Origin of the sequence: Algoriphagus sp. SE2 (genome assembly GCF_039563885.1) — a bacterium.
GTDB lineage: Bacteria > Bacteroidota > Bacteroidia > Cytophagales > Cyclobacteriaceae > Algoriphagus.
This window is the reverse complement of the sequence record NZ_JBCLWJ010000006.1, coordinates 1-115,343: the sequence shown is the minus strand read 5'-3', so window position 1 is coordinate 115,343 and position 115,343 is coordinate 1. Positions and strand designations below refer to the sequence as shown.

103 protein-coding genes, 2 tRNA genes, 1 other RNA gene and 1 riboswitch (1 of these 107 running past the window's edge) are annotated in these 115,343 nt (G+C 36.5%); of the genes, 57 read left to right on the top strand and 49 right to left on the bottom strand.

Annotation, left to right across the window (positions count from 1 at the left end; translation table 11 throughout):
• Positions 1–569: the final stretch of an outer membrane beta-barrel family protein gene (locus AAGF08_RS09380; protein ID WP_343510896.1), read on the top strand. It extends 1,957 nt beyond the left edge of the window; 569 of the gene's 2,526 nt are visible here — the last part of the coding sequence; its start codon lies beyond the left edge, outside the window; its stop codon occupies positions 567–569.
• Positions 570–703: 134 nt separating this feature from the next.
• On the opposite strand, the gene AAGF08_RS09375 is transcribed toward AAGF08_RS09380, so the two are convergent.
• A complete protein-coding gene (locus AAGF08_RS09375; protein ID WP_343510895.1) occupies positions 704–1,681 on the bottom strand; it encodes a pyruvate dehydrogenase complex E1 component subunit beta in 978 nt (325 codons plus the stop codon).
• 184 nt (positions 1,682–1,865) lie between these two features.
• Positions 1,866–2,267 carry a rhodanese-like domain-containing protein gene (locus AAGF08_RS09370; RefSeq protein WP_343510894.1) on the bottom strand — a complete coding sequence of 134 codons (402 nt, stop codon included), beginning with the start codon at positions 2,265–2,267 and terminating at the stop codon, positions 1,866–1,868.
• A gap of 66 nt (positions 2,268–2,333) precedes the next feature.
• Here AAGF08_RS09370 and AAGF08_RS09365 point away from each other — a divergent pair, with 66 nt between their 5' ends.
• Complete coding sequence (locus AAGF08_RS09365) at positions 2,334–2,837, top strand: metallophosphoesterase family protein (protein WP_343510893.1); 504 nt, start codon at positions 2,334–2,336, stop codon at positions 2,835–2,837.
• Between the two features lie 353 nt (positions 2,838–3,190).
• Positions 3,191–4,558 (top strand): histidine--tRNA ligase, encoded by a 1,368-nt coding sequence (gene hisS / locus AAGF08_RS09360; RefSeq protein WP_343510892.1) that lies wholly within the window; start codon positions 3,191–3,193, stop codon positions 4,556–4,558.
• On the opposite strand, the gene AAGF08_RS09355 is transcribed toward hisS, so the two are convergent.
• Complete coding sequence (locus AAGF08_RS09355; RefSeq protein ID WP_343510891.1) at positions 4,555–4,836, bottom strand: hypothetical protein; 282 nt, start codon at positions 4,834–4,836, stop codon at positions 4,555–4,557. The genes hisS and AAGF08_RS09355 overlap by 4 nt on opposite strands.
• Before the next feature lie 192 nt (positions 4,837–5,028).
• Here AAGF08_RS09355 and AAGF08_RS09350 point away from each other — a divergent pair, with 192 nt between their 5' ends.
• Positions 5,029–5,364, top strand: coding sequence for a YbaB/EbfC family nucleoid-associated protein (locus AAGF08_RS09350; protein ID WP_343510890.1), 336 nt, complete (start codon positions 5,029–5,031; stop codon positions 5,362–5,364).
• Positions 5,365–5,452: 88 nt separating this feature from the next.
• Positions 5,453–6,460: a glycosyltransferase family 2 protein gene (locus AAGF08_RS09345; protein ID WP_343510889.1), complete on the top strand. Its 1,008-nt coding sequence runs from the start codon at positions 5,453–5,455 to the stop codon at positions 6,458–6,460.
• On the opposite strand, the gene AAGF08_RS09340 is transcribed toward AAGF08_RS09345, so the two are convergent.
• Positions 6,457–6,675, bottom strand: a complete 219-nt coding sequence (locus AAGF08_RS09340) for a PspC domain-containing protein (RefSeq protein ID WP_296697649.1) — start codon at positions 6,673–6,675, stop codon at positions 6,457–6,459. The two genes, AAGF08_RS09345 and AAGF08_RS09340, sit on opposite strands and share 4 nt — an antisense overlap.
• A gap of 63 nt (positions 6,676–6,738) precedes the next feature.
• Between AAGF08_RS09340 and AAGF08_RS09335 the strand changes: the two genes are divergently transcribed.
• From AAGF08_RS09335 to AAGF08_RS09320, 4 genes are all read left to right on the top strand, one after another.
• Positions 6,739–8,529 carry a hypothetical protein gene (locus AAGF08_RS09335; RefSeq protein WP_343510888.1) on the top strand — a complete coding sequence of 597 codons (1,791 nt, stop codon included), beginning with the start codon at positions 6,739–6,741 and terminating at the stop codon, positions 8,527–8,529.
• Positions 8,530–8,995: 466 nt separating this feature from the next.
• The gene (locus AAGF08_RS09330; protein ID WP_343511030.1) at positions 8,996–12,250 is read left to right on the top strand and encodes a TonB-dependent receptor; all 3,255 of its coding nucleotides are present in this window, start codon (positions 8,996–8,998) and stop codon (positions 12,248–12,250) included.
• 52 nt (positions 12,251–12,302) lie between these two features.
• Positions 12,303–14,033, top strand: coding sequence for a RagB/SusD family nutrient uptake outer membrane protein (locus AAGF08_RS09325; RefSeq protein WP_343510887.1), 1,731 nt, complete (start codon positions 12,303–12,305; stop codon positions 14,031–14,033).
• A 139-nt stretch (positions 14,034–14,172) separates the two neighbouring features.
• Positions 14,173–17,694, top strand: coding sequence for a VCBS repeat-containing protein (locus AAGF08_RS09320; RefSeq protein ID WP_343510886.1), 3,522 nt, complete (start codon positions 14,173–14,175; stop codon positions 17,692–17,694).
• A gap of 1 nt (position 17,695) precedes the next feature.
• On the opposite strand, the gene AAGF08_RS09315 is transcribed toward AAGF08_RS09320, so the two are convergent.
• Positions 17,696–18,457, bottom strand: coding sequence for a creatininase family protein (locus tag AAGF08_RS09315; protein ID WP_343510885.1), 762 nt, complete (start codon positions 18,455–18,457; stop codon positions 17,696–17,698).
• Between the two features lie 88 nt (positions 18,458–18,545).
• Between AAGF08_RS09315 and AAGF08_RS09310 the strand changes: the two genes are divergently transcribed.
• The 4 genes from AAGF08_RS09310 to AAGF08_RS09295 all read left to right on the top strand — a co-directional run bounded on the left by AAGF08_RS09310 (position 18,546) and on the right by AAGF08_RS09295 (position 22,394).
• Positions 18,546–19,523: a N(4)-(beta-N-acetylglucosaminyl)-L-asparaginase gene (locus tag AAGF08_RS09310; protein WP_343510884.1), complete on the top strand. Its 978-nt coding sequence runs from the start codon at positions 18,546–18,548 to the stop codon at positions 19,521–19,523.
• The gene (locus AAGF08_RS09305) at positions 19,524–20,270 is read left to right on the top strand and encodes a copper homeostasis protein CutC (RefSeq protein WP_343510883.1); all 747 of its coding nucleotides are present in this window, start codon (positions 19,524–19,526) and stop codon (positions 20,268–20,270) included. It abuts the gene before it with no gap.
• On the top strand, positions 20,267–21,811 hold the full coding sequence (locus tag AAGF08_RS09300) for a VCBS repeat-containing protein (protein WP_343510882.1): 1,545 nt from the start codon (positions 20,267–20,269) through the stop codon (positions 21,809–21,811). The genes AAGF08_RS09305 and AAGF08_RS09300 overlap by 4 nt, the downstream gene beginning before the upstream one ends.
• A gap of 121 nt (positions 21,812–21,932) precedes the next feature.
• Complete coding sequence (locus AAGF08_RS09295) at positions 21,933–22,394, top strand: CBS domain-containing protein (RefSeq protein ID WP_343510881.1); 462 nt, start codon at positions 21,933–21,935, stop codon at positions 22,392–22,394.
• Between the two features lie 28 nt (positions 22,395–22,422).
• Here AAGF08_RS09295 and AAGF08_RS09290 read toward each other — a convergent pair whose 3' ends face one another.
• From AAGF08_RS09290 to AAGF08_RS09275, 4 genes are all read right to left on the bottom strand, one after another.
• Positions 22,423–23,595, bottom strand: a complete 1,173-nt coding sequence (locus AAGF08_RS09290; protein ID WP_343510880.1) for an aminotransferase class I/II-fold pyridoxal phosphate-dependent enzyme — start codon at positions 23,593–23,595, stop codon at positions 22,423–22,425.
• A 106-nt stretch (positions 23,596–23,701) separates the two neighbouring features.
• Positions 23,702–23,805, bottom strand: a riboswitch (SAM riboswitch).
• A gap of 58 nt (positions 23,806–23,863) precedes the next feature.
• A complete protein-coding gene (gene pth, locus AAGF08_RS09285; protein ID WP_343510879.1) occupies positions 23,864–24,424 on the bottom strand; it encodes an aminoacyl-tRNA hydrolase in 561 nt (186 codons plus the stop codon).
• A gap of 80 nt (positions 24,425–24,504) precedes the next feature.
• Positions 24,505–25,095 carry a 50S ribosomal protein L25/general stress protein Ctc gene (locus tag AAGF08_RS09280; protein ID WP_343510878.1) on the bottom strand — a complete coding sequence of 197 codons (591 nt, stop codon included), beginning with the start codon at positions 25,093–25,095 and terminating at the stop codon, positions 24,505–24,507.
• A 27-nt stretch (positions 25,096–25,122) separates the two neighbouring features.
• A complete protein-coding gene (locus AAGF08_RS09275; protein WP_343510877.1) occupies positions 25,123–26,049 on the bottom strand; it encodes a ribose-phosphate pyrophosphokinase in 927 nt (308 codons plus the stop codon).
• A 258-nt stretch (positions 26,050–26,307) separates the two neighbouring features.
• Here AAGF08_RS09275 and AAGF08_RS09270 point away from each other — a divergent pair, with 258 nt between their 5' ends.
• The 3 genes from AAGF08_RS09270 (at position 26,308) to AAGF08_RS09260 (ending at position 30,415) form a co-directional block, all read left to right on the top strand.
• Positions 26,308–26,490, top strand: a complete 183-nt coding sequence (locus AAGF08_RS09270; RefSeq protein WP_343510876.1) for a hypothetical protein — start codon at positions 26,308–26,310, stop codon at positions 26,488–26,490.
• 364 nt (positions 26,491–26,854) lie between these two features.
• Entirely contained in the window at positions 26,855–29,578 is a 2,724-nt protein-coding gene (locus tag AAGF08_RS09265) for a M14 metallopeptidase family protein (protein ID WP_343510875.1), read from the top strand.
• Between the two features lie 120 nt (positions 29,579–29,698).
• Positions 29,699–30,415, top strand: coding sequence for an EcsC family protein (locus AAGF08_RS09260; protein WP_343510874.1), 717 nt, complete (start codon positions 29,699–29,701; stop codon positions 30,413–30,415).
• A 30-nt stretch (positions 30,416–30,445) separates the two neighbouring features.
• On the opposite strand, the gene AAGF08_RS09255 is transcribed toward AAGF08_RS09260, so the two are convergent.
• Positions 30,446–30,518, bottom strand: a tRNA-Gln gene (locus AAGF08_RS09255).
• Positions 30,519–30,835: 317 nt separating this feature from the next.
• On the opposite strand from AAGF08_RS09255, the gene AAGF08_RS09250 reads away from it, so the two are divergent.
• A complete protein-coding gene (locus tag AAGF08_RS09250; RefSeq protein WP_343510873.1) occupies positions 30,836–31,081 on the top strand; it encodes a hypothetical protein in 246 nt (81 codons plus the stop codon).
• Between the two features lie 61 nt (positions 31,082–31,142).
• Here AAGF08_RS09250 and rplI read toward each other — a convergent pair whose 3' ends face one another.
• From rplI to AAGF08_RS09230, 4 genes are all read right to left on the bottom strand, one after another.
• Positions 31,143–31,586, bottom strand: coding sequence for a 50S ribosomal protein L9 (rplI, locus tag AAGF08_RS09245; protein ID WP_343510872.1), 444 nt, complete (start codon positions 31,584–31,586; stop codon positions 31,143–31,145).
• A 39-nt stretch (positions 31,587–31,625) separates the two neighbouring features.
• Positions 31,626–31,877 carry a 30S ribosomal protein S18 gene (rpsR, locus tag AAGF08_RS09240; protein WP_296697597.1) on the bottom strand — a complete coding sequence of 84 codons (252 nt, stop codon included), beginning with the start codon at positions 31,875–31,877 and terminating at the stop codon, positions 31,626–31,628.
• Positions 31,874–32,245, bottom strand: a complete 372-nt coding sequence (gene rpsF / locus AAGF08_RS09235) for a 30S ribosomal protein S6 (protein ID WP_343510871.1) — start codon at positions 32,243–32,245, stop codon at positions 31,874–31,876. The genes rpsR and rpsF overlap by 4 nt, the downstream gene beginning before the upstream one ends.
• A 125-nt stretch (positions 32,246–32,370) precedes the next feature.
• On the bottom strand, positions 32,371–33,300 hold the full coding sequence (locus AAGF08_RS09230; protein ID WP_343510870.1) for a hypothetical protein: 930 nt from the start codon (positions 33,298–33,300) through the stop codon (positions 32,371–32,373).
• Positions 33,301–33,323: 23 nt separating this feature from the next.
• On the opposite strand from AAGF08_RS09230, the gene AAGF08_RS09225 reads away from it, so the two are divergent.
• A complete protein-coding gene (locus AAGF08_RS09225) occupies positions 33,324–33,914 on the top strand; it encodes a methyltransferase domain-containing protein (RefSeq protein WP_343510869.1) in 591 nt (196 codons plus the stop codon).
• Here AAGF08_RS09225 and AAGF08_RS09220 read toward each other — a convergent pair.
• Positions 33,903–34,682, bottom strand: a complete 780-nt coding sequence (locus AAGF08_RS09220) for a class I SAM-dependent methyltransferase (RefSeq protein ID WP_343510868.1) — start codon at positions 34,680–34,682, stop codon at positions 33,903–33,905. The two genes, AAGF08_RS09225 and AAGF08_RS09220, sit on opposite strands and share 12 nt — an antisense overlap.
• 1 nt (position 34,683) lies before the next feature.
• Positions 34,684–35,070 (bottom strand): Co2+/Mg2+ efflux protein ApaG, encoded by a 387-nt coding sequence (gene apaG, locus AAGF08_RS09215; protein ID WP_343510867.1) that lies wholly within the window; start codon positions 35,068–35,070, stop codon positions 34,684–34,686.
• A gap of 62 nt (positions 35,071–35,132) precedes the next feature.
• Here apaG and ung point away from each other — a divergent pair, with 62 nt between their 5' ends.
• A complete protein-coding gene (ung, locus tag AAGF08_RS09210) occupies positions 35,133–35,795 on the top strand; it encodes a uracil-DNA glycosylase (RefSeq protein WP_343510866.1) in 663 nt (220 codons plus the stop codon).
• Between the two features lie 31 nt (positions 35,796–35,826).
• Here the strand turns inward: ung and lepB are convergent, their stop codons facing one another.
• The 7 genes from lepB to AAGF08_RS09175 form a co-directional block, all read right to left on the bottom strand.
• Entirely contained in the window at positions 35,827–36,903 is a 1,077-nt protein-coding gene (lepB, locus tag AAGF08_RS09205) for a signal peptidase I (protein WP_343510865.1), read from the bottom strand.
• Positions 36,904–36,918: 15 nt separating this feature from the next.
• Positions 36,919–37,641: a 4-hydroxy-tetrahydrodipicolinate reductase gene (gene dapB, locus AAGF08_RS09200; protein ID WP_343510864.1), complete on the bottom strand. Its 723-nt coding sequence runs from the start codon at positions 37,639–37,641 to the stop codon at positions 36,919–36,921.
• Positions 37,642–37,643: 2 nt separating this feature from the next.
• Positions 37,644–38,249, bottom strand: coding sequence for a DUF5683 domain-containing protein (locus AAGF08_RS09195; protein ID WP_343510863.1), 606 nt, complete (start codon positions 38,247–38,249; stop codon positions 37,644–37,646).
• A gap of 3 nt (positions 38,250–38,252) precedes the next feature.
• A complete protein-coding gene (locus tag AAGF08_RS09190) occupies positions 38,253–39,164 on the bottom strand; it encodes a ParB/RepB/Spo0J family partition protein (protein WP_343510862.1) in 912 nt (303 codons plus the stop codon).
• 2 nt (positions 39,165–39,166) lie between these two features.
• The gene (locus AAGF08_RS09185; protein ID WP_343510861.1) at positions 39,167–39,949 is read right to left on the bottom strand and encodes an AAA family ATPase; all 783 of its coding nucleotides are present in this window, start codon (positions 39,947–39,949) and stop codon (positions 39,167–39,169) included.
• A gap of 262 nt (positions 39,950–40,211) precedes the next feature.
• On the bottom strand, positions 40,212–42,014 hold the full coding sequence (gene yidC / locus AAGF08_RS09180) for a membrane protein insertase YidC (protein ID WP_343510860.1): 1,803 nt from the start codon (positions 42,012–42,014) through the stop codon (positions 40,212–40,214).
• Between the two features lie 45 nt (positions 42,015–42,059).
• On the bottom strand, positions 42,060–43,679 hold the full coding sequence (locus AAGF08_RS09175; protein WP_343510859.1) for a CTP synthase: 1,620 nt from the start codon (positions 43,677–43,679) through the stop codon (positions 42,060–42,062).
• Between the two features lie 927 nt (positions 43,680–44,606).
• Between AAGF08_RS09175 and AAGF08_RS09170 the strand changes: the two genes are divergently transcribed.
• Complete coding sequence (locus tag AAGF08_RS09170) at positions 44,607–45,014, top strand: hypothetical protein (protein ID WP_343510858.1); 408 nt, start codon at positions 44,607–44,609, stop codon at positions 45,012–45,014.
• Positions 45,015–45,066: 52 nt separating this feature from the next.
• Here the strand turns inward: AAGF08_RS09170 and AAGF08_RS09165 are convergent, their stop codons facing one another.
• Both AAGF08_RS09165 and AAGF08_RS09160 read right to left on the bottom strand, forming a co-directional pair.
• Positions 45,067–45,474, bottom strand: a complete 408-nt coding sequence (locus AAGF08_RS09165) for a hypothetical protein (protein WP_343510857.1) — start codon at positions 45,472–45,474, stop codon at positions 45,067–45,069.
• Complete coding sequence (locus AAGF08_RS09160; RefSeq protein ID WP_343510856.1) at positions 45,471–46,046, bottom strand: RNA polymerase sigma factor; 576 nt, start codon at positions 46,044–46,046, stop codon at positions 45,471–45,473. Before AAGF08_RS09160 ends, AAGF08_RS09165 begins: the two co-directional genes overlap by 4 nt.
• A 115-nt stretch (positions 46,047–46,161) precedes the next feature.
• Here AAGF08_RS09160 and AAGF08_RS09155 point away from each other — a divergent pair, with 115 nt between their 5' ends.
• The 4 genes from AAGF08_RS09155 (at position 46,162) to AAGF08_RS09140 (ending at position 49,259) form a co-directional block, all read left to right on the top strand.
• Entirely contained in the window at positions 46,162–46,506 is a 345-nt protein-coding gene (locus tag AAGF08_RS09155; RefSeq protein ID WP_343510855.1) for a DUF6249 domain-containing protein, read from the top strand.
• A 97-nt stretch (positions 46,507–46,603) separates the two neighbouring features.
• Positions 46,604–47,092: a hypothetical protein gene (locus AAGF08_RS09150; RefSeq protein ID WP_343510854.1), complete on the top strand. Its 489-nt coding sequence runs from the start codon at positions 46,604–46,606 to the stop codon at positions 47,090–47,092.
• Positions 47,089–48,537 carry an HD domain-containing protein gene (locus AAGF08_RS09145; RefSeq protein ID WP_343510853.1) on the top strand — a complete coding sequence of 483 codons (1,449 nt, stop codon included), beginning with the start codon at positions 47,089–47,091 and terminating at the stop codon, positions 48,535–48,537. The genes AAGF08_RS09150 and AAGF08_RS09145 overlap by 4 nt, the downstream gene beginning before the upstream one ends.
• Positions 48,538–48,551: 14 nt before the next feature.
• The gene (locus tag AAGF08_RS09140) at positions 48,552–49,259 is read left to right on the top strand and encodes a tetratricopeptide repeat protein (RefSeq protein ID WP_343510852.1); all 708 of its coding nucleotides are present in this window, start codon (positions 48,552–48,554) and stop codon (positions 49,257–49,259) included.
• A 404-nt stretch (positions 49,260–49,663) separates the two neighbouring features.
• Here AAGF08_RS09140 and AAGF08_RS09135 read toward each other — a convergent pair whose 3' ends face one another.
• The 7 genes from AAGF08_RS09135 to AAGF08_RS09105 form a co-directional block, all read right to left on the bottom strand.
• Entirely contained in the window at positions 49,664–50,893 is a 1,230-nt protein-coding gene (locus tag AAGF08_RS09135) for a S8 family peptidase (RefSeq protein WP_343510851.1), read from the bottom strand.
• Between the two features lie 157 nt (positions 50,894–51,050).
• On the bottom strand, positions 51,051–52,445 hold the full coding sequence (locus tag AAGF08_RS09130) for a S41 family peptidase (RefSeq protein WP_343510850.1): 1,395 nt from the start codon (positions 52,443–52,445) through the stop codon (positions 51,051–51,053).
• A gap of 66 nt (positions 52,446–52,511) precedes the next feature.
• Complete coding sequence (locus AAGF08_RS09125; protein WP_343510849.1) at positions 52,512–53,225, bottom strand: ATP-binding cassette domain-containing protein; 714 nt, start codon at positions 53,223–53,225, stop codon at positions 52,512–52,514.
• Positions 53,226–53,227: 2 nt separating this feature from the next.
• The gene (locus AAGF08_RS09120) at positions 53,228–53,431 is read right to left on the bottom strand and encodes a fructose-6-phosphate aldolase (protein ID WP_296704532.1); all 204 of its coding nucleotides are present in this window, start codon (positions 53,429–53,431) and stop codon (positions 53,228–53,230) included.
• A gap of 45 nt (positions 53,432–53,476) precedes the next feature.
• Positions 53,477–54,136: a fructose-6-phosphate aldolase gene (gene fsa / locus AAGF08_RS09115; protein WP_343510848.1), complete on the bottom strand. Its 660-nt coding sequence runs from the start codon at positions 54,134–54,136 to the stop codon at positions 53,477–53,479.
• Between the two features lie 180 nt (positions 54,137–54,316).
• An RNA gene (gene ffs, locus AAGF08_RS09110) (signal recognition particle sRNA small type) lies at positions 54,317–54,403 on the bottom strand.
• A 120-nt stretch (positions 54,404–54,523) separates the two neighbouring features.
• Positions 54,524–54,751 carry a hypothetical protein gene (locus tag AAGF08_RS09105; RefSeq protein ID WP_343510847.1) on the bottom strand — a complete coding sequence of 76 codons (228 nt, stop codon included), beginning with the start codon at positions 54,749–54,751 and terminating at the stop codon, positions 54,524–54,526.
• A gap of 243 nt (positions 54,752–54,994) precedes the next feature.
• On the opposite strand from AAGF08_RS09105, the gene AAGF08_RS09100 reads away from it, so the two are divergent.
• The 15 genes from AAGF08_RS09100 (at position 54,995) to AAGF08_RS09030 (ending at position 70,143) form a co-directional block, all read left to right on the top strand.
• Positions 54,995–56,407 carry an anthranilate synthase component I family protein gene (locus AAGF08_RS09100; protein ID WP_343510846.1) on the top strand — a complete coding sequence of 471 codons (1,413 nt, stop codon included), beginning with the start codon at positions 54,995–54,997 and terminating at the stop codon, positions 56,405–56,407.
• A gap of 14 nt (positions 56,408–56,421) precedes the next feature.
• Positions 56,422–56,991 (top strand): aminodeoxychorismate/anthranilate synthase component II, encoded by a 570-nt coding sequence (locus AAGF08_RS09095; RefSeq protein ID WP_343510845.1) that lies wholly within the window; start codon positions 56,422–56,424, stop codon positions 56,989–56,991.
• A gap of 29 nt (positions 56,992–57,020) precedes the next feature.
• A complete protein-coding gene (trpD, locus tag AAGF08_RS09090) occupies positions 57,021–58,031 on the top strand; it encodes an anthranilate phosphoribosyltransferase (RefSeq protein ID WP_343510844.1) in 1,011 nt (336 codons plus the stop codon).
• Positions 58,032–58,037: 6 nt separating this feature from the next.
• Positions 58,038–58,859 carry an indole-3-glycerol phosphate synthase TrpC gene (gene trpC, locus AAGF08_RS09085; RefSeq protein ID WP_343510843.1) on the top strand — a complete coding sequence of 274 codons (822 nt, stop codon included), beginning with the start codon at positions 58,038–58,040 and terminating at the stop codon, positions 58,857–58,859.
• 88 nt (positions 58,860–58,947) lie between these two features.
• Positions 58,948–59,580 carry a phosphoribosylanthranilate isomerase gene (locus AAGF08_RS09080; protein ID WP_343510842.1) on the top strand — a complete coding sequence of 211 codons (633 nt, stop codon included), beginning with the start codon at positions 58,948–58,950 and terminating at the stop codon, positions 59,578–59,580.
• 24 nt (positions 59,581–59,604) lie between these two features.
• On the top strand, positions 59,605–60,783 hold the full coding sequence (gene trpB / locus AAGF08_RS09075) for a tryptophan synthase subunit beta (protein ID WP_343510841.1): 1,179 nt from the start codon (positions 59,605–59,607) through the stop codon (positions 60,781–60,783).
• Positions 60,784–60,980: 197 nt separating this feature from the next.
• Entirely contained in the window at positions 60,981–61,754 is a 774-nt protein-coding gene (trpA, locus tag AAGF08_RS09070; protein ID WP_343510840.1) for a tryptophan synthase subunit alpha, read from the top strand.
• A 3-nt stretch (positions 61,755–61,757) separates the two neighbouring features.
• Positions 61,758–62,777 (top strand): bifunctional 3-deoxy-7-phosphoheptulonate synthase/chorismate mutase, encoded by a 1,020-nt coding sequence (locus AAGF08_RS09065; RefSeq protein WP_343510839.1) that lies wholly within the window; start codon positions 61,758–61,760, stop codon positions 62,775–62,777.
• A gap of 244 nt (positions 62,778–63,021) precedes the next feature.
• Entirely contained in the window at positions 63,022–63,804 is a 783-nt protein-coding gene (locus AAGF08_RS09060; protein WP_343510838.1) for a phenylalanine 4-monooxygenase, read from the top strand.
• Between the two features lie 91 nt (positions 63,805–63,895).
• On the top strand, positions 63,896–64,492 hold the full coding sequence (hisH, locus tag AAGF08_RS09055; protein ID WP_343510837.1) for an imidazole glycerol phosphate synthase subunit HisH: 597 nt from the start codon (positions 63,896–63,898) through the stop codon (positions 64,490–64,492).
• Between the two features lie 172 nt (positions 64,493–64,664).
• A complete protein-coding gene (gene hisA, locus AAGF08_RS09050; RefSeq protein WP_343510836.1) occupies positions 64,665–65,381 on the top strand; it encodes a 1-(5-phosphoribosyl)-5-[(5-phosphoribosylamino)methylideneamino]imidazole-4-carboxamide isomerase in 717 nt (238 codons plus the stop codon).
• A 111-nt stretch (positions 65,382–65,492) separates the two neighbouring features.
• Complete coding sequence (gene hisF / locus AAGF08_RS09045) at positions 65,493–66,248, top strand: imidazole glycerol phosphate synthase subunit HisF (RefSeq protein WP_343510835.1); 756 nt, start codon at positions 65,493–65,495, stop codon at positions 66,246–66,248.
• 2 nt (positions 66,249–66,250) lie between these two features.
• Positions 66,251–66,859, top strand: a complete 609-nt coding sequence (hisIE, locus tag AAGF08_RS09040; protein WP_343510834.1) for a bifunctional phosphoribosyl-AMP cyclohydrolase/phosphoribosyl-ATP diphosphatase HisIE — start codon at positions 66,251–66,253, stop codon at positions 66,857–66,859.
• A 167-nt stretch (positions 66,860–67,026) separates the two neighbouring features.
• Complete coding sequence (locus AAGF08_RS09035; RefSeq protein ID WP_343510833.1) at positions 67,027–68,475, top strand: Xaa-Pro peptidase family protein; 1,449 nt, start codon at positions 67,027–67,029, stop codon at positions 68,473–68,475.
• Positions 68,476–68,490: 15 nt separating this feature from the next.
• On the top strand, positions 68,491–70,143 hold the full coding sequence (locus tag AAGF08_RS09030) for a M1 family aminopeptidase (RefSeq protein WP_343510832.1): 1,653 nt from the start codon (positions 68,491–68,493) through the stop codon (positions 70,141–70,143).
• On the opposite strand, the gene AAGF08_RS09025 is transcribed toward AAGF08_RS09030, so the two are convergent.
• Together AAGF08_RS09025 and AAGF08_RS09020 are read right to left on the bottom strand one after the other, a co-directional pair.
• Positions 70,140–71,459 carry a S41 family peptidase gene (locus AAGF08_RS09025; protein ID WP_343510831.1) on the bottom strand — a complete coding sequence of 440 codons (1,320 nt, stop codon included), beginning with the start codon at positions 71,457–71,459 and terminating at the stop codon, positions 70,140–70,142. The genes AAGF08_RS09030 and AAGF08_RS09025 overlap by 4 nt on opposite strands.
• A gap of 52 nt (positions 71,460–71,511) precedes the next feature.
• Positions 71,512–71,904 carry a Dabb family protein gene (locus AAGF08_RS09020; RefSeq protein ID WP_343510830.1) on the bottom strand — a complete coding sequence of 131 codons (393 nt, stop codon included), beginning with the start codon at positions 71,902–71,904 and terminating at the stop codon, positions 71,512–71,514.
• A 157-nt stretch (positions 71,905–72,061) separates the two neighbouring features.
• On the opposite strand from AAGF08_RS09020, the gene AAGF08_RS09015 reads away from it, so the two are divergent.
• A complete protein-coding gene (locus AAGF08_RS09015; protein ID WP_343510829.1) occupies positions 72,062–73,048 on the top strand; it encodes an aldo/keto reductase in 987 nt (328 codons plus the stop codon).
• 57 nt (positions 73,049–73,105) lie between these two features.
• On the opposite strand, the gene typA is transcribed toward AAGF08_RS09015, so the two are convergent.
• Positions 73,106–74,911 carry a translational GTPase TypA gene (typA, locus tag AAGF08_RS09010; protein WP_343510828.1) on the bottom strand — a complete coding sequence of 602 codons (1,806 nt, stop codon included), beginning with the start codon at positions 74,909–74,911 and terminating at the stop codon, positions 73,106–73,108.
• 403 nt (positions 74,912–75,314) lie between these two features.
• Between typA and AAGF08_RS09005 the strand changes: the two genes are divergently transcribed.
• Positions 75,315–76,229, top strand: a complete 915-nt coding sequence (locus tag AAGF08_RS09005) for a glutaminase (RefSeq protein WP_343510827.1) — start codon at positions 75,315–75,317, stop codon at positions 76,227–76,229.
• A gap of 10 nt (positions 76,230–76,239) precedes the next feature.
• Here AAGF08_RS09005 and AAGF08_RS09000 read toward each other — a convergent pair whose 3' ends face one another.
• Positions 76,240–76,902, bottom strand: coding sequence for a GDSL-type esterase/lipase family protein (locus tag AAGF08_RS09000; protein WP_343510826.1), 663 nt, complete (start codon positions 76,900–76,902; stop codon positions 76,240–76,242).
• A 241-nt stretch (positions 76,903–77,143) separates the two neighbouring features.
• On the opposite strand from AAGF08_RS09000, the gene AAGF08_RS08995 reads away from it, so the two are divergent.
• Complete coding sequence (locus AAGF08_RS08995) at positions 77,144–78,259, top strand: DUF4407 domain-containing protein (protein WP_343510825.1); 1,116 nt, start codon at positions 77,144–77,146, stop codon at positions 78,257–78,259.
• 40 nt (positions 78,260–78,299) lie between these two features.
• On the opposite strand, the gene AAGF08_RS08990 is transcribed toward AAGF08_RS08995, so the two are convergent.
• From AAGF08_RS08990 to AAGF08_RS08970, 5 genes are all read right to left on the bottom strand, one after another.
• Positions 78,300–79,058 (bottom strand): DUF5995 family protein, encoded by a 759-nt coding sequence (locus AAGF08_RS08990; RefSeq protein ID WP_343510824.1) that lies wholly within the window; start codon positions 79,056–79,058, stop codon positions 78,300–78,302.
• Between the two features lie 5 nt (positions 79,059–79,063).
• On the bottom strand, positions 79,064–79,786 hold the full coding sequence (locus AAGF08_RS08985; protein WP_343510823.1) for a VIT1/CCC1 transporter family protein: 723 nt from the start codon (positions 79,784–79,786) through the stop codon (positions 79,064–79,066).
• Entirely contained in the window at positions 79,787–80,950 is a 1,164-nt protein-coding gene (locus tag AAGF08_RS08980) for a dipeptidase (protein WP_343510822.1), read from the bottom strand.
• A 61-nt stretch (positions 80,951–81,011) separates the two neighbouring features.
• Positions 81,012–81,410 (bottom strand): DUF779 domain-containing protein, encoded by a 399-nt coding sequence (locus AAGF08_RS08975; RefSeq protein ID WP_343510821.1) that lies wholly within the window; start codon positions 81,408–81,410, stop codon positions 81,012–81,014.
• A 79-nt stretch (positions 81,411–81,489) separates the two neighbouring features.
• Positions 81,490–83,016 carry an aldehyde dehydrogenase family protein gene (locus AAGF08_RS08970; RefSeq protein WP_343510820.1) on the bottom strand — a complete coding sequence of 509 codons (1,527 nt, stop codon included), beginning with the start codon at positions 83,014–83,016 and terminating at the stop codon, positions 81,490–81,492.
• Between the two features lie 176 nt (positions 83,017–83,192).
• Between AAGF08_RS08970 and AAGF08_RS08965 the strand changes: the two genes are divergently transcribed.
• Positions 83,193–84,131 carry an AraC family transcriptional regulator gene (locus tag AAGF08_RS08965; protein WP_343510819.1) on the top strand — a complete coding sequence of 313 codons (939 nt, stop codon included), beginning with the start codon at positions 83,193–83,195 and terminating at the stop codon, positions 84,129–84,131.
• A gap of 682 nt (positions 84,132–84,813) precedes the next feature.
• Here the strand turns inward: AAGF08_RS08965 and AAGF08_RS08960 are convergent.
• From AAGF08_RS08960 to AAGF08_RS08945, 4 genes are all read right to left on the bottom strand, one after another.
• Positions 84,814–85,254, bottom strand: coding sequence for a c-type cytochrome (locus AAGF08_RS08960; RefSeq protein ID WP_343510818.1), 441 nt, complete (start codon positions 85,252–85,254; stop codon positions 84,814–84,816).
• A gap of 1 nt (position 85,255) precedes the next feature.
• Positions 85,256–85,864 (bottom strand): DUF2202 domain-containing protein, encoded by a 609-nt coding sequence (locus AAGF08_RS08955; RefSeq protein ID WP_343510817.1) that lies wholly within the window; start codon positions 85,862–85,864, stop codon positions 85,256–85,258.
• 142 nt (positions 85,865–86,006) lie between these two features.
• Positions 86,007–87,032, bottom strand: coding sequence for a glycosyltransferase family 4 protein (locus AAGF08_RS08950; RefSeq protein ID WP_343510816.1), 1,026 nt, complete (start codon positions 87,030–87,032; stop codon positions 86,007–86,009).
• Positions 87,033–87,128: 96 nt separating this feature from the next.
• Positions 87,129–90,056 carry a class I tRNA ligase family protein gene (locus AAGF08_RS08945; RefSeq protein WP_343510815.1) on the bottom strand — a complete coding sequence of 976 codons (2,928 nt, stop codon included), beginning with the start codon at positions 90,054–90,056 and terminating at the stop codon, positions 87,129–87,131.
• A gap of 172 nt (positions 90,057–90,228) precedes the next feature.
• Here AAGF08_RS08945 and AAGF08_RS08940 point away from each other — a divergent pair, with 172 nt between their 5' ends.
• The 11 genes from AAGF08_RS08940 to AAGF08_RS08890 all read left to right on the top strand — a co-directional run bounded on the left by AAGF08_RS08940 (position 90,229) and on the right by AAGF08_RS08890 (position 108,450).
• On the top strand, positions 90,229–91,833 hold the full coding sequence (locus tag AAGF08_RS08940) for an amidohydrolase (protein WP_343510814.1): 1,605 nt from the start codon (positions 90,229–90,231) through the stop codon (positions 91,831–91,833).
• A gap of 133 nt (positions 91,834–91,966) precedes the next feature.
• On the top strand, positions 91,967–92,593 hold the full coding sequence (locus AAGF08_RS08935; RefSeq protein WP_343510813.1) for a 7-carboxy-7-deazaguanine synthase QueE: 627 nt from the start codon (positions 91,967–91,969) through the stop codon (positions 92,591–92,593).
• A 4-nt stretch (positions 92,594–92,597) separates the two neighbouring features.
• Positions 92,598–94,520, top strand: coding sequence for an OmpA family protein (locus tag AAGF08_RS08930; protein WP_343510812.1), 1,923 nt, complete (start codon positions 92,598–92,600; stop codon positions 94,518–94,520).
• A 915-nt stretch (positions 94,521–95,435) separates the two neighbouring features.
• On the top strand, positions 95,436–98,420 hold the full coding sequence (locus AAGF08_RS08925; protein WP_343510811.1) for a TonB-dependent receptor: 2,985 nt from the start codon (positions 95,436–95,438) through the stop codon (positions 98,418–98,420).
• A 12-nt stretch (positions 98,421–98,432) separates the two neighbouring features.
• On the top strand, positions 98,433–99,866 hold the full coding sequence (locus tag AAGF08_RS08920) for a RagB/SusD family nutrient uptake outer membrane protein (protein WP_343510810.1): 1,434 nt from the start codon (positions 98,433–98,435) through the stop codon (positions 99,864–99,866).
• A gap of 17 nt (positions 99,867–99,883) precedes the next feature.
• Positions 99,884–100,669 carry a hypothetical protein gene (locus AAGF08_RS08915; RefSeq protein WP_343510809.1) on the top strand — a complete coding sequence of 262 codons (786 nt, stop codon included), beginning with the start codon at positions 99,884–99,886 and terminating at the stop codon, positions 100,667–100,669.
• Between the two features lie 162 nt (positions 100,670–100,831).
• On the top strand, positions 100,832–104,272 hold the full coding sequence (locus AAGF08_RS08910; RefSeq protein WP_343510808.1) for a S8 family serine peptidase: 3,441 nt from the start codon (positions 100,832–100,834) through the stop codon (positions 104,270–104,272).
• Positions 104,272–104,970: a hypothetical protein gene (locus tag AAGF08_RS08905; RefSeq protein WP_343510807.1), complete on the top strand. Its 699-nt coding sequence runs from the start codon at positions 104,272–104,274 to the stop codon at positions 104,968–104,970. The genes AAGF08_RS08910 and AAGF08_RS08905 overlap by 1 nt, the downstream gene beginning before the upstream one ends.
• A gap of 251 nt (positions 104,971–105,221) precedes the next feature.
• On the top strand, positions 105,222–105,641 hold the full coding sequence (locus AAGF08_RS08900; protein WP_343510806.1) for a 6-carboxytetrahydropterin synthase: 420 nt from the start codon (positions 105,222–105,224) through the stop codon (positions 105,639–105,641).
• A gap of 86 nt (positions 105,642–105,727) precedes the next feature.
• A complete protein-coding gene (lpxB, locus tag AAGF08_RS08895) occupies positions 105,728–106,846 on the top strand; it encodes a lipid-A-disaccharide synthase (protein WP_343510805.1) in 1,119 nt (372 codons plus the stop codon).
• Positions 106,847–106,905: 59 nt separating this feature from the next.
• A complete protein-coding gene (locus AAGF08_RS08890) occupies positions 106,906–108,450 on the top strand; it encodes a glycoside hydrolase (RefSeq protein ID WP_343510804.1) in 1,545 nt (514 codons plus the stop codon).
• Between the two features lie 54 nt (positions 108,451–108,504).
• Here the strand turns inward: AAGF08_RS08890 and clpX are convergent, their stop codons facing one another.
• The 4 genes from clpX to AAGF08_RS08870 all read right to left on the bottom strand — a co-directional run bounded on the left by clpX (position 108,505) and on the right by AAGF08_RS08870 (position 111,982).
• The gene (clpX, locus tag AAGF08_RS08885; protein ID WP_343510803.1) at positions 108,505–109,731 is read right to left on the bottom strand and encodes an ATP-dependent Clp protease ATP-binding subunit ClpX; all 1,227 of its coding nucleotides are present in this window, start codon (positions 109,729–109,731) and stop codon (positions 108,505–108,507) included.
• 3 nt (positions 109,732–109,734) lie between these two features.
• Positions 109,735–110,406 (bottom strand): ATP-dependent Clp protease proteolytic subunit, encoded by a 672-nt coding sequence (locus tag AAGF08_RS08880; protein WP_343510802.1) that lies wholly within the window; start codon positions 110,404–110,406, stop codon positions 109,735–109,737.
• A 75-nt stretch (positions 110,407–110,481) separates the two neighbouring features.
• Positions 110,482–111,810 (bottom strand): trigger factor, encoded by a 1,329-nt coding sequence (locus AAGF08_RS08875; RefSeq protein WP_343510801.1) that lies wholly within the window; start codon positions 111,808–111,810, stop codon positions 110,482–110,484.
• A gap of 90 nt (positions 111,811–111,900) precedes the next feature.
• Positions 111,901–111,982, bottom strand: a tRNA-Leu gene (locus AAGF08_RS08870).
• A gap of 159 nt (positions 111,983–112,141) precedes the next feature.
• Between AAGF08_RS08870 and AAGF08_RS08865 the strand changes: the two genes are divergently transcribed.
• Genes AAGF08_RS08865 through AAGF08_RS08855 form a run of 3 tightly spaced genes read left to right on the top strand, consistent with a single transcriptional unit; the run spans position 112,142 to position 115,239 of the window.
• On the top strand, positions 112,142–114,361 hold the full coding sequence (locus AAGF08_RS08865) for a bifunctional (p)ppGpp synthetase/guanosine-3',5'-bis(diphosphate) 3'-pyrophosphohydrolase (RefSeq protein WP_343510800.1): 2,220 nt from the start codon (positions 112,142–112,144) through the stop codon (positions 114,359–114,361).
• A 54-nt stretch (positions 114,362–114,415) separates the two neighbouring features.
• Positions 114,416–114,886: a transcriptional repressor gene (locus AAGF08_RS08860; protein ID WP_343510799.1), complete on the top strand. Its 471-nt coding sequence runs from the start codon at positions 114,416–114,418 to the stop codon at positions 114,884–114,886.
• Positions 114,883–115,239, top strand: coding sequence for an STAS domain-containing protein (locus tag AAGF08_RS08855; protein WP_343510798.1), 357 nt, complete (start codon positions 114,883–114,885; stop codon positions 115,237–115,239). The genes AAGF08_RS08860 and AAGF08_RS08855 overlap by 4 nt, the downstream gene beginning before the upstream one ends.
• Positions 115,240–115,343 lie beyond the last annotated feature (104 nt).

Sequence of the window (115,343 nt, the reverse complement as noted above, 5' to 3'; positions counted from 1 at the left end):
GTAGAGAACAGGCTGTGGGTACTAATATCTTTGCTAACGTGGCTATAGGAAGTAAGCTTTCATTCAACGGTGGTTTTGATGTTTACTACTCAATGCTAGATAATGGCTTAGAGGATCCATTATTGGCTGCAGAAAACCAAGGTTTTGTAGTAAGTGGAAGATTATTTGGAAATTACTCTCTTCCAAAAGATTGGCAAATTCAAGTGTTCTCTTTTGCAAGAGGTAGAAGAGTACAGTTACAGGGTCTTTCTGGAGGTTTTGCAGTTTACGGGTTGAGTTTTAACAAGCAATTTGATGATAAAAGAGGAAGCATAGGATTTGGAGCAGATAATTTCTTGTCAAAAGAGTTTATAGTAAAAAATGAATTGACAACTCCTACGATTATGCAAAATAGTTCGACAGCTCTAAGAAACATGAACTTTAAAGTCAATTTTAGTTATAGAATCGGGAAGTTGAGCATGGATCAAAGACCAAGAAGAAGAAAGAAATCAATCAATAATGATGATTTGAAAGGTGGTGAAGGAGGAGATATGAATGAAGGAGGGGGTCCTGGAGTAGGAAATAAATAAATTTAAATGGTAGAGCTTGGTTCGCTTAAGCTCTATCACTTTTTTATAAATAGAATCAAAAAATAAGTAGATAAATTGGGTAATAACAAAAAAACCGTCCTTTTTGAGGACGGTTTTTTGTATTGGTTTAATTTCTATTTGTAGCTCACTTTTTTAATAGCATCTATTGTTCTCTTCACATTAGGGATGGTTACATCAATATAGGTTGGAGAGTAGCTCAAAGGAATATCCATAGAATTCACTCGGATCACTGGTGAGTCTAAATAATCAAATGCATATCTCTGAAAGTGATAAGTTAATTCAGATGAAATCGCAGCTAGGGGGTTAGCTTCCTCTACAATTACTACTCTATTTGTTTTTTTAACGGATTCAACACAAGTAGCATAATCGATAGGTCTAACAGTTCTAAGGTCAATCACTTCGCAATCAATCCCTTCTTTTGCCATGTCTTCTGCAGCTTGCAGGGCAACCTTCATCATTTTTCCGAAAGAAATTACAGTTACGTCTTTTCCTTTTCTTTTGATGTCAGCTACTCCGATAGGAAGTAAATACTCTCCATCAGGAACTTCTCCCTTATCACTATACATAACCTCTGATTCCATAAATATTACCGGATCAGGATCTCTGATAGCAGCCTTTAAAAGGCCTTTTGCATCATAAGGGTTAGAAGGTACGATTACTTTAAGGCCAGGTGTATTAGCAAACCAATTTTCAAAATTTGAAGAGTGAGTTGCTCCTAACTGACCAGCATTCCCTGTGGGTCCTCTGAATACGATTGGAACACTGTAAGCTCCACCGGTCATTGCAAGCATTTTGGCAGCAGAGTTGATAATTTGATCAATTGCGACCAATGAAAAATTAAAAGTCATGAATTCGATGACAGGTTTCAGCCCGTTCATCGCTGCTCCCACCCCCAATCCGGCAAAGCCAAGCTCAGCTATTGGGGTGTCATAGACTCTTTCTGGTCCGAACTCATCGAGCATCCCTTGGGATACTTTATAAGCTCCATTATATTCAGCAACTTCTTCGCCCATTAAGAAAACGCTTTTATCACGTCTCATTTCTTCAGACAATGCCTCTCTCAGGGCTTCACGAAACTGTAATTCTCTCATTAGTTTAAGACAAAATTTGGTTCGTAAAAATAGAAAGGAATTGGGCAATTGCAAAAATACCCCGATGGATTAATCCCCATATTTATTCTAAACACATAGTTTTCGTATTATAAAATTCTAAATTGTTCAATCTATCCTTTCTTTCTGATCGTTGGATAAACTGTTTTGCTAACAAAAGCCAGATTTAATTTTCGACAGGTTTGCCATCTTGCTGCCACCTTGTGATTCCACCATCTAGTAAGTGTACGTTTTCAAAACCAAGTTCTTTCATTCTTGTGCTAGCCTTATCTTGTCTTACCCCTGATTTGCAATAAACTAGGTAAGTCATACTTTTATTTAGTTTGGCTATTTCTTGTTCGAAACCTTCGTTCATGTAGTCTATGTTCACAGCACCTGAAATATGTCCTTCTGAATATTCTTCAGGAGTTCTAACATCCAGGATGATTGCATCTTTATTATTTTTGACAATCTCTTCAAATTTCTGAACTGTCAGAGAATCAATAGAAGTAGAAGTTTGGCTTTTAGAACAAGAGAATATTGTAAGCAGTGCAACAATAAAAAAGAAAGAATTTGTTAGTGATTTCATAACGGATCGGGTTGTAGTGATAAATTTGGGTCTAAATTATCTGAAATTTAAACCGATTATTTTCAAATGTCCACTAAGGTCGCTCTCATTTCTGATTCTCATAGCTATATTGATGAAAAAACCATTTCTTTTTTAAATGAGGTGGATGAAATATGGCATGCAGGCGATATTGGGAATAAATCTGTGATGGATTCTTTGCCTAAAGGGAAAAAGGTAAGAGCGGTTTTTGGAAATATTGATGATCAGGAAATACAAAATAGTTATCCTGAGTGGACTTTATGGGAAACTGATGGTGTGAAAATTTTAATGACACATATCGGCGGTAAGCCTCCAAGGTATGCTAAGGGTGTAAAATTGAAAATTAAAGAGTCAAAACCGGATCTTTTCATTTGTGGGCATTCCCATATTTGTAAAGTTGAATATGATAGCGAATTAAATTGCCTTTATATGAATCCTGGAGCTATTGGCCAACAAGGATTTCACCAGATGAGAACCTTATTATTATTTGATTTAGATTCCGGTGAAATAAAAAATTTAAGGGTCGTTGAATTAGGAAAAAGAGGAAAATAAAAAAGGCGGTCCTTCGACCGCCTTTTCTGCCTGAAAAACAGGAACATTATTTTTTAAAAGATTTTTTCAATTCTTCAACGTCCACGTTTTTAATTACTGGCTTAGCGCTCAGTTGCTTGATTTTGATTACTCGAGTTGTCTGAGTTAATCTTTTTCTTTTCAGCTTTCTCTTTAAAGTTGTAACTGCCATGGTCGTATATGTTTAATGTTATTGTTTCGAAACGAAGCGCAAAATTAAGAAAACAAATCTTTTTAGCCTAGAAGAATCTCGAAATTAATTCCAATAGATTTTGATAAAGGGGGCTGTTTCCCATTTTTTGAATAAATTTGAAGTCTAAATCACCTGATTAAGCATGCAAAAACCTGGACTTCCTAAAGGAACAAGAGATTTTGGGCCAATTCAAATGGCTCGTAGGAATTTTATTCTGAATTCAATCAAAGATACTTTCCAGTTATTTGGCTATCAACAGATTGAAACTCCGGCGATGGAGAATCTTACTACATTAACTGGTAAATATGGAGATGAAGGGGATCAGTTGCTTTTTAAAATTCTAAATAGTGGGGATTTCTTAAAAAATGTAACTCAGGTTGATTTATCCGCAGGGGCTAAAATCATGCTTCCGAAAGTTTCGGAGAAAGGTTTACGATACGACTTAACGGTGCCATTTGCCAGGTTCGTGGTGATGAATAGAAATGAGCTTACTTTCCCTTTTAAGAGATTTCAGATTCAACCAGTATGGCGTGCTGACAGACCTCAAAAGGGAAGATATAGAGAGTTTTATCAATGCGATGCGGATGTGGTTGGAACGGATAGTATGGTTTGTGAAGCAGAAATTATTTTAATGATTCGTGATGTTTTTGAGAAGCTTGGGATCATTGATTACGACATTAAAGTTAATAACAGGAAAATTCTAACTGGTATTTCTGAGGCTATTGGCGAGTCTGGCAAAGAAGGTCCGCTTTGTGTATCTATTGACAAATTGGATAAAATTGGCTGGATTAAGGTACGTGAAGAATTAACCGAACGCGGATTTGGGGAAGAGTCGTTAAGTAAATTAGAGCCTTTGGTTCAATTAGAAGCAAATCTTAAAGGTAAAATAGAGTTTTTAAAGGAATTCTTGGCTAGTAGTGATATTGGCTTGAAAGGGCTATCAGAATTTGAGGAAATGCTTGAAATATTGGGGCAAATGGGGGAAAACCTCGATCACCTTGATTTTGATATCATGCTAGCCAGAGGTTTAACGTACTATACCGGAGCTATAGTTGAGGTAAAAGTAAATGGAGTTTCTATCGGGTCTGTCAGTGGTGGAGGAAGGTATGATAACTTAACCGGTGTATTCGGTTTAGCTGGAGTTTCAGGAGTTGGTTTTTCATTTGGTGTGGATCGATTGTATGACGTGATGGAAGAGCTGAATATATTTCCTGAAGAAAGTTTGAAAGGAACACAAATCTTATTGGCTCATTTTGATGAAAAAGGATTCCATTATGCATTAAGTGTTTTACCTCAACTAAGAAAATCTGGCATAAAAGCAGAGATTTTCCCCGATTTGACAAAAATGAAAAAGCAACTGGATTTCGCTACTAAAAAGGGAATTCCATTTGTAGGTATCTGTGGTGATAATGAAATTGAAACGAAGAGCTTGGCCCTAAAAAATTTAGATTCAGGGGATCAGGAAAACTTGAAAGTGGAAGATGTGATTTCAGTATTAATTGAGAATTAATCTATTTCTATAATCGATGAAATTGGTATTGTCATTCCTCCTTTCAGGGATATATAATCATTTCCAACAGCCCAGACAGTTGTGTAGACCTGATATATTTGTTCATCAGCAGCTTTAAATGTCAAAAGAACCTTAGTTTGTAAAAGATTGCCCAATGTTTGAGACCTGAATAACTTAGCCAAGCGGGCCTTTTGTAACTCTGGTTCGGGAATTACCTCATTTTTACTAAAATAGAGGTTTGCAAGATGCTCTTTTTCAATAGGTTCGATTGATTTCATAGGAGTTTGATTTGGATAGTTTTTATACTTAAAGTTCTTTAAAAAAGTTACAAGAAATTTGAATTTGAAGAAACTTTACCTTTCACAGGAGGATTATCTTCTGAAAGGAAAATATGAAATGAACCGATTATCTATTTTAAAATAATAAAACGTTATATATAGATAAGTTAAGATAGAATTAAAGGATAAAATATGTTTGATATCATGGGAATGATGGGTAAAATAAAAGAGGCCCAAGCTAAAATTAAAGAAGCTCAGTCTAAGTTAGTACATCTTACTGCTGAGGGTGAGTCAGGAGCAGGTCTAGTAAAAGTTATTGTAAATGGTGATCGGAAAGTACTCAAAATTGAATTAGACGAGTCATTATTAACACCTGCTGATAAGGAAATGCTTAGTGACCTTGTAGTGGCTGCTACGAATATTGCTATGGAGGAAATCGAAGTGAAAATAAAGGCTGCGATGAGAAATGCAACAGAAGGTGTTATTCCAAATATACCAGGGATGGACCTAGGAGGAATGTTTGGATGAATTTGAGCTTAGTAGATTTTTCAATCAATTGTTTGAAAATCAACTTTGCAAGATTCTGTTCGACCTTTGATTTTTAAATCACCGTCCCATGAAATCCTGTGCTATAGTCATACTCAATTTTAATGGGGAAGAAATCCTTAAGAAATTTCTTCCTTCGGTTGTGGCTAATAGTCAATCTGATATTTGGTTAATTGATAATGCAAGCACTGATCAGTCTATCTCAATTTTAGAAAAAGAGTTTCCCTCAATAAATCGTATTGCTTTAAAAGAAAATTTTGGCTTTGCTGGAGGGTATAACTGGGGTCTTTCAGAATTAGAAGGGAAGTATCATTATTATATTCTTCTGAATTCAGATGTAGAAGTTACTTCTGGGTGGGACCTTAAACTAGTCGCACACGCAAGCTCACTTCCAGAATACGCTGCTTTTCAACCTAAAATACTTTCGTTCCAAGACCAGGGTAAATTTGATTACGCTGGAGCTGGCGGAGGATTTATAGATGTACTTGGATATCCTTATTGTCGTGGTAGAATTTGGGAACATATAGAAAAAGATATGGGACAGTATGACGATTCCATTGATGTTGATTGGGCTTCTGGGGCTTGCATGTTGATAAATGCGGATTTATTCCACAAGTTATCCGGTTTTGATGCTCATTTTTTTGCGCATATGGAAGAAATTGATCTTTGCTGGAGAATGAGAAACCAGGGCTGGAAAATAGGGTACTTCGGAGAGGTAAAGGTATATCATTTAGGAGGTGCAACATTGAATAGAAGTAGTCCAAAAAAATTGTTCCTTAACATTCGAAATAATTTAACGATGGTCTATAAAAATGAAAAAAAGGCAGTTTTTATCGTTATTTTCTTTGCAAAGCTATGTCTGGAAATGATGGCTGCTATTTCATTTTTATTAAAAGGTGAAAAAGAATTTGCAAAATCAATTGTGAAGGGATATCGCGAATTTATTAATAACAGAAATCTGTCCTTTGATCAAAAAATAAAACCAAATCATGAAATTAGGATCCCCTCAAGCGGTCCTATACGTTACCTTATTTGGAATACCGGAATCCTAAGAAAAAAAACGTTTAATTCCTTTTAATCAAATAAAACTGGATTATTACTTTTTCTAAAGTATTTTCTAATCTTCATCATCATTGCCATGCTGACATAAATAATGACCGGAGATCCCATCGTGATAAATGAAGTATAAATGAAAAACAACCGAATGCTATCGATAGGGAAGTTTAATTTCTCTCCTAATCTGGAACAAACTCCAAAAGCCCTTTCTTCAAAGAATAATTTTATCTTTTCCATGGTCTAATTAGTGGTTTAGTAACTTAAATTTAGAAAAAATGTTGATCCAAACTATAAAGCCAAATGTTTAATCGATTGTTTTTCAAAACAATTCTATTTTTTATCACTGCCTTATTGCTCAATTCTTGTGGGTCAAGAATAGTGCCTGAAAGTAATTTTCTTGAGAGTTCTTCAGTTTCTCCATCCAAATTAGCTTTTCAAAGAGATTCAATTTCTTTTGAGATTTCAGGGGAGATTCCAATTGTTTCAGCACTTAGTCCGAAAAATCCAAAAATTGAAATTAGTCTGAGAGGGTCAGAAAGAATTCTGGACTTAGGAGAATTAAATTTACAAAAGCAAGTAGGCAAGTACATATATAAGGGCGATTATAAAATCAAATATGAGCCTTGGATGGAAAGCTCAGTTTTAGAAGCTTTGTTTTTTCAGGGGAAGAATATGGAGAACCCAACTGAAAAAAAGATTTTAGCAAAAGGAGTAATTACTACTCCCTTATTGGCAAAAGTGGGGAAAGTAAGTCCTGATGAGCCTATTCCTCAAGTAGGATTGTTTATACCAACAGGGAGTATGGATAAAGACCTTTCCCGATACGCTGAGTTTTCAATTTTATTTCTTGAAGGCTCTTCGAAGGTAGAGAATCTCAAACAAAATGAAACGGCACTAGATAGTCTTAAAAAATTCATTTTGCTTTTCCCATCTATTTCATCTATAAAAATCACTGGTACCCAATCTCCTGAATTGGCTGAAGGAAGGAATAGTAAACTGGGAATGGACAGAGCAAATGCTGCTTTGAATTATTTAAAGAGCTCGAACCTTATTTTTGAAGATAGTTTGATAGAAGTTTCATCCCGTTGGAATGACTGGTTTGATTTTAGATTATTATTAAGGGATTATGATAAATTATCCACTCAAAAAAAGGATCAATTTTATTCCATTCTATTAAATGGGAAAGATTATCAAGCCCAATCTAGAGAGTTGAGAGGAATAAGTGGGTTTGACCAAGTTTCCACGGATTTGTTTCCTAAGCTAAGGTCTGCAAAAATCGAAATTCTCTCTAAACCCTTGCCTGGGTTGAATCAAGAACAAGCAGCTAAACTTAAGGAAGCTTTGGCAGGAACTGGACTGAATTCTGGGCTAAGTCAGATTGAGTGGGCAATTGCGGGTGAATCCTCCCCAAGACTTGAGGACAAGGAAGAAATTTATAGTAAGATGACTGAGTTATATAGATCAGTCATACCATATAATAATTTGGCTGTGGTAAAAATGAGACAAGCTCAGAGGACTTTGCATCCAAATAGAAAAGCCATACTTTGGGAAGAAGCAAATAGACTTTTAGAACAAGCGGCAAGAATTGAGAACAATCCATATGTTCTTCACAATCAAGGACAGATCCTTGTTTTACAAGGCCATGCTTGGGAAGCTTACAAAAAGTTATCGGATGCATCTGTATTAACAAAAAATGAGGACTTTATTAAATCAAATGAAAGCCTGCGTGGAGCTCTTGATATTTTAAGAGGTGATTATAAATTAGCAACGTTACGCTTTCAATATCAATATGCAGATCCTAAGGATTTTTTTAATAAAGGCTTAGCATATTTCATGAGTGGAGACTATGCTAATGCAAGTCTTTCATTTGAGGAGTCGGTCACAGCAGGACGGTCATATGGATATGGTTATTATGGGCTTGCATTGATTGCGGCCGAAAGTGGGCAGAAAGAGGTGGTAATGATACATTTAAAGGCCGCTATCGATGCTAGTGAGGTTCTTTATCAAAAAGCATTAATTGATCCAGAGTTTGAAGAAGTTCGAGAAACTCAAGAATTCTTTGAGATTTTTAGGCCAGAAATTGAAAATTAGCCAAATTTTATTTTTCTAATAAAACGTATCATTTTTTAAAAAAAAGGAATTTAATACCCTGTAATATTCTGTGAAGTGTAAGTAATTAACCAATTATTAATTGAATGTTTAATTTGATGTAATGATTGATTGAAAATCTTTTCATAAACAGAATTTAATTTTTGCATTAAGAATTTGAATTTTGTTTTAGAATATTTAACATTGACGATTAAGTAACTTACAAAACCCAAAATTATTGCCAATGACCCATCTTTTCGAAGACGAGTAAAGCACCTTAGCATCATTAGATGCACTCAAACCTAAGGGTTAGATTCCCTATTGCCGGTATTCCTACCACGGTATAATTACAATCAAGTATAAACTGAAAATTACTTCTCAATTGTAGTTATTTTGCGATTTTCGCAATCGATTGCATTAACAAATGAAAAACAAGTATTTACAATTAATCTTGTTACCCAATCTATCTATGTTTATGAAAAATGTTTACAAAAGTTTAGGCGCATTAATGATGCTCCTATTCCTTACCAGTGCGGCAACCTTTGCACAAAGAACCGTAACTGGAACAGTATTGGACGAGTATGATGTAGGACTTCCAGGGGTTTCGGTCCTAGTAAAAGGAACAACTACAGGTACTGCCACCGACATTGACGGAAAATTTTCTCTCAATGTCCCTAATGACCAAGCAGTCTTGGTCTTCTCTTTTATTGGTTACTCCGCAGTAGAGCAGGTAGTAGGTAATAGAAGTGTGATTGATATCAAAATGAATCCGGATGAAACAACACTTACAGAGCTTGTTGTGACTGGATATACAATTGATAGCAGAAGAGAAACGACTGGTGCAATTGCAACAGTTGATCCTAAAGATTTAACAATAATCCCAACAGGTAACGTAGAGCAGACTCTTCAAGGTCGTGTATCCGGTGTTACAGTTATTACTAACGGTCAGCCAGGTACTTCTTCAATTATTCGTGTTAGAGGATTTGGTGCATTTGGTGGTAACGAACCACTTTATGTTGTGGATGGAGTTCCTGTAGGCTCTACAGATTTCTTGAATCCAGATGATATTGCTTCTACTACTGTATTGAAGGATGCAGCTGCTGCGTCTATCTATGGAGCGCGTGCTGCTAACGGTGTAATTATTTATACCACTAAAAGAGGCAGAAGAGGAAATCAAAAAATCAGAGTCGACTATAATGGTATGTTCGGTGTGACCACTCCAGGTAAAGGCTTGGATATGATGAATCCTCAGGATTTTGCAGACTATACTTGGTTAGCTGAAACTAATCAGGCAATACTTGATGGTAGAGATCCAGCATATGGTCACCCACAATTTGGATCTGGTTCAACTCCTGTTTTACCATATTACATTAATGTAGGAGGAGCTTCAGGTGTTCCAGGACCATTCACTGCTGCACAATTAGAAGAAGAAAGAGCAAAATATAACATTGACCCAGCAAAAGGCCCTATTTATCAGGTAGTAAGAGCTGCTACGGGTGAAGGTACCGATTGGTATGATGCTTTGACAAGAAATGCTCCATTGAACAGACATTCAATCGGTTTGAATGGCGGTTCTGAAACTTCAAGATTCTTTATCGGTCTTGGATTCCAAGAGCAGGCAGGTATTATGATTGGTAATGAATTCAAGAGATACTCTTTAAGAGCAAACTCTGAGTTTGATGTTACCAAAAGATTAAGAATTGGTGAAAACTTCCAGGCAACGTATCGTCAAGTTCTAGGCCAGCAAGGTGGAACAGGTGGTAGAGGTGTTTCTGATGATGAAAATGATATTCTTCAGGCTTTCAGAATGCCTTCAATTATTCCAGTATACGATGAGTTTGGTGGATATGGAGGTACTGCGGCAAGAGGATTTAACAATCCAAGAAATCCAGTAGCAAACAGAGATGGACAAGTAAACAACAGAAACTTCAATGCCAATATATTTGGTAACGTTTATGCTGAGCTTGATATCATCGATGATTTGACTTTCAGAACATCTATCGGTGGTCAGTATAACAACTACTATTTCTGGGGTTATTCTAGACTTCAATATGAAAACTCTGAAAACAACTCTGCATTCGGATATAATGAAGGTTCGGGTTTTGTTTTCGGATGGACTTTTACGAATACCATGTCTTGGAAAAAGACATTTGATAAGCATGCATTCGATGTGATTGTAGGTCAAGAAGCCTTGAACACTGGTGCTGGTAGAAATATAAGTGCAAGTGGACAGAATCCTTTTTCAAGAGATCCTGACTTTATCAATATCTCTAACCTTCCAGTATCTTCAAGACAGGTTAACTCAAATTTATTTAATGGTGTAAACTTTAATTCGTATTTCGGTAGAGTTAATTATACCTATAATGATAAGTACTTGTTTAGTGCTGTTGTTAGACGTGATGGTTCTTCCAGATTTGGAGCTAATGCTAGATATGGTGTATTCCCTGCATTCTCTGCAGCTTGGAGAATTTCTTCAGAAGGATTCCTTTCAGGTTCTACGTGGATTGATGATTTAAAAATCAGAGGTGGATGGGGTCAGATGGGTAACTCCAACAACGTAGACCCAAATAACCAATATTCATTATTTGGAGGTACAGTTGGAGCATCATCCTATGACATTTCTGGTTCTAACAGTTCTGCCCTAATAGGTTTTAGAAGAACAAGAATTGGTAACCCTAATGCACAGTGGGAAACTGCTGTAACTCAAAATATTGGATTTGATGGTACATTCTTCAATGGTCGTTTAGATGTAATCTTTGATTGGTGGAAAAAGGATACAAAAGACTTGCTCTTTACAGTTCCAATTCCACTTACTGCAGGATCGAATGCAGCTCCTCCAGCGGTTAATATTGGAGAGATGTTGAATAGAGGTTTGGATTTATTCGTTTCTACAAGAGGAAATCTTTCTAGCGAGTTTACTTATGAGTTGACAGTGACGGCAAGTACCTTGAAAAATGAGATTGTTTCGCTTGCTCCAGGACTGGACATTATCACTTCTGTAAACCCAGCATATCGTGGTATTACGCCAATTAGAAATCAGGTAGGAGAGCCACTTTCTACTTTCTTTGGATACGATGTAGAAGGACTATTTAGAAATGCAGAAGATGTTTCTAGTCATGCTGTTCAGGATGGTGCTGCTCCAGGTAGATTTAAGTTTAGAGATGCAGATGGAGATGGGACAATCACTCCAAATGACCGTGTGGTTCTAGGTAATCCAGTTCCAGATTTTACTGGAGGTTTGAACTTTACCGTAGGATATAAAGGATTAGACTTATCTGCTTATTTCTACACTTCTATTGGAAATGAAATCTGGAATCAGTCTAAATGGTTTACGGACTTCTTCCAAACATTTGAGGGAGCTGCAATCTCCGAGAGATTAAAGCAAGCATGGACTCCCAATAATTTGGATGCTGAAATTCCAGTAGTAGAGAAGACTTCTAACTTTTCTACCTCAAACGTTGCCAATTCTTTCTATGTTGAAGACGGTTCTTATTTAAGACTTCAAAACGTAAGTTTGGGATATACACTTCCTGCATCTTTGTTAGAAAGATGGAGAATGGAGAGAGTTAGAGTTTTTGCTTCTGCAAATAACTTATTCACAATCTCTGGATACAGTGGATTAGATCCTGCTGTAGGTGGAGATGCTGATTTGAGCTTTGGTATTGATGTTGGTAACTATCCTGTTACTCGCGGTTATACATTTGGTGTGAATCTTAGCTTCTAAGAAAACACAATTAACAGAATCGAGTTATAGAAAATATAATTGATTAAAAAAAATGAAGAATTATAAATTAAAAATCGGAGCGCTATTGTCCTCAGCAGTCATGATGGTGGCAGTAAGCTGCAGTGATGAATTTCTAGATGTACCCCCTACAGGTTTACTTGCAGAGGCACAGCTAACATCACTTGGAGGTATTGATGCCTCGCTGATTGCAGCCTATTCTCAAGTCAATGGAAGGGGTAATAGATTAGGCTCGCCATCCAATTGGGTTTGGGGAAGTATCAGAGGTGGGGAAGCAAACAAAGGAACTGACCCTGGAGATTTCACCACAATTAACCCAATCCAGCGATTTGAAAATAATGCAGCTGGAGGTGATATGGGATCAAAATGGAACGTTTGTTACGAAGGTATTGCCCGTGCAAATAACGTATTGAGACTTCTTGCGAGCGCTCAAGAAGATGTAACGGAAGCTGATAAAATAAGAATTTCTTCTCAGGCACGTTTCCTTAGAGCTCATTTCTATTTTGAGTTAAAAAGGGATTATAATAACACCCCTTATGTTGATGAAACGGTTGATTACGGAAGTGGTCTTGAAGAAATCAGTAATAATCAGGATTTATGGCCTTTTATTGAGGCAGATATGCAATACGCAATCGATAATCTTCCTGAAACTCAATCTCAAGTAGGTAGAGTAAATTCATGGGCAGCGAAAGCATACATGGGTAAGATTCTTCTTTATCAAGGTAAGTTTGGTGCTGCGAAGTCTATGTTTGATGACGTAATTGCAAATGGCGTTACAAGCAATGGTTTGAAATATGGACTTGTCGATTATTATGATGATATGTTCCGTGGAGCAAATGATAATCATCAGGAATCTGTTTGGGCTTATCAGTCTGCAGCAGGAACGGGATCAGTATTGAATGCAAACCCAGAGTTTGATTTGAACTTCCCTTACAATACCGGTCCATCTGGTCCAGGTAACTGTTGTGGATTCTTTCAGCCTAGTTTCACTTTTGTGAATGCATTCAGAACTGCAAATGGTTTGCCTTTATTGGATAAATCATACAATGATCCAGCTAATCAGGTGAAAAATGATATGGGTTTGGTTTCTGCTGACCCATTTACTCCAGATGCTGGACCGCTTGATCCAAGACTTGATCATACTGTAGGTAGAAGAGGTATTCCTTATCTTGACTGGCAAGATCATCCAGGTGCTGCTTGGATCAGAAATCAGCCAAATGGAGGCCCTTATTCACCTAGGAAATATGTATATGCAAAGTCTGAAGAAGGTAGCTTCCAGGATAACAGTTCTTGGACTCCAGGTTATACAGGTATCAACTTTATGATCATTAGATTTGCAGATGTTCTTTTGATGGCTGCTGAAGCTGAAATTGAAACAGGAGGACTTGAAAAAGCTCGTGAGTATGTAAATAGAGTAAGAACAAGAGCGATCAATTCCAAGCTTATGAGAGAAAGTGGAGAAATGGCTGCAAATTATGATATCAGTACTTATGATTCTCCATGGACTGATGCTGATCTTGCAAGAAGAGCAGTTAGAATGGAAAGATTGTTAGAACTTGGTATGGAGGGACATAGATTCTATGACCTTGTTAGATGGAACACTGTAAAAGAAGAATTGGATTTCTACTTTGCACTTGATGGGCAGAAGCTAGCAGCAGCCCTTGGTGGAGCATCTTACACTGATAAGTTCAAATATGTACCGATTCCACAGGATCAAATCGACTTAGTAGGATCTGATATTCTAATACAGAATCCAGGTTTCTAAAATTGATTTGTAGATAATAGAAAAGAGAAGGCCTATGGTCTTCTCTTTTTGTTTTTTATAAGTACTAAAAGATAGAATTTTTTCTCATAGTCTATCAAAAATGCTAATTTGGCAGGCCCAAAACCCAATTAAAATCATTATGAAATTCCAGTATTTTCTCTGTCTAGGATTATTGTGTTGTGCAATAAGTTCCTGTAAGAAAGAGAACACCTTATTCGAATTAAAATCTCCAGAATCTACAGGTATTGACTTTGCAAATACCATTGTAGAAACTGATTCATTTAATATTCTTACCGACGAGTATATTTTTAACGGGGGAGGATTAGCCATTGCTGATTTCGATGGCAATGGATATCCGGATGTTTTTTTTACTGGAAATCAAGTAAGTAATAAGCTATACCTTAACCAAGGGGAGTTCAAATTCAAAGATATTTCTGACATTGCTGGAATCGAAGCAAGCGATAGATGGTGTACGGGAACTACTATAGTAGACATTAATTCGGATGGATTGATGGATATTTATGTTGCAGCAGCTATGATGAAAGGAGAAGGAGAAAGAAATAATTTACTTTTTGTTAATCAGGGAGTTGATGCACAAGGCAACGTAGTATTTAAAGATATGGCTGCCAAATATGGGATAGCAGATTCTGGTAATGGAATGGGGGCTGCTTTTATTGATTATGATTTAGACGGCGATTTGGATCTTTATGTCCTCAATAATGAGCAAAGTAAAGTTACCCCTAGTAATTATCGTGAAAAAATCATCGATGGATCTGCAATAAACAATGATGCTTTCTATAGAAATAATGGAGATGGAACATTTACTAATGTTACTATTGAAGTAGGTATAACCATTGAGGGTTTTGGCTTAGGTTTATTGATCGCAGACATAAACAACGATGGATGGCCTGATATCCATGTCAGCAATGATTATGTGACTAACGATATTTTATATATAAATAATCAAGATGGTACTTTTTCGAATAAAATTGGCGAACGGTTAAGACATCAAAGCCAATTTTCTATGGGGTCCGATATTGCGGATTTTAATAATGATGGACTGCCTGATATTTTTACTTTAGATATGCTTGGTGAAGGGAATTATAGAAAGAAAACTACCATAGGGAATAATGTATACCAGACATATATCAATAATGAGCAATGGGGGTATGAATATCAGTATGTGAGAAATATGCTCCATATGAATAATGGGCCAGATATGCCTTTCAGTGAAATTGGTATGATGGCTGGAGTTTACCAGACTGATTGGAGTTGGGCTCCATTATTCGGAGATGTTGATAATGATGGAATGCGAGATCTCTTGGTAACCAATGGATTTCCAAGAGATATTACGGATAAGGATTTTGCTAATTATAGGGCAGATGTAGGTAGTATAGCGTCCACAAGACAATTATTGGACTCTATTCCCATAGTAAAAATCCCAAATTATGCCTTTCGTAATGTAGGAGAACTGAAGTTTGAGGATTCTGGACAAGAGTGGGGTTTAAGCAAAGCTTCGTTTTCAAATGGCGCGGCATTGGTTGATTTTGATCTTGATGGAGACTTAGACTATATAGTAAATAATATCAATGATCCTGCTTTTGTATTTGAGAATAAACTTTCTGATGAAAAAATGGATCATAATTTTTTAAGAATCCAATTGAGAGGGACTTCTCAAAATCCGCTAGGATTAGGGGTGAAAATTTCTTTGAATCTTAATAATGGAAATTCACTATATCAAGAGCAACAAGTGGTGAGAGGCTATATGTCTTCAATTGATCCTGTTTTACATTTTGGATTAGGGAAAGAATCAAGTGTGCAAAAGATTTCCGTACTCTGGCCTGATGGAAAACAGGAAATAATAGAGAATGTTCCTGCGAATCAGGTTTTAAAGGTTGATTATTCGAATTCAAATCAAGGACCCAAAAATCTGGCAATCTTAGACTATAAAATTGGTCCACAATTGTTTTCAGAGGTTTCAAAATCTTTGGGATTAAATTATACCCACGAAGAGGTAGATAAAATTGATTTTTACATTCAGCGAACTATTCCTCATAAGTTGACTCAATATGGGCCAAGCTTAGCTGTGGGTGATATGAATGGAGACGGAATGGAGGATTTATTAGTTGGGTCTTCCAGCGGATATTTTCCTAAAGCCTTTTTTCAAGATCAAAATGGTATTTTTTCTGAAGTTGACATCTTGAAAAATGAAAATCCTGTATTTGAAGAGATGGGGATGCTTTTGGTGGATATAGATAATGATTTTGATCTAGATTTATATTTAGTTAGTGGAAGCAATGAATTTCCCCCTGAATCTGCAGAATATTCTGACCGATTATACCTTAACGATGGTAAGGGTAACTTTTCACTGGATAAAAATTTCTCATCAGTAAAAGCAAGTGGATCTACCGTGAGAGCGGCAGATTTTGATGGTGATGGATATCTTGATCTTTTTGTTGGAGGGAGAACTCCAGTTTCAAAATATCCTATGCCGGAAAAGAGTTTTCTATTAAAAAATAATAATGGAAGTCTTGAGGATGTGACAGATAAAATTGCCCCTTCCTTGAGAGAAGTTGGAATGGTGACCGATGCTGTTTGGTCAGATATTGATTTAGATGGACAGGTAGATCTTGTGGTCGTTGGTGAATTAATGGCTATCACTATATTTAGGAATGATGGAGGAGAATTTTCTAAGTTAGAGAGTACTGGGTTAGAGAACTTTTTAGGATGGTGGAACTCTATTTCGCAAGGTGATTTTGATAAGGACGGTGATACTGATTTTGTAGTAGGAAATATCGGTGCCAATAATCCATATAATCCAAGCATAGAAATGCCTGTAAAGGTATATGCCAAAGACTTTGATAATAACGGAAGTGTTGATCCTGTTACATTTGCTTATTATAAGGATCGTGAGGGAGATTACAAATCATATCCAAGCCATTTTTGGGGAGATTTATATGGCCAAAGTACTTTATTTAGAAAGAAGTATGAGCGCTATAAAACGTATGCCCTAAGTACAGAGCAAGATTTATTAACACCTGAGGAAAAAGAAGGCGCGTTAATTTTAACTGGGAATTTTGACAATTCTGCTTACATAGAGAATTTGGGTAATGGACAATTTACATTAAAAGCATTGCCTAGAATTGCTCAAATAGGACCTGCAAATGGGGTTGTCTCGGAGGATTTTGATAAGGATGGGAATCTAGATGTCGCACTGATTGGTAACGATTATGGGAATGAAATTTTTATCGGGAAGTTAGATGCCCAAATCGGATTAATCCTAAAGGGAAATGGAGAAGGAGAGTTCGAACCTATGAAAGTTACCGAAAGTGGCTTTTTGGTACCTGGTGATGGAAAAGCTTTAGTAAGAATTCCTTCAGTTCAAGGTTCTTCAATCCTAGTTGCATCTCAAAATAGAAATGAATTAAAAGCATTTCAAACTAAAAACCCTAAAGAGAGATCTTTCAAGCCAGGGGATGATGTAATGGCAGTGTATTTAGAGTTTGGTAATGGGAAAACTCAACGGGTGGAAACTACGTTTGGAGCTGGGTTTCTTTCTCAATCAAGCCGGGAAATCCCAATCTCCAAAGAAGTTAAAAGTTTAAAAACAGTTGATTATAAAGGTCAGGTAAAAGAAATTGATCTCGATCCCCAAGACTGATTTATTTATAGAGCTGTCCTGGTTGAACATGGCAGATTTCAATCATTAGCTCTGCAACTTTATCAGTTACATCCTCAAAATAAGCCTTTCCCTTTTCGGCAGAGGCTTTTTTTGGGTTTCCTATGCCGGTATCCTCAGTCACTTCAGACCATTTTCGTTCTGCCCAAGCCCATTTTTCTCTTAGACCTATGATGACTGATTTCTTTTCGGATCCATCTCCAGCCTCTTCCAAAGGAGAAACCAAATGGGGCTGCAAATGCATGATCAAGGAAGTTTCCATTTCATCAGCATGGTCGCCCATTTCTTCGAAATATTTTGTCTTATCTAATGCTTGAAACCAATTACAAGTGAATAATAACATTTCAGGAAATGAAAGTCCTAATTCCCTTAGCATGGTTTTAAAGTCATTTCCTCCATGACTATTTACGATTAAGAGCTTTTTTAATCCTTGTCTATTTAAAACCTCAATTAAATCTCTCAGTATAGCTAATTGGGTGCTTGGGTTTAGATTCATATCCAAGTATATATCAGATTGGCCTGTATTCACTCCAAATGGAATCGTAGGAAGTACAATTATATTTGCTCCTTTTTCCCAAGCTTTTCTTCCGCTTTCTTCAGCAACGGCATCAGCTTCATAAACATCAGTTCCATAAGGCATATGGTAGTTATGTGCCTCAGTTGCTCCCCAAGGTAGGATTGCTAATTCAAATCGATCTGTTTTTAGGTTTTTCCAACTTGCTTCTTTTAATATATATGGTCTCATTTTGATGGGTTTATGAATGAATTAACAGAAGATTAGTTTTTTTAGAGGCAATTTTAATAATTTCAGGCCTCATCCGAAATTAAGTTTTATGTCTGAAAGAAGAAAGTTTATAAAGAAGTCACTTTTAGGTTCTGCTTTATTTGTACCCAGTTTAGCTAATGCATTCAAAAATTCACCAAAAGATTCAATAATTGGTGAAAAGCCTCTGATTTTATCCACTTGGAACCATGGTTTGCCAGCAAATGCGGCAGCGATTTCGAAATTAAAAGAAACAGGAAGTATTCTGGATGCAATGGAAACAGGTGTCATGGATACTGAATTAGATTTAAGTAACCTTTCTGTCGGACTACAGGGGTTACCAGATAGAGAAGGCATCACAACCTTGGATGCATCTATTATGACTGGAGATGGGGCATGTGGGTCTGTTGCATTCGTAAGACAGATTAAACATCCTATTTCATTAGCTAGGGTTGTAATGGAAAAAACTCCACATGTAATGATAGTAGGAGAAGGGGCCAGACAATTAGCAATAGCAGAAGGATTTCCTTTAGAAAAGGAGGAGTTAAGCCCAAATGCGAAAGCTGCCTATGAGAAATGGAAAATAACAAGCAAGTATAAACCAATTATTAATATAGAGAACCACGATACGATAGGTATGATTGGAATAGATAAGGATGGAAATCTTGCTGGAAGTTGTACCACAAGTGGTTTGGCCTATAAAATGCATGGAAGAGTAGGAGATAGCCCGATAATAGGAGCGGGACTTTTTGTTGATAATGGAGTAGGTGCTGCTACTGCAACTGGCTTGGGAGAGTCTATCATAAAAATATGTGGTAGCTTTTTGATTGTTGAATTGATGAGACAAGGCAGGACACCTCAAGAGGCATGTGAAGAAGCTGTAAAAAGACTAATTTCAAAAAATGACAATATCAATGACCTTCAGGCAGGCTTTTTAGCGATCAGTAAAGAAGGAGAGTTCGGAGCGTACGCTGTACATCCCGGATTTAATTTCGCAAAAGGCACCTTATCCTCTAATATTATGATAGATTCTAAAAGTCACTTTTAAATGAATAAGGTTGTTCTGGAATCACCCGTATATAGTGTTGAGGCAGCTTTAGAAGCAGCAGAATATGGAGTAAATAGACTGGAGTTATGTTCCAACTTCCCAGAAGGGGGAGAAACGCCCAGTACAGGAATGTTGAAGTTTCTTAAATCGGAAGTGGATATTCCTATTTTCGTCATGATTCGACCAAGAGGAGGGGATTTCGCCTATTCCCAAAAAGAGCTTATGGTGATGAAAAGGGATATTGAATTGCTGGGTGATTTAGGAGCAGATGGATTTGTCTTTGGCGTATTGGATTATAATGGAGCTGTCAATATTTCTGCCTGTGAAACACTAATACGAACTGCATCAGGGAAACCTTGTACTTTTCATCGTGCCTTTGATGCTGCGTCAGATCATTTTGATGCTCTCGAAGAAATAATTGGTTTAGGGTTTGAACGAATTCTAACTTCGGGCGGAAAGAATACGGTGACTGAAGGCATAGAGTTATTGAAGAGTTTAATTCAGATTTCAAGAGATAGAATATCAATTATGCCTGGAGGTGGAACTAAGCCTGAGCATGTTTCAATTTTAGCGAACGAAGGATTTTTGAAAGACATTCATGCTTCTTGCAAAATTTGGAAACCAAATAAAAACAACTTTGTAAATCCAAACGTTTCATTTTCAGATGATCCTGAATCTTTTAAAAAGCACCTGTTAGTAGATCAAGAATCGGTATCTAAGTTTCTTGAAGCTATTGAATCTTTATGATTTCTCTTCGCCACACAGTACTCATTTTAATTTTGGGATTGTTTTCCTGTAGCCCAATATCTGAAAGGAAGCAACCTCCTCCTACTTTAAACCAACTGGCCTCTACGGATCTGAAGCTTAATGGGGAGCAATTGGCAGATGCTTATTGTGCAACTTGCCATTTAAAACCTGAGCCTGATATTTTGGATCAAAAAACATGGGGAGAAAAAGTTCTTCCCGATATGAGAAAAAGGTTAGGACTTTTATTGGACGAAGATATTGGTACGACGATGCCAGTGGATATGGATGTTCCAAAAGGAATATATTCTGAATTTCCATTGATTAAGAAAAAGGATTGGGATAAAATACTTAACTATTATTTAGATAATTCTCCTAGTTCTCCATATCCACAGGAAGAAAAAAGAACGGCCAAACTCGGTGTTCCGGGATTTGAGTTGATTAGGCCATCTTATTCTGAAGTTTTACCAGATTTGGTGACCATGCTTCGTATTAATCCAAATACAGGTGATTTATGGCTTGGTCACAGATTTAAATCCTTATTCATTTTAAACTCCAAATCTGGTTTTCAAATTAAAGACTCAATAGGTACTGAAACGGCACCTGTTGATATTAGATGGGTAAATCCTGATGAATTTGAATTATTGACCATGGGGCTTATGGATCCTTCAAATGATTCCATTGGCTCTGTAAATCGTTTTGAAAAATCAGGTGATAAGTGGAATTCTACAGCTGATATTAAAGATTTAAAAAGGCCTGTTGATATCGAATATGCCGATTTTAATAATGATGGAGTTTTGGATAAAGTTATCAGTGAATTTGGTGACCATGTAGGAGACTTAAGCCTCTATCTTTCTTCAAACCAAAATTGGAATAAAATCATCTTGAAAAGTGCCCCAGGGGCAAGAAAAGTAATTATTGAAGACTTAGATTCTGATGGGGACTTGGATATTCTAGCTTTGATGACACAAGCTAATGAAGGTTTTTTTGCCTTCTTAAATCAAGGTGATGGTATTTTCAAAGAAAAGGTAGTGTTGAGATTTCAACCTGCTTTCGGCTCAAGTGATTTTGTTTACGAGGATATGGATGGGGACGGTTTAAAAGATTTGGTCTTGGTCAACGGAGATAATGCCGATTTATCACAGATTCTTAAGAATTTTCATGGTGTTCGAATTTTTAAAAATCAAGGAGGTTTGAATTTCGAGCAATTTTGGTTTTATCCAATGTATGGAGCAAGTGGTTTGGAAGTTGAAGATTTTGATCAAGATGGCGACAAAGATTTATTCGTATTATCATTCTTCCCGGATAAAGAACAAAAGCCAAATCAAAATTTACTCTATTTTGAACAAACAAAAAATCACGACTTTAATCCATATACGCCATTTACAACCAATGATTCCCATTGGTTAATCATGACAAAAGGTGATTTAGATCTTGACGGGGATATGGATTTGGTAGTAGGGTCCTTTGAGTTTGATGATTTATATTCAAAACCAACAAAGCCCTGGTCTCCTATTTTAATCTTTAAAAATGAAAAGAAATAATATTTTGTAATACATGAATTTATCAGTATTTACTACTAAATTAATTTAATTTATTACTATCTATTTTTATAGATAGTATTTTTTCGGTAAATTATTCTTTCACCTTTAAATTATTTTATCTATGGTTAAGAGTTTCCAAGGAGTTAGAATGGTGGAGCCCAAAAAATCTCCTGCTTCCCAAATATTAGTTAAAGATCATATGAGTACGAATCTGGTTACTTTTAATCCGGAGGATACAATTGATATGGTCTTGGAAGTTTTAACAAAAAGGAAAATATCAGGTGCTCCTGTTCTTGATGAATCAGGTGCCTTAGTTGGGATTATTTCTGAGGTAGATTGCTTAAAAGAGATAATTAAAGGAAAGTATACCAATACCCCTAAATTTCCGGGTAAAGTCAAAGAGCATATGAGCACAGACGTGATTACTTTGGGTCAGGAATTATCACTTTTTGATGCTGCACAAAAATTTTTAGAACTAAAGATCAGAAGATTCCCGGTAATGAAGGATGGTCGATTAATAGGGCAAATAAGTTTGAGTGATATAATCAGGGCATTTCCTAAACTTCAACAGACTACTTGGTAAAAATAAAGGTCCCTGAAAGGGACCTATTTTATTTTGATCGTTGAAGTGCTTTTTCGATGTCTTCAATGATGTCATCAACATGTTCCAATCCAATAGATAGTCGGACTAACCCATCACTTATTCCTACCCTTAAGCGTTCTTCGCTAGATAATTTACTATGAGTGGTGGATGCAGGGTGGGTGACAATACTTCTACTATCTCCCAGATTAGCTGTCACAGAAATCATTTGTAATTGATCAATAAATTTCTGTGCTCTCTCTAACCCCCCTTTTAATGTTAGCGTAATAATCCCTCCGCCGTATTTCATTTGTTTTGTGGCTAAATGGAATTGAGGATGAGATTTTAAGAAGGGGTAATTTACATTTTCTAACTCAGCATTTCCCTCAAAATAGCTTGCTACTTTTAAAGCATTCTCACAATGTCTATCCATTCTTACCCCTAAAGTTTCCATACTTTTTGATAAGATCCAGGCATTGAAAGGAGAAATAGCAGGACCGGTATGTCTTGTAAAAAATTGGACCTCTTTCATTAATTCTTCTCTACCTAGAATCAATCCTCCTAGAACTCTTCCTTGCCCGTCTATATACTTTGTGGCACTATGCGTGACAATATCCGCTCCCCATTTTGCAGGTTGCTGTAAATAGGGAGTAGCAAAACAATTGTCAACTACAAGAATTAGATTATGGGCTTTTGCAAATTTCCCTGCCCATTCTAAGTCAATGATCTGAAGGCCTGGGTTAGAAGGGGTTTCAATGAATAGCATTTTGGTATTGGGCTTTAAAAGCTTTTCCCAATTTTCAATATCTGAAATATCACCATAAGTTGATGTAATTCCCCATTTAGGAAATACGCGGGTTAATAGCTGGTGAGTTGAACCAAAAAGAGATCTAGAAGCTAAAACATGGTCGCCTTGCTGTAAAAGAGAAGCGATACTTCCAAACATTGCGGCCATTCCTGAAGCTGTAGCAATACCGGATTCAGTCCCTTCAGCAGCACAAATTTTTTCAATTAATTCACTTGAATTTGGATTGGCGTATCTAGAGTAGATGTTTCCTTGGATTTCATCAGCAAACATAGCTCTTGCTTCTTCTGCAGAATCAAAAGTGAAACTAGAAGTAAGATATAAGGGTGATGAATGCTCTTTTTGATTGGATTTTGAAGAATTAATCCGAATAGAATTAGTCTCGAAGTGCTTGCTCATAGCGTAATGCCTGAATTAATAATTTAATAAAAGGCTCATCAGTTTGAGAAAGCCAAACCTAAAGCGGTCAAATCGAACTAAAATGGGGTTTTTAAAGAATAAAGCCAATTTATAGTTCCCGCTAAGGGTAGGACTTGGCACCTTTCCCAAGATTCGGGATGGTTGCCAGAGGGTCAATGAGCCTATTCTCTCGCCTCTTCTTTATAAATCAGTTGCCTGAAGTGCTACAAAGTAAACCTCCGTAAGGTTGATTTCCAAATCAATCCTTTCAATTATTAAATTGATTCATGGTTCGTTCAATACCAATAGTACAAAATGCCAAAATCATGTCAATTGCTTTGTCCATTATTATTGGTAATTCCGCAAATTCATCTTGGGTGAATCTGCCTAATACAAAGTCTACTTGCCTTCCTTTTGGAAAATCATCCCCAATTCCCATTCGTAATCTTGGATAATTTTGGCCACCGGTAAGCGCTTCTATATTTTTAAGACCATTATGACCTGCAGCACTTCCCTTAGGCTTCATTCTTAAACTTCCAAAAGGAATAGCCACATCATCTACTAAAACTAATATGTTTTCTTTCGGGATGTCAAGCTCTTTCATCCAATAATTCATAGCTTTCCCACTTAGATTCATGTAGGTGGTAGGCTTAATCAAATGAATAGCCCGACTTTTGTATTTAAACTCAGTTTTAAAAGCCAAGCGATCACTTCTCCAAGAAAGAGATTCTTTATCAGCCAACCTATCGATGGTTAAGAAGCCGATGTTATGCCTTGTTAGTTCGTATTCTGGCCCGATATTTCCCAAGCCAACGATGAGATATTTCATATAGGGATTTGTCCAATGGGTAAAAATAAAAAATCCTGCTCAGTTTAAAGAGCAGGATTTTTATCTTGATTTGTTGAAGTTTATGCTTCTTCTTCTTCTTCTTCAGTCTTCTTTCCTCTAAGCGCTCTTGGGATACCAATAGTAACCAAAGAAACGTTTGGACTAGTTAGGATATCAAAACCTTCGGCTTTTAATTCAGAAACCTTGAAAGATTTACCTAGATCAAGATTAGTAATATCCGCTTCAATGAAATCTGGAAGTTGAGAAGCTAACCCCTTAACTTTCAGTTTTCTTGTTTTGAATTCTAGTTTTCCACCTTTTGCAATACCTGGAGAACTTCCAGAAACTTTTACAGGGATTTCAAACTTGATAGGCTTATCTTCAGTATAAGCCATAAAATCAGCGTGAAGTAACATTTCACTTACTGGGTGAAATTGAGCGTCTTTTAAAACAGCCTTTACGATTGTTCCTTCGATGTTCAATTCAACCAAATGTACTTCAGGAGTGTAGATCAATTCTCTAAATAAAATGATTGGAGAATAGAAATGGATTTGCTCAGGTATACCTGGTCCATAAACAACGCAGGGTACATTGCCAGATTCTCTGATTTCATTTAGAGAGGCACTGTCGAGATTTGCTCTTTTAAACCCTATAATCTCAAGTGTTTTCATAAGATATATATTTAATAAAATTGGTTCTTAAATAAATAAAGAACTGATAGAAGTGTGACCTGTTACCGCATGAATTGCTTTTGCGAATAGATCTGCTACTGTCAAAACTTTAATTTTTGAAGATTTTTGTTTCAAAGGAATAGTATCTGTAATTACCAATTCCTGCAAAACTGAATTTTCAATATTTTCATAAGCATTTCCAGAAAGAACACCATGCGTTACAATAGCTCTTACTGAAGTAGCTCCTTTTTCCATGATAATTTGAGCTGCTTTGCACAACGTCCCCGCTGTATCTACTAAATCATCAACTAGAATGACATCTTTTCCCTCTACATCACCAATTACTTGCATGGAAGCAATTTCATTGGCTCTTTTTCTGTGCTTGTCACAGACTACCATTTCAACTTCAAAATGCTTTGCGTAAGCCCTGGCTCTTGCAACTCCCCCGACATCAGGTGCCGCGAAAATCATATTATTCAGATTCAGTGCGCTCAAATAGGGCACAAAGATAGCTGATCCATTTAAGTGATCCAAAGGTAGATCAAAAAAACCTTGAATTTGTCCTGCATGTAGGTCGCATGTCATGATCCTATCTGCACCAGCTGAAGTAATCATGTTTGCTATAGCTTTGGCAGCAATGGAAACTCTTGGCCTATCCTTTCTATCTTGTCTAGCATATCCGAAATATGGAATTACAGCACAAACTTTATAAGCACTTGCTCGCTTGGCTGCGTCAATCATTAGGCATAGTTCCAAAATATTATCACTAGGTGGATTGGTGCTTTGAATCAGAAAAACAGTACAACCACGTATAGACTCATCAAAACTTGGAGACATTTCACCATCACTAAATTTTGAAATGGTAAGTTCGCCAAGTTTTTTACCGTAGTTTTTTGAGATTTTTTCTGCTAAAACAGTGCTGTTTCCGCCTGAGAAGATTTTGACTTCGGACATATTTGGTGGTTTATTCGGAGAAGATAGTATTAGAGTTCAAAGGCAAAAATAGCAAAATTTGATGGGAAGGCTAAAACAATTAGAATTCATTCGGATATAAGTTTGTAATGAATTCTTAAAGGAAACTTATGAAAAAAATCAGTTTTTACTTTTATCTATTTTGTAACCTTAAAAACACCCCTTCTTCATCTTGAAATTATTTTTTATGGATTCAGAAAAGAAAAATAAACTTTTCAGTATCCTCAGCCTCCGTTGAGGATGAAAAGAGCAGATAGGAATGTGGCGTACACGGAAATTGAATTAGATAAAGGTATTCAGGATTGCTTGGCAAGTTTTGAATTCATTGTTAATTCTAGTACTCTTGAAAATTTACTTGATGGTAAATTTATTTTGGATATTATCACATCTAAAAATTTTGTAAATAATGGGAGAGATTCCTGAGTTGGTTTTAATCTGATTGTTGAGGATAAGTTTGGAGTTTCAGAGTCTCTATACTTGGAAGGGAAGCAAGGAAAATTAGCTTTAATTGTGAATACTTCTTATCCTATTGGAGTTCTGAAAATGGATTTATCTAATTGGGAATTGAAACCCGGGTTGTTTAATAATTCCGGATTCTACCCAAAGCAGGATATGGGTGATCCAAAATATTCCGAATTCATTAAAATTAAATAAGATGTTCAATATTCATTGATTTAAAACTCCGATCCTGTAAAAAAAAAGTAGAAAGAGGTATAACAAAAACATATACCTCTTTTTTCATAGTATTTTAGAAAAGTTGAAATAACCATCAACCAAATAATATCACATGAAAAAACGTTTTACGCTCTTTATTTTATTGTTGAGCCTATGGTCTTTTGGACTTTTTGCTCAAACTGTTCCTTCGCCCAAATCTCATTTTGGGTTTGATATTGGGGATGATTACAAATTAGCTACATTTTCTCAATCAGAAGCTTACTTTAAAAAAGTTGCTGATGCCAGCGACCGAGTGAAATTGGTTGAAATTGGAAAAACTGAATATGGCAGATCGCATCCTATGATGATAGTTACTGCACCGGCTAACTTTGATAAACTTGATCGGTACAAAGAAATCTCCCAAACTCTAGCGAGGGCAGAAATCACTAAAGAAGAAGCTGAAAAACTAGTTGTGGAAGGTAAACCTGTTGTTTGGATTGATGGAGGTTTGCATGCAAATGAAGTAGTAGGTCCACATCAATTAATTGAGACACTTTATCAATTAGCTTCTAGAACAGATGATGAGACTTTGAAAATTCTGGATAATGTAATAATCCTTCTTGTTCACGCCAATCCTGATGGGATGGAAATAATGTCTGATTGGTACATGAGAAAAGATAATCCAGAAGATAGAGATCAAAACATCCCTATTTTATATCAGAAATATGTTGGTCATGACAATAACAGGGATTTTTACATGAACAATATGAGCGAAGCAGCTAATATGTCGCTTCAGCAATATGTTGAATGGATTCCTCAGATCATTTATAACCATCATCAATCCGGGCCAGCAGGAACTGTTGTGGCAGGACCACCGTACCGTGATCCGTTTAATCATGTTTTTGATCCGCTCATAATTACAAGTCTCGATGGAGTTGGTGCAGCAATGATTAACAGAATGAATCAAGAAGATAAACCTGGGTATACACGTTTGGATGGCTCTGTTTTTTCAACTTGGTGGAATGGAGGCCTTAGAACTACTCCATATTATCATAATATTATTGGGATTCTAACTGAAATAATTGGAAACCCAACACCTTCTACTGTTCCTCTTGTACCAGATCGTTTGATACCTAATAATGGAACTCCTTACCCGGTTACACCACAGGATTGGCATTTTAGAAGGTCAATTGATTATTCTGTATCGTTGAATTATGCGATATTAAATCATGCCGTCCGACATGGCGATGAATTGCTTTCTAATATTTATTTGATGGGAAGAAATTCAATTGATAAGGGTAGCAAAGATAATTGGACCATGTATCCAAAGTATGCTAAGGCGGTTCAAGATGCATTCGAAGCTTCTCAAAAAAAGAAATCTGAGGATGACGAGGATGCTGTTTATTACGGCTTTAGATCTGGTATTCCAAAGCAGTTTTATGATTCTGTTTATAACGACCCAGAAAGAAGAGATCCAAGGGGCTATATCTTGTCAGCAGATCAGCCTGATTTCCCTACGGCAATAAAGTTCTTAAATGCTCTAATCAAATCCGGGATATTAGTTCACAAAGCCACAGAAGACTTTTCAGTAAATGGGAAATCTTATCCTGCTGGGTCTTACATCGTAAAAACCAACCAGGCTTTTAGACCTCATGTTATAGATATGTTTGAGCCACAAGATCACCCTAATGATTTCTTGTATCCAGGAGGACCTCCAATTCGGCCATATGATGCTGCAGGATGGACATTAGCTTACCAAATGGGTTCTGAAATAGATCGAATAATGGAAGATTTTGATGGGCCTTTCGAAAGAATGCCCTATGGTGAGATTTTACAACCTGAATCAAAGTCTTTGGTAAATGGATCAGGATTTTTGCTTGATGCCAGAGGTAACAACAGTTTTATGGCGGTAAATGACCTGCTCCAGGCTAAAGTAAAAGTATATAGAACTAACTCTTCTTTAGGGGGAATGCCAGCTGGATCATTTTACGTAGGGAGTGCTGGTAAAAAAGTTTTAGAGAAAGCTGCAAGTGAATATGGTGTTTATCCTGTTGCAGCCAGAGGTGTCCCTAATGGAGCGACTGAAATTGAGCCGGCTAGGATAGGCTTGTTTGATTATTACGGTGGTTCTATGCCTTCAGGTTGGGTGAGATGGATGATGGAACAATTTCATTTTCCTTTCGAATTGGTTTTCCCTCAAGAAATTGATAATGGAAGTCTAAATGATAAGTTCGATGTCTTGGTGTTTATTGGCCCAGGAATTCCAAGTGAGAATTCAAGAAGCTACAATAGAAGACAACCCGATGAGAATGAGATTCCTGAAGAATATCGTCACATGCTGGGAGGGATTTCTGTGGATAAATCAATACCTGAATTGAGAGAATTTATTGAGAATGGAGGGAATGTAATAACAGTCGGTAGCGCCACAGATCTAGCATATCACCTAGACCTACCAGTTGAGGATGCCTTAGTAGAGATGGGGCCAAATGGAGAGCCAAGACCACTTAGTGGAGAAAAGTATTATGTCCCTGGTTCAGTGTTGGAAATGCATGTCGATAATTCTGTACCTATCAATTATGGAATGGGAGGAAATGCATATATCATGTTTAACAGGAGTCCTGTTTTTAAACTTTCCCCAAATGCCGGTATTGCAGGAGTTAAACCAATTGCTTGGTTTGGAGAGGAAGAACCATTAAAAAGTGGCTGGGCTTGGGGTCAATCTTATTTAAAAAATGGGGTAACTGCGTTTGAAGCACAAATAGGAAAAGGGAAACTTTATGCATTTGGGCCTGAAATTACATTCAGAGCTCAATCACATGGAACCTTCAAAATGTTATTCAACGGATTGTATAAATAAGATTTTTAGAAATTGAATAGAAAGCTGTCTCGTAAGAGGCAGCTTTTTTTATTCACTGTTGATAAAAGTAAATGGAAAACTTCTATTTTAAATTTTAGTATACTTTTTAAAATAAGAATAATGGAAACCTATTTACATTATGTACATGCAGAGCTAGGAATCTGGTTGATTCAAATGAAGAAAAAGCCTAGTCTTTTTGGAAAGATGACTCATGGGATCCAAGGAAAAATCAATAGTTGGATTCCTGAAAAAGTACATATGGCTATCACAATTGCGATAGAAAATATGGTTAAAGCAGTGATTACTGGATCCTCTTGGGTTCGGCCCAAACCCAAAGGAAACCTTGATTTAAAGGAAAGAGAAACTAAAATCCGAAAGAGAATTAAGTGGTATAGAAATACGGCTTCTGTAGAAGGTGCTGTTACGGGAGCTGGAGGTATTCTTTTGGGTTTTGCTGATTTTCCAGCTTTCCTAACGATCAAGATGAAGATGCTTTTTGATATTGCCGCTCTATATGGTTTCGATACCAAGGATTATAAAGAGCGTTTGTTTCTACTTTATGTGTTTCAATTGTGTTTTTCTTCCCAGCAAAGAAGAAATGAATTGATCGGATTGATCGAAAATTGGGATGAATTTCAAGAAACTTTACCAGCTGATTTTAGTCAGTTTGATTGGAAGACTTTTCAGTTAGATTACAGGGATTATATTGATCTTGCTAAACTTGCCCAATTGATTCCAATTGTAGGCGCTGGGGTAGGGGCTATTGCAAATTATAAGCTTACAGAGCAGTTAGGAAGTGTGGCAATGAATGCTTATCGCTTGAGGGTCGTTCAATAAAAAAAGCCTCCCTTAATTCAGGAGGCTTTGTTGGTCCACCAGGGCTCGAACCTGGACTCTTCTGAACCAAAATCAGACGTGTTGCCAGTTACACCATGGACCAGTTAACTAGCGAAAACCAATTGGTTTTCTTTAAAGTGTCACAAAGGTAGATTCTCCTTTCTTTTTTTCCAAGTTGTCGAAAAAAGTTTTTTTGTTTTTGGGCTTAATCCGCTTGTTTTCAGTAGTTAAACTTTTTGTTAATCAATATTGAGAAAGGGTTTGTTCAGTAAGGGTACATAAAATTTTTGAATAAGAAAATACGTAGAAATCGATTGAAATTACCATTATGATAATTTTGGGTCATTATTATTGTTTAATTGAAAATAAATAATCAGTTTTGCCGACAAATCAAAAATCTATTGAATTAACTTTACAACAATGAAAGTAGAAAAACTAGAAAAAACTATTCCTGATGTAATTCAGAAGCTTGAGAAATTAAAACTTGGGGACTCATTGGCTGCTGAGCTTTCCTGGTGCTGGGTAAGCTTCAAAAACGATAACAATCCTGTGGGTGTTATCGAGAAGTCTCAAAAAGCGATTTCACTTTTCAAAGAAATCAGAGAAACCAACAGCAGAGCGGTTTCTAAAAAATTGATCGAAGATCTAGAGAAGTCTCTTAACTAAGTTTAAAAAAGAAAAGCTCACCATTTGGTGAGCTTTTTTATTTCAAATATGTTTTTGCGGCTTATTCGCCTACAACTACAAATTTTACATCTGTTTTAACTTCTCTATGTAAGTCAACTTCAGCAGCGAATTCTCCTGCGCCGTCAACTGGGACATTGATAGAGATTTTCTTTCTATCTATGTCGATTCCATTAGCTGCAAGTGCATCTGCAATCTGAAGTGTAGTTACTTTTCCGAAGATTTTACCTGATTCTCCTATTTTAGCTTTGATTTCAAGCGTTAATGCTTTTAATTTCTCGGCGATATTTTCAGCTTCAGTTTTAATTTTCTCTGCTTTGTGCGCAGCTTGCTTGATATTCTCGGCAAGAATTTTCTTGTTTGAGCCAGTTGCTAAAACTGCATACCCTTGAGGGATAAGATAGTTTCTTCCATAACCAGGCTTTACATCAACCAAGTCGTTTTTATAGCCAAGACCTTTGATGTCTGTTTTTAGAATGATTTCCATTTGTAATGATCTTTTTTGATTGGACGATACAAGACCGATTTATTTCAAACCATCGGTTACGAATGGCAACAAAGCCAAGTGTCTTGCTTTTTTGATGGCATTTGCAACTTTCTTCTGGTACTTTGCAGAGTTTCCAGTAAGTCTTCTTGGAAGGATTTTACCTTGTTCGTTTACAAATTTCAACAAGAAGTTTGGGTCTTTGTAATCAATGTACTTAATACCATGCTTCTTGAATCGGCAATACTTCTTTCTGATTTCGCCTCTATTGATTGGCTCGTTGATAAGTGTCATTTTGTGGCTTCCTCCTTAGCTTCAGATTTTTTGTTAAACTCTCCTTTTCTTCTTCTTTCGGCATAAGCAATACCATGCTTTTCCAAAACAGTAGTCAAGAATCTCATCACTTTTTCATCTCTTCTAAATTCTAATTCGAATTTACGGATGATAGTTGGATCGGCCTTGAACTCAACCAAAACATAAAAACCTGTCGTCTTCTTGTCGATGGGATATGCCATCTTCTTAAGACCCCAGTTTTCCACATTAATAACATCTGCCCCCTCTTCTTTTAGCAAGTTCACAAACTTGTCTACGGTATCCTTCATCTGAACATCAGACAAAACGGGAGTTAAAATGAATACCGTCTCGTAATTTCTTTGGAACATTTTTAAATGTGTTTAAGGAATTTAATAAACAGACCGCAAAAGTAAGAGAAATCAAGCTTTAATCCTAGAGGATGTCTAAATGAAAAAATATATTCCAAAAAAAAACCTCCAATAGGAGGCCTTTCTTATTTCACTGAGAAGGTTTTTGACCCAATTTGATAATTATCTACAAATATTTTGACTTCGTGAGTTCCGGAATTATAATCTGACCCCTTTTCATAATAGAAAGTCAATTCTTGTTCCGTGTTATCGAAAATAATATCCTGTCGCACAGTGTAGAATTCTTCAACACCATCCATCATAAAAGTACCGGATCCTTTAGCTACATCAAAAATTGGTTGCGAATTAGGAGCCAATATCTGCACGTAGACATTCCTAGGGCCTTTTTCTGCAACTTTATTATCAGCAAAAGAAAAACTTACTTTAATTCGCTCAATCTGTCTGTTTTTAAAATCTTTCGTAGTTTCAATTCTTTCTTTTCCTCTGGAATTCACAGCAGCAATATTGATGTTTTCGGCTTTTAGCATTGCTGCAATATTAACCTTTGCCTGTAAATCCTCTTTTTGAATATTTAGTTGCGCTACTTCCTCTTCTATTTCTGCCTGAGTAGTTTTTAAATCTTGATTTTCTGCAAACAGCTGCTGGTTCATTGCCCGAAGCTCCAGTATTTCTTGATCCTTTTCTTCGATTAATCCACTGTAACTTCTTATTTTTTGATTAAGTGCAGCTATTTCATTGGCACTTCTTTGTCTCGAAGTATTTCTTTCGGCAATAAGTTGATCTCTTACCTGTTCTAATGCTACAATGTCTCCGCCCAATTTTTCAATTTCCTGGATCCTTAAATCCAATTGGTAGGTTACCGAATCTAATCGTTTATTTAGTTCATTGTTTTCAGTAGACAATAATAGGATTTCTTTGGTCTTTTTACTTCTATCTACATAATCAGTATATAATTTTATTCCACTGATAATCACTAAAAGTACAAGAACAATAATAATAATATTTTTACCTTGTTCTTTCTTTGGGTTTGTTTCTGACTCGAAATTAGTGCTCATAATTTTGAAATAGCTGTTGTTTAATGACTTTTTTAGACGAAAACTTCTGGTCTAATCGTTATAACTTTGGTCAAACTGGATGGGATATTGGATATCCTTCTCCTCCTATTGTGCAATTTTTAGACCAAATTGAAAAAAAAGAAGTTGAAATTCTGATACCAGGGGCTGGTAATGGATATGAAGCCTTATATGCTTTTAAAAATGGTTTCAAAAATGTAAATATTCTTGACTTTGCTTCTGAGCCTTTAAGAAAGTTTAAATCCAAAGTTTCAGATTTCCCAGACTCCAACATACATCATGAGGATTTTTTTCAACATAATCGTAACTACGACTTAATTCTTGAGCAAACCTTTTTTTGTGCACTTGAGCCATCTTTAAGGCCTAAATATGTTGAGAAGATGATAGAATTACTTAAACCAGGAGGAAAATTAGTTGGGGTATTATTCAACAGAATATTTGATAAGGCTGGTCCACCTTTTGGAGGATCACAGGAGGAATATCAGGCTTTGTTTGAAAGTAAGTTTCAGGAAGTGTCCTTTTCCCAATGCTACAATTCAATTCCTGAAAGGATGGGGGCCGAATTATTCTTTCAGACTAAAAAATCAGATGTCTAATATGTATTCTGATTTTTGGTGCGTAGAATCAAAAAATACAATCCCGCATTCATAAAAATCCATGCTTAATTTTACTTTTAGATTATTCTTGATTTGATGCCAGGCTTTTTCCATTTCTTTTGACCAGTGAATATCACCAATCGCAATTATTGATTTTTCACTTACTTTTTCTAAAATTAATTCAAAGTACTCAATAGTTCCAGTGTATGTGTGATTTGCATCAAGCAATGCAAAATCTACCGTTTCAATTTTAGAAAGAATTTCCGGAAGTGTATTAGAAATATCCCCCAAAACATATTGGGTATTAGAATATCCTGAGCTTACCTTTGCTAAATTTTGGATTTCTAGTGACCCTTCAAAGGTAAATAGGATGCCCTGTGTTTTTTGAGATAAATAGCGCGTTGTGATCCCCATACAGGTACCAAGCTCAAGCACGGTCCTAGCAGGTGTGAGCTGGCAGAAATATTGATACAAAAGTCCAAACTTCTTAGAACTTGTACTAAACTTAGTAATATCAGCTACTTTTCGTTTTTTAAAATTCACTTTTTTAGATCCTGCACCAAGATCCAAAACTTCAATTTCCTTGTCTGAGTCTAGCAATTTTCTTCTGTATACTTCAATCTCTTGAAAAGAAGAATCGGTCAATTTAATGTAATCTTTTAAACCTTGATATATGTTGAATACGAATGGAGACTGAAGTGAATAGCTGTCTTCCTTTTTCAGCCAATATTTGAAATAAGCAAAAAGTGGAAAAAGTTTTTTAAGCAAATTAATTATGGAAAATATTTGCAATCATTTGAAATTCAGGAACTTCAACTTCTATTCTTTTCCTGTCATAGAGTTTCTCCATAAAATAAACCCCTTTCATTTTCCCAAGACCTGATTTTAAATTGCACCCTGAAACATAACTATGGGATTGACCTTTTTCTAAAATGGGTTGTTGACCTACTACTCCATCACCTTCAACAATTTTTATTGTTTCAGCTGCGTCAAAAATTTCCCATTTCCTTCTTAATAATTGGACAGTGTGTGGGCTTTTGTTATGAATTGTTACTTTGTAGGTGAAAACATAATGGTGTTGCTGGGGACTGGAGAATTCAGCCTGATAAGTAACCTCAACACTTACTTGAATTCCTTCTGTAATAGCAGTAACCATGATATATAAGTTAAAAGGTTATAAATATACAATTGAAAATCAGAAAAACAATATTGTTAACTATGAATGTAAAAATAGAGCCTAGTTGGAAGAAAGTTTTAGAGCAGGCATTTCAGCAAGATTCTTTCTCTAAACTCGTTTTATTTGTTAAAGACGAATATTCTAAAGATAAGATTTTCCCTGAGGGGAAGAATATTTTTAATGCCTTTTGGCATTGTCCTCTAGATAAGGTCAAAATTGTGATTTTAGGCCAAGATCCCTATCATGGTCCCGGCCAGGCCCATGGACTTTCTTTTTCGGTCAAACCTGGAATCCCATTCCCTCCAAGTTTATTAAATATTTTTAAAGAAATAAAATCAGATTTGGGGAAAGACTTGCCCCCTAATGGTGATTTGACGAGATGGGCCGATCAAGGTGTTTTTTTATTAAACGCAACTTTGACTGTTAAGGCACATCAAGCGGGTTCTCATCAAAAAAAGGGGTGGGAAGAGTTTACAGATGAAGTAATTAAAACCATTAGTAGAGAAAAAGAAAATGTGGTTTTTATGCTTTGGGGAGCTTTTGCTCAAAAAAAGTCTGAATTGATAGATTCCACAAAACACTATATTTTAAAAGCTCCTCATCCTAGTCCACTTTCTGCTCATCGCGGGTTTTTAGGGTGTCGTCATTTTTCAAAATCAAACGAATACCTTATTTCAAAAGGATTGACTCCAATAGAATGGTAAAAAGAAAGGCCGGATAATGCCCGGCCTTCATTTATTCTATTCCTTTAAAGAATCTACTCCATCGAATCTTACCAAACATTGATTCATATTTGTCCAAGGATAACCACAAGAACCAAGCCTTACCAACGATATGGTCTTCTGGTACAAAACCCCAAAACCTCGAGTCCAAGGAGTCATGTCGGTTATCTCCCATCATGAAATAATAGTCCTGTTTAAATGTATAATTGTCTACTTTTTGCCCATCAATCACCAGCGCACCATTTCCCATCATAACAGATTCATGACCTTCGTATTTTTCAATTGTAAAAAAATACTTTTCTAAATTCTCTTTGGTCAATTCAATTGTTTCACCTTTTGATGGGATTTTCAGGGGGCCGAAATTGTCTGCATTCCATTTATAGTCGGTATTAGCGGGAAAAATCCTAGGGTCTCTGTAGCTAGATTTTTCAATTCTTTTAGTAACAGATGTAACTACAGGCGAGGATTCTAATCTGGAAATAATCTCATCCGTAGCAAAAACAAGATAGCCTGAACCATCAGTAAAGGCTAAAAAACTTTCTGGATTAACTCCATATTCCTTGAAGAAATCTGTATTCAATGGACGGGAAGTAATCACGTCATAAGAATACTGCATCTCTTCAGGTTTAAAACCTACTTCCCCATTTACATATAAATCACCATTTTTGATTTCGATAACATCCCCTGGTATTCCCACTGCTCTTTTAATATAATTTGTCTTAAGATCAGGAGGATATTGAAACTCTACTGGGTAATTAAAAACTACCACATCATATCTTTCAACATCACTGAAACCGGGAAGTCTGTAATATGGAAACTCAATAGCATCGCTATACGAAGGAATTTCTGTTCCCCAGATTTTCTGATGCGTCAATGGGACTTGCAATGGCGTTTTAGGAAACCTTGTCCCATAATGCATTTTACTTACAAATAAAAAATCCCCTACAAGAAGTGATTTTTCCATTGAAGCAGTTGGAATGGTAAAAGGCTCTAATAATAACCATCTGATTAAACTTGCGGCTACGACTGCAAAAACCAATGCATCAACCCATTCACGAGTTGGGGATTTTTTCTTTTTTGGCTGGCTCATTTTGTATAAATAATATCAGAAAGATAGAAAATCATCCATCGAAAGCACTCCTTTTTTAGAAGGAATCCATTCGGCTACCAATACTGCCCCTAGCGCAAATCCTTCACGGCTGTGTGCAGTATGTGTTATTTCTATGTCATCAATTGGAGATTCGTATTTAATTATATGCGTACCTGGAGCTGGATCGATTCGTTTTGAAGTGATTTCCACAGATTGATTAGAGGACTGTTTTTCACTTTTTAGATTCCAGGAATTTTTGGACTTTAGATTTTTAATAATTCCTTCTACCAGAGTGATGGCTGTTCCAGAAGGAGCATCTTTTTTGGCTGTATGATGAATTTCTTCCACAGAAACTTGATATCCATCTGTTTCATTCATCAATTTGGATAGAAATTCATTTACCTTAAAGAAGATGTTGACACCGATGCTGAAATTCGAAGCATAAAAGAAACTTCCCTTCTTAGCGCGGGTCATTTCTTCTACTTCAGCCTTCTTTTCGAGCCAGCCGGTGGTACCGACTACAATTGGAATTTGTCTTTGTATGGCCCAGGAAATGTTTTCATAAGCTGCTTCGGGTTGGCTAAATTCAATCGCAACATCAATAGAGTTTGGATCTAATTTCTCTAGATCTTCTCTGTTATCAATATTGATTTTTCCGGCAATTGAGTGTCCTCGAGATTCTCCGATTTCACCAATGATTTTTCCCATTTTGCCATACCCAAGTAATAATATATTCATTTTTAAAATTTCAGTTTTAAGGAAACTCCCATTGAATTGTTATTCGCTGAAAATGTTTCAAAATGTGGTTCAATTCCTAATGCTAAATCATCAGAAATATCAAAACCTGATAAATGTGCATCTACATTCGCATCAATAAGATTTAATGCATAGATAGCACCAAGTAATAAATAGCATAAATCCCTGTTTCTCCTCCAATAATCAACATTTCTCACCAAAGCATCTCGATTTAGATTTGGAAAATCATTGATATTGCCATCATCAAAATCGAATAATGCCTGACGGAAAACTTGGTATCTCCGATTGTTAAATCGGATAAAATAGACATCTGTCATTATCCCGGCATATAAAATTGGAACTTTCCATGCTTTGTTATTATATACCTGACCAGCACCTGGTAAAATAGCCGAGTATATAGTTGCCTTTCTTGGATTCTTTGGAAGATTGGAGTAGTCAGGTTTTTCTTTTTTTTCGGAGGTTTTTATGTTATCTAATTCTACTTCTTGACTAAATGCTCCGCAATTTACAAATAAGCATAAAATTAAAAGTCCCAGGAAGGTCCATGGGGCTTTTGGTGGTTGAAATTTATGAAAAATTAAGGCTTTCAACGTTTAAATGATTTCCAGTATTTCCAGAATTCGATTAAGATCGGAAGTAGAATTGAAAGGGATTTTTATTTCACCTTTATTTTTATTATTGGCCTTTAAAGAAACTTTTGTCCCAAAATGTGATGCTAATCTCTGTTGAATTTTACTAATCTCATATTTTTTGACTGGGTCCAAACCTTGTTCGCTGGTTTTCTCAGGCCTTCCTTCATTTAATGCTTTTACTAATGCTTCAACTTTCCTTACACTTAATTCCTCATCAACTGCTTTCTTGAAAATTGCCAATTGTTTATCAACATCCTCTATATTAATCAAAGCTCTGGCATGACCCATGGATATCTGTTGATCTCGGATAGCTGCTTGGATTGTAGGAGGTAATTTGAGTAATCTTAGATAATTATTAACAGTTGTCCTGTTTTTACCAACACGATCACCTAATTGTTCTTGTTTCAGGTCACATTCTACCAATAATCTCTGATAAGAATGAGCAATTTCAAGCGCATTTAGATTCTCTCTTTGAATATTTTCAATCAATGCCATCTCTAGCATTTGCTGATCATTGGCAGTTCTTACATAAGCGGGTATTTGGGTAAGACCTGCTAATTTTGAGGCTTGAAATCTTCTTTCACCGGAAATCAGCTGATATTCCTTGTTGTCTATTTTTCTAACAGTAATGGGCTGGATGATACCTTGAACTTTTATTGATTCTGCCAGTTCGCTTAGCGCCTCTTTATCGAAATATATTCTTGGTTGGAAGGGATTTACTTGTATTTCTTCTAATGGAATTTCAAATATACCAGTTTTAACTACTTCTGGTAAAATCTCTTCCGACTTATGTTTTGCAGGACTATCCTCCAGCAAAGCTCCGAGACCACGTCCAAGTGCGCTCTTTTTTCGATTAGGCTTATTATCTGACATAATTAACTGTTCACTTTTTGAAGTCCATTCTTTTGAGCAATTTCACTAGCTAGGTTTAGATAGGCTATCGCTCCTTTTCCATCTGCATCAAAAGCGATAGCAGGAAGACCAAAAGATGGCGCCTCACTTAAACGGACATTTCGAGGTATAATTGTAGTAAAAACCATGTTCTTGAAATGTATTCTTACCTCTTCAACAACTTGGTTGGAAAGGCGAAGTCTCACGTCATACATGGTGAGTAATATTCCTTCAATTTCCAAATCAGGGTTTAATCTGGTTTGGATAATCTTGATGGTATTAAGGAGTTTCCCTAATCCTTCTAGGGCAAAATACTCGCACTGTACTGGAATAATTACTGAATTTGCAGCTGTTAAAGCATTTATTGTAATCAGTCCTAATGAAGGGGAACAATCAATAATAATAAAATCATACTGATCTTTAAGGTTGGAAATGACCCCCTTCATTTTCTCCTCCCGATTGTCTAGATTGATCATCTCTACTTCAGCACCTACCAGGTCTATATGCGAAGGTACCAAATCCAAATAATCAATTTCTGTTTTCAAGATGATCTCATTGATATCGATTTCATCTACCATACATTCATATATGCTGGAATTAATCGATTTCGGATCGTGCCCTAATCCTGAAGTAGTATTTGCCTGGGGATCTGCATCAATAACCAGGGTCTTAAATTCTAATACAGCAAGACTGGCAGCGAGGTTCATCGCTGTTGTGGTTTTTCCCACTCCGCCTTTTTGATTGGCTATGGCAATGATTTTTCCCATGTAATTTTTTTCTCGGGTAATTGAATATCAATATTAATCAAAATCAATTCTTTTTCGGCTGATACCAACGCTTTTTTTAAAGGCAATCGATATTGAAAGGTAACCATTGAGGATTGATCCATATCAAATATTGAAGTCTATTTATGGAAAATTAATATAAAATATTTTTAAACTCGGATTCCTTTTCTATAAATCTTTAAAGATTAGTTAAAGTTAATTAATATCAGAAAAATTAAGGGAGCCTTTTTGAAGCTCCCTAATCTTATTTTTTTCTGTTCGAATCGGCTGCTTTCATAGCCTCTTCCAGTTTTTGCTGGAACTTTGATTTCTTTTTATTTACATTTTTCGCTTTACTTTCTTCAACTTTTGCTCTGATTTTCGTGTCATCAACAAATAGTTTAATGACTGCCTGCTGACCAAATGTCACCATGTTGGAAACAAAATAATAGAAACTTAAACCTGCCGGGTAAGAGTTTAGGATAAACATAAACATCACAGGCATGATATATCCCAAGTTTTTCATCGGGCCTTGAGCAGTTGTCAATTGATTATTGAAATGAGTATATACTATTTGGGAAACGGTCATCAATAATGTAAATAAACTGACATGAGATCCATAGAAAGGAATCGTAAATGGCAGATTGAAAAACGTATCATAAGTAGATAAATCACTGGCCCATAGAAAAGATTCCTGTCTTAGTTGGATAGCATTCGGGAAAAAGAAAAACATCGCAAAAAGGAATGGCATTTGAAGTACCATAGGTAGACAACCAGAAATAGGACTAACTCCCAATTGCCCAAAAAGCTTCATTTGCTCTTGCTGCATTTTGGTTGCATCATCGCCATATTTTTCTTTCAGCTCATCAATTTCAGGTTTGATCACTCTCATTTTAGCCATGCCTATGTAGGATTTATAGGTTAATGGGGAGAGTGCAAGCTTGATAATAAAGACTATCAGAATGATAATTACGCCATAATTGCTAAAGTACTTCTCCAAGAAAGCGAAAAGGTTTACAATGATGTACTTATTCACCCAACTCACGAAAAAGTAACCCATGTCTACATTTTTCTCAAAGCCTTCTGTTACCTTCTTAAGTGTTTTGTAATTATCCGGACCAAAATAATACGTGTAATCAGCCGTTCCTTCTTTAAGTGGAATATCCATGGAAGCTTCCATGAACTTCACAATGGAACTATCTCCAGGAGTGCTTTGTGCAAGACTAACATTTTGGAATGAATCTGAAGCAATTAATCCTGCTGTAAAAAACCGCTGACTAAATCCAATCCATTTTACAGGTTCCTGTACTTGTTCTTGTTCTAAGTCATCACCAACACCAAGATTTTCATATGAACCGGTATTCAAATAATAATTTACTTGGGTTTTTCTTCTTGATTCTGCCAAGTCTCTTTCATGTGCTCTTACTTGATCTGCCCATGTGAGTCGGATTGAATTCCCTGTGAAATAGCCAGAATACCGGTCTATTTCCAAAGACTTGTGAACCTCATAAGTCCCGTCTTTTAAACTGAAAACGTGAGTAATCTGACCACTTTCAGTAGCGGCACTCAATGTTAAAACATGAATGGTTGAACCGTCTTCGTCTTGTTCAGTTTGAAGGTCGGATGTATAATAAAGATCATTCAAAGAAATCAAACCCACTCTGCTTTCTATGCTAAAGTCCATTTGTGAACTTTCTTTATCGATAAGTAAAAGGGGCTGTTGTTCCCAGTTCTTGAATTCTTTAAGGTTTACCTCATCAATTAACGCTCCTTTTGAGGAGACAGTAACCTGAATGAGGTCATTTTCTAAAGAAATTTGATTTTCTTCACCGGAGGTCAACACAGCCAATTCGCCATATTTTGCAATACTCTGAGCAGATTGAAGAGAATCATTTTCTGAAAGGAGAGTACTTTGCATAGCCGATGGTACATCTCGCTCTGCAGATTCAGTTTGAGCTGGTACTTGTGTTTCTTCTGTCGGTATTTCAGGGCTACTCGCGAAGAAAAGGGAGTAGACTAAAATTACTGCAGCAAAAAGGATTAAGCCAGTCGCTTGATTTTTGTCCATAATAATTGGATAGAATAGGGACGGATGTCCCGCAAATTATCTTTGTTACTTTATTTTCTTATTGTCGATTGCCGCTTGAATGAATTTCACAAAAAGAGGCTGAGGGTTTAAAACGGTACTTTTATACTCTGGATGAAATTGAACGCCAACAAACCAAGGATGGTTTTTGATTTCAATGATTTCAACCAATTTAGTTTCTGGATTTTTCCCCGTAGCAAACATTCCTTTGCTTTCTAATTCTGGTAAAAACTCATTATTAAACTCATATCTGTGACGGTGTCTTTCCTGAATTTTAGTTTTTCCATAAGAGTTAAAAGCCTTACTCCCTTTTTTAAGGTCACAAGCATATGACCCCAATCTCATGGTTCCACCCATTTGGTCAATTTTTTTCTGTTCTTCCATCAGAGAAATTACAGGGTAAGGAGTATATGGATCCATTTCTGTGCTATTGGCTTTATGAAAGCCTAGCACATTTCGGGCAAATTCAATCACCGCTACCTGCATTCCAAGACATATTCCAAAGAATGGGATTTTATTTTCTCTTGCGTATTTAACAGTTTCTATTTTACCTTCAAATCCTCTTTCTCCAAAACCTGGAGCTACCAAAATCCCATCAAGATCAGTTAATTTCTCTTCGTAATTCCCGGGGTTAATTTCTTCAGAGGACATCAGTTTCAAATTCACTTTACATTCGATGGAAGCTCCTGCATGAGTAAATGATTCAATAATAGATTTATATGCATCAGGAAGTGAAACATATTTACCTATAAGACCAATAGTTACTTCTTGTGTTGGATTCTTGAGTTTACCCAAAAAGTCCTTCCAATTTTCTAAATCTGTATTCTCCTTTGAAGAAAGTTTCAATTTAGTCATTACCCTTTCGTCCAATTTCTCCTTTTTCATTAGAAGAGGGACATCGTAAATAGAATCAGCGTCCATTGCTTCAATCACAGAATTTAACTGCACATTACAGAAAAGAGCTAATTTTTTCTTCACATCATTTGGCAAATGGTATTCGGAACGACAAACTAATATGTCTGGCTGAATACCTGCTTCAAGTAACTGCTTTACAGAATGTTGCGTAGGTTTGGTTTTTAGCTCTTTTGCAGCCTTTAAATAAGGAATTAAGGTTAAATGGATTACAAGAAAATTATTTGGACCTAAATCCCATTTTGCCTGCCTGACAGCTTCAATAAATGGTAATGACTCAATATCACCTACACAGCCTCCAATTTCGGTAATTACAACATCATATTTTCCCTCCTCACCGAGTTTGTAGAAATTTGATTTGATTTCATCTGTGATGTGAGGAATGACCTGAACTGTTTTTCCAAGATACTCACCCTTTCGTTCTTTGGTAATTACGTTATTATAAATTCTTCCCGTAGTAATGTTGTTATTCTGAGAGGTAGTAATACTTAGAAACCGTTCATAATGCCCTAGATCTAAATCAGTTTCTGCTCCATCATCCGTGACATAACATTCTCCATGTTCATATGGATTTAATGTGCCCGGGTCAATATTTAGGTATGGATCGAATTTTTGGATAGTTACTTTGAAACCCCTGGATTGTAATAACTTGCCTAAAGAGGCAGCGATAATACCTTTTCCGAGTGAGGAGGTAACCCCTCCTGTAATAAATATGTACTTAGTTGTTGATCCCATAAGAATGGAGGCAGGATGTTTTTTTGTTTGAATTCTTATGGGGCTCAAAATTACGGAATTTTCCCGATTAAGGGCTTTTATCCCTTTGATTTTTATTAATTACTGCGAATTAAGTTTTCTTTGAGGTTAAATTATTCCAATTTAAATGAGATGTACTATTCAAAAAACATAGGAATGAAGTCGGCAAAAAAATAGTTTGAAGAAATTCTGAATTCAAAAATCTCATAGCCAAACTTTCATGAATAAATTGCATTAATTTAATAACAATATAATATAAGTAATGCAATTAAGGATGGTTAATAGGTTGAAAATAAGCTAGTTCTTTATTTAAAATGATTCTATAAATTACTCCAGGTTGAATCCTTTTATTTAATTTATAGTTCAAAATTTATAATATGTAAACTGATAATCTTTTTTTAAGCTTAATTTACAGAGTACAAAGTCAGAGTGAAATAGTTATATTTTATTCAAGGATTCGGTTAGATAGGCTGAAGGAATATTCAAAAATTTTCTAATTGGATTTATCCTCATTTTTTAATTCTGAATAATTATCAAAAATTATCCGGTATTCCTTAAAGTAGAATTATACATAACCATTTTAAAGTCATTATTCTTTAATTGCATTTCTTTTCCTTTTTTCCCCTAAAACAAATGGTTTATTTAATATTTCTCCCATTTTAAAGTCTATAGAACCGAGATGTAAAATGTCCTTAAGGTTTCATGAGCTTTATTTATTGGAAATATTATTTAATTTTCTAACGTCATTTTCACCTTTAGATACTTATTGAATTTAGTTTTTAAATGAAATATTGGATTAATTTCAGATCTTTGAAATTATTATTATAAAATTATTTTTTTCATTTTTAGTAATTGTTAAAATATATATATTGCAAATGGTTATTAAAATTTGAATAAACTATTTTCACAATGAAAGAATTAATCAAAGAATCTATTAATGATTTGAAAAAGAGTGATGGCTTTGTGTATGTTACAGCTGATGGAAATAAAATAGATTTACATGAGGCCGCGGCAAAAGGAATTCCTGTTACTCCTGTAAATCCAAAAGATGAGGTTATTAAGAAATTGGATGCTGCAGGTTTACATCTTTTAGATAGTAAATTTGTGAATGACTTAAATGAATTAATTTCTCTAATTAGTGGCTCAGGCTCTTCTAAGGGCAAAACGGGTAAAAGGAGAACATTTACTGACTCTGAAAAAACGAAAATTGTAGAGGAATGGAAAAAAGTAGAAGCTGCTGGAAAGAAAACTAAAGCAGCATTTGCTAGAGAAATTGGTGTTGGATACCAAACTTTCATTAATTGGCTGAGAGGTTAATTATTCTTTTCCTTCTTGAATAAGAAAAGGCAGCTAAATAAGCTGCCTTTTCTTATTCTACTCTTAATCGTTTGGAGGTATATATAATCCAACTAAACATTAATAAACTAAAAGCTAGCAATGCTGTATTGAAAATCGAACCAAATTGGATTTTTGGTATTCCCAATGTTGGAAATTTTAAATTTAAAATAGAAGGGGTTAACTCTGTGATTTTAGTCAAATAACTTATAGATGTTTCGTCTCCTGGAACAATAATTAAAGTGATTATTCCAATAAATAGAATTCCAGCAACAATCAGTTTTAATGCAAAAGGAGAAATAAGAGGTTGATATGCAATAGAATTTTTCTTTTCTATTTTTGAAATAATTCTTTTATGAAAATCTATAGAGGGAGATTCACTACCAATTTCGGAGAATAAACTCTTAATAAATTCTTCTTCCTGAATATTAAAATTTTTCATAACAGGTTAATTAATTCTTGATTTGTGATCTTTTGCAAAGATGCTAAAAGGCTTTTTCTACCTCTATGCAAAAGTATTTTAATATGTGATTCTGTTAAGTCAGTAATTTGCTCGATTTCCTTGATACTCTGTTGTTCAAGATAAAATAAAGTTAGAATAGCGGATTCAGTAGGCTTTATAGAATTAAGTGCTTTTTTTATTAAAGTCTTTCTTTCTTCGATTTGCAATTGCTCCATTCCACTTTTAAATTCTGTGGGATTTTCTTTTGTGTCTTTTATTTCGTCTAAATTAACCAGAATTCTTTTTGACCTACGTAACCTACCTAGAGCTTCATTATAAATAATTTTATAAAGCCATGTTGTGAACTTTGATTTACCCTCAAAGGAATTGAGAGAATAATACACTTTCATAAAAGCATCTTGTGCCGCCTCTTCAGCCTCTTCCTGATTCTTTAAAATTCGAAAAGCTAAGGTATAGGCATACTTCTCATGTTTTTGGATAAGCTGTCCAAAAGCATTGAGATCACCTTCCAAGGTTTTTTCTATATAAAAAGAATCTTCTTTAAAATGCATTCTATCCTGAGATGCAATAAGTCCCAAAGAAGTTACAAATTATTTTTTATAATTTTTTGTAACCTTTCTTCCTAAGGATTGCATCAAAGAAGAAAAATCATAAACACACATTATTATGGACGCTACTACTGTATTAGTAAACTTGATCATCTTCTCTACGCTATTTGGAATAGTTTATATGTTTTTGACAAGTAGAAATAAAGAAAGACTTGCCTTGATTGAAAAAGGTGCTGATGCGACAGTCTTTAATTCAGGAAAGAAATTCAGTTTTGCTGAAGGTATTATGAATCTTGCATTGCTTGCTATTGGTATTGGAATAGGGGTTTTAGTAGGAGCTTCGTTAGAGCAGAGTGGAATGGCAAGTGAAGTTGCCTTTACCTCTTCCATCTTTATCTTTGGTGGGGTTGGGTTAATGACAAGTATTTTTGTTAATAGAAAGCTTATTAAAAAAGAAGACTAAACCAATGCTTACTTGCGAAAAAAACCTCCTTATTTAAGGAGGTTTTTTTGTTCTAAATCCATTTAAAAAGGTTGCTCTCAATATTCTGATTATTTTTGTGTCAAAAAAACAGACATTGGATCATCCTCATTTTCTAAAATTATTCAAAAAAGAAGGTATTCTCTCCATAAAAGAGGGGAATGGAAAAGTAATTACCCTAATGTCCCCTGACAAGTGGCGGTCAGAGATGGGAAATGATTGGATATATTTACTCTTTGATATATTTCAAATAAGATCTATCTGTGAACAATATTCGGAAGTATCTCTGGATATCGTGGAGTTTGCCTCGAAACCAACAATTTATCATAGTAAACCAAATAGGGTGATTCCAGAAGGTCCATTAATTAATGATACGTTGAAGTTTTCTTTGATTCGCGAGCCAAACTGGAATAAATTACTTTTCCAGATTTCAAAACCTACCTTGGTAAAAATCGCAACAGAAGCTAAAGCTGATGTGAAGACAGATTTACTATTTCCCTTATTTAGTCCAGGTACTAAAGAAATGTATTTAGGGGCAGAGGGAGACGTGAAAATTTTGAAAGGATGAATTTTAAATCACACCTAAAGGGAAAAGAAGTTTTTGAAAGAGTAGCAAATGCAGCAGAAAAGCTGAATTTGAAAACCTACGTTGTTGGTGGCTATGTCAGGGATTTGATATTGGATAGAGGGGAAATTTCTAAAGACATTGACTTTACTTGTGTAGGAAGTGGGATTGAGTTAGCAAAAGAGGTAGCAGCTGGTTTTGACTTCCATGTCCCTTTATCGGTATTTAAAAACTTTGGGACAGCGATGCTCAAACTTGAAGACTGGGAACTTGAATTTGTTGGTGCAAGGAAAGAATCCTATAGATCTGAATCTAGAAAACCAATTGTGGAAGATGGTTCCCTTCAAGAGGATTTAGAAAGACGCGATTTTACTATTAATGCAATGGCGATTTCTCTGAATAGGGAGGACTACGGAGAGCTCTTAGATCCCTTTGAAGGAGTTGCAGACATTAAGAGAAAAATTATAAAAACGCCATTAGAACCTAGTATAACCTTTTCAGATGACCCATTGAGGATGATGCGGGCTGTGAGATTTGCTGCTCAATTGGATTTCGATATTGAGGCTGAAACCTTTTTCGCATTAACTGAAAATGCATCACGTTTGAAAATCATATCTGCTGAAAGAATCATTGATGAATTGAACAAAATACTGTTAGTACCAAAACCTTCTTATGGGTTTAAGTTATTATTTGCTTCAAAATTACTTCATCAATTTTTTCCTGAAATGGTGGCGCTACAAGGAGTTGATTCAGTTGATGATAAAACTCACAAGGATAACTTTTATCATACCCTTCAAGTCTTAGATAATGTTTCTCAGATGAGTGATGATCTTTGGTTAAGATGGGCAGCCGTACTCCATGATATAGCAAAGCCTGCTACCAAGAGATTTAATTCTAAAGTTGGGTGGACATTCCATGGGCATGAAGATAAAGGTGCTAAGATGACACCTGGAATTTTCCGCAGGCTTAAGTTGCCGATGGACGAACGTATGAAATTTGTTCAAAAATTGGTTAGACTTCACTTACGTCCAATAGCCTTAGTAAAAGATGAAGTTACCGACTCGGCCTTAAGAAGATTATTGTTTGATGCCGGTGATGATATAGATTCTTTAATGAAACTATGCAGGGCAGATGTAACATCTAAAAATAACAAACGTGTAAAACGGTACCTCGAAAACTTCGATAAAGTAGAAAAGAAATTACTTGAAGTCGAAGAAAAAGATCAGGTGAGGAACTTCCAACCACCAATTTCAGGAGAGGAAATAATGGAAATATTTGGACTTTCGCCATCAAAAATCGTTGGAGAGATTAAAGAAGAAATTAAAGAAGCTATATTGGAGGGCAAAATTCAAAACAAGCCTGACGAGGCAAGAGAGTTGATGGTTGAAATCGCTAATTCTAAAGGTGTATTTCCTGTCAAAGATCTACCAAAATCATCATCAAAATAAATTAAATAGAAAAAATGAAGCGCGTATTATTCATGCTGCTACTGGTGCTATGTGCCAGTCCAATTATTGCCCAAACTACATCGGATTCTATTCCTAGACTGGATTCCAAAACAAGAAGAGTTTTAAATTCTCAGGATCAGGCATCTTATCAACTTGCTTTAAGATATGCAGATCCTCTAGTTGCAAGAACAAAACTTTATGAGCTAATGGTAAGAAACCCGGAAGATTTAAGATATCCGGAGCTATTGGCGGGTTTGTATTTCGAAAATAATCTTTACACCTCTGCAGCTTTAGTAGCTATGGATGTTTTGAGTGTCAATGACAAAAGTGTAGGTGCTTTAGAAATCGCAGCGTATTCTCTTGAACAAGTGGGGGCTCTTGACAGAGCTTTACCTCATTTTGAAAGTTTATACTTACTTACAGGGGACAACTTTAGTCTATACAAATCAGGGTTTATTCAATACTCTTTGAAGCGTTATGAAGAAGCTTTAAATTCGGCAAATATGCTGATTAAAAATGCCAAGTCAGATGAAAAAATAGGATTTAATACTGCAGATAATGTGACTCAGGAGGTCAGTATGAAAGCTGCAGCACTGAATTTGAAGGGAATGATTTATTTGGACCAAGGTTCTAAGCCTGAAGCTAAAACAGCTTTTGAAGAAGCAATACAACTTGACTCTAATTATGAGCTAGCAAAAGAAAATTTAAAAAAGGCACAATAAATAAGAAAGTGTTTTTAGAAAAGACTGGCATTTATGCTAGTCTTTTTTTTGTCTATAACCTTAAGAAAAAAATAGAAAGTAAGCTAGAGTCGTTGTAGCTAAAGATATCAATAGGCTAATCAGAATAATTTTAAAATAATTAGTAACGATAATCTTTGAATTGGGGCCTTGATTTACAACAGTTCTATACGGCTTAATTACCTCTTGAATTAAAGCCAAACATCCCAAAAAATAAATTAGTAAAATCAGAAGTAAACTTGCTACTAATTCCATCGATTATAGTTTATTCTCTAATTTACCTTCAAAAATTACTTTTTACACCTAGATTTAAAAACTTAACAATTTGATAATGAGTAAAAAAAAAGCGACTCGAAAGAGTCGCTTTTAAATTATATTTTTAGTACTTATTTAATTGCTACTTGATCGACATTTCCATCTGGGTCTCCTATTACAGCTCCACCGTTTCTAGGAGTTCCCCAAATCAATAAACCACATACATGAGGAGAAGCCATTGATGTCCCGCTATAGGAAGCATATCCACCAGGAACCGTAGATAAGACACCTACTCCAGGGGCTGCAAAATCAATTGGTGGGTTACCATAATTTGAAAAAGAGGCATAAACGTCATTGCTATTTATAGCTGAAACAGTATAAATATTAGGGCCATTGGCTCTTGCAGGCGAATGGTTGTTTGCATCATCAGATTCATTTCCAGCTGCCAATGCAACTTTAATTCCACTAGCTCCCAAAGCTTCAACAGCTGCGTCAAGTGCGGTAGAAACTGGTCCTCCCAAACTCATATTAGCTACATCTCCGTTTGATGCATTTGCTGCAACAAAGTTAACACCAGCTATCACTCCAGAATAAGATCCTGAACCTCTGGAGTTAAGAACTTTAACCGGAACCACAGTCGCGCCAGCTGCAACTCCAACTACACCGATAGAATTATTGATAGCGGCAACAGTCCCTGCAACATGAGTGCCATGACCATTTCCATCAGATCCTAAATTAGAATCTTTACCAGAAGTAAAAGCATTAAAACCTGCATTCACATTCACATTAAGGTCAGGATGGCTTGAGTCAATTCCTGAATCAATAATGTAAGCTTTTTTCGAGCCGGTATACGTATCTCCGCCTCCAACTCTTGTGATTCCATATGGGGTTGATTGAGAAGGTGTGCCGCCACCACCTCCTCCTCCACCTGGTCCTTTACCAGGAGGTGGAGCTAAGGCTATTACTCGGTCTGGCTCTATTGCTTTTATACTTGGGTCTTTCTCTAGAAGTTCTGCTTGCTCATCTGTTAGGGTTACAGAGAAACCTTCAATGGTGCTTCCATAAACATATCCCAAGTTATCTTCATTTATTCTGTACTTGGCCAAAAGTTCTGACCCTGTTTTTCGCATTGAAGCTTGAACAGCATCATAAGACATGTCCTTCCTAAAGTTTAATCCAGTTGGCTGCAGTGTCACAATGTATTTACCTGGAATAAGGTCACCAGATTTAAACCCAATAAATTCCACGGTATCTGACGAAATAGGAGCTTCTTCCTGTGGTTGGCAGGAAAAAGCCAATGCTCCAATGGCTAGTCCAGCTAACATCACTGGTCTTCTCCAAAGTTTGTTTTGGTTGATCATAATTGTTTAGTTGATTAATTGGTAAAAAGCCTTTATTAACGGTATAATATTCGTTTAAAGGACTAGAATCTCTAAATAATCTTTTAAATTACCAATTATTTTTAAAGAAAAAATAGTAATAAAAAAATGGCCTCAATTTCTTGAGGCCAAAATGCAATTATTTGATTATCTGATTTTCTATCATTCGTCCAGATCTGATTTTCCTGTCGAGTGTTCCTCCGATATCTTTTCTGTCCAAGGTTTCAAATCTACCAGAAGAAGGAATTCCCGTGATTTGTTCGATAGCTGTCCTTAAAAGGAGCTCAGTAACATCACCAAGTGGTCTTAATCTCTCTGATGATTCCTTTTTGGTAATATTTGGTTTAAAACCCGTTGTATAATCTGATTGGTCCAGACTATTGAAACTTTGAGATACTATTGGTAAAATTCCATAAGGATTTTCATCGTTTTCCTCATCTTCAAAAGGAATAGACCCCACGTTTTTTCCATAAGTGACATCACCAATGATATACACATCCATGTAAGGTTTCAGACCATTGATAACCAATTCAGAGGCTGAGGCTGTTCTGGAGGAGGTCAATATATAGACCCGGTTTCCTTCAAGGATATTTCCTAGATTTTGTGTTTTTGATTTGAAGGAAGTTTTCACATCACTCAACTCGGGGATCTCTGTCATGAGAAAATTATTGTACTTAGTTTTTGAGAAGATGTCAGAAGAAGTAACTGATGGGGCAATTAAACTTGCAAGGTTTGTTGCTGAACTTACATAGCCACCTCCATTATATCTAAAGTCAATTATTAAGTGATTGATGTTAGAAGATTTGAATTTTGAAAAAATCTCATCTACCTGATCATCATAGGTTGAATTTGATCCTCCAGGACCTGGGGCAAAGAAATTGTACATAAAATACCCAATCCTTTGATCATCAACTAAATAAACTGAATCGATATAATTCGGATTTTCTGATAATTGAATAGTTTCCAGAGTTATTGGTGCTTGTTCCTCAAAAACAAGTGTACCCGGATTCAGGCTTAAATAAGTTATGCTGTGCTGAGATTCAATTTGACCTAATAATTCACGATAATTTTCAGTCGTTATCTGAGTACCATTTATTTTTGTAATTATGTCTCCTCTGACTAAGCCAGCACTTTCTGCAGGACTTCCTTTTTTCACGTAGGAGATTTCAGCAATTACGTTTGTACTTCCCTCACTTTCTAGGTAAAGTTGGAATTCATAACCCGCTTCCAAAGTTATTCCATTCAAACTATTTATTAACTCCTGGTAATCTGGATATATTACAGAAAATCTATCTGTAGGTCTGTTTAGTAGTGCTTCAAAATAGTCTTCAGGGTCTGAATCTTCTGCAATGGGTGTCCCAAGATCATCTAACCAATAATAGACTTCATCCATTACGTCCAAGATCCATTTATTTACTGCAATTTCTGAACTTGGATCAATTACCGGTTCTGTATCTTCTTTGTCTTTACAACTCCACCCAAAAACCATCAAGGATAGGAGCAGAGCTAGTTGAAGTGATTTGGTTAATCTCATAAGGGTTGATTTAATAAGCTCTTTATGAACGAAATATAGAGGTGGATGTTTGGGTATAATTAAAATTTAATAGTAAGATGATCCAAATGTGACATCATGGGTTTTGCTATCTAGCAGTTTGCCATTTTCACATTTTAGTACTCTATAAGGATACTTACGTAATAACTCGTGGTTATGGGTTGCCATGAGAATAGAAGTCCCTTTTTTATTGATTTCTTGAAAAAGCTTAAAAATCCCATCAGCAACATCAGGGTCAAGGTTCCCGGTTGGTTCATCAGCTAATAGAATAGATGGTTCATTTAACAAAGCTCTTGCAATTACGACCCGCTGTTGTTCACCTCCTGATAATTGATGAGGCATTTTACTTGCTGCATTAGTTAGACCCACGAGTAAAAGAACTTCAGCCATCCTTGCTTTTATTTTTGAAGAATCTTTCCATCCTGTCGCCTTCATGACGAATATTAGGTTTTCCGCAACAGTCCTGTCGTTGAAGAGCTGGAAGTCCTGAAAGACGATCCCTATTTTTCGTCTTAAAAAAGGTATTTCTTTAGTTTTAATCTTAGTTAGGTCAAAACCAGCGATTTCTACTATTCCACTTTTGAGTTCTAAATCTGCATATAGAGTCTTCAATAAAGAACTTTTGCCACTTCCTGTTCGTCCAATCAAAAACACGAATTCATGCTGCTCAATTGAAAAATCGACATCAGATAAAATGGGATCAATTCCTTGGAATATTGTTGCATTACTTACCTGTAATACTGGTTCAGTATTGAAATCCATTTTTATAAATCTAATTTTTGAAGTTTACCAAAAGGCAATCCCTGAATTAACGATTCCAAAGCTTCTTCCTTGCCTTCCAATCCAAATTTTTCAATATTTTTTAATGGTCTGTCTGCTCTAAAATAGGCGACCAAAACGAAATTTTCATCTCGAATCTGAATATAATCTGGGATTTTAGCTTTGCCTTTTACTTTGATAATGTACATAGTGTTAAATTAAAAAAAGACCGATAAAAATCGGCCTTCTTCTGATTATTTTCCCGCCGCTTTAGCATGATCTGCCAGGAATTGGGCCAAGCCCGAATCTGTTAAGGGATGTTTTAATAAACCTGTAATTACTTTTAGAGGACAAGTTACTACGTCTGCTCCAATTTCAGCACACTTAATTAAATGCATAGAGTGTCTTACTGATGCTGCTAAAACCTCTGTTTCGAAGCCATAAGTTTGGTAAATATGCACAATTTGTTCAATCAATTGTAAACCATCATATGAGATATCATCCAGTCTTCCGATAAATGGTGAAAGATACGATGCTCCAGCCTTTGCAGCTAAAATAGCTTGTCCAGCAGAGAAAACAAGTGTACAATTTGTTCTGATTCCTTCGCTGTGAAAATATTTGATTGCTTTTACCCCATCCTTGATCATAGGGATTTTCACCACGATTTTATCATCAATTTTTGCGAGTTCTTTACCTTCCTTGATCATGCCCTCAAAATCTGTAGAAATAACCTCTGCACTCACTTTGTCATCGACAATATTACAAATCTCCTTATAATGTGCTCTTACATTGCTTTCCCCGCTAATACCTTCTTTTGCCATTAAGGATGGATTTGTTGTAACTCCGTCTAATACGCCCAAATTATACGCTTCTCTGATTTCATCCAGGTTAGCTGTGTCGATAAAGAATTTCATGTTTAATAAATTAAAATAGGTGTGAATATGCTTTTCTGCCTTTTGAAAAACCCAAAAAAATCCAGATTTCATTGAAAAAGCAGAATCACATATTTAATGGATTCAATTGCCTTAGCAAAGTTAGAAGATAAATCAAGATTAGGAACTGGAATTAAAAAGCCTTCTCAAAAAAAGGCAAAAAAAGAAGCGGCATCGCACCGCTACAACCACCTACCCTTGCTTCCTTCCGGACCTGGGGGATTCAGCAGGAGCTGGTCGTGCCGCTAGGTCACAAAGGTAAGGTAAAAATTATTGATTACAATCTCTGATATTATAATTTAACTAATACAAACAACGCTGCTCTGACTATCAGTACATTAATTTTCGAGAAGTAAGAATAGGATTAAATCAGCTTTTTGATAAATGTAGCTGGAATTCTAACGGACTACAAGGCTTGAATTCATCTACCTCTAAGTCATCAAATATTTCATCATCAAATTCCATGATTGTTTTTTCGATTTTACCATCAGGGTGTATGATCAACTCCGTCCCTGTGAAATCATCAGGATTGACTTGGACTAGTACTTGATAATCATCAAAAATTCTTTTGAAATATTTAAATAGAACGCCTGCCATTAAATAATTTGATTTTTTTTCAAAAATAAGAGTAAAATATTGAAAAGATGTTTTGCCATATCAGATACGTTTCTAAATTTGCCCAACGCTTATGAAAATGATAACAGCAAAATACTGGTGGTGGCATCTGAATTCTCTCCAAGGGAAAGCTCAGAAAGCCCGTGCCTGAAAATGCTGCACGAAATATTAAGGCTTACTGGATTTCCCAGTAAGCCTTTTTTTATGAATAAAATTTTATAACTAATGTCCAAGTCAAATTTTCAAATCACCACAACATACAGTAAGCGATTAGCTGATACGATAACGCCCGTAAGCATTTACTTACAAATCAGAGATAGGTTTGTGAATCCTATTTTGTTGGAAAGTTCTGACTACCATGGCCAGGAAAATAGCTATTCTTATATCTGTTTTAATCCTATAGCTACTTTTTCATTTAATGCAGGAATGGTGGAGGAAAAGTTGCCAAATGGTCAAACTGAGAAATATACAGTAGGTAAAGACCAAAAGTTGGTCGATAGCCTTAGGGCATTTGGCAATAAGTTTTCAATTGAGCGAGATGGCTTTAAATTCAGTACAAATGGACTTTTTGGATATATTCAGTACGATACTGTAGCATATTTTGAGGATATAGAATTAAATAACACCAAACCGAATGATGTTCCAATGATGCAATACTCGGTTTATCAGAATATAATAGTGGTGGACCACTACAAGAATGAGTTGCATATGTTCGAGCATCAGGTTAAAGAACATGAGCAGCCTTCTAATATGGATGAAATCCAGGTCTTGCTCAACAATAAAAATATTCCTGCCTATTCATTCAAAATGCTCGGAGAGGAAATCTCAAATTATACAGATCAGGAGTTTCTCAAAATATTAAACCAAGGCAGAGAGCATTGCTACAAAGGAGATGTTTTTCAAATAGTACTATCCAGGAGATTTAAAACAAATTTTAAAGGAGATGAATTTAACGTCTACAGAGCGCTCAGATCAGTAAACCCTTCACCCTATCTGTTCTATTTTGATTATGGTTCTTTCAAGGTTTTTGGAAGCTCGCCTGAAGCCCAGATAGTTGTTAAAAACAAAAAGGCTACCATTTATCCGATAGCAGGCACTTTTAGAAGAACAGGAAATGATCAAGAGGATGCCGTTTTAGCAAGGAAATTATACGACGATCCAAAGGAAAATTCTGAACATGTAATGTTGGTAGATTTGGCCAGAAATGACTTGTCAAGGTCTTCTGTACATGTCAATGTGGAGGTCTTTAAGGAAATTCAATATTATTCTCATGTAATCCATCTGGTATCTAAAGTTACCGGAGAGCTTTCAGATGGAGCGAACCCATTACAACTTGTGGCAGATACGTTCCCTGCGGGCACGCTTTCAGGAGCACCAAAATATAGGGCGATGGAATTAATCGATGAATTAGAGAATACGTCGCGACAATTCTATGGAGGAGCAATTGGATATTTAGGATTTAATGGTGACTTCAATCATGCGATTTTGATCAGATCTTTTGTTTCTGAAAACAATCAATTGAGGTTTCAAGCAGGAGCGGGTGTGGTTGCGAAATCTTCAATCCCATCTGAATTACAAGAGGTTTCCAATAAGCTGGAAGCATTGAGAGTCGCATTAAGAGCAGCAGAGGGAATTTAATTGATAATACAGCTATGAGAATTTTAGTACTTGATAATTACGATTCCTTCACCTATAACTTGGTTTATATTATTAGACAGCTTGGCTATGGCAGTCAAATGGATATTTTCAGAAATGATAAAATAAGTTTGGAAGATGTAAATCAATATGATAAAATCCTTTTATCTCCTGGTCCCGGTATTCCAAAGGATGCCGGGATTATGCCTGATTTATTAAAAAAATATAGTTCAACCAAGTCAATTTTAGGAGTTTGCTTGGGACATCAGGCTATTGGAGAGGCATTTGGAGGAAGTCTAGTGAATTTGTCTGAAGTGTTACATGGCGTTTCGTCACAGGTGAAAGTTCAATCGGACTTGCTTTTTATAGGGGTTCCCGATACATTTAATATAGGTAGATACCACTCGTGGGTAATAGATGAATCCTACCTAACTCCTGATCTGGAGATAATAGCCCGTACTCCTGATAATCAAATTATGGGAGTTAGACATAAATCATTTGATGTGAGGGGTGTTCAATTTCACCCAGAGAGCATCCTCACAGAAAATGGAGTTCAAATTATTCGAAACTGGTTGGAAAGCGTCTAATCAATTTAAAAACATTAATTAAACCCATCATGAAAGATATTTTAAACCACCTCATAGCGCACAAAACGCTTACCCAATCTGAGTCAAAAGAGGTGTTGAAAAATCTGGCAAGCGGCTCCTACAACCAAAGTCAAATAGCGGCATTTATGACAATCTATTTGATGAGAAGCATTACTGTGGAGGAACTTTCTGGTTTTAGGGAAGCAATGTTAGAACTTTGCGTGCCGGTGGAAATAGCAGAATATGATGCTATGGATCTGTGCGGTACAGGAGGTGATGGAAAAGACACCTTTAACATTTCTACTCTTTCTTCATTCATCGTTGCCGGAGCAGGACAAAATGTGGCAAAGCATGGAAATACAGGTGTTTCTTCCATCTGTGGTTCCTCAAATTTACTTGCTTATTTCGGATATGAGTTTACGAATGATTTAGATAAAATCCGTCAAAGCTTGGACGACGTCGGGATTTGTTTTCTTCATGCACCGCTCTTTCATCCTGCTATGAAAAATGTAGCTCCTATTAGAAAGGAATTGGGAGTAAAAACTTTTTTCAATATGCTAGGTCCGATGGTGAATCCAAGTTTTCCAAAAAAACAACTGGTAGGAGTTTTCAGTCTTGAATTAGCTCGTCTATATGGTTATTTGTACCAAGAAATGAATGGCAGATTTTCTATCCTTCATGCCTTAGACGGCTATGATGAAATTTCTTTGACAGGGCCATTTAAAATAATTTCAAATGATGGGGAGAGAGTTTTGAATCCTGAAAATATAGGTTTACAAACCTTAAATGCTGATTCGATCCTTGGTGGTAGGACAATTCAGGAATCTGCAAAAATTTTTGAATCCATTTTAAAAGGTAAAGGCTCTAAAAGTCAAAATGCAGTGGTATTGGCAAATTCTGCAGCAGCACTTGCTACAGCTAATGAAGGACTTTCATTTACCGATGCAGTTGCTAAAGCAGAAGAAGTATTACTTTCTGGAAAAGCTCTGGAAGTTTTCGAGGGCCTTGTCAATCCCAAAACATCAGTTTCTTTAGTTTAAAATCGTATGAATATTTTAGATAAAATCATTGCTCAAAAGCATAAAGAGGTAGCCGAAAAGAGCAGTTTAGTACCAGTCAAACTTCTTGAAAAGAGCATTTTCTTTGATGGGGATGTTGTATCGATGAAGAAATATGTCACTGATTCTGAAAAGTCTGGGATCATTTCTGAATTTAAAAGGAAGTCCCCTTCAAAAGGATGGATTAATGGTAATGCTTCCGTAGAGGCAGTAAGTATTGGATACATGCAAGCAGGTGCATCCGCTTTGTCTATCCTTACAGATACTGAATTCTTTGGAGGAAGTAACTCAGATTTGAAAGAAGCTAGAAAGTTTAACTTTTGTCCAATTTTGAGAAAGGATTTTGTAGTAGATGAATATCAGATTCTTGAAGCTAAATCGATTGGAGCAGATTGTATTTTACTGATTGCAGCAGCTTTAGAACCTAACAGAATAAAAGAATTAGCATCATTTTCTAAAACCATTGGGTTGGAGGTATTAATGGAAGTTCATGATGGAGATGAATTAGAAAGAAGCCTTTGTGATGATCTGGATTTAGTAGGAGTAAACAACCGGAATCTAAAAACGTTTGAAGTTTCTCTTCAGACTTCATTGGATTTGGCAGATAAAATTCCTTCAGAGTTTGTTAAGATTTCTGAAAGTGGAATTTCTGATCCTGCAACTTTAATCACCTTGAATAAAGCAGGATTCGATGGATTCTTGATAGGAGAAAATTTTATGAAATCCAGCCGCCCGGAACAGGCTGCTTATAATTTCATTAAAGAGTATAAGAAGCTTTTGGCCAAAGAATCAAAGGTAAACGTTGGATGAAATCGAGCTTGACTAATAAGTCACACTTAAGGATGATCATTTACAACGAGAGATTCCAAGTGTCCTATAATTTTCAAATTATAAAGACATGAAAATCAAAGTCTGTGGGATGCGAAATCCTGAGAATATCCAAAATCTGATTCAAGAGATAAAACCTGATTGGTTGGGTTTAATTTTCTATTCTAAGTCACCAAGATTTGTAAGTGAAGATGTTGCAGAAACTATCCAGTCAATCCAAGTCCCAAAAGTTGGAGTCTTTGTAAATGAAAACATTGATTTTGTTTTAGCTAAAATTGATGAATTTGATTTATCCGTTCTTCAGCTGCATGGAAATGAAAGCCCTAAATATGTTCAAGAACTAAAATTAAAAACCGATAAAAAAATCTGGAAAGTTATTTCAGTAGATGAAAGCATAGATTGGGAAACATTGACAGATTACTTGGGGTTAATTGAGTACTTTCTTTTTGATACGGCAACTGCTGCTTATGGAGGGTCTGGAAAGAAGTTCAATTGGAAGGTATTAGAAAGTTATCCATTCGAAAAAGGCTTTTTACTCAGTGGAGGTTTGGATGAGGAAAGTGCTAAAGAGGTTTTAGATCTTTTTCATAGCTCGCCACAATTGATAGGAGTTGATTTAAATTCAAAATTTGAGGATGCTCCAGGAATAAAGAATATTGAAAAACTGAAAAGTTTTAAGAATAGAATAATTGGTGGTACTTGACAACCAACAAAATTAGATTAACTGATGATCAAAGTAGACGAAAAGGGCTTTTACGGTAAGTTTGGAGGAGCTTATATCCCAGAAATGCTGCATCCCAATGTGGAGGAGCTGAAGGAAAATTATGAGTCAATTATGAATTCAAAAGAATTTCAGGATGAATTCAGAGGCTTGCTTAAAGATTATGTAGGCCGTCCAACTCCTCTATACTTTGCCTCTCGACTTTCTGAAAAATACCAAGCAAAGATTTATCTAAAACGTGAAGACCTATGTCACACCGGAGCACATAAAATAAACAATACGATTGGTCAGATCATATTGGCGAAAAAGCTTGGAAAAAAGCGAATAATCGCGGAAACAGGAGCAGGTCAACATGGCGTAGCTACTGCCACAGTTTGTGCCTTGATGGGGATGGATTGTATTATTTACATGGGTGAAATTGATATTGCCCGTCAGCATCCCAATGTAGAACGAATGAAGATTCTTGGCGCGACAGTTGTTCCGGCTGCCTCAGGATCAAAAACTTTAAAGGATGCTACCAACGAGGCCATGCGAGCTTGGATCAATAACCCAGTTGACACGCATTACATTATTGGATCAGTGGTAGGTCCACACCCTTATCCAGAGATGGTGGCAAGATTTCAAGCTGTTATTTCAGAAGAAATGAAATGGCAATTAATGGAAAAGGAAGGGACAGAAAATCCGGATATCGTTATCGCTTGTGTAGGAGGTGGCTCTAATGCGGCCGGAGCATTTTACCATTATTACAATACTCCACAAGTACGTCTGGTAGCTGCAGAGGCAGCAGGCTTAGGTGTCTTATCTGGGAAATCTGCCGCGACAACTGTACTTGGGACACCAGGAGTTTTGCATGGGTCTAAGACGATTTTAATGCAAACTGAAGATGGACAGGTTGTTGAACCTCACTCTATTTCGGCTGGATTGGACTATCCTGGTATCGGACCTGTTCACGCACATTTATTTGATGTGGGAAGAGGAGAGTTTGTTGCAGTGGAAGATAAAGATGCGATGGCTGCTGGGATTGAACTCAGTCGATTGGAAGGAATCATTCCAGCGATTGAATCAGCTCATGCTATCCATGCATTAAACTTAATTGAGTATTCCAAAGATGATGTGATTGTAATCAATCTTTCCGGAAGAGGCGACAAGGATTTGGATACCTATATTAAATGGGGAAAGTATTAGTGATTGGGAAAAGAAAGGAGTTCTTAAACCTATTAGGTTTAAAAAAAAATCGAATTAAATACGATTGAAGAAATATGAATTTCGAGATGGTGGTGAACTTCTAATATTTTTTTGATGGGATAGTGTTTTCTCTAAATACTTAATTTATAGTAGCAGCCATATGTCGTACTCTGCATTTCGAAAAATTAAAGAATAAAATGAACCGAATACATACACTATTCAAAGAAAAGAACTCTCGCGTTCTCTCGATCTACTTTACAGCTGGTTTTCCCCAACTGGAGGATACGATGCCCATCATGGAGGCTATTCAGGCTGGTGGAGCAGATATTATAGAAATTGGAGTTCCTTACTCTGATCCAGTAGCGGATGGACCCACCATTCAGGATAGTAATATGATTGCTTTGAAAAATGGGATTTCTTTAAAGAAAATCTTCGATCAATTGAGAGGTTTTCGAGCAAAAATCCATATCCCCGTTGTTTTGATGGGTTATTTGAATCCAATCATGCAATATGGGATGGAAGCTTTTTGCAAGAAATGTAAAGAAGTTGGAGTTGATGGATTGATTCTCCCGGATCTTCCTATGCAGCAATTTCTGGATGATTACAAATCACTCTTTGAGGAATATGGACTGGTTAACACTTTCCTTATTTCACCTCAAACATCTGAAAAACGTATTCGTGAAATCGATGAGAATACCAACGGCTTTATCTACATGGTTTCTTCTCATAGTATCACTGGTGCTAAGGCGGGAATTACCGAGGAGCAAATCTCTTATTTCGAGCGTGTGAAATCGATGAATTTGAAAAACCCAAGGCTGATTGGTTTTGGAATCTCAGATTCAGAAACTTTTACCACTGCTTCGAATTATAGTAATGGAGCGATCATTGGATCGGCTTTTATCAAGACAGTAAAAAATTCTAAAAACCTGAGTGAAGACATTCAGGCATACATTCAATCAGTAATCAAGTAAGCAATGATTATTCAGCTTCAACCAGATATTTCCGATAGTCAAAAAGATAAATTGATTCAAAAGGTCAATGAAAATGGCTATAAAACTACCGAAGTAAAAACCCAATTAGGAGACTACCTGATAGGTATTGGTAAGAAAGATTTTGATATCCGTAAAGTGGGTCAAATGGATGGAATCGTAGATATTCATATTGTCTCTGATGAATATAAATTGGTTTCAAAAAAGTGGAAAGCCAAACCAACTTCCATAGACTTAGGGGATAACGTGTTTATCAAAGATGGAGAAATGGCGATCATTACCGGTCCATGTTCCATTGAATCTGAAGAGCAAATCCGTGCTGTGGTGGCGCATTGTTTAGAGAATGACATCAAGATGATGCGAGGTGGAGTTTTTAAACCAAGAAGTAGTCCTTATGCTTTTCGTGGTTTAGGTTTAGAGGGTTTGAAATTATGGTATGATATTGCCCATGAAGCAGGTATCAAGATTGTCACAGAAGTGATGCAGACTTCCCAGATTGAAGAAATGTATCCATATGTGGATATATATCAGGTTGGGGCTAGAAATTCACAAAACTTCAATTTGCTCGATGAATTGGGGAAAGTGGATAAGGCAGTGATGATCAAGCGAGGAATTTCCGGAACGATCGAAGAGCTTTTGCAATCAGCTGAATACGTGTTCTCGGGAGGAAATGAAAAATTAATTCTCTGTGAAAGAGGGATACGGACCTATGAGAGAGCTTCAAGAAATACGCTTGATTTAAATGCAATTCCCATTTTGAAAGCAAAATCTCATTTGCCGGTAATTGTAGACCCTTCTCATGGTATTGGGATCCGTTCTTACGTACCTCAAATGGCACTGGCGGGAGTGATGTCAGGAGCAGACGGTATTATCTATGAGTCCCATGAAGTACCGGAGAAAGCTTATTCAGATGGTCAACAGACGCTTGACTTTGCCCAAAGTGCAAGATTAGCAGCATGGATCAGAGAAAGTTTTGCTATGAGAAAAGGATTTGATTTATTATGAAAAAATTGCTTTCCTGAAAAGCATGCTTAAATTAGCAATATGAATCCGACACCAAGAACTTTCGTACATCATTCTTACCACTATTCTTAATGAAGGGGTAGGATGACTATGGTTTTTTGGTAAAAAATATAGAGGCCTATTCCAATTTGGAATAGGCTTTTTTTGGTTTCAGAGACCTGCTTAGAGGTGAACTAAAGATTGATAGAATAGTTATAAATATAAATAAAGAATATACCCAAATACCATGAACACAAAACAGAAAAACTGGGTCTTTTCCGATCCAAGACTCCAAAAGCTGAGGCAGGAGTATGATAAATATACCGAAGAGGATTTTAAAGTTTGGAAGATTCTCTTCGAAAGACAGATGCCAAATTTACCAAAGGCTGCTTCCAAAGCTTATCTCGATGGCGTAGAGATAGTTGGTTTTACAGCAGATCGTATTGCTAACTTTGAGGATCTGAATCGGATTTTATCTAAAACTACGGGTTGGGAAGTTCAAGTTGTTCCTGGGTTGATTGACGATGATTTATTTTTTGGTCTTTTGAATAATAAAAGGTTTCCGTCTTCTACTTGGCTTCGAAAAATGGAGCAGCTGGATTACCTGGAAGAGCCTGATATGTTTCATGATGCATTTGCACACATGCCTATGCTTACCAATCAGCCTTATGTAGACTTTTTGGAAAATCTTTCTGGAATTGCTTTGAAGCATATTGATAATCCGTGGGCAATCCAGTTGTTGAGTAGGATTTATTGGTTTACCATAGAATTTGGTCTAATAAAAGAGGAAGGAGAGTTAAAAATTTACGGGGCTGGTATCCTAAGTTCGGCAGGAGAGACTAAATTCAGCCTTTCAAATAAGCCGGAACATTTCGCTTATGATGTCCGAAGAATTATGAATCAGGAATACTGGAAAGATCACTTCCAGGATAAATACTTTGTGATTGAGAGTTACGAGCAGCTTTATGAGTCACTTCCAGAAATTGAGGAAGTACTTGATGAGATGCTTCTAGAGAATAAGAAAAATTAAAAGAGATTGCTTAGTTGAGCCTTATTATAATTGAGCCAAGACGGAAGAAAGAAGTATCAGGCTTCAATCTTCCGTCTTCCATCTTAGATACATGAAAATAGCTGTCATTAAATATAATTCCGGTAACGTACAGTCGGTTCTTTACGCGTTTGAGAGGTTAGGCGTCCATGCTGAGTTGACAGATGATCCTGATGTAATTCGAGCTGCTGATAAAGTTGTTTTTCCTGGACAGGGAGAGGCGAGTACAGCGATGAAGTATCTCAGGGAGCGAAAACTTGACACTTTGATCAAAGATATTAAGCAACCGTTTTTGGGCGTTTGCCTAGGCTTGCAGCTCCTTTGTGAACACTCAGAAGAAAATGATACCGAATGTTTGGGAGTTTTCCCAGTAAAAGTAAAGCGTTTCGTGCCGGAGAATTCCCAGGAATTCAAAGTACCTCATGTGGGCTGGAATGAACTGGAGAATCTAGCCGTTAATCCGCTTTTGAAAGATCTGCCTGCAAATCCATTCGTCTATTACGTGCATAGCTTTTGTGCCGAGTTGAGTGAATTTACAATTGCTCAAACTCATTATATCCATGATTTCTCAGGAATACTTCATCGAGATAATTACTATGCGATTCAAGCGCACCCTGAGAAAAGTGGCTTGGTCGGAGAGAAGTTGTTAAGCAATTTCCTAAGTATTTAAAACCAATAAATTACGATGTACGAAGTACGATTTACGAAATTATTGGAACCCCAAACTAGGTCTTCAGAGCTATAAATTTATTATTCTATGTTTGAGGTTCTATCGATGTCGTAAATCAAAAATCGTAAATCGTAGTTTTCCAATATTTTAATTTTAAAATCTTCCAATCCTAATGTATATCATCCCAGCAATTGACCTCATCGGAGGAAAATGTGTTCGTCTTAGTCAGGGCGATTACAGCAGCAAAAAGGAGTACCATGACGACCCGCTTGAAATGGCCAAGCGTTTTGAAGGTGCTGGAATCCATCGTTTGCATTTAGTGGATTTGGATGGTGCAAAAGCAAAAAAGATTGTGAATGGAGAGATACTTCAGCGTATCAGTTCAGGAACTTCCCTAAAAGTTGACTTTGGTGGAGGAATACAGGCCGATGAAGAGATAGAAAAGGCCTTTGAGTTAGGAGCAAAGCAAGTGACAGGAGGAAGTATTGCCGTGAAAAATGCTTCGTTGTTTAAAACGTGGATTAAAACTTACGGCTCAGAAAAGATCATCTTAGGTGCCGATGCAAAAGACAGAAAAATAGCTGTTGGGGGCTGGGAAGAGACTACGACGGTGGATTTGATTCCATTCATCAAAGATTATGTAGGTCTGGGGATAAGTTACGTAATCTGCACTGACGTAGCGAAAGATGGATTGCTCCAAGGTCCATCAGTGGAATTGTATCAGGATATTTTAAAAGAAATACCTGGCATAAAACTAATCGCTAGCGGTGGTGTTTCCTCTGTTAAAGATCTGGAAGAGTTGGAGAAAATAGGTGTTTATGGAACAATCGTCGGGAAAGCTTATTATGAGGGGAGAGTGACGCTGGAGGAATTGGCAGCTTTTGTCTAATTCAGAAAGCTAAAGTAAGAAGGCTTAAAAATTTCAAAAACACCTGCCATCTATATTGAATGAAAAACATCAAATGATGAATAATAAAGTTTTAAAACCCACCAATCCACAATGTTAACAAAGAGAATAATCCCTTGCTTAGACATAAAGGAAGGCCGAACTGTCAAAGGAGTGAACTTTGTGGAGCTTCGTGATGCCGGTGATCCTGTGGAGTTGGCGAAAATCTATTCTGATGAAGGAGCCGATGAATTGGTGTTTTTGGATATTACGGCGACTGTTGACAAGAGAAAAACGTTGGCTGAACTAGTTACGAAAGTGGCTAAGGCTATCAATATACCATTTACAGTTGGTGGAGGGATTTCTACGGTAGAAGATGTGAAAGTGCTTCTGAATGCAGGGGCGGATAAGATTTCCATTAATTCATCCGCAGTAAAAAATCCTCAGGTTATCAATGACATGGCTGCTGAATTTGGTTCTCAATGTATTGTGGTGGCGATTGATACCCGAAATATTGATGGAATTGACTTTGTGCATACCCACGGAGGAAGGAGAGCTACTTTATTGAAAACTCAGGAATGGGCCCAGGAGGTGTGCGATCGAGGTGCGGGGGAAATATTGTTAACTTCCATGGACCATGATGGTACAAAATCTGGATTTTCTAATGAACTTTTAGCTGAGATTTCATCTGCTCTTAGCATTCCGGTGATAGCATCTGGCGGAGCGGGTACCATGGCACATTTCAAAGATGTGTTTACCTTTGGCAAAGCAGACGCGGCTCTGGCAGCAAGTATTTTTCACTTTAAAGAAATTGGTATTCCTGAATTGAAAAGTTATCTAACTGATTCAGAAATAAGCATAAGAATTTAATAATGAGCGAAAGAAGTATAGATTTTAAAAAAATGGATGGACTTGTTCCGGCAATTGTACAGGATGCTGTCAGCGGAAAAGTATTAATGCAGGGCTATATGAACGAGGAGGCCTTGGAAAAAACTAAGGAAACCAAGATGGTTACTTTCTATAGCCGTAGTAAAAATCGACTTTGGACCAAAGGTGAGACATCCGGTAATTTTATGGAATTGGTAAGTATTGCCATTGATTGTGATGGAGATTCAATTTTAGTAAGAGCTAATCCAAGAGGGCCGGTTTGTCATACCGGATCTGACACTTGCTTTGATGAAGTGAATACCTCAAAAACTGGTTTTATCGATCAACTGAGAGCAATCATTAAGGATAGGAAAAATAACCCAACAGATAAATCTTATACGGCTTCTCTTTTTGCTAAAGGGATTAATAAGGTTGCTCAGAAAGTAGGGGAGGAAGCGGTAGAGATTGTGATCGAAGCAAAGGATGACAACAAGGAGTTGTTTATGGGGGAAGCAGCAGATTTACTTTACCATTATTTAGTTTTATTAGAAGCTAAAGGTTATGAACTGGACGAAGTGATGGATGTACTGATAGAGAGGCATCAAAAAAAATAATTTTATTTATTGCATTATAAGAGAAAAGGGTTGGAGAATTTCAACCCTTTTTTATTTGGTTCGGATGGAAATGTTTAACTTTTAATTCGTCACTTCTGATTTAAGGGAAAAAATATTTGTTTTTGCCTTTAGAATGTGTGAATCCTTTAAAAAGAACCACTACCTGTATGAATATAAAAGCCCTCTTTTCAATATTGTCAATTTTGTTCCTGACCTTCCCAGCTCTTTCTCAGGAAAAAAATTATCATAAAACTGATTTTTCAAAAGAAGAATTTGCGAATAGAAGAGCAAAGATTTTTGATGCTATTGGAAATCAATCCATCGCAGTGATTCAAGGCTCAGGAGGAATTCCGGGAGTTAGTGTTTTTCGGCAATCCAATTCCTTTTATTATCTGACGGGGGTGGAATCCCCACATGCTTTTCTGCTACTTAACGGTAAAAATAGGCGATCAACGCTCTATTTACCACACCGTGATGAGGGGATGGAAAATAATCAGGGCAAAGTGCTTTCAGCAGAAGATGCTGATTTGGTTAAAGACCTAACCGGTATCGATAATGTAAAAGGAATTGAATTTTTATCGAGAGATTTAAGTGGATCAGGTTTGATTAGACCTCTTGCACCAGCACTTTATACAGAATTTAGTCCGGTAGAAAGTGGCAATGATAGTCGCGACGAACTTTTAGCCAAGCAAATTATGGCTGCTTCTGATCCCTGGGATGGTGCTGCTTCCAGAGAGGCACAGTTTATCCAAAAAATCGAATCCCGATTTCCTCAATTTGAAATCAAAGATCTAACCCCAATCCTCGATGGAATGCGACTCATTAAGAGTAAGCGGGAGATTGAGATTATCCGTGAGGCGACTCAGATTGCCGGTATGGGAATTATTGAAGCAATGAAAGCTACCAAAGCTGGTGTATTCGAATATCAACTTGGAGCAGTTGCTAAATATGTTTTTACCCTACATGGAGCCATGGGGGATTCTTATCCTGCGATTATTGGAGGAGGGACAAATGCCTACATGGGACATTATTTTCATAAAACTGACAAACTTGTAGATGGAGATTTGGTATTGATGGATTATGCTCCGGATTACAAATATTATTCTAGCGATGTGACGCGTATTTGGCCAGTAAATGGCAAATTCACTGATGAGCAACGTGCACTTTACGAGTTCATTGTGGAATATAGAGATGCGCTTTTTCGGTATATCAAACCAGGAGTCACTTCCAATGAAGTGTTAGATCAAGCTGCGGCAGATATGAAAAAGTATTTGGAAGGAAAGACTTTTTTAAAACCTAGCCATTTAAAGGCTGTTCAGGAAGGAATCAAGTTTCGAGGACATTTCCAGCATCCTGTTGGTATGATTGTTCATGATGTCGGTAGAGTTCATGGCGTGAAATTACAACCCGGTATGATCTTCACTATTGATCCCATGATCTGGCTTCGAGAGGAAAGACTTTATATCAGAATTGAAGACGTCGCTTTGGTTACAGAGAATGGGGTTGAAAACATGAGTGCATTTGTTCCAACTACAATAGAAGAGGTGGAAAAGACAATAGCGGAGAAAGGAATGATCGAAGAACGTCCTGCAATGAATTTACCACTCAATAAATAGTTTTAAATCTTGATTATGTTACTTATAAAAAACGGTTTACTTAGCCTTTCTATTCTTGTTCTTAGTCTTACTTTTTCATTTGCGGACAAGTATCCTAAAAACCCTAAAATAGATATTCTGAATTATGCATTTAGGATAGAGCTATCTGATGAAACAGATGAAATCAAATGTGAAGAGACTATCGATGTTAGTTATCTAGGAGAGGGGGTAAATGTATTGAGATTGGATCTGACAAAGTCTAGTGAAGCTTTGGAGGGTAAAGGAATGACAGTAAGCAGAGTTTTGTCTGGGGGAAAAGAGCTTGATTATATCCATGAGGGAGATCAATTGAAAATCAATTTACCTGAAGCTTCCCAATTAAATCAAAGGACAAGTTACACCGTGATTTACTCAGGAATTCCAGCAACCGGTCTGAAAATAGCCAAGAATAAATATGGAGATAGAACTTTCTTCAGTGATAACTGGCCCGATAAAGCCAGAAATTGGCTGGCAGTAATAGATCATCCTTATGATAAAGCAACTAGCGAATTTATCGTTATAGCCCCAAATCATTATCAAGTAGTTTCTAACGGGTTGATGCTAGAGGAAACTGATTTGGGGAATGGTAAACGACTAACACATTGGAAGCAATCTATTCCGATTGCATCCTGGCTTTATGTTTTGGGAGTAGCTGAATTTGCAGTGCAACATGTGGATGATTTTGAAGGGAAGGCTATTCAAACCTGGGTTTATCGGCAAGATAGAGATGCTGGGTTTTATGATTTTGCAGAGCCTACCAAAAAAGCGTTGGAATATTACAGTGACTATATAGGTCCTTTTTCTTATGAAAAACTAGCGAATATTCAATCCAATAGTGTCAGTGGAGGAATGGAAGCTGCTTCAGCTATCTTGTATAGTGAAAATTCGGTGGTTGGGGATAGGAATGAACGTTGGAGAAATGTAGTGATTCATGAAATTGCTCATCAATGGTTTGGGAATGCAGTAACTGAATATGACTGGGATGATGTTTGGCTCAGTGAGGGTTTTGCGACCTATTTTACTTCACTATTTATCGAGCATGAATATGGACATGATGCCTTTATGAGACAAATGGCTTCTAGTAAAGAACGGGTATTGTCTTTCAACGAAAAGAATCCTGATTACAGAATTGTTCATGATAATCTGGAGGACATGAGTCAGGTTACAACAGGCCAAACTTACCAAAAAGGATCATGGATTTTACATATGCTTAGGGGTGTAGTTGGAACCGAAAATTTTTGGAAAGGGATCCGAAACTATTATACTAAATACCAAAACCTGAATTCAACTACCACTGATTTTAGGATAGAAATGGAAGCTGCTTCAGGAATGAATCTGGAGCGATTTTTCGATCAATGGTTATATAAGTCCGGGGCTTTAAAAATCTATGGAGATTGGGGGTATAATAAGAAAAGTCAAGAACTTCGAATTACTTTAGATCAGGTTCAAAAAGACAGAAGTTTATTTGAAATGCCAATTCAAGTAGCAATCTATGAGCCTGGAAAATCAGCCCCAACAATAGAAACAGTAATAATAAAAAGTCAATCTGATTCTTTTACTTTTTCTCTTGATTATGAACCAGAGCGAATTATTCTAGATCCGGAATCTTGGGTCTTAATGGAATCAACTATTAATAAAACTAAGTTTTAGTAAACCGGAAACTCTTGTTGAAGCCCTTTGAATGCATCGATCATTTCCCAAACAGGTCTATAATAAGAGTTTAGAATTCTGCTATTGGCACTTCCACTTTCTAAAACTTGGAGAGCGGCAAGAAGCCTTAAGTCATTTTCTGATCCCCAGTTGAATTGTGGGGTATCTCCAACTAGAAAATCCGGTTCAAACCCATTAAAATATTCCGTAAATCCCACTGAATTTGCCGTAGCAAAAGTGATTGGCACCAATTCTACATCATTCTGTTTGAGTACAGGTGTATATGGTGAAAGAGGGAAAGAACCTACTGGTTTCCCAAATGTGTTATCTCCTACCAAAGTGATTTCAAAATAGGGGTTAAGGCTATTGATTACCAACTCAGAGGCAGATGCAGTGCCTCTTGAGGTAATAAAAACTAGCCTGTCTAGGCTTAGAGAGCCAATTTTTTTGAAGTTGGTGCTCCTCTCTAAACTTGTCTTCAGGTAATTCAACTCATTTGTGTACATCAATTTCCCATTGTTGGCAAATTGAATGAGGTAGTTTGAAATCTGCTCTGCTACAGCCACGGATCCTCCACCATTATATCTCAAATCAATGATGAGTTCGCTGATGCCTTGATTTTGGTAATAGTCAAAGGAATCTTCAACTTCCTTGCTTCGGGTTGGATTTAGACCAGCTGTCGCTTTAAAGCTATTATACACCCAATAGCCTACTTTTTTTCCAGTCAGCTCTATTACTGATTGGTATAAAACAGAATTAGATTGGTATTCAGCTTTTGTATTGGAACGAGTTGTGATGGAACCGTCCGGAAGTTTGAAGGAAAAAGAGTTAGTTATTCCAGGTTCGGCTGCACCTAATTTAAAATCATATCCACCGGTAGTGGTTTTGTAGTCAGAAATAGGCTTTCCATTTACCTCAATAACCTCCCATCCTCTTTGCCAACCATCTTTTCCTGCAGGTGCTTCATCAAAGACAAATGTTAAATACAGTCTTTCGTTTGCGTCGAAGGCAAAACCAAACCCATGACCAGCATTTCTTCCTACGAAAGCATTATTAAAGTCTTCCTGCGTGGTGAGGTATGAAAACCTGTCTAAAGGCTTGAATTTAATTGCTTCAAGAAATTCTCCGTTGGTTGAAAAATCTGAAGGATTTGGTTTTGAGGGAAGTTCCTGATTCCAATAATACCATTCTTCCATAGAAGAATAGATCGCGTCCTTTACCTCGTCCGATTGCGGATTTGGTGTAGGGTCATCTTTTTTATTACAGGACCAAATACCTACAAGCAACAAACTAAGGTACAGTGCGTATTTTTTCATCTTAGGTTTTGAAATGCTTTGTAGATACGTAATTTATTGGAATCAGGATTTACTAGATAGCGATATCGTAAACTTTTACCGTTTTCCACATATGAGAATATTTTTCAATAAACTCCAAATGAAGCGGATCGGATTGGTAAATATCCTGGTCTTCTAAACTATCAAAGAAAATGGTACAAGATACCTGAAAGGAATGGTCTACCACATCTCTCTCAGCAGTGGGAGCTGGAGTCCCCGCAATAAATTTTCCTACGGTTTTGCATTTGCCCAACATTGGAACAGCTTCAGTTAAAAACTCTTGTGTGTTAGCAACATCATGCAGGTAAAAATAAACCTGATGAATCATTTTTTGTTTTGCCATTTCTTTAGCGATTGAATTAAAAGGTAATACGGCAGCAGCACCTGCTACGCCTACTGATTTTAAGAATTGTCTTCTGGTTTTCATATCTGTAGATGGAACGTAGGATTCAATTTCTTATAAAGAGGAAATTGAATCCTCAAAGATTCTAAAGATAAAAATTTATATTACTTTTCGATAACTGTTTGATTTTAGCCTTTGATTTAATGTTTTTTTTCAAGAAATTCTTTCAAAATATAAACCCATGAATTATCGTAAACTAGGTAAAACAGGATTTGAAATATCAGAAATAGGACTAGGAACATGGCAAGTAGGCGGAGGCTGGGGAAAACCATTTAATCCTAAGATTGCTGAGGAATTGTTGCATAAAGCTTTTGATAAGGGTGTAAATTTTGTCGATACCGCGGATGTTTACGATGCTGGTTTGAGTGAAGCTGCTGTCGGAAAAGTCGTTAGAGAGCGATCTGAAAAAATATACGTTGCTACTAAATGTGGGAGAAGAATTCAGCCACATGTAAATGAGGCATACACAACAGAAAAACTGAGAAGGCATGTGGAAGATAGCTTGAGAAATACCGGTCTTGAAAGATTAGACCTGATACAATTGCATTGTCCACCAGAACCTGTTTATAAAAGAGATGAGATTTTTAAGTTGTTTGAAGACCTTAAAAAAGAGGGTAAAATTGCTGCTATGGGAGTAAGTGTGGAGAAGGTAACGGAGGGTTTGAGTGCCATCAAATATGAAATCGTATCATCAATCCAGGTGATTTATAATATTTTTCGTCAAAAACCAGTGGAGATACTTTTTAGGAATACTGCAAAAAACAACATTGGAGTGATTGTCCGTGTACCTCTTGCAAGTGGTTTATTAAGTGGTAAAATCACTCCGGAGACAATTTTTTCAAAAGATGATCATAGATATTTTAATAGAGAGGGAAAGGCGTTTGATAAAGGAGAGACATTTTCCGGAGTTCCTCTTGAAAAAGCATTTTCTGCAATAGAGGCTTTGAAAAAAGAGTTAGGTTCAAGTATTTCTTTAGCAGCATTTGCCTTGAAATGGATTTTAATGTTTCCGGAAGTGAGTACAGTAATTCCTGGAGCTTCTAAGTTAAGTCAGGTAGAGTCTAATGTTCAGGTTTCTGATTTAGGTCCACTCACAAAGGAGCAAATGCAACTCGCGAAAAAGGTTTACAATAAATATATCAAACCAGAAGTGCATCTTTTATGGTAAAAAAAATCCCGTAAATGAGAATTTACGGGATATAAATATATAATAAGGATTAAGTTATTAAGCTTCTTTTTTTGCCATTCTAGTTCTCTCTCCTTCATCTAAGAAAATCTTTCTCATACGGATGCTTTTCGGAGTTATCTCTAAATATTCATCTTTTTGGATGTATTCCATTGATTCCTCTAAGGAGAATTTTACTGCAGGAGCAATCTTGGTATTGTCATCAGAACCAGAAGCACGCATGTTTGTCAATTTCTTTCCTTTTTGAACATTCACTACGATATCATTCTCTCTGTTATGAGCTCCGATCACCTGACCTCCGTAAAGCTCAGTTCCTGGATCGACAAAGAAAGTCCCTCTATCCTGAAGTTTATCAATTGCGTATGCAGTGCATTGACCACCATCCATAGAAATAATTGAACCTGTGTTTCTTTCAGGAATATTTCCTTTGAAAGGCTCATAAGAAGTAAATCTATGGTTCATGATTGCTTCTCCTTGAGTTGCTGTCAACACGTTATTTCTAAGACCGATCAAACCTCTGGAAGGGATTTTGAATTCTAAATGCTGAAGATCTCCTTTTGGCTCCATAATCAACAATTCACCCTTTCTTTGAGTAGCAAGTTCAATTACTTTACCTGCTGACTCGGCAGGAACATCTACTACTAAGGTTTCGATTGGTTCATGTTTTACTCCATCTATTTCTTTGTAGATTACTTGAGGTTGACCAACTTGAAGTTCGTATCCTTCTCTTCTCATTGTTTCAATCAAAACAGACAAGTGAAGAATTCCACGTCCATAAACCAAGAATTTGTCCTCAGAGTCAGTAGGCTCAACTCGCAATGCAAGGTTTTTCTCAGTCTCCTTCATCAATCGGTCTCTTAAGTGACGAGAGGTCACAAATTTACCTTCTTTACCAAAAAATGGAGAGTTATTGATGGTGAAAAGCATATTCATCGTCGGCTCATCAATTGAAATCCTCTTTAAAGGCTCAGGATTTTCAGCTGCTGCAATGGTATCACCTATTTCGAAATCCTCAATCCCTGTTACCGCACAAATATCTCCTGCTACAACTTCAGAAACCTTAGCTTTTCCAAGACCTTCAAATGTATGAAGCTCCTTGATTCTTACTTTTTTGAAAACATCGTCTACTTTACAAAGGGTTACTTGAGATCCTTCTTTGATAGTTCCTCTCTTTACTCTTCCAATAGCGATACGTCCCACAAAGTTGTTATAATCCAAAGAAGTGATTTGCATCTGAAGAGAACCTTCTTCAATTTTTGGAGCAGGAATATGATCTACGATTGCATCAAGCAATGGAACAATAGAATCAGTTGGGTTTTTCCAATCAGGACCCATCCAATTTTGTTTTGCAGAACCATAAAGCGTTTGGAAATCCAATTGCTCTTCTGTGGCGTCAAGATTGAACATTAAGTCAAAAACAGCTTCATGAACTTCATCAGGACGGCAGTTTTCCTTGTCTACCTTATTTACTACCACAATAGGAGTCAATCCTAAATCAAGGGCCTTTCCAAGAACGAATCTTGTTTGCGGCATAGGACCTTCTAAAGCATCTACCAAAAGGATCACGCCATCAGCCATTTTCAATACACGTTCTACTTCACCGCCAAAATCGGCGTGACCAGGAGTGTCAATGATGTTGATTTTGGTATCTCTGTATCGAACGGAAACGTTTTTAGATAGAATAGTTATCCCTCTTTCACGTTCTAAGTCGTTATTGTCCAAGATCAGATCATCGAACTGTTGATTCTCTCTGAAAATTTTTGAAGCATGTATGATTTTATCAACCAAGGTAGTTTTGCCGTGGTCAACGTGTGCGATGATCGCGATATTCCGAATATTCTGCATGGTTTGCCTAATTAAGGCGCAAAAGTACGAATAATATTTGGGAATCAGGTTATCAAATCGTGAAGTATAAACTTAAAAGTCTGAAAATCTATCAATGAATACTAATGGGATTTTTTCTTGCAAAACTTTCATATCAATGAAGATTTTGATTTAATCTTCCATAATTCATAAATGCTTAAAGAATGCAAGACAATCAGAAAGCAAAATCCTATGCTAAATTAAGGAAAGAATCAGGCATCATATCTGTCCATCCAAACAGCCTACGAAAATTAAGAAATAGGTTGTAAAAGTGAAGAGAGAAGATAATTAATTGTGTAAGCTTTGTATTGAATATCTAGGATATTTTCTCCATATGCTTGCTTAAAAGCTTTTTATGTCTATTTAATTTGTAAATTTTTGTGCCATGGATTATCAACAGCTTATTGAAGAAGTATATCATCAAGTTCAAGAAGAGAATTTGAAAGGCAAAGTAGCAGACTATATCCCTGAAATTGCTACTGTTGACCCTAATCAGTTTGGGATAGCTTTAATAGATCTCAAAGGGAATGTGTATGGCGTAGGAGACCATAATGTGCCATTTTCTATTCAGAGTATTAGTAAAGTTCACACATTGACGATGGTTTTCAATGTGTTTAATTCCAAGCTTTGGTCAAGGGTGAATGTAGAGCCAAGTGGTGATCCTTTTAATTCTATTGCCCAGCTTGAATACGAAAAGGGAATACCAAGAAATCCATTTATCAATGCCGGAGCTTTGGTGATTACTGATGCCTTGTGCAGTAAATTTGAATCTCCAGTTGATCAAATTATCGAATTTATCAATGAACTGGTGGGAGACACTTGTGTTAAAATTAATACCCATGTCAAAAAATCCGAGTTGAATCATGGGGAGCGAAATACTGCACTTGCTTATTTTCTCAAATCTTTTAAAAACTTTAATAATCCTATTGATCAGGTGCTGGAAGTATATTTTTCACATTGTGCTATGGAAATGAGTTGTGTAGATCTAGCCAAGTCCTTTTCGTATTTGGCTAATAACGGGTATTCAATTTTTGCCAACCGACAGATTTTATCAGAAAGTAGTGCCCGCCGTATCAATGCACTTATGCTAACTTGTGGGTTTTACGATGAAGCAGGAGAATTTGCATATAAAGTAGGTTTACCAGGCAAAAGTGGAGTGGGAGGAGGAGTGGCGGCTGTGATGCCGCATAAATTCAGTATTGCGGTATGGAGTCCTGAACTTAATGAAAAGGGTAATTCAGTTAAATCTATTAGAGCCTTAGAACTCCTGACAGATAAACTGGCATTCTCTTTATTTTAAATCTGAAAGTTTATTTTTCTAAAAATGGGGTAAATACCTCTTTCCACAAAGCATATCCTTTTTCATTCATATGGAGGTTGTCTTGAATAAAAATATCAGCTCTTGGAACCCCTGTTTTATCCAGCATGATGTCCCAGACATTTACAAAATTTACGTTTTCATGTCCTGTGCAATATTGACGCATCAAATCATTAAGTACCAAATAAGAAGTTTTAAGTTCCCATCTTGATGGGCTTGGTTTGGCGGCTATTAAATTTACGGTGGTGTTTGGGAGTTGTTTTTGAATTCTGGTTACAATTTCATCCAAAGTGGTCATTATTTCAGTTGCCGTTTCTCCACCATTTATGTCGTTGTCACCTTCATAAATAAAAACAGTTGATGGCTCAAGTCGTAAGACCAGTGGGAAAAGCTGCGCTGCTAAATCTTTTGCCGTCGAACCTCCAAAACCAGTATTTATAATTGGAGTATTTGGGAAATCATTTTGAAGGTTTTTCCACATTCTGACGCTGGAGCTTCCAGTGAATACAACACTTCCTTTTGACCATCCAATGCTATCAATTCTGTGGCTGATATTCGCAACCTCATTATCAAATCTATTTTCTTGAGCAAAAGCTATTGAAGAGCCAATTATGAAGGAAAATAGTAAAGCGATTAATCTGCATTTGTTTTTCATATATTAAATATATTCTCTTTTAGGGAATGCCCAAAACCGTCCATAACATGCACATTGCCGAACACTTCGGACATTCTTTAGTATTGTACACATTTATTTTCGTCACAATAAATTATTAATAATAGGCCAATAAAGCCTGTTTTTGATGATTTCGTCACATTTTGTGTAAGCGGTCCACAAAATCAACATTTTTGGAGAAGTTTTAGCGTTAATAAAGCAGATCATTCCAAATACCCTTTTCATGGAGCAACTCACTCGTTTTTTCTGGTTTTGCAGTGGAGCTAACTTTTCTTTGCTGAAAAGATCTCCAACCGAATCAAACAAATATATTGGCATTGGTGCCACAGTTTTTTTTACAGGACTTTTAGCCGCAATAGCAGCAGGATATGCCTTGTACACTGTTTTTCAATCCATTTGGCCAGCTATCTTATTCGGTTTGCTTTGGGGATTAATGATTTTTAATCTGGATCGATTTATAGTTTCCAGTATGAGGAAAAGAGAAAATGCATGGTCAGAATGGAAGCTCGCTATTCCTAGGTTGGTCTTGGCAGTTCTATTGGCATTGGTTATTTCAAAGCCTCTTGAGTTAAAAATGTTTGAGCGTGAAATTAATCGAAAAATTGACGAAAAAAGAACTGAGTTTATCACTCAATCAAAAGCAAATTTAGCAAAAGGATTTCCAGAGATTCTGGAATTAGAAACCAGAATTGATTCGCTTAAAGCAGAAGTAAAATCGGCGGAAGATTATCGGGATCAACTTCAAAGAGAGTATGACGCAGAAAGGTTTGGAGAGAAGACAGCCAGTACCAGTGGAATAGTTGGGCTGGGTACCAATGCTAAGAAAAAGGAGCAACAGCTGGATGCTTCCCAAGTTGCATTGAATGATTTGAGAAAAAGAAACCAGGTCAGAATAGATACTTTGGAGGCTCAAATTCGAGAGTTTATGGCTTTACGACAAGCTGAGTTTGAAAAACAACATCCGGGGATCGAGGGATTTGATGGTTTAGCTGCCAGAATGGATGCATTGGCAATTTTAACGGAAGAGAGTTCAGCAATGGCTTTGGCGAATGTATTCATCATGTTATTGTTTATTGCGATAGAAACTGCTCCGATATTTGTTAAACTGATATCACCCAGAGGTCCTTACGATGAATATCTCGAATTACATGAAGATCGAGTTAGGCTTTTTAAAAGTGAAAAATGGACCAAAGCAAAAGGAGAATCTGAGGCTAGAGTGGATTATTTTCAAGAAACCCATTTCTATGCTACAGACTTGAATAAAGAAAAGACCAATAGAAAAAACAAAGCACAATCTATGTCGGAAATCGCGAAAATTGAATCCAAATATCAAATCTGAATTTTGAAGACGGGTGTATAAAGAAATTCAAGATTCCTTGTCACAGAATCGCTTTCTCGCCTAAGCTATCTAATTGGTCCATCGTATTACTTACTGATTTCCATTCTGCGAAGCCTATAATTTTAATAATGAAGGATAAAAATTTCCCTGGATTTATAAGCTTTCTTGCTAGCGTGGAGATTTTTTTATCCCTTTCTTCAATTAGAAATTCTTTATCAGAAGCGGAATAATATTCCCCTGCATATTTCCATGCGCCGTCCCTGGCAAGTTCGATACTGAAGTTTAAAAGCATCTCATCTTTTCCCTTGGCCAATGGGATTAAGAGCCCAAAAATAGGAGATACTTTGCTGATGTTTTCTTTAACTCCATCAACCAACTCAGCTAAAATGGAATTGATTTTATTAAAATCATTTTGAATTCCTTCCAAAGGCTCTTCTCCCATAGTCTCAGCAGCAGAAATCCCCAAGTCCAAATTGATATGTGCATTGATTCCTAAAAATAAGTTTTGTAGCACGAGATATTTTCCCGATTTACTAGCTTCGAAAGCTTCAATCCAGCTGTGGGTAGTTTTTTGGCCTGATTTCCAACTATCATAGGCATCAATAAATCGACTGGCAAAGAGAATATCCAGTTTTTCCATTCTTGGATTGTCTTGAAATTCTAACTCAAGAATCCCTTTTTTAATCCTTCTGGTTACCTGCCGATAAAGAATTGCAAAATATCCAATTCTGGAATTTTCATGCCTACACTCATCAACAATTTGATCCATTCGAAGCAGTACGTCATTTATCGTTTTCATAAGGGTCAAATGAAAAATTTCTCTAAAATGTCACCAACATAAAAAGCTACTACTGCTGCTAAAAGACCTAAGGCCACTGTTTCAGATATGCTTTTTAAACTAGACGTTTGGTTAACATTGGATTTCAGCCAACCTACGATAACAAAAGCTCCCGCTGTCAAAATGCTCGTCCATAAAAAAACATTTATTGATGAAGGGTTGAAAAATGTCCAGAGATAAACTAATAAAGGAATAAAGCCTACCAGAATAAATGATATAAATGTGGCTAAACCGATTTTAAAAGGACTTTTTGTCTCTTCCATCAAATTAAGTTCATCTTTCATCATTTCAGCAACCCATAGATCCTTGTTGGAAGTAATTTGATCTACTACTTTCTCCAATAACTCTCCCTTGAATCCTTTTGCTTTATAAATGTCCACAATTTCTTCTCTTTCAATATCTGGAAGGTTTTCAATTTCCCAGTATTCTATCGCCTCGTGTTTTTTGTAATTCTCTTGATTACTCTTTGCAGATAAGAAAGCACCAACGGACATTGAAAAACCATCTGCAAGTAAATTTGCAAAGCCCAGAATTATAATAATTCCTGGTGCTAAGTCTGCGCCAAAACCACCTGCAACTACCGCAAATGTGGTTACAGCACCATCTATACCTCCATAAACAAATTCACCTAAGTATTCTTGAACTTTCCGGAAATACTTACTCTCTTGGTGGATATTAGCTTCATTCATTTAGTTCAAATTTTTTTGGAAAAAGCGTTTTACATTTTCCCCCATAATTGCCTTGATTTCACTTTCTGTGAAACCTTCATTTAGGAGGCCTTCAACGATAATTGGGAGTCCTGTGATATCAAAAGGGACTGCTACTGCGCCATCGTAATCAGATCCCAATGCAATATGTTCTATTCCTACCAAATCTCTGATATGCTTCATAGAAGCTATAATTCCATCTAATTCAGGTTCCCCCACTGCCATATCAAAAAAGGCAATTCCGATTATGCCACCATTTGCTGCAATTCTTTTGATTTGGTCATCAGTAAGGTTTCGTTGAGAATCTAAAACCGCACGGACTCCAATATGAGAAACCATTACAGGTTTATTCGTCATATTTAAAACGTCATCGATTATAGCGGGAGAACAATGAGCCAAATCAATAAAAATATTCAACTCATTCATTTTTTTGATGACGGATTTTCCAAAATCAGTCAATCCAGCTCCATTTTCTCCATGAGCTGAGCCACCAAGTTCGTTATCAAAAAAATGTGTCAAGCCTATCATTCTCACGCCAGACTCATACACTTTATCAAGATTTTCTAAAGAGCCTTCCAAAGCATGGGCACCTTCAATCCCAAGCATGGCCCCTACAATGAACTTATTGTTTTTTCTTGCTTCAATTAATGATTCAAAGCTTTTTCTATCTTTTACAAAAATTACTTTTCCATTCTCTTTTTCTATAAACTCATGAAGGCTTTCTGCTTGTCCCAAAGTTCTGTTGATTAAACTAAACCACTGATTGGGTGCATTTCCTTGAGCAATTGTTAAGGGAGTAATATTATCAAAAGTGTCAGCACTATTGCTTTCCATATTTTGGCCAGAAGGTGATTTGGAAACTATAGTGAACATTTCTAATGCGATATTGCCTTCTCTCATTCTTGGAAAATCCACACTTCCTATATCGCTTTTGACAGTTAGGTCTCTTCCCCAAAGCAGTGCATCACAGTGTAAATCAGAGATAAAATCCAACCTGTCATAGATTTCCTGAGCCTCAGAAGATACTGAATATGGAGGAGCCAATTTTACCGGATTCCTTTGTTCCTCGATATAGGATGGGACAAAAAGGGTTGCCAGAAAATAGATCAGGGTAATTACTCCAAGCGTGATTAATGATTTCTTCATAGCTATTGAATAAGCAAATGAAGATAATGAAAAATGCGATGAAAGGGCAATTGCTGGAAGTTTAGCTTTCTGCTAAATATTCTTCTCCTGTTTTAATGCTGCTGAGATTTTGGAGTTCATCTTCAGTAAAAAGCTTTGACCGAATAATAAAACGGATCCCCATTGGTATTTCTATAGAAAAGCTGCTTCCCCGACCGGGGGTAATGTCGAGAGTAAGTTGCGTGTGTTTCCAATATTCGAATTGATCTGCACTCATAAAAAAGTCGCAACCATAAACTTCTCCCATCCATATATCCTGACTCCCTACTTTGAAATCACCTTTTTCGAAACACATAGGAGAGGAGCCATCACAGCAACCGCCACTTTGGTGAAACATGAGTTCGGAACCAAAGCGCTTTCTAAGTGTGTCTATTACTTCTTTAGCTTTATCAGTGATTAGTACTCTTTGAATTGGATCCATAGAAATGAGGGTTTAATGTTAAAGGAAAGAAAGGCAGAGGAAAATTCCCCTGCCTTTTCTGGTTTATTTAGATTGACAATTAAAAGAATCCTAATTTCTCCTTGCTATATGAGATAAGCATGTTTTTGGTTTGTCTATAATGATCGAGCATCATCAAATGATTTTCTCTACCGAATCCAGATTTTTTATAGCCTCCAAATGGTGCGTGTGCAGGATAAGCATGATAGCAGTTTACCCAAACTCTTCCTGCCTGAATTGCTCTAGGTACTTGATAAAGTTCGTGAGCATCTCTTGACCAAAGTCCTGCTCCTAATCCATACATAGTATCATTTGCGATCTCTATTGCCTCCTCGGTTGTTTTGAAAGTAGTGACGCAAGTGACAGGCCCGAATATTTCCTCCTGAAATACACGCATCTTATTATTTCCTTTAAAAATGGTAGGCTTGATGTAATAACCTGTTTCTAAGCCTGAGTTTAAACTTGCGCTTTCTCCTCCGCAAAGAGCCACAGCACCTTCTTGTTTTCCAATATCTAAATAGGAAAGAATTTTCTCATACTGATCATTAGAAGCTTGTGCTCCCATCATGGTATCTTCGGCAAGGGGATGACCCAGTTTGATGGCTTTCGTTCGCTCAATAACCCGTTCCATAAACTTGTCATAAATATCTTCATGGACAAGAATTCTTGAAGGACAAGTACAGACTTCTCCTTGATTCAAGGCAAACATTACAGCTCCTTCAACTGCCTTGTCGAAGAAATCATCATCAGCGTCTGCAACTGATTTCATAAAAATATTTGGTGATTTACCACCGAGTTCCATCGTTACGGGAATTAGATTCTCAGATGCGTATTGCATTATTAATCTACCTGTGGTGGTTTCTCCGGTGAAAGCAACTTTTGCGACTCTTTTTGAAGTAGCTAGCGGTTTTCCTGCCTCTGCCCCAAATCCTGAAACTACGTTTATTACACCTGGTGGTACAACATCAGCTATTAGTTCCATCAAGACCATAATACTTGTTGGCGTTTGTTCTGCTGGCTTCACTACGGTACAGCAGCCAGCTGCCAAAGCAGGAGCAATTTTCCAAGTGGCCATTAACAACGGGAAATTCCAAGGGATGATTTGTGCAACTACACCTAATGGCTCGTGAAGAGCAATACTTACTGTGTTTTCATCATGCTCTGAAATTGTACTTTCATCTGCTCTAATTACGCCAGCAAAATACCTAAAGTGATCTATGCAAAGAGGTAGATCTGCAGCTCTTGTTTCTCTTAAAGCTTTTCCGTTATCTACCGTTTCAAGTCTTGCCAACATCTCAAGATTCTCTTCTATGATGTCGGCAATTTTGTTAAGAACTCTACTTCGTTCTGTAGGAGAAGTTTTAGACCATGTTTTAAAAGCAACGTGTGCTGCATCAATAGCTTTTTCTACATCTTCTTTATTTCCTCTTGCAGCTTTGGTAAAAGCTTTACCATCGATCGGCGAAATATTATCGAAATATTCTCCAGATGCTGGGGCTACCCATTTTCCTCCGATAAAATGATCATATTTTTCTTTCACTTGTGGTCTTTCCACAGGCTTGGATTTAGATAATGTTAGTGTTGTCATAATAGACGGTTATTTTGGTTTGAATCAAATCTCTTTATTTTTTTAGCTAAAAAATTACACTAGATGGTCATCCCATCAACCTATATTGATATTTTTAAAAAAATCCTATTCTGAAAAACCATTAATAAAGAAACAATGCATCTATGAGAAGCGTTGAATTTTTAGTAATATAACTTATGGCCCAAAATAATTTTATAGCTGGAGTGCCTTGGAGAAATACTAGGGATTTAAAAACACTTGTAGAGAACAGAACTACCTACACCCTGGAAAATTGTGAGCTTAATATTTTTGAAACGCATCAGCAGGCAAAAGATGTTAAATTGGTTTTTGACAATCTTGTTTTAACCACCATGCTTAAGGGTAAAAAGGTGATGCATTTGTTCGATAAGCCTGGTTTTGATTATGTTCCGGGAGAATCGGTAATAGTTCCTCCAAATGAAGTGATGAAAATCGACTTTCCGGAAGCCCAATTAGATAATCCTACTCAATGTATTGCCCTTTCTATATCGAAAGAAATGATTGAGGCAACCTTTAACCTACTTAATGAAAAGTTTCCAGATAAAATGATTTCTAAGGATTGGGGACTTGATTTAAGCTATTTCCATCTGATTAATACAAAGGATCTCTCTGAAATCATAAATAGATTTATCCGAATAGGAGTAAAAGACGGATCAAAAGAGAAAGATCTTATTGCTACGCTTGCTTTGAAGGAGTTATTGATTCGGTTAAGTCAAACCCAGGCCAGAGAAATGATGGAAATGACTTATAAGGAATTGGCAGCGGGGAATAGAATGGCTCATGTTATAGAATACATAAAAAATAATATAAGAGAAACGATTTCACTGGATGAACTGGCAAGCGAGGCATGTATGAGCAAATCGCACTTTTTAAGAACTTTCAAGCAGGATATGGGTCTTACTCCTATGGAATTTGTTCTTCACGAAAGGCTAAAATTAGCTAAGCAATATCTTCAACTTGGTGAATATCAGATTCAGGAAGTTTGCTATATGTCGGGCTTTAGAAATATCACATATTTCATTCGGGCATTTAAACAAGAATTTGGACTAACGCCAAAAGTTTATCAAACGCATTCCAGTGGTTTCTTATCAAAATAAATTTTTTAAAATTTTTAATCGTTTTTGTGAGATTTAATTCATTTTTATTAAGTTTAGAAAATAATATAAGTCATAAAAACAAATCAACAGGCATCTTTGCCAAACTTTATTTGGTTTTAGACGATTGACAATAGACCCACTCAAGGGGCTTTTTTCGAAAAGCCCCTTTTTTTTATTCCTCTTCAAATTTGTAGAAATGCTGAAATCAAAAAAAGTGGTTTAAAAAAATGATGTTTTTTGAAAGAAAAGTGTTGAAAACCCAAAAACCGGTTTAAAATTCATATCAAATCAAAATTTGATTAAAAATATAATTCTGCGGTAAATGCATTGAAATCTTTATGAATATTCTGAACTGTAGAAATTAAAGGAATTTTCAACAAATGTTAAAAACTCATAGGATTTGTTGCTTTCTGTTGGAAAATCGGTTTTAGCTATCAAAAAACTACACTTCTATTTTTCATAAAAATAATCTTTACACATACGTCTTAGACTTTCAAAAGTAATGTTTAGATATTTAAGTAGTAAAAAGAAAGTCATTCCAAATAGTTGGAATGACTTTCCGATCAATTAACCCATTACCAAAAACCTACTCTTTTATTTTAACACTTTTGCTTTCTAATAATTAATTCCAAAACTAATTCAATTTATTGTTAGACCCTGTGATTAATATCACACGACATCTTTATTGGTTTCCAGATTTTTTGTGTTGCTCGAACCAAACTGGTTTTTCTAGATCATTTGACTCTAAATACTCAACAATTATCTGAATATCTTCTTGGTTTAACTCAGGGTTTTTCATAAGCCCAAATCTTTTGATAGGTCCTTTCATCAATGCCTTTTCTTCCATCGGGTTTTTAACAAAATCCACCATAGTCCTAATGAACTGTTCACTTTCTGGATAGGCTTTTTTATAATGAGACTTAATTCCAAAAAGTGGAGGGGCTAGGATTTCATCATGAGAAGTGGTATTTGGATTATGGCATTGATAACAGTGCTTTTTTAATAAGATTAGCCCTTTGGGATCTTGAGATTCACCAGTCTGGAAAATCATTTCCTTATCGTTGATTTTCTCTGAACTATTCAGGATTAATAACAAGGAAAATAAAGCATATAGGATATTCATATTATTGATTGTTGCAGCTTGTTCTAGGACTGGAAATAATACTTTCATATTCAGACTGGGAAATATATATGGGAGTATAAATCAGACTGGAAAGACTAGCCAAACTTTCAAATGATCTCATATGATTCATCGAACCGCATTTTAGGTTTTCATAAAGAAAACTCAGTGTCGTATTGTTTGTCTCCGCTATTGCATTCTCCAAATCATAAATATCCAAGTCCTCAATTAGCAAGCCTACCAACAAAGCTTCATTTTGGGATTCGTTTACTTTTTCTAAAAGTTGGAGATACAAGTCTTGTATTTCAGGAATAGTAAATTCCCCAACATCCGTACTTCCATTTAATGGATCTGTAACCTGATACCTATTCATTGCATTTAAAACGGCTTCTATATGCTTAGTTTCGCTAGTTGCAATATTTTGGAATGCTAAAACTCCGTACTTGTCAAAAGCATTGATGTAGATATCATGAGCAAGTTTTTCTTCCTCCCGCATATAGAGAAGCGTAGTTTGATCAGCCTCAGTAAGACCACTTGTTTGCAATGGCTTTTCATCTTCTTGACAAGAAGATATGGATAATAGAATGAGGAAAAATCCAATGAGCTTTTTCATAACCTTTTCTAATTTTTAGGAAGGTCAGATTTTATTCGCTTTTAGGCAGTGATCTTTATCACGTACAGGAGATATTTAATGAAAAAAATGCTTGGTAAAATCCAAAAGTTTTTGTGGTAGGAAAAAAAATAGAATCGTTTTCTTACTCTACTAATACCTTTATAAGCTGTTGCTTTCTTTTGGCATATGAATAATTTTGATGAATTATCAAGGTACAGTTTTTTTGGAGTGATTTTAAATCCAGATTCGAAAGGGAATCTATAAGTTCATTTAGTTCATGGATGTTTTTTTGAGTTAGAAGAAGCCTAGGATCTCCAATAATTTCAGGAATTGCCCCTACTGCTGACCCAATGGGAATGCAACCACACGCCATGGCTTCTCCAAGCGAGTTTGGAAACCCTTCAGAAGTAGACAGCTGCAAATAAAATTGATGTGAATTATAAAGCGCCAAAAGTTCAGATGGGGATTGTTTACCTAAGATTGTGACGTTTTGATTGATCGACTTATAGTTTGGATCTCCCGCTAAAGTAAAGCTCCACTCGGGATGAGATTTTGCTAAATCCTCAATTAAATCATATCCTTTCACTCTTGCACGTGCAGGATTTGAAGTGCCTGTGGCTACAGAAAGAAAAGTAAACTTAGGCCTTGATAAATTGAGATTTTTCCAAAAATCAGTATCAAATCCATTAGGAATAATTTGAATAGGGGTTTTCAAATCTGGAATTAGGTTTAATAGACCCTGCTTAGGAGAAATCGATTGATCGAATTTGTATTCTTGTTTTACCAAGGCTTGAGCAACAGGAATAATTAAGCTGCAATTTTTAAAGCTGTAGACAGTGGCTTTTCTTAGCCATTTCTTTCTGAAATTACCATATCCGATTTTGGGCATATTTATACAATCAGTTCCTCCTGCTTCTATAATGCATTTCTTCCCAAATACTTTTCCAAACCAAACAGGTAAAACGGAATGGTAGCCACCGAAAAAACAGAGGTATTGCGTTGTTTTTGGTAAATACCATAAGAGCTGAAAAAACTGTAAGAAAAAGTAGAATGGAAGTTGAATTGGACTTTGAGTGAATTCTAAAGGCTTGATTGCCATTTGGGGACTGATCATTTCCAGGTCACGGTCAGTAAAAGCAGTACGAACTGGATAGGTGTAAATGATCATTTTTACTTTTTAAAATTAAAATAGCCCTTAAAACAGGAAAGGAGCAAGAAATCAAATGATTTGTTTCCTTGCTCCCCAATTATTTAGTAAATAAACCTAAATGACTACGTTTACAATCTTCCCTGGAACGACAATCATTTTCTTTGGAGCTTTACCATCCAGCCATTTTTGGACTATTTCATCAGCTAGCGCTGCTTTTTCAATCTCTTCTTTTGAAAGAGAGAGGTCCAATTGGATTTTAGCCCGCATTTTACCATTAATCATAACCGGATATTCAAAGGAACTTTCTATTAAATATTTTTCATCAAAAACAGGGAATGAAGCTTCTGTTATGGACGTGTTATGACCTAATAGACTCCACAATTCCTCAGAAATATGTGGTGCATATGGAGAAACCAAAATTGCCAATGGTTCCAAAATTTTACGTTTGTTAGTTTTTAATACGCTTAATTCATTCACACAAATCATAAAGCTGGAAACAGAAGTGTTGAATGAGAAATTAGCCATATCCTCTTCCATCTTTTTGATGGCTTTGTGTAGCGCTTTATATTCTTCTTTGCTCGGTTCTGCATCCGAAACCTGGAATTCCCCTCCTTGTGTATGGTAAAGATTCCAAAGCTTCCTCAAGAACTTAAATACACCGTCAATCCCATTGGTATTCCATGGTTTGAATTGCTCCAAGGGACCTAGAAACATTTCATAAAGTCTCAAGGTGTCTGCTCCGTACCGCTCAATGATATCGTCTGGATTGACAACGTTGTATTTGGACTTGGACATCTTTTCAACCTCAAACCCGCAGATATATTTTCCATCTTCCAAGACGAATTCTGCATCTGCTAAATCAGGTCTCCAAGCTTTGAATTTCTCAAGATTTAATTGATCGTTATAAACGATGTTTACATCGACGTGCATTTCTGAAGTATCAATTTTCTTTAATCCATGATACTCATAAGTTGGATTAAGATTAACGAACATTGATTTGAATTTTTCTTCAATCGTATTTTTATCCTCAATACTTAAAGTTCCATTTTGAATATCATCATGATATTTTTTGGATACGAATAACATTGGAAGGTTTGCCTTTTCTCCCTCCTGTCCTTTAGCTCCAGTGAATAAAGGTTTTACACGATATACAAAATTTGATCTACCCTGAATCATTCCCTGGTTGATCATCTTTTGGAAGGGCTCATCGATGCTGACTACTCCAAGATCGTAAAGGAACTTGGTCCAGAACCTTGAGTATAGTAGGTGTCCTGTTGCGTGTTCGGAACCTCCAATGTATAAATCTACTGCCCCCCAGTAATCAGTATTCTTTTTCGAAGCAAATTCGGTTTCATTTTTAGGGTCTGTGTATCTAAAGAAATACCAGCTTGACCCTGCCCAACCTGGCATCGTGCTCATTTCTAGAGGATATTCACCATCTGCTGTTTTATAGGTCCAATCTTTAGCTCTTCCAAGCGGAGGCGCTCCATCCTCGGTAGGTAAATATTTATCAACTTCTGGAAGAACCAGAGGTAGGTCCTTTTCTTCAATTAAATAAGGAAGTCCATCTTTGAAATAAACAGGAAGTGGCTCACCCCAATAGCGTTGCCTTGTAAAAATAGCATCACGCATTCTGAATTGGATCTTCCCTTTTCCAATGCCTTTTTCTTCCAAAAAATCAATGGCTTTGATCATGGCATCTTTCATGTAAAGATTGGAAATGAAACCAGAGTTGATGATCAGGCCACCTTTTCCTGGAAAAGATCCTTCTTCCATGGAGCCTTCGATCACTTGTCGGATCTCTAGGCCGAAGTGCTTTGCAAAGTTGTAATCGCGCTCATCATGAGCTGGAACTGCCATGACAGCACCTGTTCCATATCCTGCCAAGACATAATCTGCTACCCAAATTTGGATTTCTTCTCCATTAAAAGGATTAATAGCATATGAACCCGTAAACGCTCCAGAGATAGTTTTAACATCACTCATTCTTTCACGCTCAGAGCGGTTTTTCGCAACCTCAATGTAAGCTTCTGCTGTTTCTCTTTGATCTTCTGTTATCAATGCCGCAGCCAAATCTGATTCTGGTGCTAAGGCCAAATAGGTAACTCCATAAATAGTATCTACTCGGGTTGTAAATACCTTGATGGTTTCATTGGAATCTTTTACCTGGAAAATCACTTCAGCTCCAATGGATTTTCCGATCCAGTTTCGCTGCATTTCTTTGATTGGCTCTGACCAATCAACCTTGTCAAGCCCTTGTAACAATCTATCCGCATAGGCAGTGATTCTCATGGACCACTGCATCATTTTCTTTCTTTCAACGGGATGCCCACCTCTTTCAGAGAAACCATCTTTAACTTCATCGTTAGAAAGAACTGTCCCCAATGCAGGACACCAGTTTACAGTGGTTTCAGCAAGAAATGTTAATCTGTATTTCAACAGCATTTCCTGTTTTTCTTTTTCAGAAAATGCATTCCAGTCTTCAGCAGAGAATATTGGCGTTTCGTCGTCGCATGCTGCTTTAATACTTCGATTTCCTTCTTTTTCGAATCTTGAAACTAGTGAATCAATAGGGATTGCTTTATCTGCATCTTGATCATAATAGCTATTGAAAAGCTGCATGAAAATCCATTGCGTCCACTTGTAATAGGATGGGTCTGAAGTCCGTACCTCCTTGCTCCAATCGAATGCAAATCCTATGTTCTTTAATTGCTCTGTGTAGCGAGAGATGTTCTGTTCGGTAGTTATAGCTGGATGTTGACCTGTTTGAATCGCATATTGCTCCGCAGGTAAACCAAAACTATCATAGCCCATCGGGTGAAGGACATTATATCCTTTTAATGTTTTGAATCTAGCCACAATATCAGAAGCAATGTACCCTAGCGGATGGCCTACATGTAAGCCTGCACCTGAAGGATAAGGAAACATATCCAGTGTGTAGAATTTGGGTTTGTCAGGATTTACTTTGGCAAGGAAAGTTTGGTTCTTTTCCCAGTAAGCCTGCCATTTATTCTCAATTTCCCTAAATGTGTACTCCGCCATGATTAAAATATTCGTGATTTTTTAGCTAAACGCCTGCAAAAATAGAAAAATTGACTGGGTTTGGAATGAAAATCTCTAATTCCTCCTGTCTATTAATTATATCCACTGATCATTTTTTTGAAATCAACTCATGACTTTTTAGTATTTTTCAATTTACCAAACCATCAACCCTATGAAAATTTCTACTTTATTGAGGCAATCCCTCACAGTTTGTTTCACCTTATTAATCACTCAAATCTCTTTTGGCCAAAAAAAATACTCAGATAAGCAGAAAGAGGCTTTAAAGCAAGAGGCCCTTCAGATTGTTGAACAGGAGGCTAAAATGAGCCAGGTAATGGTCGATAAGATTTTTAGCTTCGCAGAATTAGGTTTTCAGGAAGTTGAGTCTTCCAAATATCTAACAGGTATTCTTCAAGAAAATGGATTCGAAATTAAAATGGGCGTTTCAGGTATTCCAACCGCATGGTTTGCAACATGGAGCAATGGTGAAGGACCGGTGATTGCCTTAGGTTCCGATGTAGATGATATTCCTAAAGCTTCTCAATACCCAGGAGTTGCCTACCATAAACCAATCATTGAGGGAGCACCCGGCCACGGGGAAGGTCACAATGCTGGTATTCCTTTGAATATCACTGCAGCTTTGGCAGTAAAGAAAATTATGGAAAGGGAAAATATTGGAGGAACTTTGATTCTTTGGCCAGGTATTGCTGAAGAATTGGTTGCGTCAAAAGCCTGGTTCGTCCGGGATGGACTTTTTGATGATATTGATATCTGTATTTTCACGCATGTTGGAAATAATTTAGGAGTGAGCTATGGTCAAGCTTCTGGGACAGGTTTAATTTCCGTAGAGTATACATTTAGTGGAGAGGCAGCACATGCAGCTGGTGCGCCTTGGAGGGGCAGAAGTGCATTGGATGCAGCCGAATTAATGAATGTAGGATGGAATTATAGAAGAGAGCATTTAGATCCATTAAAAAGATCGCATTCCATATTTACTGACGGTGGCGATCAGCCAAATGTAGTACCATCTAAAGCATCAATCTGGTATTATTTCAGAGATGTAAAATACGATGGAATTATGGAGATGTATGACGTGGCGAATAAAATGGCGGAAGGTGCTGCCTTGATGACTGATACTAAGATGACTTCTAAGATTCTCGGTACAGCATGGCCAAGACACTTTAATAAGGTAATTGCGGAAAAAATGTATGCGAATATCCTTAAAGTAGGATTGCCCGAATGGTCTGAAGAAGATCAAACGCTTGCTAAAGCAGTCCAGGAAGAAGTAGGAGCAACTAAACCTGAAGGGTTGCCAACTAAGCTTGATACCCTTCGCCTTCCTGTCACCACGCCCCGTTCCGGTGGTTCAGATGATATCGGAGATGTTTCATGGGTTCTACCAACAGTGACCTTGAGATTTCCTTCCAATATTCCGGGTCTACCGGGACATCACTGGGCAAATGCCATTGCCATGGCAACACCAATTGCTCATAAAGGTGTTACAGCAGGCGCGAAGGCAGAAGCAATGACAATTTTGGACTTTCTTTTAAACCCTGAATTAGTCGATGAAGCTTGGGATTATTTTGAAAATGTTCAGACTAAAGAAGAGGAATATAAACCAATGATTACTGCAGATGATCAGGCGCCTATATACTTGAACAAACAGATCATGGACCTATATCGTCCCATGATGGAGAAATATTATTACGATGAGACTAAATATGATTCTTATTTGGAGCAGTTAGGAGTGACATATCCTACTCTCAAAAAGGACTGATAAGAGGGTGTATTATTAAGGGAGATTAGCTTAAAATAAGGCAATCTCCTTTTTTTCATTTTTTCTGATACAAAACCTTACCTTTGCACCTGATTTTCACCAGCGGTTCAATTGCCCGCTTCAACAAAAATTCATGAAGACAGAAGAACTTATTGCAAAAGGCCTATCGCTTCCGATCATGGAGGCATTTTACACCATCCAAGGAGAAGGAAGATTTACAGGATATCCCGCTTATTTTATCCGGCTAGGAGGCTGTGATGTAGGATGTGTTTGGTGTGATGTAAAAGAATCTTGGGAGGCAGGTAAGTGGCCTGTGGAAAGTATTGATAAGATTGTAGCTGAAGCAGAGAAATATCCGGGAAGATTGGTTGTCATAACAGGAGGTGAGCCTTTAATGTATGACTTGGGGCCATTAACATCTTTATTGAAAGAAAAAGGATTCACTACCAACATTGAGACTTCTGGGGCTCATCCATTTTCCGGTGACTTTGATTGGGTATGTTTTTCTCCCAAAAAGTTTAAAAAACCTCATGAATCCATTTATCAAAAAGCAAATGAATTGAAAGTTGTAATCTTTCATTCAAGTGATTTTGAATTTGCAGAAGAGCATTCAAAGTTAGTAAATGAAGCTTGTGAATTGCGACTTCAGCCAGAATGGAGTAAAGCTTCAAAATTCACTCCTGAGATCATAAACTACACGAAATATCATCCAAATTGGAAAATTTCGCTTCAAACTCATAAATTTATGGACATACCCTAAGTCCATGAGACGAATTTTCGTAGGAATTCTGTTTTTGATCAATATTAGTCTGTCATTTGCACAGACCTATTCTATTATTGATGGTAAGGCAATCAAATTTTTTAAAGAAGCAGAAGAACTCACTCTTTCCAGACAGTATGATCAAGCTATAAAAAAATATCAAGATGCGATCAATAGAGAGGCTTCTTTCTTGGAAGCTTATGTTAAGATGTCGCAACTGCTCATTACTCAGGGTAGACTTGAAGAGGCTGAGGAAGTCGCCGAAGCAGGGAAAAAACGGCTGGCAGGAAAAAATGTCAGCACAAAAAATGTGGCAGATTTTGGATGGCTTTTTACAAATCTCTACATGGAGAAAGGAGAGTTCCAAAAAGCCTATGATGAATTTCGAAATACAGATCCCCTTTTTGATGAGGACTTCAGGAAAACGATGTACTATGTACAGATGAAATCTATGATTGACTTTTTGGAGGAACAGCTTGGTAACTCTATGTCTATTGAAAAGGAAAAACTATCCGATCCTCTTAATCAATTCCCGCTGCAATATTTTCCGGTTTTGACAGCAGATGGAGAACAAATCTTATTCACTAAAAGAGATGGTAAAGGGAATTTTGATAAGGAAGATATTTATACAGCCTATTCTGAGCCGGATGGTACCTGGAACAATCCAGTAAGTATAGCCGAAACAATAAACTCCCAATACAATGAAGGAACTTGTTCTGTAACGGCAGATGGGAATATTTTGATCTATACGAGTTGTGATGCGCCGGATTCGGAAGGAAGCTGCGATTTGTATATCGCTTATAAGGTGAATGGAAACTGGCAGCGACCAACTAACATGGGGAAAAAAGTGAATTCCAGATCATGGGATTCACAACCTTCTCTATCAGCTGATGGAAGAATTTTATTTTTTTCATCAAATAGAAGGGGGGGATTTGGAGGAAATGACATTTGGTATAGTGTAAGGCAAAATGATGGATCCTGGGCAGATGCCAAAAACTTGGGGAATATTGTGAATACTGCCAAAGATGAAATTTCACCTTTCATGTTTTTCAATAATGAAATTTTATTTTTCGCTTCAGATGGACACCAAGGTTTTGGAGGAATGGATATTTTTCTATCCCGAGTAAAAGGAGGTGAATTTTCCACGCCGGAGAATCTTGGGTTACCAATAAACGATCATTTAGATCAGGTGGCACTTTTTATTACAGCCCAAAAAGATTATGCCTATTTCACTGAACTTACTTCCGGGGAAAATGGTAATGATAGGTCACTTTTGTATCGATTTAAATTTCCAGAGTCGATTTATTTGGGGGAAAACCTGACAGTAACAGGAGGGAAAGTTTTCAATTCTAAAACTGGGGAACCGATTGATGCAACCCTCTCATTGGTCTCATTGACAAATGATAGCACACTTTACCAGTTCAAATCAGATGGGAAGACAGGAGATTTCATGATGCTTTATCCTGATAAATCTATTTCAGGGCTTTATGTTGAAAAGAAAGGGTTTATTCCAAAAATCTATAATGTGGAGCGAGATAAGCTTAAAAATGTCAAAGACCTGAATGTGGAATTAGTTCCCGTTGCCTCTGGAGAGGAATTTGTCTTTGAGAATATTTTCTTTGATTTCGATAAATACGAATTGAAAGCGGAGTCCATGTCATCTCTGAAGCGGCTTTTGAAATTTTTACAGGAAAACCAGAATGTAAATATTCTGATAACAGGTCATACAGATAATGTGGGGTCACCGAGCTATAACCAGCAGCTAAGTTTGCAACGGGCTAAAAGTGTCCAACAATATTTGGTGAATGAAGGGATGCATCCGGCTAGAGTGATGGTAGAAGGTAGAGGAGATAAAGACCCTGTAGCTCCAAATTCCAGCCCTGAAAATCAGGCTTTAAACAGGAGGATTACTGTAAAAGTCTTATAGTCGAAAAAATGAATTTCTCCCTTAGATTCAGTGTTTTTATTATCGAATGATTTATCACATTTTAAATAATATTACAAATTGATTTAAATAATTAGTAATTATTTTACTATAAGTTTATATTAATTTCAATAAAAATATAAAGTACTTGATGATAAGTAATTTTTTATAAGATTTTTTAGAATAAAATAAGTTAGAATAAATTAAGAATGTCAATATTAATATAAAGAAAAAAATAACCGTTGATCCTCAATATTGTACCTTTTATTATTTTTTTAGAGTTTTAAGTCTTATTTCTTTTGTTGTATGTGAAAAGTCAAATTTCAGTAAGAAATATAGAAGTCCAACCTTTAATTTTTGACTTGGTAATCAAGTTTTGTCTAATTGATTTTAAATCAATGACTTATATTTTTTTGAGAAATATTACATTATTAATTTGAGTTCGTCAAGCAATTAATAAGATTTATGAGTTGCTATTATTCTAAGTCAGATATTACTTAATATTTAGTTTTATTACTAAATGATAAATAGAAAACTTAATTATCAAATAATATTTTTATTTAATAATAAATAGGATTGTTTTATATTATCATAAATAATATAAATAGTATTAAATATTGTAATTGTACTGATTCGCGTAACTAGATTTCCTTTTAGTTGGTATTATAGCTATTTCGCGGATAAATTAAATTAGTATAAAAAAAATTAACTTTTGTTAACAGTTAATTAACAAAATTAAAAATTGCAAATAATTAAAATTAATTCTTTTTATTTTGAGTTAATTGAAAATTAAGAATAAGAATTGTCAAATCACATATTCGGCAGCTTACCAATTATGTAAAACCATTATCTGTTTTTTGTGTTTCTCTTTTAAAAGGACTTCTTTTAGCCCTAAAATCAACCAAAAATAAATTAAATATGAGGAAAGTTTTACTTCTTGGGCTCATGCTGTTTTTGGTAAATGCTATTGCATTTGCCCAAAGCCGTGTGATCACAGGTACGGTTACTTCTACGGAAGATAACCTAGGTGTACCTGGTGCAACAGTTCTGGTAAAAGGGACCACGATTGGTACTGCCACAGATCTTGATGGTAAGTATTCCATAACTGTTCCTTCCGGAAGCGATGTCTTGGTATTTACCTTTGTGGGTTTAGCTCCACAAGAAATTACCATTGGGAATCGAACTACAATAGATGTAGCGATGGAGCCAGACGTTCAGTCTCTTTCAGAATTTGTAATCACCTCCTATGGGGATCAATCTAAAAGAGAAATCACGGGTGCTATTTCATCGGTGAAAGGCGAAGTTTTTGAGAATTTACCAGTTCAATCTTTTGACCGCGCAATGCAAGGTCGAATTGCTGGTGTTCAGGTAACTTCTACTTCTGGACAGCCAGGAGGAACATTAAATGTTCGGATTAGAGGTGTCGGCTCAATCAACGCCGGAAATGAACCGCTCTACATTGTAGATGGAGTTCAGATAAGTAGTGGAGGTCTTTCTGGTCAAGGAACGCAAAACGCACTTGGGTCTATTAACCCAAATGATATTGAATCTATTGAGGTATTGAAGGATGCTGCTGCTGCAGCTATTTACGGTGCTCAGGCTGCGAATGGTGTTGTATTGATTACTACTAAAAGAGGTAATAAAGGTAAGACTAACGTTACATTAACTGTTCAGGAAGGTATCGTTCAGCCATTAAACCTTTATGATGTTATGGATGCTAGTCAACTGGCAGGTATTAAGCGCGATGCTTATATCAATGCTGGTCTAAATCCGGCAAATGCTGCAGCAACTTATGGAGATCCAGAAAACCCAAACCTAGAATCTTATGATTGGGTGGATGCTCTTTATAGAGATGGACGCCTAAGTGTTTATGATTTGGCAGTTTCTGGTGGAGATGAGAGAACTACTTTCTTTTTATCAGGATCTTACACGAAACAAGAAGGACAAATTGTAATGTCTGATTATTCAAGAGCTACTGGCCGATTGAATATTACACACAGACCAAGTAAGAAATTTACTGTTTCAGCAAATCTTTCTCTTGCTTACCAAAATACAAATGGTTCTATCGCGAATGGTAACTTTGTAAACTCTCCATTCGTGGCAGGTTTCTCAGCAAGACCTAATGTGCCAATCTACAATGAAGATGGATCATTTGCTCGTTACCCTTCCAATCACCTGTTTGGATACAATATTGTTCAGGGGGTATTTGAAGAATTAAGAAGTGGAAAGACAGTGCAAACTGTTTCTAACCTACAGTTGAATTATCAAATCACTCCTTGGTTGAGCTGGACATCTTACTTCGGTCTTGATTTCTCAGACAATGCAGATATCAACAATAGACCATCTACGATTCCTGTATTCTCCTCTTATGGTGGGGCTTCTACTTTTACAGCTAGAAGAACGAATAACTTTAACACGAACCATAACTTCAATTTCAACAAGAAATTTAATGACGTACACACTGTTACTGGTGTACTTGGTTTTGAATACAAAGCAGAGCAATCAGATGTTCAAAGAGCCACAGGTAGAGGTTTTCCTAATCCTACCTTGATCTATCTTAATAATGCTGCAACTCCATTCGCTATCGGATCTTCCTTTACTGAGTTTAAGAGAGCTGGTGTATTTGGAAATGTGAAGTATGATTACGATGATCGTTATACTGCTGATATTACTATTAGAAGAGACGGGCACTCAAGATTTGGTGAAGAGAACAAGTGGGGAACTTTCTATGCAGCTTCTGCTGGTTGGAGATTATCCTCAGAGGCATTTCTTCAGGACGTATACTGGCTAGATAACTTGAGAGTAAGAGCATCTTATGGTGTAACAGGTAACTCTAATATTGCAAACTTTGCCTCAAGATCTTTAGTTGGTTCTGCTGGCCAATATCTTGGTGGAGGTGCATTGACACTTTCTCAACTTGGAAACAATCTTTTGACTTGGGAAGAATCTGAGACCATAAACATTGGTGCGGATGCAACCTTCTTCAATGGAAGAATTATAACAACAGTGGACTTCTGGAGAAAAGATTCTAAAGCTCTTTTATTCAACACTCCTCTACCAACTGATTCAGGTTTTGGTTCAATCACAAGAAACACCGGTAAAGTAAGAAATCAAGGTATTGATCTTGATATTCAGACTGTAAATGTGGTTGCAGGTAAGTTCCAGTGGAGTACTGGTTTCAACATCACCTTCTTGGAGAACGAACTTCTTGAACTTTATGACGGTTTGGACAGAATTGGAAATAGCTTGATCGTAGGTAGACCAATCGATTTCTGGTATACTAATGAGTACTTAGGTGTGAATCCTGCCAATGGTAATGCGATGTATGATGATGGTACAGGTACTGGTAATTTTACTTATATCACAGGTCAAAACACGTTGGATTATAGAGGAAGTGGATTGCCTAGTAGCTATGGAGGTCTTTCTAACAACTTCAGTTACGGTCCAGTTTCATTGGAAATATTCTTCCAAGGTCAGTTTGGAAACTTAGCTTCTAATTCAGATATACAAAACCTTCAAAACTGGGGTGCTGGAACTGGAAACCTTGATGTAAGCCAATTAAACTATTGGAAGCAGCCAGGTGATATTACCACTGTTGGTAAACCATTCGAAGGCGGTCAGGAAGCAGGAACAACAAACGTGAGTGCTTTTTCTACCAGATTCTTGAGTGATGGAGGATATGTAAGGTTGAAGCAAGTGACTTTAAGTTACACGTTACCATCTGCAGCGGCCAGTAAAATTGGAATGAGCAGTGCAAACTTCTTCGTTCAAGGGTTAAATTTGGCAACATTTACCAAGTTCAATGGTATTGATCCTGAGGTAGTTGGAATTCGAGGAAATACTACTTTCGGTAGATATCCAAATGCGAGACAATTCTCAGCTGGTCTTACTCTTAACTTCTAATTAGAAATAGGAATGAAAAATTATATAAAAATATTCGCTCTGAGCTCTGCACTGGCTCTAGGCTCTTGCGACGGCCTTTTGGATACAGAACCAAGGCAAAGCTTGACCCCTGAAACAGCATTTGCAGATGTAGAGGGTTACGAATCCTTAGTTTTCGCCGCGTATGGTGCTGTAAGAGGATTTAACAATTATGGACAGCAATTAATGATTGCGCCAGATATTATGGCTGATAATCTTAGAATAATTGCTAACACGGGTAGATATATTGGTCAAGAAGCTAATGCTGATCGAGCCCACATGGGACTATGGGGAACTGGCCACTATGGTGCTATCAATGAGGCCAACATTATCTTGGCTGGTATTGATGATGTAGAAGGAGATGACAACTTAAGAAGCCGGGTTAAAGGTGAGGCTTATTTTTTGCGTGCTATGCTTTACTTTGATTTGGCAAAAATTTACGGATATGAGCCAGGTAAAGAAGTAAACGGCTGGGACAAAACAGTTGTGCTTCGTACGACTCCAACCTTAGGTTTTTCTGATGCCGACTTCCGTGAAAGAGTTTCTAATAGAGAGCTTTATGATCAAATTGAATCTGATCTTAATGCTGCTATTGGCTTATTGCCAACGGCTGCTTTAGGTTCTTCAGGTGTTTACAGAGCGTCTAAAGGTTCGGCCGAAGCTTTGCTTGCAAGAGTTTATTTATATGACTCTAAGTATACAGAAGCAGCTTCAATGGCAACTCAAGCTATGGCTACTTATGGTCTTGGAAATGATGGAACAGGATTAATGGATGCTGCAACTTATGTTGAAGGGTTCTCAACTTATCCAAATCCTGAATCTCTTTTTGAAATTGAAATTAGATCAGTGGATTGGTCAACTGTAGATGGAGTGAATAACTCAATGTGTACTTTGACAGCTAACGTTTTCAACTCTGCTCAATTTATCGTAACAGCTTCGGATGAATTGCTAGCCAGTTATGAGGAAGGCGATGTTAGATTGGATACTTGGACTGAAACTACAAGATCTGGAGCATCTGGAACCGTTTATAGATCTAACAAGTGGTTGGGTACAAAAGGGGATTTCCTTGAGAATCTTCCAATTATTAGAGCTTCTGAAATGTATTTGATCAGAGCCGAGGCTCGATATAGATCAGGAGATGCGACTGGAGCCATTGCTGATATTAATGCTTTAAGAAGTAAGAGAGGTCTTGATCCGGTAGCTGGTCTTACAGGTGATGCACTTTTCGCGCAAATTATGAATGAAAGAAGAGTAGAATTTGCAGTAGAAGGGCATAGATGGTTTGACTTAAAGAGAAATGGCATGGATATTACTAAGCATGGAAGCTTTGAGACAGTTCCTTATTCTGATTACAGATTATTGGCTCCTCTTCCTGCAGATCAATTGCAATTGAACGAGCTTTTACAGGATAATCCAGGTTATAACTAAAATAAATAAAAAGAAAAATGAAAAAGTTATATACCCTATTTGCAGTAGCATTAGCCGCGGTGGCAATGACTTCCTGCTTTGAAGATCCAGGGAACGAAACGTTCTTTGATGGTAACCAAGTTGAATTTGCGGATGCAAAACTTCCAAATGGACTAGCTGCGACCTTTGTGCGTGCTTCTGAGACACAAACAGATCAGACAGAAATTGGTCTAAATAGAGTCTCAACAAGCGCAGCTAATGCAATATCCGTTAATATTGAAGTAGATCCTACTTCTACAGCTGTCGAAGGTGTTCATTATACACTTTCCGGTAATTCAGCTACTATAGCTTCTGGTGAATTTGTAGGAACATTCCCCGTTACTGTTCTTACAGGAAATATTGACCCTAGTGAATCGCCTGATCTTATACTTAATATCACAAGTGCCACTGGTGCAGATATTGCCGCTAATTATGGTTCAATTACAATAAGAATCAGAGTTATTTGTCCTTCTGATTTGGCAGGTACTTGGGTTTTTGAAAATGGTAATGTGACTACTATTGAAGAGATTGGTACTGGTAATTACGTTATAGCAAACTTGAACGCTATGGGTGGTTATTATAATCAGTCTTTCACATTAGCAGGTAATTTCACTGATAATTGTGACAAGTTAGAGTTATATGGTTCAGAGCCTACGAACGGTGTTAAATGGAGAGGTTCAGGAGTTTTTGATCCTGCTACTCAAACTATTACTTGGGAATCTGTTACAGATATTGAATACAATCCAGACTATTCAGTTACTTCTATTGTAATGACAAGACAATAAGTTTTATAAAATTGAAAAAGGGGGGCATTTAGCCCTCTTTTTTTTTGTTTCAATTTTTATTTGAATTATTCTGAAAATATTTTTATTGGCCATTGATTAGAATTGAAATTTCCAATGAACATACTTGCTTTATCTTCGTTTTACAAGAAGAATGAATATGCTATGAGATTATTAATTACTCTTTGTTTTTTAGCTTTGAGTTTTTCTACTTTTAGCCAAAGCGCGCTTACTAAAGATCAACGCCTTAAAAATGCTAGAAAAGCTACTGAACTAAAACTTAGAAGTTCTTTATCTAACTTCACTTATGTTCCTAATAGTATTGATGAAAGCAAGTTTAGCTTTCTAAATGCCGAAGGTGGAATGGTGATGGAAGATGGTTTTTTTTCTAAAATCCAGTACCTAGACGAAACTGGCTGGCCAATAATCAACCAAACCAACAGCAATGTAGAAGCAGCTATTACCACTGGAGCGAATCAATTGCAACCAGATGGGACATTGGGAGTGGATCTTACAGGTAAAGGTCTTACAGTCGGTATATTTGACCAAACCCGTCCAAAGGCTGATCACGTTGAGTTTGGTGGTCGTCTGACTCAAGTTGATGGATCAACTGAAACACTCAGCACACATTCTACCCACGTTTCTGGAACCTTAATAGGAGCTGGCATAAATGCTTCGGCTAGAGGTATGGCCTATGAAGCAACGGCATGGGCATTTAATTGGGATAATGATGTTTCAAAAATGATTTCTAACGCATATGACCCAGAATCTAAGGTTAACGGAACGCTACTTTCAAACCATTCTTATTCCATAGTTTTGGGATGGCAAGGTGATTCATGGAATGGTAATCCATCCATAAGTACTGAAGAGGATTGGCGTTTTGGTTTCTACTCTTCTATGAGTGCTGCCATGGATCAGGCTATGTTTTCAAGACCTTATTATTTGCCTGTGTTTGCTGCCGGTAATAACCGCTCTGATAGGGGGGATGGGACTAGACCGCCCGATGGGCCATCGGATATTTTGGGACCAAGAGCAGTTTCCAAAAACGGTTTGACAATAGGTGCTGTAGAAAGAGTTTTAGATTACCAAGGTCCTCAGTCGGTGGTAATGAGTTCTTTTTCCTCATGGGGGCCAACGGATGATGGTAGGATTAAGCCTGATCTCGTAGCTATGGGAGTGAATGTCTTTAGTGCTTCGATTAATTCGAATGGAGAAGATGCCTACGCTAGTCAGAGCGGGACTTCTATGGCTGCACCGAATGTTACTGGATCACTTTTTCTTCTTCAGCAATTATATTCTGAGCGAAATGCCGGGAGATTCATGCTATCTTCTTCTGTTAAAGCATTAGCTATTCATACTGCCAAAGAAGCAGGGCCTGCTACTGGGCCGGATTATATGAATGGTTGGGGGCTTTTAGATGTGGCAGCTGGAGCACAAATAATTTTAGACGAAGACGGTTCTTCAAAAATTATTCGCGAAGATATTTTGGGAGAGAATGAGGATTTTGAGTTTGAATTTGTTTCAGATGGAGTAACTCCTATTAAAGCCACTTTAGTTTGGACAGATCCAGAGGGGGATCCACCAGCAACTGACCTAGATCCAACAGATATCATGCTCATTAATGATTTGGATATTCGGATTTTTGATGAGGATGGTACAGAGTATTTTCCATGGACATTAGATCCCAGTCTGCAGGCTTCTGCAAGAGGTATTAATACTGAGGATAACTTTCGAGATAACGTAGAGAAGATCGAAATTAATTCTCCGAAAGCTCAAAGATATAGATTAGTAATTACTCATAAGGATGAATTGGAATTTGGACTTCAGCAATATTCATTAGTCTTTACAGCAGGAACTATTGACGGTGTAGAGGAAACACTTTACTGGATTGGGGGTACTTCTGGGAATTGGAATGATGGGAATAATTGGAGTTTTTCTTCCAAAGGACTAGCTGCAAATAAATTTCCAGGTGAAGGAACAAGGGTGGTTTTTGAAGGATCTGCCGGGGGTAATGTCAAAGTGAATTTTCCTGCTAATGCCAGTGCTTTTAGCTTGAATTTATTTGGAAATCAAGTAGTAGATTTTGATCTCAAAGGAAATCAGATTCAGATCTCAAATGGACTACGTGTAAGTAATCAAATTTCTACTTTTAGTAATGGTTTAATAAACTTTGCGAATAGTGGAAATACCCAACAAATAATCGAAATGGGCCAGGCCTCGTTTAGTCAGACGGAATTAATTTTTTCCACTGGTTCATGGCGAATTATTGATGCAGACCAATTAGATGTCATGTCTGTCTCCAATGCCACTGTTGCATTTGAGATAAGTGAAGTTGGTCTAAATTCTTTTTCCTTACTTGGCACTGGAAAAATAGAAGGAATGCTTGATGAAGTAAGTTTTCTAAAAGATTTTTCAATTGCCTCCAATGGGTCTATACCGGAAGGACTAGATTTAATCTTTGAAGGAACTTCAGGTGCCTTTACAAATGCTTCTACTTCTAAAATTAGTAGCTTAAAGGTAGAAGAAGGTAGTTTGGAGATCCAAAGTGGAGGCTTTGAATCGTTAATGATATCAAATGCAGAAGCTGCAATCATGTTAGATGAACTGGTGATTAAGTCTTTGGAATTAGGACCGTCATCTGTTTTGGATTTAGGTGATAGTAATGAATTGATTATACAACAAACGATCACCTCTTCCGCTACCTCTGAAATGAAAGCTCTGATTACAGCAAATTCCAAGGGAAAAATTACACACGATATTTATCTAAAGTATTGTTTTGACCAGGTGGATGTCAGCAATGTAGATTTTGCAGGTGACGCAATTATTAATTTGGGTACTTCAAGTACGGTATTAAACTCTTCCGGATGGTTGCAGCAAAATTGTGAAGATGTCCTCTTCGCTAAATTTGAAACAGCCTTTACTTGTGCCGGGGCAGCTGTTACTTTTGATAATTTAAGTGAAGGATCTATCACAACCTATAGTTGGGATTTTGGATCTCTTGGGACCTCAACCTTAGAAAATCCAGTTTTTGTCTTCGACAATCCAGGAACCTATGTCGTAAAATTAAGAGTTGCAAATACCAATGGGTTTACTGAGTTTGAGCAACCTGTGGTGATTGGTGAAAACACCTTGCAGCAACCAAATATCGTAGTAAACGGGAGCACGCTTACTTCACAACAGCCTGGAACTTCTTATCAATGGTATCAAAATGGGGCTGTTATTGCAGGAGCTACTTCTAGAAGTTATGAAGCCTCTGATGATGGAATTTACCAAGTTGCAATCTTTAATGGGGAATGTAATCGAATTTCTGAGCCAGTCGTTATTTCGGCTATACCAGATCAAGAGGTTGAATTAAGCCGCTTTGGAATATTTATTGGTCCAAATCCATTTGAAAGTAACCTGAATATTACTATAAATAATGAATACAAAGGACCTATTCAGCTCCGGGTTTTCGATATGACAGGAAGAGATTTAGTGCTGAAAGAAGTTAATAAAATTTATACCGAGATGGGGTTGAATTTGAACCTTATTGGCTCCAAAGGCATTTATATTCTTCAGATTGAAACCAACGATTTAACATTACACAAAAAGCTTATTAAGAAATAATGAAAAGATTATTGATTATTGTCACGATGCTGGTTACACATCTTTCAGTGGCGCAAATATCAAATGTGAATATGAATGGAGCTCCTGCCAGGCTAAATAGTTATTCGGGAGTGGAAGGCTCTCCTTATTTATTTGAGGATTGGTCAACAGCAGATATTAATACGATTAATGGGGGGTTAAAAGAAGATGTTGCGTATAAATTTAATGTACATGACAATGTACTTGAGGTGGTAAATGAGGCAGGAAATACCATCTATTTAGATAAGGATTTCATTGATTATGCCGTATTGAAGCGCCCTTCAATTCTAATAGCTACAGGGCAGGAAGGACTTTTACCAAACTTATTATTTAAGAAGGGATTTGAAATGGTGAAAGGAGTTGGCCCAAAAGACTTGGTAAATGTTCTTTCAGAAGGAGAAAAATATACGCTAATAAGGAAATTCTATTCCGATCTGGTAACTCCTCCAAAAAACAGTTACTCACCTACTTTAGGTCAATCCTTTGTTTTTGAGGAGAATTTCTATCTGATTGATTCTGATAATAATGTGGAATCAGTCAGAAATAAAACAAATAATATCATTAAATCCCTTCATGAAGAGGATCAGGCAGTAGCCAAGGATATTGTAAAGGAATTTAAGCTTGATTTGAGTAGGGAAGATCATTTAACTATTTTCTTTCAAAAGCTGAATGAAACATAAAGATTTCCATTTCTCTATTTATTAAGATCAATTAAATCGGCTTTTTTATGGGGTTTATAATTCTTAAAACCTTCTGGGTATAGTTGATTTTCGAACTAGATCAGGAGGTTTTTTTAATAACTTTTTATAGATATTTTTCTCTTGGATTTTTCAACTTGATTTGAGGCTATAGTCTTCTTTTTAATTGTTATACCTGCTGAATTCCATTATTTTCTATCTTTTAGCTACCTTTGCGACCTATTTGAAAAGCTATGATTTACGTCTGTCGGAAAGAACATTTTAATGCCGCTCATAAATTGTGGAACCCGAAGTGGTCTGATCAGAAGAATGCGGAGGTTTTTGGACCTTGTGCCAATGCCAATTGGCATGGCCATAACTTTGAATTAATTGTTATGGTCAAAGGTTTACCAGACCCGGAGACTGGCTTTGTTGTTGATTTAAAGAAACTGAGTACCTTAATCAGAAATTTAGTAATTGATAAAGTTGATCATAAAAACTTGAATATTGATGTTGATTTCATGAGTGGTAAGCTGGCTAGTTGTGAAAATTTAGTCATGGAGTTCTGGAAAATCTTAGAGCCCGCAGTTAAAGAAATCACGAATCAAGGAGGCTTATATAAATTGACCTTGTATGAAACTCCAAGGAATTTTGTTGAATATTTTGGAGAGTAATATCGAAAATGAAAAATATTGTTTGGAAAAAGTAGGTTTCAATGGCCTACTTTTATTTTTTTGATACTCTTATCCAATTGAATAAAATGTCTCAAAACGAAAAGAAACTATATATAATCTCTGGTGAGCGCTCAGGAGATCTTCATGCTTCGAATTTGGTTTTGGCATTGAAAACTAAAAATCAGCTTCTCTCTTTCCGAGGAATGGGAGGGAATTACTCGCAAAAGGGTGGTGTGGATTTGGCAGTAGATTATTCAGAGGTGGCCCTAATGGGATTTTTGGAGGTTCTTTTGGGTTTTAGAAAAGTGTTGAAATATCTAAAGTTGATTAAAAAAGATATTCTTCGGTTTAAGCCGGATGCCATTATTTTGGTAGATTATGGTGGTTTTAACATGAAGATTGCCGCTTTTGCAAAAGAAAATAATATACCAGTTCATTATTACATTCCACCTAAAGTCTGGGCTTGGAATCAAAAGAGAGCCTTAAAACTTAAAGCATTTACAGACCATATTTACTCAATCCTTCCTTTTGAGCCTGATTTTTTCAAAAAATATGAAATGGAGGTTCAATATGTGGGTAATCCACTTTTCGATGAAATCAAGAAGTTTAAACCACATGAATTTTTTTTTCAAAAAAATGATATTGGATATCAACCAATCATAGCACTTTTACCTGGAAGCAGGCCGCAAGAAATCAATGCAATGCTTGATAAGATGATTGCTTTGGTGAAAGAGTTCCCCCATGCTCAGTTTGTAATTGCTGGTTTAAGTGATTTGGGAACCGAGATCTATCAAAGAGGAATTGATGCAGGAATTCGTGTAGTTTTTGACCAGACGTATGATCTATTATCACATGCCATAGCTGCTGTGGTTACCTCAGGGACAGCTACATTAGAGACTGCCTTATTTAGAGTGCCACAGATAGTTGTTTATAGGACCAGTTCTGTTTCCTATGCGATTGCTAAAAACTTGATTCGTGTCCCTTTTATTTCTCTGGTAAATCTTATTGCAGAAAAGGAAGTAGTAAAGGAGTTGATTCAAAGTGATTTCTCGGTTCAAAACTTGAAATTGGAATTAAATCAGATACTTACCAATCAAGTCTATAAAGGGCAAATGCTTCAGGGATATGATTTGATAAAAGAGAAATTAGGAGCTAATTCAGCCTCCGAAAAAACTGCAGATTTGATTTTGGAATCGATTTCTTAGTTAAAAATTAAATTGGATGATCGGTAAATTAATTAGATCTCCATATTGTATTTTTAATCATGATTCGATCTCTTTTTAGTAAGAAAATTTTCTTATTCCTATTCTTTTTTATTTCTAGCTCTTCAATTAGATGTTTTTCTCAGGCGCTGGTTTTATCTGATATTAAAATCAAAATTAATTTAGACGAGCGATTCCAAACTATTCACCATTTTGGTGCCTCTGACGCTTGGTCCATTCAGTTCTTGGGAAATTGGCCAAATCAAAAAAGAGAAGCGATAGCTGATTTACTATTTAGCCAAGAAATGGAAAGTGGTAAACCCAAAGGAATCGGGTTGTCCATGTGGCGTTTTAATTTAGGTGCTGGCAGCAGCGAACAAGGCAATGAAAGCGGGATTAAAGATGAATGGAGAAGAGCTGAATCGTTCTTTGGATCAAATGGAAATTTAGATTTTACAAAAGCTGAGGGCCAAGTTTGGTTTGCCAAAGCAGCAAAGAAAAGAGGCACAAAGAAATTATTATTGTTTTCCAATAGTCCTCCAGTTCAATTCACAAGAAATGGAAAAGCATATTCCAGTGATGGAAAGTCAAATTTAGATGAAAGTAAGGCAGAAGACTTTGCTAAATATATTAGTTCGGTTATTTCAGGTTTTTATAAAATGAAATTGGAGCCGAATTATATAAGCCCGGTCAACGAACCTCAATGGGATTGGTCTGATGGTGGCCAAGAAGGCAATCCCTATTTAAATAGTGAAGTTGCTCAGTTTGTGAGAGTTCTGAATCAAACATTGAAAACGAATGAAATTGATGCACAAATCGATATTGCAGAGGCGGGAAAGATCAATTATTTATTTGAGCAAAATGATAAACCGGGAAGAGGAAATCAGATAGATGAATTTTTTAATCCTACTTCCATAAATTATATAGGAGATTTGAGCCATGTGTCAAATACGATTTCAGGGCATAGTTACTTTACTACTAGTCCAATTAATGCTTCATTGGATCTTAGAGAAAAGCTTTCAAGTAAAATTTCATCAGTTCCTGAACTCCAATATTGGATGTCTGAATATTGCATACTTGGTGGCAATGAAGGTGAGATTAATGGTAGTGGAAGGGACTTAGGAATGAATTCTGCACTTTATTTGGCAAGAGTTATTCATCAAGATCTTACCTTTTCAAATGCCTCTGCATGGAATTGGTGGCTTGCAGTCTCTCCTTATAATTACAAAGATGGTTTAGTCTATATTGATAAAAAGAAAGAAGATGGCAATTTCTATGAAAGTAAAATTCTATGGACTTTAGGTAATTTTAGCAGGTTTGTTCGTCCTGGTTATGAAAGAATAGGAATTGAAACTTCATTGCCCAATTCAGAAAAGTTTTTTGCATCCGGATTCCAAGACCCAAAAAGTAAAGAAATAGTCTTGGTTCTGATAAACTCAAACCCAGAAGCAGTGAAAATATCGCTTGAGAATCAATTTTTGGGGAATATCCCAATGAAAGGATATTTGACAAGTGAAAGATCGAATCTCTCTCCTTTTGAAATTGACCTAAAGAATTTTGAACTGCCTTCAGAATCAATTTTGACTTTACTAATAACTCCTAAATAAAATAGCCCGGCAAAATTTAATCTACCGAGCTATTCTTTATTTTATTGAGAAAGACTATGCTACCTGAAGTCTCTTGAATTTCGATTTGTCAAATTTGCTTTGTGCATATTTTCCATCGATCACTAATTCTTTTATAGAATCATCTGAGGGGATTTCATACATCGCATCAGTAACAATAGCTTCGCAAATTGATCTGAGGCCTCTCGCTCCCAAGTTATACTCTACTGCTTTATCAACGATAAATTCGATCGCACTTTCCTCAAAAACAACTTCAACTCCTTCCATGCCTAACAGTTTTGAATACTGTTTTACCAATGCATTTTTAGGCTCGGTCAAAATTCTCTTTAAAGAATCTTTATGGAGTGGATCGAGATGAGTCAAAACCGGAAGACGACCTATCAGCTCTGGAATTAATCCAAAAGCTTTTAAATCCTGTGCAGTTACGTATTGCAACAAGTTCTCTCTGTCTGCAGTAGGATCAGCATTACTTTTTCCAAATCCCATAGGCTGGGTATTCAGTCTCTTTCCGATATGTCTTACTATTCCATCAAAAGCTCCACCACAGATAAAAAGAATGTTTTCAGTATTTACTGCAATCATTTTTTGATCTGGATGCTTTCTTCCTCCCTGAGGCGGAACATTTACTATAGTACCTTCTAATAGCTTTAATAGTGCCTGCTGTACTCCTTCACCGCTTACATCTCTGGTAATGGAAGGATTGTCAGATTTCCTTGAGATTTTATCAAGTTCATCGATATATACAATCCCTCTTTCGGCCGCCTCAACATTATAATCGGCAGCTTGTAAGAGTCTTGTTAAGATACTTTCTACATCTTCTCCAACATAGCCTGCTTCTGTAAGAACAGTTGCATCAGCTATACAAAAAGGAACTTCAAGTATTCTTGCAAGTGTTTTGGCCAAGTAAGTTTTACCTGTTCCGGTATCCCCAACCATGATGATGTTAGACTTTTCAATTTTCACATCATCTTTTTCATCCTTTTGAGAAAGCCTTTTATAGTGATTATAAACAGCAACTGTAAGGACTTTTTTAGCTTCATCCTGACCTATTACAAATTGATCAAGGAAAGAAGTCAACTCTTTCGGCTTTTTTAATTTAAAATTAGGTTTAGATTTTTCTGATTTTTTTGTTTTTCCTTCTTCACCAACAATCAAATGAGCTTGTTCTATACAGAAATTACAGATATGGGCAGAAATACCCGATACCATCAGATCAACATCTTTCTTATTTCTACCGCAAAAAGAGCAGGTAACTTGAGCCATTACTTAAGGTTTTTTAACTAAAACTTCATCTATTAGACCATATTCTTTGGCCTCTGGTGCTTTCAACCAATAATCTCTATCCGAGTCAGTTTCGATTTGCTCGAAAGTTTTACCGGTATGGTTCGCCAATATCTGATATAATTCTTGTCTCATCGATAAGATCAATTTCAATGAAATTTCCATATCACGAGACTGACCTTGCATTCCTCCTGAAGGTTGGTGGATCATCACTCTTGAATGTTTCAAAGCGGATCTTTTATCTTTTGCTCCTCCAGCTAATAATACAGCACCCATAGATGCAGCGATACCAGTACAAATTGTTGCTACATCAGGCCCAATGTACTGCATCGTGTCATAAATACCTAAACCTGCTGTAACTGAACCTCCCGGACTGTTTACATACAGTAAAACATCCTTCTTCGAATCTACTGATTCTAAGAATAATAACTGCGCAACGATAATGTTAGCAATATGGTCATCGATACCTGTACCAAGGAAAATAATTCTATCCATGATTAGTCTTGAAAAGACATCTATCTCACGGAAATTTTGTGGACGTTCCTCGATTACTGATCGAGTCATATTCTCAATATGCTGCGTATACTGGTCAAATGCGGTACCGCTAACGCCTTGATTGTGGATGGCGTATTTTCTGAATTCTTCTTTATTGATCATGTTCGAGTTTGTTGTGGTAGACAAAAATAAAAAAAGCCCTTAAAAAAGGACTTTTTTATGATACCAATAAGCAAATTACTTTTCTAAAAGTTCCTTGAACTTATCAATTGATATTTCCTTTTCTTTTAAATCAATGGTTTCCTGCACATAAGCAAGGACTTTATCATTTTGAACCGATGTAAGCATATTCATATAATTTTGTCCGTCTTCACCTTTTAGATAGTTATCGACAAACATATCCATGCTTTCTTCCATTTGAGAACCCAATCCCGAAGATGCAAACTGCTCACGGATCATTTCTTTAGTTTTTTCAATAACATCTTCGTGCTCAGCCTGAATTTTATTTTCTGTAGCTACTTGATTTGAAATCAAAGACCAAACAAGTTGCTTTGCATAAATTGGGAATTCTTTTTCTACATCATCTGCAGTAACCTTTCCTTCATTTGCTTTAAGTAACCATTCCTTTAAAAATTCTTCAGGTAAATCAACTTTTGCCGATTCTGTAAGAGATTTTTTCAATTCTTCTTCAGTGAATACTTTTGATTCTCTGTCGTAGTTACCCTGCAGCGTCTCTTTAACTTTTGCAATAAACTCCTCTTCTGTCTTGACAACCTCCGGACCAAATACTTTATCAAAAAAATCCTGATTCATCTCAGCAGCTTCGGTTCTATTGATGTTCTTCACTGAAAAGGTAATAGGTCCTTCAATGGCATTGGCTTCTTCTTCACTTAAACCGAAAGCTTCTTCCCATTGCCCTTTTTTAACATCTTTAGCATCAAATTCCACTAAAGCTTCTTTGCTAATACCAATGAATTTTCCAGCAAGTTTTTTGGTTATTTTTTCTAGATCTAAAGAAACTGTTTTTGTGAATCCACTTTCAGTTACATTTAAATCACCATAAATATGGTCTCCTGCTTCGCTTACCTCTGGGTTAGTACTTTTTCCAGATTGAGATTTTAAGTTTTCAATAGTTTCATCAACTAACTTATCATCTACTTTAATAGCGTATTTTGTTCCTTTAAATTTTTTATCAAGTGGAATATTGATGTTCTCAACAAAACCGATTTTGTATTCAAAATCAAATTCTTTCTGAGTTTTCCAATCAATTGAATCATTTTCCTTTTCTACCGGAAGAGGTTCTCCTAGAATTTTAAAAGTCTGCTCTTTTAAATAACTATTTAACGATTCTCCCAAAATAGAATTGATTTCTTCAACTAATACAGAAGTTCCATAAATGTTTTTCACCATGGAAACTGGAGCTTTACCTGGTCGAAAACCTTTAATGTTGGCTTTCTTAGCATAGTCTTTCAGTTTCGCATCTACCTTTGGTTGGTAATCTGCTTCCTTTAGTTTAATTTTAATTAAAGCTTGATTTGTTGATTGCTTTTCTAATGAGATTTCCAAGGCGTTTAAATTTATTATGATGATTAACTAAAAACCCTCAATCTCCTTCCTGTTGTCTTGACAGTAGAGTGATTGAGGGTTCGGTATTCGTGCGGATAGAGGGACTCGAACCCCCATGCCTTACGGCGCTAGATCCTAAGTCTAGTGCGTCTACCAATTTCGCCACATCCGCTTAAGTTACAATTAGGAAAAGGCTTAAATTCATTCCTCTTCCTTATTGTGGATGCAAAGGTAAATAGTAATTTTCAAAATACAATAAGACGCAAAAAAAAATTAAAAGAATTAGGCAAGTTATTCAACACGTAACAATTTTGAAGTAAAATACACCTATATGATCCAAGTGGATATAGATGAAGAACGAAAGGAGATTCTCAAGCGCTATAGGCGTTTATTGAGACAGGCAAAACCTGTACTTAAGCCAGGGGATACCAAATTGATAAAAAAGGCATTTAACGTTTCTCAGGAAGCTCATAAGGAGATGAGGAGAAAATCGGGTGAACCCTATATTTATCATCCGTTGGAAGTTGCATTGATATGTGTTGAGGAAATTGGCTTGGGCACAACATCCATTGTTTCTGCTTTGCTCCATGATGTAGTGGAAGATACCGAATGGGAATTAGAAGACATTGAGCGTGAGTTTGGATATAAAGTAATGACCATAATTGATGGCCTGACAAAAATTTCAGGTGTTTTTGATTACGGTAGTTCTCAACAAGCTGAAAATTTCAGAAAGATGCTCTTAACTCTTTCTGATGACGTAAGGGTGATCTTGATTAAACTGGCAGATCGTCTCAATAATATGAGAACGCTCCAAAGTATGCCTAGGCATAAACAACTCAAGATAGCCTCTGAGACAATGTATCTGTATGCCCCATTGGCCCATCGCTTGGGGTTATATGCGATAAAATCTGAGCTGGAGGATTTGTATTTAAAATATACTCACACCGAGGTTTATAAAGACATTGTCCAAAAAATAAATGAGTCAAAAACAATCCGTAATAAATTTATCAAATCTTTTATTCAGCCAATTGAAGATGAATTAATAAGGCAGAAATTCAATTTTGTCATCAAAGGAAGACCAAAATCTGTTTACTCCATATATAGTAAAATGAAAAAGCAGGGGATACCTTTTGAGGAAGTTTATGATCTTTTTGCCGTTAGAATTATTTTGGACAGTGACTTGGAGAATGAGAAAGCAGATTGCTGGCAAGTATATTCGATAGTTACTGATTTTTATCACCCTAACCCCGATAGGCTCAGGGATTGGATCAGCACCTCAAGATCTAATGGGTATGAATCCCTTCACACCACTGTTATGAGTAATACTGGTCAATGGGTAGAAGTCCAGATTAGATCAACCCGAATGGATGAGATTGCTGAAAGAGGATATGCAGCACATTGGAAATACAAAGAGCGTGAAAGCAGTTCAAAATCCACTACTGGTCTCGATGATTGGATTTCCCAAGTAAGGGGTTTGTTGGAATCTAATGATGGGTCTGCGATTGAATTCATGGATGACTTTAGGGGTAATTTATTTCATGATGAGGTATTTGTTTTTACTCCGAAAGGTGATTTAAAGGTCTTGCCATTTGGATCTACTGCATTGGATTTCGCCTTTGAAATTCATACCGAGATCGGTGCGAAATGTATTGGAGCCAAGGTAAATCAGAAACTTGTTCCGATTTCCCATAAATTAAAAAATGGAGATCAAGTTGAGATCCTGACCTCAAATAAGCAAAAACCTACAGAGGATTGGCTTAACAATGTCGTTACTTCACGAGCAAAGGCCAAAATAAAAGATGCCTTAAGAGAAGATAAGAAGTCAGCCATTTTGGATGGAAAAGAGATTGTACAGCGGAAGCTGAAACAAATGAAAATGGATTTCAATTCTGAGGCAGTGGATAAATTGCGTGCCTATTTTGAGCTGAAAACAGCTAATGAATTTTATTACAGAGTTGGGAAAGGGATTATTGATCCAACTTCAATTAAATCTTTCAAAATTTTCAAAGAAAACCAGAAGTTAAAAAGTAAAGTAATTCAAGAAAAGGTAAAAGATGAATCTACTTTTACCAAAGAAATAAAGAGTCTCAAAGGTCCTGACCGTGATCAGCTTTTGATAGGTGAGGATATGGATGTGGTTGATTATATCTTAGCCAAATGCTGTAATCCAATTCCAGGAGATGATGTTTTTGGTTTTGTCACAGTAAACGAGGGAATAAAAATACACCGAACCTCATGTCCAAACGCATTGGAATTACTCTCAAATCATGGAAATAGAGTAATCAAAGCCAGATGGACGAGCCAAAAAGAAATAGCTTTTTTGGCAGGCTTGAAGATTATTGGAACAGACCGTGTAGGTTTAATCAATGATGTGACAAAGGTGATTTCTAATGAACTAAAGGTAAATATGAGGTCTATCACCGTAGATTCAGATGCAGGGATTTTTGAAGGAACAATTAAACTATATGTGAACAACACAGAGCACCTTGATCAATTAATGAAAAACCTTTCTCAAGTTGACGGAATTCAAAAGGTCACAAGGTTTGATTGATGATTTGAATCTTTTCTAACAGACAAAAGTTATATTTGAAAAAAATAGCTCAGAATGCCTTTGAATACCACAAACTTCGAAGAGGTTAAAAAAATATTTACTGCGTATCTAGAAAATCAAAAACTCCGAAAAACTCCGGAGCGATATGCTATCCTCGAAGAAATTTACAGCCGAACAGGACATTTTGATGTAGAGTCGCTTTACATCAGCATGAAAAACAAAAATTATCGGGTCAGTCGGGCTACGGTTTATAACACCTTGGATTTATTGGTTGAATGTGATTTAGTTACCAAGCATCAATTCGGGAAAAACCTAGCTCAATTCGAAAAATCTTATGGATATAAGCAACATGACCATTTGATTTGTATTGAATGCAATAAAGTGTTGGAATTTTGCGATCCTCGTATCCAAAATATTCAAAATACCGTAGGAGGTATTTTAGATTTCCAAGTATTGCATCATTCCTTAATTCTATACGGCAATTGCAAAAAAGCGAATTGCGAAAACAAAAAAGCTGACTCATGAAATTAACATACAATACAAGCAAGGACGATCTTGCTTATTATCTATTCATTCAAGGGGATTTGATTGGGGATGAAACAGGTCCCAAACTTGTAGAAGTGATTTCTGATGCTATTCTAGAGGGCGCAAAGACTTTTGTTGTTGATTTGAGTGAAGTAAGATATATTTCCTCAAGTGGGATTGGATTGTTAATTACAATGCTCACTAAAATGAGAAATGTAGGAGGGGAGGTTTATTTGACATCTCCTTCACAGCACGTTAAAAAACTCTTAATTATCACCAAACTGAATAATATTTTTACGGTATTTGATTCAGTTGAGGCTTTTAAAAAGAAGATGACAGAAAAGGGTTTATAGCTCCCAATTGTTTTTTTCAGGGAATGATATCACACCTTTTAAAAAAAAATCAAATAATAAATAATGCCTAACTCTTGGTTTTCTTTGGGCTTATTGCAAATTTC

Excerpts from the sequence above, each read along its gene's own strand:
- AAGF08_RS08950 (WP_343510816.1), bottom strand. The coding sequence starts at position 87,032 with ATGATCATTTACACCTATCCAGTTCGTACTGCTTTTACTGACCGTGAC.
- AAGF08_RS09160 (WP_343510856.1), bottom strand. The coding sequence starts at position 46,046 with ATGCATTTTAAAGAAGATTCTTTTTATATAGAAAAAACCTTGGAAGGT.
- rplI (WP_343510872.1), bottom strand. The coding sequence starts at position 31,586 with ATGGAAATCATTCTAAAAACAGACATCAAAGGTCTTGGCTATAAAAAC.
- AAGF08_RS08855 (WP_343510798.1), top strand. The coding sequence starts at position 114,883 with ATGAAATTAACATACAATACAAGCAAGGACGATCTTGCTTATTATCTA.
- hisS (WP_343510892.1), top strand. The coding sequence starts at position 3,191 with ATGCAAAAACCTGGACTTCCTAAAGGAACAAGAGATTTTGGGCCAATT.
- AAGF08_RS09375 (WP_343510895.1), bottom strand. The coding sequence starts at position 1,681 with ATGAGAGAATTACAGTTTCGTGAAGCCCTGAGAGAGGCATTGTCTGAA.
- AAGF08_RS08915 (WP_343510809.1), top strand. The coding sequence starts at position 99,884 with ATGAAAAAGTTATATACCCTATTTGCAGTAGCATTAGCCGCGGTGGCA.
- typA (WP_343510828.1), bottom strand. The coding sequence starts at position 74,911 with ATGCAGAATATTCGGAATATCGCGATCATCGCACACGTTGACCACGGC.
- AAGF08_RS09135 (WP_343510851.1), bottom strand. The coding sequence starts at position 50,893 with ATGATCAACCAAAACAAACTTTGGAGAAGACCAGTGATGTTAGCTGGA.
- pth (WP_343510879.1), bottom strand. The coding sequence starts at position 24,424 with ATGAAATATCTCATCGTTGGCTTGGGAAATATCGGGCCAGAATACGAA.
- rpsR (WP_296697597.1), bottom strand. The coding sequence starts at position 31,877 with ATGACACTTATCAACGAGCCAATCAATAGAGGCGAAATCAGAAAGAAG.
- hisH (WP_343510837.1), top strand. The coding sequence starts at position 63,896 with ATGAAAATAGCTGTCATTAAATATAATTCCGGTAACGTACAGTCGGTT.
- AAGF08_RS08900 (WP_343510806.1), top strand. The coding sequence starts at position 105,222 with ATGATTTACGTCTGTCGGAAAGAACATTTTAATGCCGCTCATAAATTG.
- AAGF08_RS09315 (WP_343510885.1), bottom strand. The coding sequence starts at position 18,457 with ATGAGACCATATATATTAAAAGAAGCAAGTTGGAAAAACCTAAAAACA.
- AAGF08_RS08865 (WP_343510800.1), top strand. The coding sequence starts at position 112,142 with ATGATCCAAGTGGATATAGATGAAGAACGAAAGGAGATTCTCAAGCGC.
- AAGF08_RS09030 (WP_343510832.1), top strand. The coding sequence starts at position 68,491 with ATGTTACTTATAAAAAACGGTTTACTTAGCCTTTCTATTCTTGTTCTT.
- AAGF08_RS08945 (WP_343510815.1), bottom strand. The coding sequence starts at position 90,056 with ATGGCGGAGTACACATTTAGGGAAATTGAGAATAAATGGCAGGCTTAC.
- AAGF08_RS09365 (WP_343510893.1), top strand. The coding sequence starts at position 2,334 with ATGTCCACTAAGGTCGCTCTCATTTCTGATTCTCATAGCTATATTGAT.
- AAGF08_RS08990 (WP_343510824.1), bottom strand. The coding sequence starts at position 79,058 with ATGAAAACGATAAATGACGTACTGCTTCGAATGGATCAAATTGTTGAT.
- AAGF08_RS09105 (WP_343510847.1), bottom strand. The coding sequence starts at position 54,751 with ATGGCAGGCGTTCTATTTAAATATTTCAAAAGAATTTTTGATGATTAT.
- AAGF08_RS09185 (WP_343510861.1), bottom strand. The coding sequence starts at position 39,949 with ATGGGAAAAATCATTGCCATAGCCAATCAAAAAGGCGGAGTGGGAAAA.
- AAGF08_RS09230 (WP_343510870.1), bottom strand. The coding sequence starts at position 33,300 with ATGAGCACTAATTTCGAGTCAGAAACAAACCCAAAGAAAGAACAAGGT.
- AAGF08_RS09155 (WP_343510855.1), top strand. The coding sequence starts at position 46,162 with ATGGACGCTACTACTGTATTAGTAAACTTGATCATCTTCTCTACGCTA.
- AAGF08_RS08970 (WP_343510820.1), bottom strand. The coding sequence starts at position 83,016 with ATGACAACACTAACATTATCTAAATCCAAGCCTGTGGAAAGACCACAA.
- AAGF08_RS09335 (WP_343510888.1), top strand. The coding sequence starts at position 6,739 with ATGTTTAATCGATTGTTTTTCAAAACAATTCTATTTTTTATCACTGCC.
- apaG (WP_343510867.1), bottom strand. The coding sequence starts at position 35,070 with ATGGTTACTGCTATTACAGAAGGAATTCAAGTAAGTGTTGAGGTTACT.
- AAGF08_RS09020 (WP_343510830.1), bottom strand. The coding sequence starts at position 71,904 with ATGAAAACCAGAAGACAATTCTTAAAATCAGTAGGCGTAGCAGGTGCT.
- AAGF08_RS09125 (WP_343510849.1), bottom strand. The coding sequence starts at position 53,225 with ATGGATTTCAATACTGAACCAGTATTACAGGTAAGTAATGCAACAATA.
- AAGF08_RS09340 (WP_296697649.1), bottom strand. The coding sequence starts at position 6,675 with ATGGAAAAGATAAAATTATTCTTTGAAGAAAGGGCTTTTGGAGTTTGT.
- AAGF08_RS08910 (WP_343510808.1), top strand. The coding sequence starts at position 100,832 with ATGAGATTATTAATTACTCTTTGTTTTTTAGCTTTGAGTTTTTCTACT.
- AAGF08_RS09095 (WP_343510845.1), top strand. The coding sequence starts at position 56,422 with ATGAGAATTTTAGTACTTGATAATTACGATTCCTTCACCTATAACTTG.
- AAGF08_RS08940 (WP_343510814.1), top strand. The coding sequence starts at position 90,229 with ATGAAAATTTCTACTTTATTGAGGCAATCCCTCACAGTTTGTTTCACC.
- AAGF08_RS09295 (WP_343510881.1), top strand. The coding sequence starts at position 21,933 with ATGGTTAAGAGTTTCCAAGGAGTTAGAATGGTGGAGCCCAAAAAATCT.
- AAGF08_RS09270 (WP_343510876.1), top strand. The coding sequence starts at position 26,308 with ATGAAAAGAGCAGATAGGAATGTGGCGTACACGGAAATTGAATTAGAT.
- AAGF08_RS08960 (WP_343510818.1), bottom strand. The coding sequence starts at position 85,254 with ATGAATATCCTATATGCTTTATTTTCCTTGTTATTAATCCTGAATAGT.
- AAGF08_RS09310 (WP_343510884.1), top strand. The coding sequence starts at position 18,546 with ATGTCTGAAAGAAGAAAGTTTATAAAGAAGTCACTTTTAGGTTCTGCT.
- AAGF08_RS09300 (WP_343510882.1), top strand. The coding sequence starts at position 20,267 with ATGATTTCTCTTCGCCACACAGTACTCATTTTAATTTTGGGATTGTTT.
- AAGF08_RS08860 (WP_343510799.1), top strand. The coding sequence starts at position 114,416 with ATGCCTTTGAATACCACAAACTTCGAAGAGGTTAAAAAAATATTTACT.
- AAGF08_RS08920 (WP_343510810.1), top strand. The coding sequence starts at position 98,433 with ATGAAAAATTATATAAAAATATTCGCTCTGAGCTCTGCACTGGCTCTA.
- AAGF08_RS09100 (WP_343510846.1), top strand. The coding sequence starts at position 54,995 with ATGTCCAAGTCAAATTTTCAAATCACCACAACATACAGTAAGCGATTA.
- trpA (WP_343510840.1), top strand. The coding sequence starts at position 60,981 with ATGAACCGAATACATACACTATTCAAAGAAAAGAACTCTCGCGTTCTC.
- fsa (WP_343510848.1), bottom strand. The coding sequence starts at position 54,136 with ATGAAATTCTTTATCGACACAGCTAACCTGGATGAAATCAGAGAAGCG.
- AAGF08_RS09170 (WP_343510858.1), top strand. The coding sequence starts at position 44,607 with ATGAAAGAATTAATCAAAGAATCTATTAATGATTTGAAAAAGAGTGAT.
- yidC (WP_343510860.1), bottom strand. The coding sequence starts at position 42,014 with ATGGACAAAAATCAAGCGACTGGCTTAATCCTTTTTGCTGCAGTAATT.
- AAGF08_RS09140 (WP_343510852.1), top strand. The coding sequence starts at position 48,552 with ATGAAGCGCGTATTATTCATGCTGCTACTGGTGCTATGTGCCAGTCCA.
- AAGF08_RS09175 (WP_343510859.1), bottom strand. The coding sequence starts at position 43,679 with ATGGGATCAACAACTAAGTACATATTTATTACAGGAGGGGTTACCTCC.
- AAGF08_RS08930 (WP_343510812.1), top strand. The coding sequence starts at position 92,598 with ATGAGACGAATTTTCGTAGGAATTCTGTTTTTGATCAATATTAGTCTG.
- AAGF08_RS09000 (WP_343510826.1), bottom strand. The coding sequence starts at position 76,902 with ATGAAAAACAAATGCAGATTAATCGCTTTACTATTTTCCTTCATAATT.
- AAGF08_RS09225 (WP_343510869.1), top strand. The coding sequence starts at position 33,324 with ATGACTTTTTTAGACGAAAACTTCTGGTCTAATCGTTATAACTTTGGT.
- dapB (WP_343510864.1), bottom strand. The coding sequence starts at position 37,641 with ATGAATATATTATTACTTGGGTATGGCAAAATGGGAAAAATCATTGGT.
- trpD (WP_343510844.1), top strand. The coding sequence starts at position 57,021 with ATGAAAGATATTTTAAACCACCTCATAGCGCACAAAACGCTTACCCAA.
- AAGF08_RS09305 (WP_343510883.1), top strand. The coding sequence starts at position 19,524 with ATGAATAAGGTTGTTCTGGAATCACCCGTATATAGTGTTGAGGCAGCT.
- AAGF08_RS09145 (WP_343510853.1), top strand. The coding sequence starts at position 47,089 with ATGAATTTTAAATCACACCTAAAGGGAAAAGAAGTTTTTGAAAGAGTA.
- AAGF08_RS09280 (WP_343510878.1), bottom strand. The coding sequence starts at position 25,095 with ATGAAAACACTTGAGATTATAGGGTTTAAAAGAGCAAATCTCGACAGT.
- hisF (WP_343510835.1), top strand. The coding sequence starts at position 65,493 with ATGTTAACAAAGAGAATAATCCCTTGCTTAGACATAAAGGAAGGCCGA.
- AAGF08_RS08955 (WP_343510817.1), bottom strand. The coding sequence starts at position 85,864 with ATGAAAAAGCTCATTGGATTTTTCCTCATTCTATTATCCATATCTTCT.
- AAGF08_RS09275 (WP_343510877.1), bottom strand. The coding sequence starts at position 26,049 with ATGTCCGAAGTCAAAATCTTCTCAGGCGGAAACAGCACTGTTTTAGCA.
- AAGF08_RS08975 (WP_343510821.1), bottom strand. The coding sequence starts at position 81,410 with ATGGATCCAATTCAAAGAGTACTAATCACTGATAAAGCTAAAGAAGTA.
- lepB (WP_343510865.1), bottom strand. The coding sequence starts at position 36,903 with ATGAGCCAGCCAAAAAAGAAAAAATCCCCAACTCGTGAATGGGTTGAT.
- hisA (WP_343510836.1), top strand. The coding sequence starts at position 64,665 with ATGTATATCATCCCAGCAATTGACCTCATCGGAGGAAAATGTGTTCGT.
- AAGF08_RS09370 (WP_343510894.1), bottom strand. The coding sequence starts at position 2,267 with ATGAAATCACTAACAAATTCTTTCTTTTTTATTGTTGCACTGCTTACA.
- AAGF08_RS08965 (WP_343510819.1), top strand. The coding sequence starts at position 83,193 with ATGGCCCAAAATAATTTTATAGCTGGAGTGCCTTGGAGAAATACTAGG.
- AAGF08_RS09005 (WP_343510827.1), top strand. The coding sequence starts at position 75,315 with ATGGATTATCAACAGCTTATTGAAGAAGTATATCATCAAGTTCAAGAA.
- trpC (WP_343510843.1), top strand. The coding sequence starts at position 58,038 with ATGAATATTTTAGATAAAATCATTGCTCAAAAGCATAAAGAGGTAGCC.
- AAGF08_RS09350 (WP_343510890.1), top strand. The coding sequence starts at position 5,029 with ATGTTTGATATCATGGGAATGATGGGTAAAATAAAAGAGGCCCAAGCT.
- AAGF08_RS08980 (WP_343510822.1), bottom strand. The coding sequence starts at position 80,950 with ATGAAGAAATCATTAATCACGCTTGGAGTAATTACCCTGATCTATTTT.
- AAGF08_RS08925 (WP_343510811.1), top strand. The coding sequence starts at position 95,436 with ATGAGGAAAGTTTTACTTCTTGGGCTCATGCTGTTTTTGGTAAATGCT.
- AAGF08_RS09290 (WP_343510880.1), bottom strand. The coding sequence starts at position 23,595 with ATGAGCAAGCACTTCGAGACTAATTCTATTCGGATTAATTCTTCAAAA.
- hisIE (WP_343510834.1), top strand. The coding sequence starts at position 66,251 with ATGAGCGAAAGAAGTATAGATTTTAAAAAAATGGATGGACTTGTTCCG.
- AAGF08_RS08905 (WP_343510807.1), top strand. The coding sequence starts at position 104,272 with ATGAAAAGATTATTGATTATTGTCACGATGCTGGTTACACATCTTTCA.
- AAGF08_RS09265 (WP_343510875.1), top strand. The coding sequence starts at position 26,855 with ATGAAAAAACGTTTTACGCTCTTTATTTTATTGTTGAGCCTATGGTCT.
- AAGF08_RS09015 (WP_343510829.1), top strand. The coding sequence starts at position 72,062 with ATGAATTATCGTAAACTAGGTAAAACAGGATTTGAAATATCAGAAATA.
- AAGF08_RS09080 (WP_343510842.1), top strand. The coding sequence starts at position 58,948 with ATGAAAATCAAAGTCTGTGGGATGCGAAATCCTGAGAATATCCAAAAT.
- AAGF08_RS08890 (WP_343510804.1), top strand. The coding sequence starts at position 106,906 with ATGATTCGATCTCTTTTTAGTAAGAAAATTTTCTTATTCCTATTCTTT.
- AAGF08_RS09060 (WP_343510838.1), top strand. The coding sequence starts at position 63,022 with ATGAACACAAAACAGAAAAACTGGGTCTTTTCCGATCCAAGACTCCAA.
- AAGF08_RS09025 (WP_343510831.1), bottom strand. The coding sequence starts at position 71,459 with ATGAAAAAATACGCACTGTACCTTAGTTTGTTGCTTGTAGGTATTTGG.
- AAGF08_RS08995 (WP_343510825.1), top strand. The coding sequence starts at position 77,144 with ATGGAGCAACTCACTCGTTTTTTCTGGTTTTGCAGTGGAGCTAACTTT.
- AAGF08_RS09260 (WP_343510874.1), top strand. The coding sequence starts at position 29,699 with ATGGAAACCTATTTACATTATGTACATGCAGAGCTAGGAATCTGGTTG.
- AAGF08_RS09120 (WP_296704532.1), bottom strand. The coding sequence starts at position 53,431 with ATGTACATTATCAAAGTAAAAGGCAAAGCTAAAATCCCAGATTATATT.
- AAGF08_RS09325 (WP_343510887.1), top strand. The coding sequence starts at position 12,303 with ATGAAGAATTATAAATTAAAAATCGGAGCGCTATTGTCCTCAGCAGTC.
- AAGF08_RS09190 (WP_343510862.1), bottom strand. The coding sequence starts at position 39,164 with ATGTCAGATAATAAGCCTAATCGAAAAAAGAGCGCACTTGGACGTGGT.
- AAGF08_RS08880 (WP_343510802.1), bottom strand. The coding sequence starts at position 110,406 with ATGATCAATAAAGAAGAATTCAGAAAATACGCCATCCACAATCAAGGC.
- rpsF (WP_343510871.1), bottom strand. The coding sequence starts at position 32,245 with ATGTTCCAAAGAAATTACGAGACGGTATTCATTTTAACTCCCGTTTTG.
- lpxB (WP_343510805.1), top strand. The coding sequence starts at position 105,728 with ATGTCTCAAAACGAAAAGAAACTATATATAATCTCTGGTGAGCGCTCA.
- clpX (WP_343510803.1), bottom strand. The coding sequence starts at position 109,731 with ATGGCTCAAGTTACCTGCTCTTTTTGCGGTAGAAATAAGAAAGATGTT.
- AAGF08_RS09320 (WP_343510886.1), top strand. The coding sequence starts at position 14,173 with ATGAAATTCCAGTATTTTCTCTGTCTAGGATTATTGTGTTGTGCAATA.
- ung (WP_343510866.1), top strand. The coding sequence starts at position 35,133 with ATGAATGTAAAAATAGAGCCTAGTTGGAAGAAAGTTTTAGAGCAGGCA.
- AAGF08_RS09355 (WP_343510891.1), bottom strand. The coding sequence starts at position 4,836 with ATGAAATCAATCGAACCTATTGAAAAAGAGCATCTTGCAAACCTCTAT.
- AAGF08_RS08935 (WP_343510813.1), top strand. The coding sequence starts at position 91,967 with ATGAAGACAGAAGAACTTATTGCAAAAGGCCTATCGCTTCCGATCATG.
- AAGF08_RS08985 (WP_343510823.1), bottom strand. The coding sequence starts at position 79,786 with ATGAATGAAGCTAATATCCACCAAGAGAGTAAGTATTTCCGGAAAGTT.
- AAGF08_RS09250 (WP_343510873.1), top strand. The coding sequence starts at position 30,836 with ATGAAAGTAGAAAAACTAGAAAAAACTATTCCTGATGTAATTCAGAAG.
- AAGF08_RS09345 (WP_343510889.1), top strand. The coding sequence starts at position 5,453 with ATGAAATCCTGTGCTATAGTCATACTCAATTTTAATGGGGAAGAAATC.
- AAGF08_RS09330 (WP_343511030.1), top strand. The coding sequence starts at position 8,996 with ATGTTTATGAAAAATGTTTACAAAAGTTTAGGCGCATTAATGATGCTC.
- AAGF08_RS09165 (WP_343510857.1), bottom strand. The coding sequence starts at position 45,474 with ATGAAAAATTTTAATATTCAGGAAGAAGAATTTATTAAGAGTTTATTC.
- trpB (WP_343510841.1), top strand. The coding sequence starts at position 59,605 with ATGATCAAAGTAGACGAAAAGGGCTTTTACGGTAAGTTTGGAGGAGCT.
- AAGF08_RS09035 (WP_343510833.1), top strand. The coding sequence starts at position 67,027 with ATGAATATAAAAGCCCTCTTTTCAATATTGTCAATTTTGTTCCTGACC.
- AAGF08_RS09130 (WP_343510850.1), bottom strand. The coding sequence starts at position 52,445 with ATGAGATTAACCAAATCACTTCAACTAGCTCTGCTCCTATCCTTGATG.
- AAGF08_RS09065 (WP_343510839.1), top strand. The coding sequence starts at position 61,758 with ATGATTATTCAGCTTCAACCAGATATTTCCGATAGTCAAAAAGATAAA.